Origin of the sequence: Actinocorallia libanotica (assembly GCF_039525175.1) — a bacterium.
GTDB classification, from domain to species: domain Bacteria; phylum Actinomycetota; class Actinomycetes; order Streptosporangiales; family Streptosporangiaceae; genus Actinocorallia; species Actinocorallia libanotica.
The window spans coordinates 1-84,461 of record NZ_BAAAHH010000021.1 but is presented as its reverse complement, the minus strand read 5'-3'; the positions used below and the strand labels follow the sequence as shown (position 1 = coordinate 84,461).

At 72.1% G+C, this 84,461-nt stretch carries 65 protein-coding genes and 2 tRNA genes; 35 read left to right on the top strand and 32 right to left on the bottom strand.

Annotated elements, in window-relative coordinates:
- Positions 1-115 precede the first annotated feature (115 nt).
- Together ABD140_RS23750 and ABD140_RS23745 are read right to left on the bottom strand one after the other, a co-directional pair.
- Positions 116-188, bottom strand: a tRNA-Glu gene (locus ABD140_RS23750).
- A 63-nt stretch (positions 189-251) separates the two neighbouring features.
- Positions 252-1,757: a metallophosphoesterase family protein gene (locus tag ABD140_RS23745; RefSeq protein WP_344243152.1), complete on the bottom strand. Its 1,506-nt coding sequence runs from the start codon at positions 1,755-1,757 to the stop codon at positions 252-254.
- On the opposite strand from ABD140_RS23745, the gene ABD140_RS23740 reads away from it, so the two are divergent.
- From ABD140_RS23740 to ABD140_RS23725, 4 genes are all read left to right on the top strand, one after another.
- The gene (locus ABD140_RS23740) at positions 1,756-2,097 is read left to right on the top strand and encodes a metallopeptidase family protein (RefSeq protein WP_344243151.1); all 342 of its coding nucleotides are present in this window, start codon (positions 1,756-1,758) and stop codon (positions 2,095-2,097) included. The genes ABD140_RS23745 and ABD140_RS23740 overlap by 2 nt on opposite strands.
- An 89-nt stretch (positions 2,098-2,186) precedes the next feature.
- Positions 2,187-3,461, top strand: a complete 1,275-nt coding sequence (locus ABD140_RS23735; RefSeq protein WP_344243150.1) for an MFS transporter — start codon at positions 2,187-2,189, stop codon at positions 3,459-3,461.
- Between the two features lie 87 nt (positions 3,462-3,548).
- Positions 3,549-5,051, top strand: coding sequence for an alkaline phosphatase D family protein (locus tag ABD140_RS23730; RefSeq protein WP_344243149.1), 1,503 nt, complete (start codon positions 3,549-3,551; stop codon positions 5,049-5,051).
- A 125-nt stretch (positions 5,052-5,176) separates the two neighbouring features.
- The gene (locus tag ABD140_RS23725; protein ID WP_344243148.1) at positions 5,177-6,676 is read left to right on the top strand and encodes an alkaline phosphatase D family protein; all 1,500 of its coding nucleotides are present in this window, start codon (positions 5,177-5,179) and stop codon (positions 6,674-6,676) included.
- A gap of 43 nt (positions 6,677-6,719) precedes the next feature.
- Here the strand turns inward: ABD140_RS23725 and ABD140_RS23720 are convergent, their stop codons facing one another.
- Positions 6,720-7,019: a PspC domain-containing protein gene (locus ABD140_RS23720; protein WP_344243147.1), complete on the bottom strand. Its 300-nt coding sequence runs from the start codon at positions 7,017-7,019 to the stop codon at positions 6,720-6,722.
- Between the two features lie 111 nt (positions 7,020-7,130).
- Here ABD140_RS23720 and ABD140_RS23715 point away from each other — a divergent pair, with 111 nt between their 5' ends.
- On the top strand, positions 7,131-8,285 hold the full coding sequence (locus tag ABD140_RS23715; protein ID WP_344243146.1) for an acyl-CoA dehydrogenase family protein: 1,155 nt from the start codon (positions 7,131-7,133) through the stop codon (positions 8,283-8,285).
- On the opposite strand, the gene ABD140_RS23710 is transcribed toward ABD140_RS23715, so the two are convergent.
- From ABD140_RS23710 to ABD140_RS23700, 3 genes are all read right to left on the bottom strand, one after another.
- Positions 8,273-9,742: a DUF4407 domain-containing protein gene (locus ABD140_RS23710; RefSeq protein ID WP_344243145.1), complete on the bottom strand. Its 1,470-nt coding sequence runs from the start codon at positions 9,740-9,742 to the stop codon at positions 8,273-8,275. The two genes, ABD140_RS23715 and ABD140_RS23710, sit on opposite strands and share 13 nt — an antisense overlap.
- Positions 9,743-9,943 (bottom strand): hypothetical protein, encoded by a 201-nt coding sequence (locus ABD140_RS23705; protein WP_344243144.1) that lies wholly within the window; start codon positions 9,941-9,943, stop codon positions 9,743-9,745.
- Positions 9,944-10,072: 129 nt separating this feature from the next.
- A complete protein-coding gene (locus ABD140_RS23700) occupies positions 10,073-10,738 on the bottom strand; it encodes a ComEA family DNA-binding protein (RefSeq protein WP_344243143.1) in 666 nt (221 codons plus the stop codon).
- A gap of 178 nt (positions 10,739-10,916) precedes the next feature.
- Here ABD140_RS23700 and ABD140_RS23695 point away from each other — a divergent pair, with 178 nt between their 5' ends.
- Together ABD140_RS23695 and dapD are read left to right on the top strand one after the other, a co-directional pair.
- A complete protein-coding gene (locus ABD140_RS23695; RefSeq protein ID WP_344243142.1) occupies positions 10,917-12,254 on the top strand; it encodes an alkaline phosphatase PhoX in 1,338 nt (445 codons plus the stop codon).
- A gap of 31 nt (positions 12,255-12,285) precedes the next feature.
- Positions 12,286-13,248, top strand: a complete 963-nt coding sequence (gene dapD / locus ABD140_RS23690; protein ID WP_344243141.1) for a 2,3,4,5-tetrahydropyridine-2,6-dicarboxylate N-succinyltransferase — start codon at positions 12,286-12,288, stop codon at positions 13,246-13,248.
- Between the two features lie 50 nt (positions 13,249-13,298).
- On the opposite strand, the gene ABD140_RS23685 is transcribed toward dapD, so the two are convergent.
- Positions 13,299-14,615, bottom strand: a complete 1,317-nt coding sequence (locus ABD140_RS23685; RefSeq protein WP_344243140.1) for a dipeptidase — start codon at positions 14,613-14,615, stop codon at positions 13,299-13,301.
- 306 nt (positions 14,616-14,921) lie between these two features.
- Here ABD140_RS23685 and ABD140_RS23680 point away from each other — a divergent pair.
- Together ABD140_RS23680 and ABD140_RS23675 are read left to right on the top strand one after the other, a co-directional pair.
- Positions 14,922-14,996: transfer RNA gene (locus ABD140_RS23680), tRNA-Lys, on the top strand.
- 112 nt (positions 14,997-15,108) lie between these two features.
- The gene (locus tag ABD140_RS23675) at positions 15,109-15,921 is read left to right on the top strand and encodes a GNAT family N-acetyltransferase (protein WP_344243139.1); all 813 of its coding nucleotides are present in this window, start codon (positions 15,109-15,111) and stop codon (positions 15,919-15,921) included.
- Between the two features lie 7 nt (positions 15,922-15,928).
- Here the strand turns inward: ABD140_RS23675 and ABD140_RS23670 are convergent, their stop codons facing one another.
- Positions 15,929-17,710, bottom strand: coding sequence for a hypothetical protein (locus ABD140_RS23670; protein WP_344243138.1), 1,782 nt, complete (start codon positions 17,708-17,710; stop codon positions 15,929-15,931).
- Positions 17,711-17,970: 260 nt separating this feature from the next.
- Here ABD140_RS23670 and ABD140_RS23665 point away from each other — a divergent pair, with 260 nt between their 5' ends.
- Genes ABD140_RS23665 through ABD140_RS23640 form a run of 6 tightly spaced genes read left to right on the top strand, consistent with a single transcriptional unit; the run spans position 17,971 to position 29,044 of the window.
- Positions 17,971-19,788, top strand: a complete 1,818-nt coding sequence (locus ABD140_RS23665; protein ID WP_344243137.1) for a sensor histidine kinase — start codon at positions 17,971-17,973, stop codon at positions 19,786-19,788.
- 9 nt (positions 19,789-19,797) lie between these two features.
- Positions 19,798-21,438: a ribosomal protection-like ABC-F family protein gene (abc-f, locus tag ABD140_RS23660; protein ID WP_344243136.1), complete on the top strand. Its 1,641-nt coding sequence runs from the start codon at positions 19,798-19,800 to the stop codon at positions 21,436-21,438.
- 38 nt (positions 21,439-21,476) lie between these two features.
- Positions 21,477-22,076, top strand: a complete 600-nt coding sequence (locus ABD140_RS23655) for a hypothetical protein (RefSeq protein WP_344243135.1) — start codon at positions 21,477-21,479, stop codon at positions 22,074-22,076.
- Position 22,077: 1 nt separating this feature from the next.
- Positions 22,078-23,982 (top strand): flotillin family protein, encoded by a 1,905-nt coding sequence (locus ABD140_RS23650; protein WP_344243134.1) that lies wholly within the window; start codon positions 22,078-22,080, stop codon positions 23,980-23,982.
- Complete coding sequence (locus tag ABD140_RS23645) at positions 23,979-28,739, top strand: DNA repair ATPase (protein ID WP_344243133.1); 4,761 nt, start codon at positions 23,979-23,981, stop codon at positions 28,737-28,739. Before ABD140_RS23650 ends, ABD140_RS23645 begins: the two co-directional genes overlap by 4 nt.
- Positions 28,740-28,786: 47 nt before the next feature.
- Positions 28,787-29,044 carry a hypothetical protein gene (locus tag ABD140_RS23640; RefSeq protein WP_344243132.1) on the top strand — a complete coding sequence of 86 codons (258 nt, stop codon included), beginning with the start codon at positions 28,787-28,789 and terminating at the stop codon, positions 29,042-29,044.
- A gap of 1 nt (position 29,045) precedes the next feature.
- Here the strand turns inward: ABD140_RS23640 and ABD140_RS23635 are convergent, their stop codons facing one another.
- Positions 29,046-29,960, bottom strand: coding sequence for a pentapeptide repeat-containing protein (locus ABD140_RS23635; RefSeq protein WP_344243131.1), 915 nt, complete (start codon positions 29,958-29,960; stop codon positions 29,046-29,048).
- A 133-nt stretch (positions 29,961-30,093) separates the two neighbouring features.
- Between ABD140_RS23635 and ABD140_RS23630 the strand changes: the two genes are divergently transcribed.
- The 4 genes from ABD140_RS23630 (at position 30,094) to ABD140_RS23615 (ending at position 34,093) form a co-directional block, all read left to right on the top strand.
- On the top strand, positions 30,094-31,389 hold the full coding sequence (locus ABD140_RS23630) for a glycoside hydrolase family 1 protein (protein WP_344243130.1): 1,296 nt from the start codon (positions 30,094-30,096) through the stop codon (positions 31,387-31,389).
- A gap of 118 nt (positions 31,390-31,507) precedes the next feature.
- Complete coding sequence (locus tag ABD140_RS23625; RefSeq protein ID WP_344243129.1) at positions 31,508-32,281, top strand: SDR family oxidoreductase; 774 nt, start codon at positions 31,508-31,510, stop codon at positions 32,279-32,281.
- Positions 32,282-32,287: 6 nt separating this feature from the next.
- The gene (locus ABD140_RS23620) at positions 32,288-33,052 is read left to right on the top strand and encodes a crotonase/enoyl-CoA hydratase family protein (RefSeq protein WP_344243128.1); all 765 of its coding nucleotides are present in this window, start codon (positions 32,288-32,290) and stop codon (positions 33,050-33,052) included.
- Positions 33,053-33,232: 180 nt separating this feature from the next.
- Positions 33,233-34,093 (top strand): S1C family serine protease, encoded by an 861-nt coding sequence (locus ABD140_RS23615; RefSeq protein WP_344243127.1) that lies wholly within the window; start codon positions 33,233-33,235, stop codon positions 34,091-34,093.
- Positions 34,094-34,159: 66 nt separating this feature from the next.
- Here ABD140_RS23615 and ABD140_RS23610 read toward each other — a convergent pair whose 3' ends face one another.
- Positions 34,160-34,990: an oxygenase MpaB family protein gene (locus tag ABD140_RS23610; protein WP_344243126.1), complete on the bottom strand. Its 831-nt coding sequence runs from the start codon at positions 34,988-34,990 to the stop codon at positions 34,160-34,162.
- A gap of 104 nt (positions 34,991-35,094) precedes the next feature.
- On the opposite strand from ABD140_RS23610, the gene arfB reads away from it, so the two are divergent.
- The 4 genes from arfB to ABD140_RS23590 all read left to right on the top strand — a co-directional run bounded on the left by arfB (position 35,095) and on the right by ABD140_RS23590 (position 37,955).
- Complete coding sequence (gene arfB, locus ABD140_RS23605) at positions 35,095-35,523, top strand: alternative ribosome rescue aminoacyl-tRNA hydrolase ArfB (protein ID WP_344243125.1); 429 nt, start codon at positions 35,095-35,097, stop codon at positions 35,521-35,523.
- A 138-nt stretch (positions 35,524-35,661) separates the two neighbouring features.
- Positions 35,662-36,087, top strand: a complete 426-nt coding sequence (locus ABD140_RS23600) for a hypothetical protein (RefSeq protein ID WP_344243124.1) — start codon at positions 35,662-35,664, stop codon at positions 36,085-36,087.
- A complete protein-coding gene (locus ABD140_RS23595; RefSeq protein WP_344243123.1) occupies positions 36,084-37,301 on the top strand; it encodes a sensor histidine kinase in 1,218 nt (405 codons plus the stop codon). Before ABD140_RS23600 ends, ABD140_RS23595 begins: the two co-directional genes overlap by 4 nt.
- 12 nt (positions 37,302-37,313) lie before the next feature.
- On the top strand, positions 37,314-37,955 hold the full coding sequence (locus tag ABD140_RS23590; protein WP_344243122.1) for a response regulator transcription factor: 642 nt from the start codon (positions 37,314-37,316) through the stop codon (positions 37,953-37,955).
- Positions 37,956-38,131: 176 nt separating this feature from the next.
- Here ABD140_RS23590 and ABD140_RS23585 read toward each other — a convergent pair whose 3' ends face one another.
- The 3 genes from ABD140_RS23585 to ABD140_RS23575 form a co-directional block, all read right to left on the bottom strand.
- A complete protein-coding gene (locus ABD140_RS23585; RefSeq protein ID WP_344243121.1) occupies positions 38,132-38,500 on the bottom strand; it encodes a VOC family protein in 369 nt (122 codons plus the stop codon).
- Positions 38,501-38,658: 158 nt separating this feature from the next.
- The gene (locus tag ABD140_RS23580) at positions 38,659-39,276 is read right to left on the bottom strand and encodes a hypothetical protein (RefSeq protein ID WP_344243120.1); all 618 of its coding nucleotides are present in this window, start codon (positions 39,274-39,276) and stop codon (positions 38,659-38,661) included.
- 294 nt (positions 39,277-39,570) lie between these two features.
- A complete protein-coding gene (locus ABD140_RS23575) occupies positions 39,571-40,707 on the bottom strand; it encodes an AMP-binding protein (protein WP_344243119.1) in 1,137 nt (378 codons plus the stop codon).
- Positions 40,708-40,765: 58 nt separating this feature from the next.
- Between ABD140_RS23575 and ABD140_RS23570 the strand changes: the two genes are divergently transcribed.
- The 5 genes from ABD140_RS23570 to ABD140_RS23550 all read left to right on the top strand — a co-directional run bounded on the left by ABD140_RS23570 (position 40,766) and on the right by ABD140_RS23550 (position 46,725).
- On the top strand, positions 40,766-41,665 hold the full coding sequence (locus ABD140_RS23570; RefSeq protein ID WP_344243118.1) for a 1,4-dihydroxy-2-naphthoyl-CoA synthase: 900 nt from the start codon (positions 40,766-40,768) through the stop codon (positions 41,663-41,665).
- Positions 41,665-42,582 (top strand): o-succinylbenzoate synthase, encoded by a 918-nt coding sequence (locus tag ABD140_RS23565; protein WP_344243117.1) that lies wholly within the window; start codon positions 41,665-41,667, stop codon positions 42,580-42,582. The genes ABD140_RS23570 and ABD140_RS23565 overlap by 1 nt, the downstream gene beginning before the upstream one ends.
- Positions 42,579-44,246: a 2-succinyl-5-enolpyruvyl-6-hydroxy-3-cyclohexene-1-carboxylic-acid synthase gene (gene menD / locus ABD140_RS23560; RefSeq protein WP_344243116.1), complete on the top strand. Its 1,668-nt coding sequence runs from the start codon at positions 42,579-42,581 to the stop codon at positions 44,244-44,246. Before ABD140_RS23565 ends, menD begins: the two co-directional genes overlap by 4 nt.
- A gap of 82 nt (positions 44,247-44,328) precedes the next feature.
- Entirely contained in the window at positions 44,329-45,360 is a 1,032-nt protein-coding gene (locus tag ABD140_RS23555; RefSeq protein WP_344243115.1) for a dipeptidase, read from the top strand.
- Positions 45,361-45,573: 213 nt separating this feature from the next.
- On the top strand, positions 45,574-46,725 hold the full coding sequence (locus ABD140_RS23550; RefSeq protein ID WP_344243114.1) for a nucleotidyl transferase AbiEii/AbiGii toxin family protein: 1,152 nt from the start codon (positions 45,574-45,576) through the stop codon (positions 46,723-46,725).
- A 9-nt stretch (positions 46,726-46,734) separates the two neighbouring features.
- Here ABD140_RS23550 and ABD140_RS23545 read toward each other — a convergent pair whose 3' ends face one another.
- The 10 genes from ABD140_RS23545 to ABD140_RS23500 all read right to left on the bottom strand — a co-directional run bounded on the left by ABD140_RS23545 (position 46,735) and on the right by ABD140_RS23500 (position 57,709).
- On the bottom strand, positions 46,735-47,367 hold the full coding sequence (locus tag ABD140_RS23545) for a 3-oxoacid CoA-transferase subunit B (protein WP_344243113.1): 633 nt from the start codon (positions 47,365-47,367) through the stop codon (positions 46,735-46,737).
- On the bottom strand, positions 47,367-48,062 hold the full coding sequence (locus ABD140_RS23540) for a 3-oxoacid CoA-transferase subunit A (protein WP_344243112.1): 696 nt from the start codon (positions 48,060-48,062) through the stop codon (positions 47,367-47,369). The genes ABD140_RS23545 and ABD140_RS23540 overlap by 1 nt, the downstream gene beginning before the upstream one ends.
- Entirely contained in the window at positions 48,059-49,246 is a 1,188-nt protein-coding gene (locus ABD140_RS23535) for a thiolase family protein (RefSeq protein ID WP_344243111.1), read from the bottom strand. Before ABD140_RS23535 ends, ABD140_RS23540 begins: the two co-directional genes overlap by 4 nt.
- 6 nt (positions 49,247-49,252) lie before the next feature.
- Positions 49,253-50,977, bottom strand: a complete 1,725-nt coding sequence (locus ABD140_RS23530; protein WP_344243110.1) for a CocE/NonD family hydrolase — start codon at positions 50,975-50,977, stop codon at positions 49,253-49,255.
- Positions 50,978-50,994: 17 nt separating this feature from the next.
- On the bottom strand, positions 50,995-51,933 hold the full coding sequence (locus ABD140_RS23525) for an MBL fold metallo-hydrolase (protein ID WP_344243109.1): 939 nt from the start codon (positions 51,931-51,933) through the stop codon (positions 50,995-50,997).
- Between the two features lie 7 nt (positions 51,934-51,940).
- On the bottom strand, positions 51,941-52,855 hold the full coding sequence (locus ABD140_RS23520) for an alpha/beta hydrolase (RefSeq protein ID WP_344243108.1): 915 nt from the start codon (positions 52,853-52,855) through the stop codon (positions 51,941-51,943).
- A 3-nt stretch (positions 52,856-52,858) separates the two neighbouring features.
- Positions 52,859-53,980, bottom strand: a complete 1,122-nt coding sequence (locus ABD140_RS23515) for an FAD-dependent oxidoreductase (RefSeq protein WP_344243107.1) — start codon at positions 53,978-53,980, stop codon at positions 52,859-52,861.
- A gap of 14 nt (positions 53,981-53,994) precedes the next feature.
- A complete protein-coding gene (locus tag ABD140_RS23510; protein WP_344243106.1) occupies positions 53,995-54,954 on the bottom strand; it encodes a phosphotriesterase family protein in 960 nt (319 codons plus the stop codon).
- 49 nt (positions 54,955-55,003) lie between these two features.
- A complete protein-coding gene (locus ABD140_RS23505) occupies positions 55,004-55,999 on the bottom strand; it encodes a phosphotriesterase family protein (protein WP_344243105.1) in 996 nt (331 codons plus the stop codon).
- 108 nt (positions 56,000-56,107) lie between these two features.
- Complete coding sequence (locus tag ABD140_RS23500) at positions 56,108-57,709, bottom strand: MFS transporter (protein ID WP_344243104.1); 1,602 nt, start codon at positions 57,707-57,709, stop codon at positions 56,108-56,110.
- 193 nt (positions 57,710-57,902) lie between these two features.
- Here ABD140_RS23500 and ABD140_RS23495 point away from each other — a divergent pair, with 193 nt between their 5' ends.
- Complete coding sequence (locus tag ABD140_RS23495) at positions 57,903-58,517, top strand: TetR/AcrR family transcriptional regulator (RefSeq protein ID WP_344243102.1); 615 nt, start codon at positions 57,903-57,905, stop codon at positions 58,515-58,517.
- Between the two features lie 24 nt (positions 58,518-58,541).
- Here ABD140_RS23495 and ABD140_RS23490 read toward each other — a convergent pair whose 3' ends face one another.
- The 4 genes from ABD140_RS23490 to ABD140_RS23475 are packed head-to-tail and all read right to left on the bottom strand — an operon-like array spanning position 58,542 to position 61,977.
- The gene (locus ABD140_RS23490) at positions 58,542-59,462 is read right to left on the bottom strand and encodes a LysR family transcriptional regulator (protein WP_344243101.1); all 921 of its coding nucleotides are present in this window, start codon (positions 59,460-59,462) and stop codon (positions 58,542-58,544) included.
- Between the two features lie 12 nt (positions 59,463-59,474).
- A complete protein-coding gene (locus tag ABD140_RS23485; RefSeq protein WP_344243100.1) occupies positions 59,475-60,614 on the bottom strand; it encodes an NAD(P)/FAD-dependent oxidoreductase in 1,140 nt (379 codons plus the stop codon).
- A complete protein-coding gene (locus tag ABD140_RS23480; RefSeq protein WP_344243099.1) occupies positions 60,611-60,799 on the bottom strand; it encodes a ferredoxin in 189 nt (62 codons plus the stop codon). Before ABD140_RS23480 ends, ABD140_RS23485 begins: the two co-directional genes overlap by 4 nt.
- Positions 60,796-61,977 (bottom strand): cytochrome P450, encoded by a 1,182-nt coding sequence (locus ABD140_RS23475; protein ID WP_344243098.1) that lies wholly within the window; start codon positions 61,975-61,977, stop codon positions 60,796-60,798. The genes ABD140_RS23480 and ABD140_RS23475 overlap by 4 nt, the downstream gene beginning before the upstream one ends.
- 307 nt (positions 61,978-62,284) lie before the next feature.
- On the opposite strand from ABD140_RS23475, the gene ABD140_RS23470 reads away from it, so the two are divergent.
- Positions 62,285-62,869: a TerD family protein gene (locus tag ABD140_RS23470; RefSeq protein ID WP_344243097.1), complete on the top strand. Its 585-nt coding sequence runs from the start codon at positions 62,285-62,287 to the stop codon at positions 62,867-62,869.
- A 19-nt stretch (positions 62,870-62,888) separates the two neighbouring features.
- Here the strand turns inward: ABD140_RS23470 and ABD140_RS23465 are convergent, their stop codons facing one another.
- Entirely contained in the window at positions 62,889-63,902 is a 1,014-nt protein-coding gene (locus ABD140_RS23465; RefSeq protein ID WP_344243096.1) for a nitronate monooxygenase, read from the bottom strand.
- Positions 63,903-64,011: 109 nt separating this feature from the next.
- Between ABD140_RS23465 and ABD140_RS23460 the strand changes: the two genes are divergently transcribed.
- The 4 genes from ABD140_RS23460 (at position 64,012) to ABD140_RS23445 (ending at position 68,154) form a co-directional block, all read left to right on the top strand.
- The gene (locus ABD140_RS23460; RefSeq protein ID WP_344243095.1) at positions 64,012-64,995 is read left to right on the top strand and encodes an NAD(+)/NADH kinase; all 984 of its coding nucleotides are present in this window, start codon (positions 64,012-64,014) and stop codon (positions 64,993-64,995) included.
- An 83-nt stretch (positions 64,996-65,078) separates the two neighbouring features.
- Positions 65,079-65,588 carry a hypothetical protein gene (locus tag ABD140_RS23455; RefSeq protein ID WP_344243094.1) on the top strand — a complete coding sequence of 170 codons (510 nt, stop codon included), beginning with the start codon at positions 65,079-65,081 and terminating at the stop codon, positions 65,586-65,588.
- A gap of 137 nt (positions 65,589-65,725) precedes the next feature.
- Positions 65,726-66,847 (top strand): PLP-dependent cysteine synthase family protein, encoded by a 1,122-nt coding sequence (locus ABD140_RS23450; protein ID WP_344243093.1) that lies wholly within the window; start codon positions 65,726-65,728, stop codon positions 66,845-66,847.
- A complete protein-coding gene (locus tag ABD140_RS23445; protein ID WP_344243092.1) occupies positions 66,844-68,154 on the top strand; it encodes an MFS transporter in 1,311 nt (436 codons plus the stop codon). The genes ABD140_RS23450 and ABD140_RS23445 overlap by 4 nt, the downstream gene beginning before the upstream one ends.
- On the opposite strand, the gene ABD140_RS23440 is transcribed toward ABD140_RS23445, so the two are convergent.
- A complete protein-coding gene (locus ABD140_RS23440; protein ID WP_344243091.1) occupies positions 68,133-69,077 on the bottom strand; it encodes a methionyl-tRNA formyltransferase in 945 nt (314 codons plus the stop codon). The genes ABD140_RS23445 and ABD140_RS23440 overlap by 22 nt on opposite strands.
- A gap of 109 nt (positions 69,078-69,186) precedes the next feature.
- On the opposite strand from ABD140_RS23440, the gene ABD140_RS23435 reads away from it, so the two are divergent.
- The gene (locus ABD140_RS23435; RefSeq protein WP_344243090.1) at positions 69,187-70,302 is read left to right on the top strand and encodes an alpha/beta hydrolase-fold protein; all 1,116 of its coding nucleotides are present in this window, start codon (positions 69,187-69,189) and stop codon (positions 70,300-70,302) included.
- On the opposite strand, the gene ABD140_RS23430 is transcribed toward ABD140_RS23435, so the two are convergent.
- The 3 genes from ABD140_RS23430 to ABD140_RS23420 all read right to left on the bottom strand — a co-directional run.
- Entirely contained in the window at positions 70,278-71,978 is a 1,701-nt protein-coding gene (locus ABD140_RS23430; protein ID WP_344243089.1) for an ABC transporter ATP-binding protein, read from the bottom strand. The genes ABD140_RS23435 and ABD140_RS23430 overlap by 25 nt on opposite strands.
- Positions 71,965-82,866, bottom strand: a complete 10,902-nt coding sequence (locus ABD140_RS23425; RefSeq protein ID WP_344243088.1) for a non-ribosomal peptide synthetase — start codon at positions 82,864-82,866, stop codon at positions 71,965-71,967. The genes ABD140_RS23430 and ABD140_RS23425 overlap by 14 nt, the downstream gene beginning before the upstream one ends.
- 58 nt (positions 82,867-82,924) lie before the next feature.
- The coding region (locus ABD140_RS23420; protein WP_344243087.1) for an ABC transporter ATP-binding protein at positions 82,925-84,461 on the bottom strand (1,537 nt) is incomplete at its 5' end.

Genomic DNA, 84,461 nt, shown 5'->3' with positions numbered 1-84,461 from the left:
GCGGGGGGCCCCCGGCCCCCCCCCCCCCCCCCCGGCGAGGGTCTGGGCGCTGGGTGGAGTGCCGGGAAACGAAAAGAGCCGGGGCCTTGGGCCTCGGCTCTTCGTGATCTTGCTGTACCCCCAACGGGATTCGAACCCGTGCTACCGCCTTGAAAGGGCGGCGTCCTAGGCCACTAGACGATGAGGGCGCATGAGTGTGCTCAAGACCAGCATAGGGGACAGGGCGCGGAGACGTGTAATCGGTTTGGGGTTCATGGGGCGACAGGGGTGCTTGTGGGAGGGGAGGCGGACGGGGTGGCGGTGGGGGAGGCCGGGGGGCTCGTGGGGGAGGCGGAGGTGGGCGGGGTGGGGCGGAGGTGGAGTTCGACCTGGACGGACTGCTCGCCGAGGCCGCCGAGGGTGAAGTCGTCCCAGGCCTGGAGGCCGCCGGTCTCGCGGTTGAAGTAGAGCAGGCTCAGTTCGACCTTGGTGGGGGTCTCGTGTTCGAGGGAGCGCAGTCCGGCGCCTCCGGTGCTGCCCTGGACGAAGAGCCGGGTGCCCTGGGGGAGGAGCTCGGTGGCCCGCCGGTGGGAGTGGCCGGCCAGGACGAGGGGGGTGGCGCCGTCGAAGGCCTTGGCCTGGTTGCCGTCGTGGATCACCGCGACGTGCGGGGGTTCGGGGGCGGCGCGCAGGGGGGTGGCGAGCTGGACGCCCGCGGCGTACAGGGCCTCGGGGGTGAGGGAGTCGTCCGAGGTGGTCTTGTCGGGGGTGAAGCGGGGGTCGCCGGCCCCGTAGATGCGCAGGCCCTCGACGGTCTTGGTCTCGTCGTCGAGGACGACGGCGTTCTTGTTCTTGGCGACGGCCTTCTGGGTGCCGGGAGAGTCGTGGTTGCCGCGGACGAAGACGTAAGGCACGTCCCCCAGGGTCTCGATGTTGTCGGCGAAGCGGTCCTCGGCGCGGGAGCCGTGGTCGGTGAGGTCGCCGCTGTCGATGATCACCTCGACCTTGAACTGGGTGGTGATGGAGCGGATCACGTCCCAGGCGATGGGGTTGAGGTGGATGTCGGAGACGTGGAGGACGCGCAGGGTGGACGGGTCGGGTTCGTAGATCGGCAGGGTCGAGGTGGTGGCGTACAGCTCGGAGACGTTGCCGACGAGTTTGGCGAGCATGCCGCGGTACTCGTCGAAGCGCTGGACGACGGTCTGGACGTCGCCGACGAGTTGGGGGGCGTTGGCGAGGAGGCCGGTGTAGCGGGGTTCGGCGACGGAGGCGGGGCGGAACGTCAGCCACGCGGCGGTGCCGAAGGCCGCCAGGGTGACGGCGGCGGCGGTGAGGGCGGCCAGGGCGGGGCGCCAGGCGCGGTAGACGAGCAGGGCGACGACGAAGGCCAGCGCGAAGGCGGTGAGGGCGCCGCGGACGGCCATCCAGACGAGGCCGTGCCGGATCTGGTCGGTGATCGTCTCGGCGAGGGCGTCGATCGCGGAGGGGTCGTTGATGAACTTCTCGGTGGCGGCGGGGCGGAGCTGGCTGATCTGCGCCTTGAGGGTGACGGGGCCGCTGTGGGAGTCCAGGCGCAGGGAGCCGAGCGGCGGGACGTCCACGACGGTGCCGCCGTCCTGGGACAGGGAGAAGGACAGGGAGGCGTCGGCGGGGCCGACGGGGGTCTGGATGCGGCCGCCGAGCAGCAGGCCGGCCAGGGCGCCGGCCACGCCGATGAGGACGAGGGAACTCCAGCGGGCGGTGCGGCGGTTGAAGAGGCGGTGGAGGAGGCGTTTCATGGTCGAGGTTTCCGCGGTGGAGTTCGAGGGGCTGGTGTCGGAGGCACTGGACACGATCCCTCCGGATCTGACGAGGTTGATGAAGAACGTCGTGGTCGTGGTGGTGGATCGGGCCCCCGAGGAGGGGTTGCTGGGCCTCTACACCGGTGTCCCCCTGACGGAGCGCGGCGACTGGTACGCAGGAGTCCTGCCCGACCGGATCGAGATCTACCGTGAGGAACATCTCGCTTTCTGTTCGGACAGGGACCATCTACGCGAAGAGATCGCCGTGACGGTGGTGCACGAGATCGCGCACCACTTCGGAATCGACGATAGGCGACTGCATGAACTGGGCTGGTGACTCGTAGTCCAGAGGAAAGTGCATTCGGTCACCGAAGGGCAACGCTACGTGATTTGATGAGGGGGTAGGGCGACCTAAGAGAGCGGGGTATGGGCAGGCACAGACGGCCGCCGGAAAGGCAGGCGACATACCGCGAGGTCTTCGCCGTCGTGGAGTTCCGCCGGTTGTGGTTCGCCCAGACGCTCAGCTCCGTGGGGGACCAGTTCGCCCAGGTGGCGCTGGCCGTCCTGGTCTACGACCGCACGCAGAGCCCGCTGCTGACGGGCCTGGCCTACGCGCTGACGTACCTGCCGCCGATCATGGGCGGCCCGGTGCTCAGCGGGCTGGCCGACCACTTCCCGCGCCGCCGCGTGATGATCGTCTGCGATGTGCTGCGCGCCGCCCTCATGGGCCTGATGGCGCTGGGCGACACGCACTTCGCGGGGCTGTGCGCCCTCATCTTCCTGACGGTCCTGCTGGGCTCGCCGTTCACCGCGGCCCGCGCCGCCCTGCTCCCCGACATCCTGCGGGGCGACCGCTACGTGCTGGGCGCCGCGGTCAACAACATCACCCACCAGGCGACGCAGATGCTCGGCTTCGTCGTGGGCGGCGCGCTGGTGGCGATCATGGGGACGCGCGAGGCGCTGGGGCTCAACGCGCTCACGTTCCTGCTGTCGGCGCTCGTCCTCACCGGCATCGCGCGAAGACCCGCGCCGGAGCGCCGCAACGGCAGGCTCCGGCTGTGGCGGACGACCCGGGAGGGCGCGGCGCTCGTCTTCGGCGACCCCGCGCTGCGGAGCCTGGTGGGCTTCGCCTGGCTGTGCTCCTTCTCGACGATCCCCGAGGGGCTGGCCGCGCCGTACGCGGCGACGTACGGGAAGGACGCGCTGTACGTCGGGGTGCTGATGGCCGCGATGCCGGCGGGGATGGTCGCGGGCAGCTTCGTCTTCTCCCGGTTCGTCCGGCCCACCAGCCGGGTCCGCTCGATGGGCTGGATGTCGCTGCTGTCGTGCGCGCCGCTGATCGGCTGCGCGCTGGAGCCGCCGTTCGCGGTGACGGTCCTGCTGTGGGCGCTGGCCGGCGGCGGCGCCGCCTACCAGCTGGCCGCCAACACCGCGTTCGTGGCGGCGGTGCCGCCCGACGGCCGGGGGCAGGCGTTCGGGCTGGTGCAGTCGGGCATCCTCGCCGGGCAGGGCCTGGGCATCCTGGTGGGCGGCGCGCTCGCCCAGGTGATCGGCCCGCAGAAGGTCGTGGCGCTGGCGGGCGCGGCGGGCCTGGCCGCGGCGACGGTGCTGACGATGGGCTGGACGCGCATCCGCGGCGACGTGCTGCGGATGATGTTCACTCCTCCCGCGCAGGGCGAGAGGGCCAAAGCCTCTCTGTGAGGTTCCACGCCGTTCGTGTGCTTTTCATGGCATGTCTCCCTCCGGTCGGCATGATCACGCCCGGAACTTCGAGCTCAGGAGCGTGCCATGACCCTCGACCGACGTGACCTCCTGCGGGCGGGCCTGCTGGCGGGCGGCGCCCTCGCGCTGCCCGCCGCTGCCGGGGCCCCCGCCTTCGCCCGTGCCCGGCCCGTGATCACCCACGGCGTGCAGACCGGCGAGGTCGCCGACGGCAGGGCGCTGGTGTGGACGCGCGCCGACCGCCCGTCACGGATGCTGGTGGACTACAGCACCCGCCCCGACTTCCGCGGCCACCGCACGGTCCGCGGCCCCTGGCTGACGCCCGGCACCGACCTCACCGGCAAGGTCGCCCTGCGCGGCCTGCCCGACGGCCGCCGCGTCCACTACCGGGTGCGGCTCGACGACGGCCGCGCGGTGTCCGCGCCCGAGACCGGCTCGTTCGGCACCGCCCCGCTGCGCGGCCAGGACGTGCGGTTCGTGTGGGGCGGCGACCTCGCCGGCCAGGGCTGGGGCATCAACGAGGCCTTCGGCGGCTACCGGATCTTCAACGCGATGGCCGACGTGCAGCCGGAATTCTTCCTGTGCAGCGGCGACTGGGTGTACTCCGACGGCCCCCTCGCCGAGACCGTCGCGCTCCCGGACGGCACCGTCTGGAAGAACGTCATGACCGAGGAGAAGGCGAAGGTCGCGGAGACGCTCGCGGAGTACCGCGGCCAGTTCCGCTACAACCTCATGGACGCCAACCTGCGCGCCTTCCACTCCCGCGTGCCGCTGATCTACCAGTGGGACGACCACGAGGTGACGAACAACTGGTACCCCGGGGAGGTCCTCGACGACGCCCGGTACGCCGAGAAGAACGTCGACGTCCTGGCGGCGCGCGCCCGCCGCGCCATCGACGAGTACCTTCCGGTCGACCTGGACCGCCCGCTCTACCGGAAGATCTCCTACGGGCCGCTGCTGGACGTCTTCGTCCTCGACATGCGCTCGTTCAAGAACAAGAACTCCCCGAACCTGGAGACGCAGGGCCGCGGCCTGCTCGGCGACGCGCAGAAGCGCTGGCTGACGCGCGAGCTGCGCCGCTCCAAGGCCACCTGGAAGGTCATCGCCAACGACCTTCCGATCGGGCTGATCGTCCCCGACGGCACCGCCCAGGAGGGCGTGGGCAACACCGACAGCGGTCGTCCGCTGGGCCGCGAACGGGAGATCGCCGAGGTTCTGCGCGACGCGCACCGCGACGACGTGACGGGAATCGTCTTCCTCACGGCGGACGTCCACTACACGGCCGCGCACTACTACGACCCCGCGAAGGCCTCCTTCAAGGACTTCACGCCGTTCTGGGAGTTCGTGGCGGGTCCGCTGAACGCCGGCACGTTCGGCCCCAACACACTGGACGGCACGTTCGGTCCCACACAGGAGTTCTTCAAGGCCGGTCCCCGCGCCAACGCCAGCCCCGCCGAAGGCGCGCAGTTCTTCGGAGAGGTGGAGATCGACAGCCGGTCGAAGGCGTTCACCGTGCGGCTGCGCGACCTCGACAACAAGGTGCTCTACACCAGGACGCTGACGCCCTGAGTTCCGCCGCCCGGCCTCTCGTGGTGGGGAGGCCGGGCAAAGCCTTCTCTTTCTCCCGCTTGTCGCGTTGAGTCCCGTCCTCCGGTCCGCGATCTTGGCCGTGTCCGCGAGCCTGGAGCGTGCCGATGACCCTCGACCGACGTGACCTCCTGCGAGCCGGCCTGCTGGCGGGCGGCTCGCTCGCCCTGCCCGCCGCACCCGCGCTCGCCCGAGCCCGGCCCATGATCACCCACGGTGTGCAGAGCGGCGAGGTCTACGACGGCCACGCCCTGGTGTGGGCGCGCGCCGACCGCCCGTCACGGATGCTGGTGGACTACAGCACCCGTCCCGACTTCAAGGAAGGGCGGACCGTCAAGGGACCCTGGCTGACCCCTGAGACGGATCTGACGGGCCGCGTACAGCTCACGAAGATGCCCGCGGGGAAGCGCGTGTACTACCGCGTCACACTGGACGACGGGCGCGTGCGGTCGGCTCCGGAGCCGGGTTCCTTCACGACGCCTCCCGGCGAGGGACGGAACGTTCGCTTCGTGTGGGGCGGCGACATGGCGGGCCAGGGCTGGGGCATTAACGAGGCCTTCGGCGGCTACCGGATCTTCAACGCGATGGCCGATGTGCAGCCGGACTTCTTCCTGTGCAGCGGCGACTGGGCGTACGCCGACAGCCCGCTGCGCGAAACCGTCACGCTGCCCGACGGAACCATCTGGCGGAACGTGATGACGCAGGAGAAGGCGAAGGTCGCGGAGACGCTGGAGGAGTACCGCGGGCAGTTCCGCTACAACCTCATGGACGCGAATCTGCGCGCGTTCAACGCCCGCGTACCGATGCTCTACGACTGGGACGACCACGAGGTACGCAACAACTGGTACCCCGAGATGATCGTCCACGACCGGCGCTACACCGAGAAGAACGTGCGCGTACTGGCGGAGCGCGCCCGCCGCGCCGTCCAGGAATACGTACCGATCACCAACCGCTCGACCATCTACCGCAAGGTCTCCTACGGGCCGCTGCTGGACGTCTTCGTCCTCGACATGCGCTCGCACCGCAACAGGAACACCCCGAACCTGGAGACGGACGGCCCTGGCATCCTCGGTGACGAGCAGACGCGCTGGCTCATCCACGGCCTACGGGAGTCCAAAGCCGTCTGGAAGGTCATCGCCAACAGCATCCCGCTCGGCCTGACAGGCGCCAAAGGCAAGGATCAGGACGGTGTGGGCAACAGAGACGAGGGTTTGCCGCTGGGTCGCGAGCGGGAGTTCGCCGCGATCCTGCGCGACGCCTGGCAGCACGAGGTGACGGGAATGGTCTTCCTCACCGCGGAGGTGCATTACGCGGCGGCCCTCTACTACGACCCCGCGCAGGCCGCCTTCAAGGACTTCGCGCCCTTCTGGGAGTTCATCGCGGGGCCTCTCAACGCGGGTACGTTCCGCCCTACGAGGTTCGACTCGACGTTCGGGCCGACCACGGTGTTCATCAAGGGCGCTCCCCGCCATGGCGCCGGCCCCGCTGACGGCGCCCAGTTCTTCGGCGAGGTGGAGATCGACTGCCACACGGAGGAGCTCACCGTGCGGCTGCGGGACCTGCAGGGCGCGGTGCTCCACACCCAGACGCTGACGGCCCGCCCCTAGCCGCGGCCTCCCGAACGGGGGGTTCGGGAGGCCGTCTCGCGGGTCACGGCTGCGTCTTCTTGGTGAAGGCGTCGGACGCCTTGTCGAGGGCGTCCTTGACCTCGGGCTTGCTGAACCAGCGCTGGGCGGGCGACTGGTCGGCGTCGTCGGCCGGGAGGAAGATCCAGGCGAGCAGGTACAGGACGGGGACGGCCAGGCCCAGGCCGACGATCCCGCCGAAGACGGAGACGCCGGCGACGGCCAGGCGGACGATGTTGAGGTCGGCGTTGGTCCGGTCGGCGATCGTGGTGCAGACCCCGCCGAGCATCTTGCCGTCCATCTTGCGCTTCAGTGTGTTCGTCATGTCTCAAGAGTGCCCCGCGCGCGCCCCTTTCCACATCGGGGGGCAGCCCTGATCCGACCCTGACTCCGACCCCTGAGTAAGTTAGCGGTGATAACCAGAGGGAGGCACGGGATGGACGTTCTGCGGCTCGACGATCAGCTCTCCGACGAGGAAAGGATGGTGCGCGACAGCGTTCGCGCCTTCCGCACCGGCTCGGTGGACCCCTACGTGGCCGACTGGTTCGAGAGCGGCACGCTGCCCGTCCGCGACCTCGCGCGGGAGCTGGGCAAATTGGGGCTCTTCGGGATGCACCTGGAGGGCTACGGGTGCGCGGGGCTGAACGCCGTCTCGTACGGGATCGCCTGCCGGGAGCTGGAGGCGGCGGACAGCGGGCTGCGCAGCTTCGTCTCAGTCCAGGGCTCCCTGGCGATGGCCGCGATCCACAAGTACGGCTCGGAGGAGCAGAAGCAGCGCTGGCTGCCGGGCATGGCGGCGGGCGAGCTGATCGGCTGCTTCGGCCTCACCGAGCCCGACCACGGCTCCGACCCGGGGTCGATGCGGACGTACGCGCGGCGTGACGGGCAGGACTGGGTGCTCAACGGCGCCAAGATGTGGATCACCAACGGGTCGGTGGCGGACGTCGCGGTCGTCTGGGCCCGCACCGAAGAGGGCATCAACGGCTTCCTCGTGCCCGCCGGAACGCGCGGGTTCAGCAGGACGGACATCCAGAAGAAGCTTTCGCTGCGCGCCTCTGTCACGTCAGAGCTGGCTTTCGACGACGTGAGGCTGCCGGCGGACGCGCTCCTCCCGGGCGCCAAGGGGCTCAAGGCGCCGCTCGGCTGCCTTTCGGAAGCGCGTTTCGGCATCGTCTTCGGCGCCATCGGCGCGGGCCGCACGTGTTACGAGACGGCCGTCGAGTACGCCAAGTCCCGGGAGCAGTTCGGGAAGCCGATCGCGGGCTTCCAGATCACCCAGGAGAAGCTCGCGCGCATGGAGCTGGCCCTCGGGCAGGCCGGGCTGACGGCACTGCACATCGGGCGGCTGAAGGACGCGGGGAAGGTGACGTCCCAGCAGATCTCCTTCGGCAAGCTCGCCAACGTCCGGGCCGCCCTGGACGTGGCCCGCTCGGCCCGTACGATCCTCGGCGCGAACGGCGTCACGCTGGAGTACCCGGTGATCCGCCACGCCAACAACCTGGAATCCGTCCTCACCTACGAGGGCACGGAGGAGATCCACACGCTCGTCCTCGGCGAGGCGATCACCGGGATCTCCGCCTACCGGGGCTGACGGCCTTCGAGGTCCGCGCGGCGTGCGTCCTCGTCGAAGGCGGGCGCGTAGTACGGCATGACGCCGGGCGCCCCCGGGCCGAAGAACGGCGGAGTCACGGCCGGCTCGGGGGCGGGTTCGGGAGAGCCCGGCTCGGGGATCGGGTCGTGCGTGGACGTCACGTACTCGTCGAGGTGCTTGGGGATGCGCGCTATCTCGCGTTCCTCCCACGCGGCGAGGATCGCGGCGGCCACCCGCAGTTCGGACTCCGCCGTCATCGCGCCGAGCTTCTGGGCGGCTTCCTGCCGTGCTTCCACGAGCGAGCGGGACTGGCTGAGCTGCGACGTCTGCTCCAGCTCCAGTGCCTGCTCGTGCGTCTCGGCACGGATCTTCCCGGTCGTGACGCTGCGTTTGGCGTGCTCTTCGGCGAGCTGCTCGTAGGTGTTCGGCGGCCCGTACAGCTGCAGCACCTTCACGAAAATCGGCAGGCATTCGATGACGGTGAAGAGCAGGAAGAGCAGGACGCGCCAGAGGCCGAGCGTGAAATCGCCTGCCGAAGCACGGTTGAGCGCGTCCAAGCGCACCAGAAGGCCGGTGTTGCCCTCGTTGGCCTGCTCGAAGGACTGCTGCTCGTCCGATTGGATCTGCCGCAGGTTCTCCAGCTGGGTCTGAACGCCCGGCAGCGACTCGTTGGCCTCGCGGAGGGTCTGTTCCCGGCTCGTCTTGGACGTCGCCGTGATGTCGTCCCGGCGGTCCTTGATCTGCCGGTCGATCTCGCGGATCTGCCGCTCCGCCTCGCGCTGCTTGGCCCGGAAGTTCTCGTACCGCGGTCCCGCACCGGACTTGCGGCTCCCGTCACGGCACTTGTCGCCCGTCAGCTCGCACGTCGCGGCGTCGGCGTTCTCGTCCCGCGTCTTCTCCAGCGGGCCGAGCCGCTCCCGCAGCGCGACGATCTGCGGGTCCTCCTCGGGGTTCACGACGGTGCCGCCGCCGGCGATCGTCTGGAGCAGCGCGGTCTCCTGCTTCTCCAGCGCGTCGATCTTCCGGCCCACCTCGCCGCCGCTGAGGTCGCCCTGGAACCGCTCGGTCTGCTCCTGCCGGATCTTGTTGATCTCGGTCTCGATCTCCGGCTGGAAGATCCGCAGCACCAGCGGCGTGGAGATGATGAACCCGAACAGCAGCGCCATCAGCAGCCGGGGCAGCGCCACCAGCCACGCCCGGTTCCCGCGCTGGATCGACACGACCAGCCAGCGGTCCAGGTTCAAGATGGCCAGGAACCACACCAGCGAGATCGGCAGCGCCGCGTACCAGGGGGCCCGCAGCGCCATCTGCAGCGCGAAGAACATCGAGACCCCGGCGAGCGTCGCCGTGGTCAGCACCGCGCCGCCGATGCCCTGGTACTTGGCCCGGTCCCCGGGCGTCTGCTCCAGGATCGCGGGCTGGGCGCCCGACAGCCAGATCAGGGGGTGTCGCTTCATCTAGTGTTCCTGTTTCCGTAGCGGGCGCGGAAGGGCGAACACGGCTCGGGGCAGGCGGGGAGAGGTCAGCCGGACGGCCAGGTCGCGCCACGGGCCGCGCGGCGCGGCCACCTCGACGGCGGCTCTGGGCACCGACGCGGCGGCCCTCGGCACGTGCAGTGTGCCGACCCGCGGCAGCGGATAGTCGTCAGGCAGGGGCATAAGGCCATCCAGCGGTCATTTGCCACAGCAACAAACTTCAGCACCATAACAGGGCGCGCCGCTGGCCGGGAGGTGAGAAAGAAGGGGCCCACCGCCCGTGAATTCAGACCGCTGCGGAAAAATCCCAGGTCAAGGGAGGAAAATGCCGTACTCCCGGATTTCCGGGGTGAGATGCGGCGGCAGGGAGGCGACCGCGGAGAGCTCCTCGGCGGAGCTGAAACCGACGACCTGCGCCCGCACCTTCACGATGTGCTCGGCCATCTCCGGCGTGACCCCCGTGATGGAGGCGATGACCTGCGCCGGGGCGTGGTTGACGTCGATGAGCCCGCCGTCGTCGTAGTGCCGCGGCAGGTCCGGCCGCCCGATGCGCAGGTCCCGCGCGAGCACCACGTCCCGCGCGTGCTCCCGTGCCTGCTGGCGCAGCTGGCGCCGCATGTTCGCCATCGCGATGGCCTGGGCGTTGCCGTTGAACCGGTTGACCGGCGGCGGCGCGAACCCCGCGTACGGCAGCCCGCCGCCCTGGAAGAGCCGTCCGTGCTGGTCCACCGACACCGCGGTGCGCTTCTCCTGCTCCACCACCGCCAGGACGATCCAGATGGGCAGCCACAGCCCGCACAGCAGGAACGTGATCAGCGCGTGCGCGACGTGGTTGGTCTGCCCGCCCCGCACGAAGACGACCTGGTTCCCCATCCGGGACTCCAGCCGCCAACCCATCGCGACGTGCTGGCTGATCACCGAATGGAGCACCGCCTCGATCCGGTCCTGGGGGAGGGGCGCGGGCTGGTAACCGGTCATGCCTGTTGAGACGCACGGAAAGGACCATTGGTTCCATACGGGCGACCGTCGTGGCAGAGGCACACGTCCGCCCCACCCGCCCCTGCCGGATTGGTCCTATTGAAAACTTTTGTGGGAGATAGGGCGTCCAACGAGCATGGAGAGACGTGCGTTCTTGGGGGCGCTCGGTCTTGCCGGAATGGTGACGCCCTTCGACGGGGTGGCCGCGTACGCGGCGGGCGAGACGAGCGGGTACGGGAAGCTGCGGGCGGTCAAGGACCTGCGTGACGGCAGGGCGCGGCTGCTGCTTCCGGCGGGGTTCAAGTACCGGTCGTTCAACGCGGCGGGGACCCGGCTCAGCGACGGGCATGTCACGCCCGGCAAGCACGACGGGATGGCGGCCTTCAAGACGGTCAAAGGGCAGGCCGTGCTGGTGCGCAACCATGAGGTGTTCGGGCCTGTGGGGGCGTTCGGGGACAGGAACAAGGCGTACGACCCGATGGCGGGGGGCGGTACGTGCACGTTGCGGGTCACCGACTACGGGAAGGTGCTCGCCGGGGCGGTCAGCCTGAACGGGACGATGGGGAACTGCTCCGGCGGGGCGATGCCCTGGGGGCGCTGGGTCAGCTGCGAGGAGACCGTCAACGGGCCGGACGTGGGGAACGACCACACCGGAGGCGACAACTCGCTGCTGAAGGAGAAGCACGGGTACGTCTTCGAGGTGGGGATCGGGGAGCCGATCCTCTCCGCGGGAAGGTTCGCGCATGAGGCGGCCGCCTGCGATCCGAAGACGGGGGCCGTCTACCTCACCGAGGACGACTTCAACTTCGCTTCGGGCTTCTACAGGTACCTGCCTCCGCGGAGCCCGCTGAGCGCGGGACGCATCCTGGACGGCGGCCGTCTGCAGATGCTCGCCGTCAAGAAGAAGCCGCGCGCGAAGCTGTACAAGCACCAGAAGGCGGGAGTCGCCTACGACGTCACCTGGGTGGACATCGACGACCCGGATCCGACGTTCTCCGGCAGGCCTTCCAATGACGAAGCCATCCAGTACGTGGCGAAGCAAGGGCACGCGAAGGGCGGAGCGCAGTTCGCACGGCTGGAAGGCGCCATCTTCCACAAGGGCGTCGTGTACTTCGTCTCGACTCAGGGCGGTGCGAAGGTCACCAAGAAGGCGCCGTCCGGATTCGGGGACGGCCGCGGCCAAGTGTGGGCGTACGACACGCGCAGCGAACGCCTCAAGCTGATCACCGAGTCCACCGCGCAGTCCCGTCTCGACCTCCCCGACAACATCACCCACAGCCCTCGGGGCACGCTGGTGCTGTGCGAGGACGGCGACGGGCGGAACTACATCCGCGGGCTCACCAAGAAGGGCAAGGTCTTCTCCTTCGCCCAGCTGAAGCCGATCAAGGGCGATCCGGGGGCGGAGTTCGCCGGAGCCACGTTCAGTCCGAGCGGGCACACGCTCTTCGTCAACCTCCAGGCCAGGACGGGGATGACGTTCGCGATCTGGGGGCCGTGGCAGCGGGGGCCGTTCTGAGGCGAGGGCGATCCTGACTAATCTGGGGCGTGTGAGCACTGAGACTGTTTCCGGCGCGGTAGCCGTCGGCCTTGCGACCCTTGCCGAAGACGGCACCGTGCTGGACACCTGGTTCCCCGCGCCCGCGCTGGCCGCGGAGCCCGGGCCGTCCGGGACGGTCGTCCTGGACGGCGACGCCGCCGGCGAGCTGGCGGGCGCCGTACGCCAGGACGCGCGGCGCGGCGTGAAGGTCGTCGCGGTCCGCACGACGATCGCGTCGCTGGACGAGAAGCCGGCCGACGCGCACGACGTGTACCTGCGGCTGCACCTGCTGAGCGCGCGGCTGGTCCAGCCGCACGGCCTGAACCTGGAGGGTGTCTTCGGGCTGCTGGCCAACGTGGCGTGGACGTCCATCGGGCCCGTCCCGGTCGGGAAGCTGGACGCCGCGCGGCTGGCGGTGCGGCTGGAGGGCGGCCAGCTCGCCGTCTACGGCATCGACAAGTTCCCCCGCATGACCGACTACGTCACCCCCGCCGGGGTGCGCATCGCCGCCGCCGACCGGGTGCGCCTCGGCGCGCACCTGGCGACCGGGACGACCGTCATGCACGAGGGCTTCGTCAACTTCAACGCCGGCACGCTCGGCTCGTCCATGGTCGAGGGCCGCATCAGCGCGGGCGTCCTCGTCGGCGACGGCAGCGACATCGGCGGCGGCGCGTCGATCATGGGCACGCTGTCCGGCGGCGGCAAGCAGATCATCTCGATCGGCGAGCGCTGCCTGCTGGGCGCCAACGCCGGCATCGGGATCTCCCTCGGCGACGACTGCATCGTCGAGGCCGGCCTGTACGTGACGGCCGGGACGCGGGTCACGCTGCCCGACAGCTCGATCGTCAAGGCGCTGGACCTGTCCGGGGCGAACAACCTGCTGTTCCGGCGCAACTCGCAGTCCGGCGCGGTCGAGGTCATCCCGCGTTCGGGCGGCTGGGGCGGGCTGAACGAGATGCTGCACGCCAACTGACCGGCTTCACCGGCGGGCGCGGACCTTCACGGTCCGCGCCCGTCTCGGCTTCACCGGTAGCGCTCCAGGAAGATCGCCTCGGCGAGGGCGAGGTGCTCGATCTCGGACGGCTCCACGCTCTCGTCGGCCGCGTGGATGAGCGCGCGGGGCTCCTCGACGCCCATCAGCATGATCTCCGCGTCGGGGAAGTGCCGCTGGAACGCCCCGCACAGCGGGATGGAGCCGCCTTGGCCCTGCGTGACGACCTTCCTGCCGTACGCCTCGGAGAGCGCCGCGGTCATCGCGGTGTAGGCGGGGCCGCCCGTACGGGCGAGGAAGGGCCGTCCCAGTGACTCCAGCTCGATCTCGACGCGGACGTGCCAGGGCGTGACGTCCGCCAGGTGGGCGGTGAGGGCGTCGTAGGCCTCCTCCGGGTCCATGCCGGGCGGGATCCGCAGGTTGAGCCGGGCCCGCGCGCCGGGCTGGACGGCGGCGACGGACCCGGCGGCGGGCGGGCAGTCGAGGCCCAAAACGGTCAGCGCGGGCCGCGCCCAGAGCATGTCGGCGATCGTCCCGGTACCCGTGACGTCGACGCCGTCGAGGATGCCCGCGTCCCGCCGGAACTGCTCGACCGGATACTGGGCGCCGTCCCAGCGCTGGTCGCACGGCAGCCCCCGGACGGTCGTGTTGCCCGAGGCGTCGCGGAGCGTCCCCAGCATGTGGATGAGCGCGGCGAGCGCGTCCGGCGCCGCCCCGCCGTACATGCCCGAATGCAGCGCCCCCGCCATCGTCGTCACCGTGACCAGCACGTTGACCTGACCGCGCAGGCACGTCGTGAACGTCGGCACGCCCACCGCGAGGTTCCCGGTGTCGCCGATGATGATCGCGTCGGCCTCGAAGACGTCGGGATGCCGCTCCAGGAACTGCTCCAGCCCGTCCGTCCCCTGCTCCTCGGACCCCTCGACGACCACCTTGACGCCCACGGCCGGCTCGGCCACCGCCCGCAACGCCGTCAGATGCATGACGATGTTGCCCTTGCAGTCCGCGGCCCCCCGCCCGAACCACCGCCCCTCCCGGTCGGCGAGCCTCCACGGCGACGAACTCCACCCCTCCCCGGGCGGCTGAACGTCATAGTGCGCATAGAGGAGGACGGTCGGCGCCCCCTCGGGCCCCGGCCGATGCCCCACCACGGCCTGGCTCCCGTCCGGCGTCTCGTACAGCTTGCACGGCACCCCCGCCTCGGTGAACGCGTCCGCCGTCCACTGCGCCGCCCGCAGGCACTCCTCCACCGGGAACCGCGCCGGATCCGCCACCGACCGCATGGCCACCAGCTCCCCCAGATCCCGCCGCGCCCGCCCCATCAACCCGGCAACCCGCCCACGATCCACGCCCGCACCCCCGAACCCCGACACCTTCCTCACCCCGCCCCTTCCCCCGCCCACCCACCCCGAAAATCCCCCACTCCCCGCGATCCCCCCAAACCCCTGACCCCATATCCCGCCCAACAGTCAGAATCCAGATCTATCCCCCCGACCTCCGCCCGCCGCGAAAACCCCCGCCCTCCGGCGTTCCGGCAAACTCACTGGACTCCCACCGGACCCAACAGGCAGAATCCTGAGCTGTCCGACCTGTACGGCGTTCCCCCGGCCGCCTGCGATTCGGACGACAGCCCGGCAGATGGCATGATGAAGGACGGGTCGCTAGCTCAATGGCAGAGCTCCGGACTTTTAATCCGTAGGTTGTGGGTTCGAGTCCCACGCGACCCACCAGCGTGATCAGGGCGGGAGCCGGTTCCGGGCTCCCGCCCTCGGCATTGCGGTCGCCGTGGAGTCCCCTGGCCTGTCGCGGATCGGGGGAGCGGACATGATGCGAGGGGCCGTTATGGAGAACAAGGAACATCCCGACGGCAGCGATCTTGATCTGCTGGTCGCGATGGAGCGCAATCTCGTCGAGCACGCCTGTCACCTGCACCGGAAGAGGGCGGGGGCCGTCGTCATGGAGACGGAAGACCTGCTGATCGCCGACAGCGGGCTGGACGACGACACCTTCAACATCGTCGCGGCGGCGCGTTTCGCCCCGGACGCGGCACCGGTGCGGGTGGCGGAGACCGTCCGGGTGCTGGCCGCGGCCCGGCGTCCTTTCTCGTGGTGGGTGGGGCCCGCGTCCGCGCCGGCGGATCTCGGGGTCCTCCTGGAGGACGCCGGGCTTCGGGCGTCCGAGACGGAGCGGGGCATGTCAGTGGACCTGCGGGAGGCTCCGGCGGCGGTGCGCCTTGAGGAGTTGGAGATCCGTCCGGTCGCGACGCCCGAACAGCTCGCCGACTACGCGACCGTCCTGGCCGCGAACTGGGACCCGCCGGCCGCCACCGTGCGCCGCTTCTTCGCGGACGCGGCCGTGTGGGCCCTGGATCCCGGCTGTCCTGCCCGTTACCTGGTCGGCTACGTCGACGGGCGGCCGGTCTGCTCCGCCGAGGTCTTCCTGCACGCGGGAGTCGGGGGGATCTACAACATCGCGACCCTGGCGGCCGACCGTCGGCGCGGATACGGCGGCGCCATCACCGTGGCGGCCATGCGCGCCGCCTACCGGGAGGGCCACCGCACCCTGGTGCTGCAGGCATCACCGGACGGCGAACCCGTCTACCGCAGGCTCGGGTTCCGAGCCTGCGGTGTTTTCACCGAGTACGCCCTGGGGTGATCTCCCGTCAGTTCGGGTGGGTGAAGGCGGCGGAGCCGTCGGCGGCGGTGACGGTGAAGCTGATCGTGTAGGCGGAGCGGTTTTCGTTGTAGCAGGTCGAGTTCATGGCGAAGCTGACGCTTCGGCCCCCCTCGGGGATGACGATGTCGGGGGACCCGTGCTGGACGATGAAGCAGGTGCCGGTGACCTTCACGGGGACGGGGCGGTGGGCGCGTTTGGTGAGGGTGACGGTCACGGTGGTGACGGAGGCGCCGCCCTGGCGGCCCAGCGGGGGGCTGAGGGTGATCGACTCCAGGTGGGGGACGAGGGTGTCGGGGTGGGGCTGGATGAGGACGGTGCGGTCGAAGGAGGCGCCGGGTCCGCTGGCGGAGATCCACACCCGGGTAGGGGTCTCGACGTCGGGGGCGGTCCAGGTGAAGGGGAAGACCGCCTCCTCCCGGCCGGCGGGGATGACGACCTGGATGGGGTCGATGGCGACGTTGCCGGCGAAGGTGATGAGGACGCGGGCGGAGGTCGTGTTGTCGCCCATCACCCAGAGTCTGCCCTGCTGGGTTTCGCGGCCGGTGACGGTGGCGGCGGGGATGTCCATGCTCATCAGCCGGAGGCGGCCCATCAGCGTGGCGCGGGCGCGGACCGTCGCGCCGCCGGCGGAGGCCTCGATGTCGGCCGATGACAGGGGAGGCCCGGAGGCCGCCAGCTTGTTGGTGACGGTGAAGTCGGCGGAGCTCCGGCCTGCCGGGACGGTGAGGGCGGCGGGGAAGTCGACCTGGCCCTCGGTGGAGTCGGGGGCGAGCACGAGCGTGACGGCGGTGCCGCCTTCGGGGGCGGGGCGGTCGAGGGTGAGGGTGCCGGTCGCGGTCCCCTCGAAGTGGAGGACGTCGGGGTCGATGAGGAGGCCGCTCACCCGGGCCCGCTCAGGGGGCTGAGGAGTGTTCGACGGCGGGGTGCTCGGGCCGGGCGTCGCGGTCTGGCTAGGCCGGGGAGGGGCCGGAGGGTGCGTGGCCGGAGGGTGCGTGGGCGAGGGATGCGGGGACGGGTGGTGCGGAGCCGGGGAGGGCTGCGGTTGTGCGCGGGGGCGTTCGATCCTCAGGGACGCCTTGCGGGTGACGGTCCCGCGCCGGGCGGACAGGGTGACGGTGCCGGGGGAGGCTCCGTTCGCGGCGGTGACCCGGAACGACGCGGAGCGTACGCCTTGGGGGATCCGGACCGTACGCGGGACGGTGACCTCGGCGCCGCCGCCGGACAGCGAGACGCGGCTGCCTCCCGGCTGGGCGGGGGCGGAGAGCCGGACGGTCCCGACCGCCGAGCCGCCGGGCGCGATCGAGGCGGTGGAGAGCGACAGCGACCGGAGCACGGGCAGGGGCAGCACGGCGAGCTTGCGGCTGATCCGCCTCTTGCCGTAGGAGACGCGGACGGTCCCGGTCCGCTTCTCGGCGACCTTCGAGGTCCCGAGCCAGAACGAGGCGGTGCGGGAGCCCTTCGCGATCCTCACCCGGGCGGGCGCCTTCAGGCCGGACGCGGTGACCCTGACGGTGAGCCGGACGGGCGCCTTCCTGCTGAACGTCACGGTCGCGCGGGCGCGGTGGCCGCCGTACACCCGTCCGGTGTCGAGGGTGAGCCCGCTGAGCTGCAGCGCCGACCGGGCGGCCACGGGCGTCGCGGCGAGCGCGGGGGCCGGCGCCGCCCGGGGGGACGGCTCGCCCGGCTCCACCGCGACGAGCACTCCGGCGGTGGCGAGAAGCACCGCGGCGCTTCCGAGGGCGGCTGCCCGGCGGCTTCGTCTGATCATCGACGTTTCCTCATCCGGTGAAGGGGACGGCGAAGATCGTCTAGCCCGCGTGGTCGATCCGTCAAGACGGAATCCCTACGGTTCGCGGGCCTTCGTTCGCGGAGCATGCGAGGGCGTTAATCGGTGTTGTGGAAAGCGATGGGCGGTTAGTCTCCGAGGGGGTGCGGAAAGAGGCGGCTCCGGACGGCCGGGTTCGAGGTGGACAAAAGGGACGTCATAAGATCGGCCTCCTGAGGGGGCGGGGCTAAGGGATGGGCAGGGTGCGGACGGCCGAACGGCTGGTGCTGCTCAACCTTGCCTTCCTGGCGGTGCTCGGCGGGCTGGGGAACCTCGTCTTCTCCGGGCCGGGGACCGGGTGGCCCTTCCTGGTGTGGGGAGCGGCGGTCTTCCTCTCGCCGGTGCTGCAGGTGTTCATCTCGCTGCCGCGGTTCGAGCGGTTGCGCCGGCGGCGCCGGTGGTGGCTGTACGGGCTCGACCTGCTGCTGTGCTTCGGGCCCGTCCTCACGCCGATGCACTTCCAGGCCAACACCGGCTATCCGATGGCGAGCACGCTGCTGCTGTTCCGGGGGCGCCTGCGCTGGGCCGTGGTCGTCGGGCTGTTCGCGGCGACGGTGTGCGTCGACTTCGTCTTCTGGCCGGAGAACGCGTTCGGGCGGGGGCGGGGCGAGCACGTCGCCTACTGGCTGCTCAACAACGTGGGCGTGGGCGTCCAGGTGTACGTGGTGTCGCGGCTGGCGCGGGTCATGCACCGGCTGCACGCCACCCGCCAGGAGGTCTCCGAGGCGATCGTGCAGGACGAGCGGGGGCGGGCGCGGCGGGACGTGCACGACCTGCTCGGATTCAGCCTGACGGTCATCATCATCCGGCTCGAAGTGGCGTTGCGGGCGCTGCGCAGGGGGAAGGCCGACGAGGAGCTCCAGACGGCGCACGAGCTCGTCGAGCAGGCGCTGGCCTCGGTGCGGACGGTCGCCGACGGCACACCGATCACCTCGCTGGCGGCCGAGGCGGCCTCCGCGAAGGAGGCTCTGGAGTGGGCCGGGGTGGAGGCCCGGGTCAACGTCATGGGAGTCCCGGACGGAAGAGCGGACGAGGCGCTCGCCTACGTGCTGCGCGAAGGCGTCACCAACGTGCTGCGGCACAGCAAGGCGAACGTCTGCCAGGTCGATGTGTCGGCGACGGGCGTGCGGATCGTCAACGACGGGGCGATGCCGTCGAAACGGCCGCCGGGGACGGGGCTGAAAGGGTTGCAGGCGCGGCTCGCGCCGCTCAAAGGAGGCGTCTCCGCCCATCTGAAGGACGGCGAGTTCACCCTCGACGCCACCCTGCCGTGTCAGAAGCGCCGCTGGAGAGAGGGCCTCTGGAGCCGGCTGGGCCCGCTGCTCACCATGAGCCTGTGCCTGAGCGGCCTCACCTATCTCTACCCGATGACGTGGAGGCAGCTCGATTCCGTGCCGCTGCTGGTCACCTTGGCGTTCGACGCGGCGGTCTACGCGCTGCTGCTGTGGCTGGGGACGACCCGCAGGCCGCCGGTGGCCGCGGGCCTGGCCGCGTTGACCGCCCTCGCGACGCTCCCGGCGCTGTTCGGCTGGTCGTTGTGGAGCCAGGCGTTCGTGGCGGGCGGCGCCATCCCGTTCTTCCTGCCGAACCTCACAGGCCTGGCGCTCGCCTCCCTGTGCGCGGTGGCGGGCGTCGCGGCGGGTTCGGCGCCCCTGGCGGTGGTCCCCCTGCTGGGCGCCCTCCTGGCCAACCTCTACGGCCAGATGCTGATCTTCGCGGCCCTCCTGCTGCCGCGCCTCGCCGAGCAGCTCCGCGAGGCCCGCACCGCCCTGACGGCGGTGAACGTCGCCAAGGAGCGCGCCCGCTTCGGCCTGCACCTGCGCGACCGCCTCGGCTCCAGCCTCTTCCAGGTGCTGCGCGCCCTGGAGCAGGCGCGCCAGGGCGAGAACGCCGAGGAGGAACTGGCCAAGGCGATCACCCACTCACGCAGCACGTCCCAGGAGATCAGGGCGATCGCCCGCCGCGAGGACGAGACGGAGAACGAGGGAGCCCTCGGCCGGTCCTCGCGGATCCGCGGGTAGCGTTGCCGCGTGAGCGCGACGATCGTGGTGAAGGGCCTGGCCGCGGGTTATGGCGAGCGGGCGTTGTTCGAGGGGCTCGACCTGGTGGTCGCTCCCGGCGACGTGATCGGGCTGGTCGGCCCGAACGGGGCGGGGAAGTCCACCTTCCTGAAGGTCCTGGCGGGGCTGCTGGAGCCGGAGGAGGGCGACGTCCGGGTCGATCCGGGCGGCGCGGTGGTGGGTTACCTGCCGCAGGAGCCGGAGCGGCGGCCCGGCGAGACCGTCCGGGAGTTCCTGGGGCGGCGGACGGGCGTCGCCGAGGCGCAGCGGGCGTTCGATCTGGCCGCCGAAAGGCTCGGGGAAGGGGCGCCCGGCGCGGACGAGGAGTACTCCGCGGCGCTGGAGCGCTGGCTGGCGCTGGGCGGGGCGGACCTCGACGAGCGCGCCGAGGAGGTCGCCGCCGACCTGGGGCTGCGGATCGGCCTCGACCAGGAGATGACCTCGCTGTCGGGCGGACAGGCGGCCCGCGCCGGGCTGGCGAGCCTGCTGCTCAGCCGCTACGACGTCTTCCTGCTGGACGAGCCCACCAACGACCTGGACCTGGACGGCCTGGAGCGGCTGGAGCGCTTCGTGACGGGCCTGCGCGCGGCGACCGTCCTGGTCAGCCACGACCGCGAGTTCCTCGCCCGCACCGTCAACCGGATCGTGGAGCTGGACCTGCCGCAGCGGCAGGTCAACGTCTACGGCGGCGGTTACGAGGCGTACCTGGCCGAGCGGGAGATCGCCCGGCAGCACGCCCGCGCGGAGTACGAGGAGTACGCCGGGAAGCTCGACTCGCTCAAGGAGCGGGGGCGCATGCAGCGGGCGTGGATGGACAAGGGCGTCCGGAACGCCCGCCGCAAGGCCTCCGACAACGACAAGCACGTCAAGAGCTTCCGCGGGGAGACGAGCGAGAAGCAGGCGGCCAAGGCCCGCCAGACCGAACGCGCGATCGAGCGGCTGGAGGAGGTGGCCGAGCCGCGCAAGGAGTGGGAGCTGCGCATGGAGATCGCCGCCGCCCCCCGTTCGGGCGCCGTCACCGCGTCGCTGCGCCAGGTCGTGGTGCGGCTCGGCGACTTCACGCTCGGCCCGGTGAATCTGGAGGTCGGCTGGGCGGAGAAGATCGCGATCACCGGTCCCAACGGCGCGGGCAAGTCGACGCTGCTCGCCGCGCTCCTGGGCCGGATCGAGCCGGACGAGGGCGCGGCGGCCCGCGGGCCCGGCGTGGTCGTGGGCGAGGTGGACCAGGCCAGGCGGCTCTTCGAGTCCGACGAGCCGCTGCTGGAGGCCTTCCGGCGCCATGTCCCCGACATGGCGCCCGCGGACGTCCGCACGCTGCTGGCCAAGTTCGGCCTCCGCGCCGCGCACGTGCCGCGCCCGGCCGCCACGCTGTCGCCGGGGGAGCGCACCCGGGCGGCCCTGGCCCTCCTCCAGGCGCGCGGGGTGAACCTGCTCGTCCTGGACGAGCCCACCAACCACCTGGATCTTCCCGCGATCGAGCAGCTGGAGTCGGCGCTGGCGGAGTATCCGGGGACGCTGCTGCTGGTCACCCACGACCGGCGCATGCTGGAGGCGGTGCACACCACCCGCAGGCTGCGCGTGGAACACGGTCGGGTCACGGAACTTGGATAGGAATGAACCGAATTAACTAGTTTCACGTCTGACGGGGCGTGAAGGAGTTCCTGGACATCGCGCTCGCGCCCCCGACCGTGGTCTTCACCGTGCTGCTGGTGCTGGTCGCGTTCTACTGGGTGCTGGCCATCCTGGGACTGGACCTGCTGGAGACCGACGTCGACCTGCTGGGCGCGGTCGGCCTGCGCGGCATCCCCTCGTCCATCGCCATTTCGCTGTTCACGGCGTTCACCTGGTTCCTCTGCCTGTCCGGCTACGCGTTCCTGGACGAACTGCCCTGGGACGGCGGGCCCCTGGGCCTGCTGGTGGTGCCCGGCGCGCTGGCCGGCGGCTGGCTGGCGACCCGCCTGATGCTCAACCCCCTGCGGTACGTGCTGCCGGAGCCGAAGGTGCCCTCGCGCCACGACTTCATCGGCCGCATGTGCGTGATCCGGACGGGCACCGTCACCGCCCACTTCGGCCAGGCCGAGGTGCACTCCGAGGACGGCTCCTCGGCGCTGCTCCAGGTGCGCAAGCCGGGCGACGAGGCGCTGGCCTCCGGAGACAGCGCGCTGATCTTCGACTACGACGCGGAGGGCGAGTTCTTCTGGGTGATGCCCTACGACGTCGCCCTCGACCCCCACAAGAAGGGCCTTTGAATTGGAAGCCGTGTCCACCGGCCTGCTGATCCTGGTAGGCGTCGTCCTGCTGATCCTCCTCGGCCTCGTCTTCATCCTCACCCGGCTCTTCCGCAAGGTCGAGCAGGGCAAGGCCTTGATCATCTCGAAGGTGAAGAAGGTCGACGTGACCTTCACGGGGGCCGTGGTGCTGCCGGTCCTCCACAAGGCCGAGTTCATGGACATCTCGGTGAAGACCATCGAGATCGCGCGGACCGGGCGTGAAGGGCTCATCTGCCGCGACAACATCCGCGCCGACATCCGCATCACGTTCTTCGTCCGGGTGAACAAGACGGCCGAGGACGTCGTGAAGGTCGCCCAGGCGATCGGCACCACGCGCGCCTCGTCCCAGGACACCCTGCAGGAGCTGTTCAACGCCAAGTTCTCCGAGGCGCTGAAGACCGTCGGCAAGCAGCTCGACTTCGTCGACCTCTACACCAAGCGCAACGAGTTCCGCGACCAGATCATCCAGGTGATCGGCACCGACCTCAACGGCTACAGCCTGGAGGACGCGGCCATCGACTACCTGGAGCAGACCCCGGTCGGCCAGCTCGACAGCCGCAACATCCTGGACGCCCAGGGCATCCGGAAGATCACCGAGCTCACCGCGATCGAGCACGTGCGCACCAACGAGTTCCAGCGCAGCGAGGAGAAGGAGATCACCCGGCAGAACGTCGACGCCCGGGAGGCCATCCTGGAGCTGGAGCGGCGCCAGACCGACGCGGAGATCCGCCAGAAGCGCGAGATCGAGACGGTCCGGGCCCGCGAGGAGGCCGAGACCGCGCGGGTCGTGGCCGAGGAGCGGCTGCGCGCGCAGGCCGCGGAGCTGCGCACCGAGGAACAGCTGGGCATCCAGGAGGAGAACAAGGCGCGGGAGATCGCCGTCGCCGAGCTCAACAAGCGCCGGGTGATGGCCATCGAGGCCGAGCGCATCGAGAAGGACCGCCAGCTCGAGGTGATCGCCCGCGACCGGGCGACCGAACTGTCCAAGATCGCCAAGGACAAGGAGGTCGAGGCCGAGAAGCGCGACATCGCCGAGGTCGTCCGCGAGCGCGTCGCGGTCGAGAAGACCGTGGTCGAGCAGGAGGAGAACATCAAGCGCCTCCAGGTCGTGGAGGAGGCCGAGCGCATGCGCCAGGCCACCATCATCGCCGCCGAGGCCGAGGCGCAGGAGAACCTCGTCAAGGACATCAAGGCGGCCGAGGCCGCTGAGCAGGCCGCGACGTTCCGCGCCCGCGAGGCGCTGATCCTCGCCGAGTCGCGCCAGCAGGCGGCCGACCTCGACGCCCGCGCGATGATCCGCATGGCCGAGGGCCAGCAGGCCGAGGCCGCGGCCAAGGGCCTGGCCGACGTCCAGGTCCGCGAGCGCGACGCCGAGGCGATCGAGAAGCAGGGCCGCGCCGAGGCGATCGTGCTGCGGGAGAAGTCCCTCGCCCAGGCCGAGGCCGCCGAGCAGATCGGCAAGGCCGAGGCGGTCGCCGAGCGCGAGAAGGCGCTGGCGGGCGCGGACGCGCTGCGCGAGAAGCTCAAGGGCGAGGCCGAGGGCCTCACCGAGAAGGCCGCCGCGATGGCCGCCCTCACCGAGGCGAGCCGCGGCCACGAGGAGTTCCGCCTCACCCTGGAGGCCGAGCGCGACCTGCGCATGGCCGGCCTGGAGATGCAGCGCGACATCGCGCAGGCGCAGGCGAGCGTCGTCTCCAAGGGCCTGGAGACCGCCGACATCAGCATCGTCGGCGGCGACAGCGTCTTCTTCGACAAGCTCGTCGGCTCGATCGCGCTCGGCAAGAGCGTGGACGCCGTCGTGGAGAACGCGCCGCTGACCGGCGAACTGGTCACCGGGCTGGTCGGTGACGTCCTCGAGCGGGTCAACGGGAAGGCCGCCAAGTGAGTGAGCTGGACGCCGGGACCTACGAGGTACTGAGGTCCCGGCTGACGGCGCAGGCCGCCGGGCTCAAGGAGCGCGCAGAGGCGCTGAACACCGCCCGCCTGGAGGTGTTCGGCGGCTCGGAGCTGCGGCTCGTGGGCACCGAGCGGGTCCGCACGGCCAACAACTGCGTGCCGCGCGACGCCGTCGCGTTCGGCGGGCTGATGCTGTTCGGCTACAACGTCTTCATCGGCATGAAGCCGGAGACGACCGTCGCGGACGTGTTCTCGACGCACCGGTTCGTGCACGACGGGGAGACGTTCTCCTTCACCGAGGAGAAGGCCGCCTTCCTGGAGGACCCGGGGTTCGTCAAGGACTTCGGCGACCTCTACCGGTACTACCGGGACACCCGCCTCATGCAGCTGCGGGTGGTCGACGGCAAGCTCCTCGCGGTCTTCCAGACCGGCGCCGACCAGCGCGTCCTGCGCTGGTCGGCCGACGGGAACTACCTGGACAACCGGGGGGAGCGCGACCACGTCTTCCCCCCGCCGTTCGACTTCACCTGGACCGAGACCACCCGCGCCGACCACGTGCTCGGCGAGCACCCGCACGTGTCGATCGGGGGAGAGGTGTTCGTCGAGACCGTCGGCGGCGACCTCACCATCAAGGTCGAGGACAACACGGAGACGGGCGAGGGCATCTACAGCGAGCCCGTCGACGAGCCGCTGCAGTCGCTGGCGGACGCCGACATCGCCTACGCCCGCGTCGGGGGGCTGATCCTGCTGCGGATCCGCCCCTACAACGAGACGGTCGTGCGGTACCTGGTCTTCAACACGCGCACCAGGGAAGTGCTGCGTCTGGACGGCATCGGGCAGGCGTGCCGGCGGCTCCCGGAGGACCACGGGATCATCTTCCCGGGCGGCTACTACCTGGAGACGGGGGCGGCCAAGACCTTCGACACCGTCACCGACGACCTGGAGTACGAGCGGGTCATCCGCTCGGGCAACGGCGAGGACGTGCTGTACGTCTTCCACGCCCGCACGGAGGGCCGCTGGCTGCTGCTGCCCTACAACGTGATCCGCAAGGAGGTCGCGACGCCGCTCGTCGGGCACGGCTACTCGCTGTTCGACGACGGCACGCTCATCATCTTCCGCGCGGACTCCGACGAGCCGACCCGCTCGCATCCGATGCAGGTGTGGCAGACGCCGTTCAAGTCCGACGAGAGCGCTCCGGCGGGCACCGGGCCGCTGGAGAAGATCGGCAACGCCGACCTGGTGCGCGGGATCTCCGACTGCCTCTCGGTGTCCCGCATGGTCGGCGAGATGGCGCCGTCCGTGCCGGTCTTCGAAGCGCTGATAGCGGCCTGCGGCAGGACCTTCGACCACTACCACTGGCTGGGCGAGCACGGTCTGGCCGACGCCCTGGCGGCCGTGCGGGACACCGCGGGGCAGATGCTGGAGGAGTTCGAGTCCGTCCAGGTCCTCACCGCGCAGGCGGCGGAGGCCGTGGAGAAGGCCGACACCGAGATCACCTCGCTGGTGCGCCGGGTCCGCGGTGAGATGCCCGCCTCGGCTGACGCGTGGGTGCGGCAGCTGGCCGCCCTCCGCGCGCAGCAGGGGCACCTGGTGACGCTGCGGGAGATGCGCTACGCCGATCTCGAACGGCTCGACGCGCTGGCCGAAGGGCTCACCGGGGACATCGAGGCGGCCGCGCAGCGGGCGGTGGCGTTCCTGGCGCGCCCGGACGCCTTCGACGGCTACCGCACGACGGTCGAGGGGCTGGTCGAGGAGGCCGCCGGCATCCGCAAGGTCGCCGAGGCCGAGCCGGTGAAGGACAAGCTCACCGAGCAGGCCGGAGCGCTGGAGACCGTCACCGAGATCGTCGGCTCGCTCGACATCGGCGATGCGACCGTCCGCACGGGCATCCTCGCCCGGATCGGCGAGGTGCTCGGCGGAGTCAACAGGGCACGCGCCACCCTGGACGGCCGCCGCCGCGAGCTGCTGTCGGCCGAGGGCAGGGCCGCGTTCGCCGCGGAGTTCGCGCTGCTGGGCCAGGCCATCACCGCCGCGCTGGCCGCGGCCGGCACGCCCGAGCAGTGCGACGAGCAGCTCGGCAAACTGCTGCTCCAGCTGGAGTCGCTGGAGTCGCGGTTCGCCGAGTTCGACGACTACCTGGCGGAGCTGGAGGCCAAGCGCGAGGACGTCTACGAGGCGTTCTCCTCGCGCAAGCAGGCGCTTCTGGACGAGCGGACGCGCCGAGCGGACCGGCTCGTGGCCTCCGCGGACCGGATCCTGGGCGGCGTGACGCGGCGGGTGAGCGGCCTGTCGTCGCTGGACGAGGTCAACACCTACTTCGCGACCGACCCGATGGTCGCGAAGCTGCGCGCCACCGCCGAGGAGCTGCGGGAGCTCGGCGACCAGGTCCGCGCCGAGGAGCTGGAAGGGCGGATCAAGACCGCCCGCCAGGAGGCCGGACGGGCGCTGCGCGACCGGCTGGACCTCTTCGACGGCGACACCATCAAGCTGGGGCGCCACAGGTTCGCCGTCAACACCCAGCCCGCCGAGCTGACCCTCGTCCCGTTCGAGGACCGGCTGGCGTTCACCGTCACGGGCACCGACTACCGCAGCCCCGTCGTGGACCCGGAATTCGAGTCCACGCGTCCGTACTGGTCGCAGTCGCTCGTCTCGGAGAGCCGGGAGGTGTACCGGGCGGAGTATCTGGCGGCCACCCTTCTGGACGAGGTGCGCACGACCGACGGCCTGCTGGAACTCGTCCAGAAGGCGGCGGCCGAGCGTTACGACGAGGGTTACGAGCGCGGGGTGCACGACCACGATGCCGCGGTGATCCTGGAAGTGCTCGTCCGGCTGCGGGAAGGCGCCGGACTGCTGCGGTACCCGTCCGCCGCGAGGGCCGCGGCGCAGATCTTCTGGACGCACGGCACGGACGACCAGAGCCGTGGCACCTGGCGTACGCGTGCGGCGTCACTGGCGCGTGCCCGGGAGCTCTTCGGCACCACTCCGGCTCTCGCCGCGCTCTCCTCCGAGCTCGCGGAGGCCGTCGCGGCCTTCGGGCACGGGGAGGACGCGGCGCTCGCGGGTGAGTACCTCGTCGCGGAGCTGGCTTCGCCGGGTTTCGTCGCGAGCAGGTCGGCTCGGGACCTGGTGGAGGGCTTCCACCGCGCGCTGGGCGCACGCCGCGGGGACTACGACCAGGATCTGCGCGGCCTGAGCGGTCTGCGGGAGCGGAGCCAGCTCGTTTCGGCGTGGCTGGCCGCCTACGCCGCGGCCCAAGGACTGCCGGACGACGACCTTCCCGAGGCCGTGGCGCTGGAACTGTGCCCGACCCTGGACCGCCAGGACTCCTCGGCGTCGATCAAGGGCGTCGCGGAAGGGCTCCTCGGCACCCACGCGCGCATCGCGGACCGGCGGATGGAAGTCCGGCTGGACGAGCTGCTGGCACGGGTCGGGAGGTTCCACGAGGAGCGGGTGCCGGGCTTCCGCGCCTACCAGAAGCGGCGCAACGAGCTCGTCGAGAAGGAGCGGGCGCGGCTGCGCCTCCACGAGTTCCAGCCCAAGGTGATGTCGGCGTTCGTCCGCAACAGGCTGCTGGACGAGGTCTACCTTCCGCTGATCGGGGACAACCTCGCCAAGCAGCTCGGCGCGGCCGGCGACGCCAAGCGCACCGACCAGATGGGCATGCTGCTGCTCATCTCGCCGCCCGGCTACGGCAAGACGACGCTCATGGAGTACGTCGCCTCCCGGCTCGGCCTGGTGTTCGTGAAGGTCAACGGGCCCTCGCTGGGCCACCACGTGACCTCGCTCGACCCGGCCGAGGCGCCCGACGCGACGTCGCGCCAGGAGGTCGAGAAGATCAACTTCGCGCTGGAGATGGGCGGCAACGTCCTGCTCTACCTGGACGACATCCAGCACACCTCACCGGAGCTGCTGCAGAAGTTCATCTCCCTGTGCGACGCGCAGCGCCGGATCGAGGGCGTCTGGAACGGGCGCACCAAGACCTACGACATGCGCGGCAAGCGCTTCGCGATCTGCATGGCGGGCAACCCGTACACCGAGTCCGGGCAGCGCTTCCGCATCCCGGACATGCTCGCCAACCGCGCGGACGTGTGGAACCTCGGCGACGTGCTGTCCGGCCGGGAGGAGCTGTTCTCGCTCAGCTACATCGAGAACTCCCTCACCTCCAACCCGGTCCTGGCGCCGCTGTCCACCCGGGACAGGAAGGACGTGGAGCTCCTCGTCCGCATGGCCTCCGGCGACCAGGACGTGCGGGCGGACCAGCTCTCGCACCCGTACGCGCGGGTGGAGCTGGACCAGATCGTGTCCGTCCTGCGCAAGCTGCTGCGCGTCCAGCAGGTCGTCCTTGCCAACAACCAGGCGTACATCGCCTCGGCCGCGCAGTCCGACGGGAGCCGCACCGAGCCGCCGTTCCTGCTCCAGGGCAGCTACCGCAACATGAACAAGCTGGCGGAGAAGGTCGTGCCGGTGATGAACGACGCCGAGCTGGAAGCGGTCATCGACGACCACTACCTGGGCGAGGCGCAGACGCTCACCAGTGGCGCGGAGGCCAACCTGCTGAAGCTCGCCGAGCTGCGCGGCACGCTCACCGACGAGAAGGAGGAGCGCTGGAACGACGTCAAGGCGGCCTACCTGCGCACGCTGGCCCTCGGCGGAGCGGAGGACGATCCGGTGACCCGCGCGGTGGGCGCGCTGGGCCTGCTGGCCGACCGGCTCGCCGAGATTCAGCGCACTCTGGGCTCCCGGTGAGACGCCTTGTCCAATAAGGTGATGCCCTGAGTCGAAAGGACAAGATCATGGCTGATCTGCGGAACGCCGGAATCGTGTTGGCCGTCACCGGGCTGGCGCACCTCGTGGCCCCCAAGCCGTTCGAGCTGATCACCCGGCCGCTCTTCCCCGAGGGCACCGGCGACTGGGTGCAGCGCAACGGCGTGACCGAACTGGCGCTCGGCACGGCCATCGCCGTTCCGCAGACCCGCAAGGTCGGCCTGGCGGGCCTGGCCGTCTACGCCTCCTGGCTGGCCAAGCGCGGCGTGGACGCCCTCCGGAAGTGACTCACGGGCGCAGGCGGGCCAGATGAAGGGGGGCGTGGCCGGTCTGCCGCAGTGACATGAGCGCCGCGAAGGCGATGACCAGCAGCGCCACCGCGCTCAAGGCGACCGCCAGCGGATGACGCGTCCGGTCCGGCTCCGCGATGACGGGGCCGCCCCGGACGGTCCGGGAACGAATCCGGGTCTCTTCGAAGGAGCAGAGGCCCGGATCGCAGCCGTCCAGGAGGAGCTCTCCCACCACGGCCTGCGACAGGTCGGCGGGCGTCCGGAGGTGGGCCCGCTCCAGCACGGCGTGCCGCGCCGTGACGGCCGGGGCTCGTACGGAGATCCTCAGCCGGCGCAAGGAGCGCACGGCGTCCAGTCCCACCCGGCCTCCCGCGGTGAGCGGGCCGATCCACGCGTCGCCGTGGAACGACGCGCGGCTGAACGTGAGGTTCCGCGAGACGTCGGCGTGCCGTAGGGAGACGGCCGAACGGAAATACGCCTCGTGGAAGGCCGCGTCACGCCGGAAGTCCGCGCGGTCGAAGTCGGCGGCGTTCTGGAAGAACGCCCCGCTGAAGTCCGCGTCACGGCGCCAGAGCGCGTGGCCGAACAGGGCGTCACCGCGGAAACGGGTGCGGGAGAAGTCGGCGTGCCCGTGGAAGGCCGCCTCGTGGAACGAGGCGTTGCCCGCGAAGACCGCCTCGCAGAAGGAGGCGTTGCCCGCGAAGACCGTCTGGTAAAAGGACACGCCCTTGCCGAACTCGGCGCGGCAGAAGGAGACGTCTCCTTCGAAGACGACGCCGTGGAAGGACACCTCTTCGATCCGGGCGTCTTCGAACCAGCAGCGTCCCAGCCGTACCGTGCCGTCCGGGCCGGTGGCGGCGGCGCGTACCGCCGCCCATTCCTCGGGGCCGACGACGCGGCCTCGCAGATCCACTTTGCCGCCTGGCATCAGGTCCACGGGAGTGGTCTACCCGCTCCCGGAGAACGCAAGAGGGCCGCAATAGGACGTAACAGTGGTACTGGAGGATAGATCGGCGTACCTTCCGGGCACCGGAAGGAGTGATCACGTGGTTCGGACCGCCGTTTCTCTCGTGGTGCTGTTCGTTTCTCTGCTCGTCGCGGTCCCCGCGAACGCCACCTCCACCCCTCCCGTACGGTTTCCACCGGGGTTCCTCTGGGGAGTCGCGACCTCGGGCTTCCAGTCCGAAGGGCATTTCCCCGACAGCAACTGGACGAGGTACGCCCGCAAGAAGGAGGCGTACGGCGACTCCATCGACTTCCGCCACCGGTATCCGCAGGACCTGAAACGGGCGGCGAATCTCGGCGTCGGCGTCTTCCGCACCTCCGTCGAGTGGGCGCGGATAGAACCGCGCAAGGGCCGGTACGACTGGCGCGAGATCCGCTACTACGACGACCTGTTCCGGCGCGTCCGCGCGAACGGGATGCGGCCGATGATCACGCTGAACCACTGGGTCCACCCCGGCTGGGTGCACGACAGGGGAGCCTGGCAGAACGAGAAGACCGTCCAGGACTGGCTGAGGTTCGTGCGCTTCGTGGTCAAGCGGTACGGCGGCGGCGACACCCTGTGGATCACCTTCAACGAGGCGAGCCAGTACATCTTCCACGAGGTCACGGACGGGAAGCTGCCCCTGTCGAAGGTGCCCGTGATGAGTCGCCACCTGATCCGCGCGCACCGCGCGGCCTATGACCTCATCCACCGTCTCCGGCCCGGCGCGATGGTCTCCACCAACGTCGCCTACGGCTCGCCCGTCAACGGCCTCTTCGACATGGCCGTCTTCAACGAGGTGACGGACAAACTCGACTTCATCGGTGTCGACTACTACTACGGGGCCAACGCCGAGAACCTCACGGCCGTCAACGCCGCCACGGGCGCGTTCTGGAACGTCGAAGCCCAGCCGGAAGGCCTCTACTACGTCCTGAAGAAGTACCAGCGGCGCCTGCCGAAGCTGCCCCTCTACATCGTGGAGGCGGGCATGGCCACCGACAACGGCAAGCCGAGGAAGGACGGCTACACCCGCTCCCAGCACCTCCGCGACCACCTGTACTGGGTGCAGCGGGCGCTGGCGGACGGAGTGAAGGTGATGGGCTTCAACTACTGGTCCCTCACCGACAACTACGAGTGGGGCTCCTACCGCGCCAGGTTCGGCCTCTACACGGTCGACGTGAAGAAGGACCGCGAGCTGCGCCGCGTGCCCACGGACGGCGTCGCGACCTACCGGTCCGTCATCGCGCGTAGGGGGGTCCCGGCGGGGTACGTCCCCGTCAAGCGTCCCGGGTGGTGCTCCGTGGAGGACCCCGCGGCCACGTGTTCGGGCCGGGTCCCCACGCCTCCGGCGCCCTGATCCACCGCTCGGGGAGGGTGGTTCCGGCCGGGGCGGGGGAGGGTGGTTATCCTTCGTCCTGACCGGTGGGTAACTACCGGCCGAACGTCATTCGGTCTCCTCTAGTAAGGTGCTGGTTATGGAACTGAACGGAGCATCCGCTGTCATCTCCGGTGGCGCGAGCGGCCTTGGTGAGGCCTGCGCCCGCGACCTCGCGGCCAAGGGCGTCAAGGTCGTCATCGCCGACCTGAACGAGGCCAAGGGCAAGGCGCTGGCCGACGAGATCGGTGGCGTTTTCGTCAAGACCGACGTCTCGAACGAGGCCGAGGTCCAGGCCGCGGTCCAGGCCGCCGTCGACACCGGCGCCCCGCTGCGCATCGTCATCAACAGCGCCGGCATCGGCTGGGCCACCCGGACCGTCGGCAAGGGCAACGTCCCGCACCCGCTGGACACCTTCGAGAAGGTCATCCAGATCAACCTGATCGGCACCTTCAACCTCATGCGCCTGGGCGCGGCCGCCATCGGCGCCACCGAGCCGGTGGACAAGGACGGCCTGCGCGGCGTGGTCATCAACACCGCGTCCGTCGCCGCCCTGGAGGGCCAGACCGGCCAGGTCGCCTACTCCGCCTCCAAGGGCGGCATCGTGGGCATGACCCTGCCGGCCGCGCGCGACCTGTCGGCGATCGGCGTCCGGGTCAACACCGTCTGCCCCGGCATCATCGACACCCCCATCTACGGTGAGGGCGAGGCCGCCGAGGCGTTCAAGGCCACCCTGGCCGCTCCCGTTCCGTTCCCCAAGCGCATGGGCACCGCGGCGGAGTTCGCCCACCTGGTCCGCGCGCTCATCGAGAACGACTACATGAACGGGGAGACCGTCCGTTTCGACGGTGGCATCCGTTTCCAGCCGAAGTAGGACAACATGAGCGACGCAGTTCTCACCGAGGAAGATGGCGGCGTTCTCGTCATCACGATCAACCGGCCCGAGGCCAAGAACGCGATCAACGCGGACGTGGCCAAGGGCGTCGCGGCGGCGCTGGACGTGCTCGACAGCCGCAAGGACCTGGCGGTCGGCATCATCACCGGCGCCGGCGGCACCTTCTGCTCCGGCATGGACCTCAAGGGCTTCCTCAAGGGCGAGATGCCCTTCGTGGAGGGCCGCGGCTTCGCCGGCATCGTCGAGCGCCCCCCGGCGACCCCGCTGATCGCGGCGATCGAGGGCTACGCCCTGGCCGGCGGCTGCGAGATCGCGCTGGCCGCGGACATGATCGTGGCGTCGTCCGAGGCCAAGTTCGGGCTCCCCGAGCCCAAGCGCGGCCTGGTGGCGGCGGCGGGCGGCCTCATGCGCCTGCCCAAGCGCATCCCGTTCCACATCGCCATGGAGATGTCCCTCACCGGTGACTTCTACGGCGCCGAGAAGCTGGCCTCCTACGGCCTGGTGAACCGGATCGCCGAGCCCGGCAAGGCCCTGGAGGCCGCCAAGGAGCTGGCCGCGAAGATCGCGGAGAACGCCCCGCTGGCGCTGGCCGCCACCAAGCAGATCATCGTGGAGTCCGCGAACTGGGCTCCCGAGGAGATGTGGGCCAAGCAGAACGAGATCTCCGGTCCGGTCTTCGTCTCCAAGGACGCGCAGGAGGGCCCCGCGGCCTTCGCGCAGAAGCGCAAGCCGAACTGGAGCGGAGAGTAGATCTTTTTTGCTCCGTCCGGAGGCCGCATCCCCTGTGGGATGCGGCCTTTGGCCGTTCTCGGGAGTTTTCCTTGGTGTCTGACCAGGCTTGCTTAAGGAATTCCTCACTTTTCACCAGCATTCTCTCTAGTGACGGTCACGCGTCGACCGGACGGTTGAGACAGGAATCTGGGGGGATTCATGGAAGCGCACCAGGGCGTTCCGCAGTGGTATCCGGAGAGGCAGGCTCCGTACCAGCTGCGTCCGGAGCGACCCAAGGGCCTTCCGACCGTCCGGCACAAGCTCGTGGCCCTCGCCGCCGCGGCCTCGCTGGCGTTCGCCGGCGGGGCCGCCGGCGCGGCGAGCGCGCTCTTCCTGACCCAGGACGGGCCGGCCTCCGCCGGGTCCGTCTCGGTGGAAGGGGTGGCCAGCGGCGGATCGATCGCCCGGATCGCCGCGGCGGTCCAGCCCTCGGTGGTCTCCCTCAGCGCCACCGCGCCCGGCGCCCAGGCCAGCGGCTCGGGAGTGCTGCTCTCGGCCGACGGCGTGATCGTCACCAACGCGCACGTGATCGACGGCGCGGAGCAGATCACCGTCAAGTTCAGCGACGGCGGCACCGCCGAGGCCGACGTGGTGGGCACCAGCACCGAGAACGACCTCGCGGTGATCAGGGCGCGCGGGGTGAGCGGGCGGACCGCGGTCACCCTGGGCGACAGCGACTCCCTGTCGGTCGGCGACACCGTGGTGGCGATGGGCAGCCCCCTGGGCCTGGACGGTTCGGTGACCACCGGCATCGTCAGCGCGCTGGGCCGCACCATCGCCGAGACCGGCGGCACCACCCTCCACGACGCGATACAGACCGACGCGGCGATCAACCCTGGCAACTCCGGTGGCGCGCTGGTCGACGGCGGGGGCAGGCTGATCGGCATCAACACCGCGATCGCCACCACCGGGATGGACACCGGGAGCATCGGCGTCGGCTTCGCCATCCCCGTCCGTACCGTCAAGGACGTGACGGACCGTATCCTGGACCGTTCCGAATACTCGCCGGTCAGATCCTGACCGGTGCCGGTCGCGCCGGGTTCCGGGTTCACTGGGGGGTGGAATCCCGGGACCCGGCGCACCTTCTCAGGCGCTGGAACGCACCGAGAGGCGGGAGGCGCGGCCTTTGGCCCGCTCCACCTTCTTGCGGATGTTGCGGCTGTAGAACTCGCGCGGCAGCGTCCGGACGGACAGAGGCAGCCGCGGGTAGACGATCCGCAGCGCGTTGACCAGCATGATGAAGCGCCGCTCCCGCGCCGCGTTCCATTCCCAGCCGTATTGCGTGCGCAGAGGCTCGGGCATCAGACCCGCGGTGAGCAGCCGGATCGCCCCCATTCCCGGCCGCATGTACAGCGGTAGACGATCGGCGTAGAGCAGCTGGTGGGCGACCTTCTTGGACGCCTCGGTGAGCTCGAAGGAGTCGAGCTGCTTGCGGTAGTAGACCTTGAACTCCGCGAAGTCCTGCGGCTGCGCCTCGGCCGGGGCGCCCATCAGCTGCGCGTAGACGCGCGTCTGCTGGTAGAACTCCTCGATCTCGTCGGGGCCGAGCCGGCCGAAGAGCGCCTGGTAGAAGCGCAGGGAGACGTCGAAGAGCGTCGCGCCCACCCACACCTGGGGCTCGGCGTCCTGGGCGTCGTAGTCCGGGCCGTTGACGGTGTCGTGCATCCTCCGGGCGAAGGAGCTGATGATCTCGGCTTCCTCCGTGCTGCCGAACTGCACCGCGTACAGCCACTCCATGGTGTTCTGGAGCCGGGCCAGCGGGTTCTTGAACGTGTAGCTGTGGTCGTAGACGCCCTGCCCGACGCCTGGGTGGGAGGTCTGAAGGACGGAGGCGGCGCCTCCGGAGGCGATGAGGATGCCCTCGCGCGTGATCCTCCGGATGACGTCGTCGTCCTGGAACAAGCCGGGTTCGGTCATGGGCACGAGTGTAAGTAAGTACTTCCGTACTGCGCGAGTGACTTGCCTCACCGGAGTCGGGAAAAGAAAACGACACGGCCCCCGTCTTTGTCGATAATGGGGACATGTCCGCGACCGGCCAGATCCCGATCAGCGGCTCGGTCGCCATCCCGGAGACCGAGCTCAGCTGGCGCTTCTCCCGCTCCTCCGGCCCCGGAGGCCAGCACGTCAACACCAGCGCCACCGCCGCCGAACTCTCCTTCGACGTGGCGAACTCCCCCTCGCTGCCCGACCCCCTGCGCGACCGCGCCCTCCAGCGCCTCGCCCACCGCCTGGCGAACGGCGTCCTCACCATCCGCGCCGAGGAGTACCGCTCCCAGCTGCGCAACCGCGACGCCGCCCGCGAACGCCTCGCCGCCCTCCTGCGCGACGCCATCGCCCCGCCCCCGCGCCGCCGCCGCCCCACCAAGCCCTCCAAGGGCATGATCGAACGCCGCCTCCAGAACAAGAAGCACCGCTCCGCCCTCAAGGAGGGCCGCCGCCGCGACTGGTGACCCGGGCGAGGGCCGCCGCTCCGTGTTCGAGGAGGGGCGCCGCTGTGCTCGGCGGCCCGGAGGGTGGGGTAAACCGAACCCCCGGGTTCCGTGGCCGCACGATCGATGCGTCGGCCGTCTTTCGGCAGCATCGACGGCATGAACGACAAACTCCCCTTCGGTCCGGCCCCCTGGCGGCGCAGCCTCTACATCCTGCTCTCCGCTCCGCTGGACGTGGTCTCCCTGCTGGACGGAGGACGCCTGCGGCAGCGGCTGGGCGGACGGCTGCTCGGCGGCGAGGTCCCGACCCGGCGGCTGCGCGGGCTGCTGGCGCTGCCGTTCGACCTCGCGGCGACGCTGGTGGTCCTCTACGGCTGGTCGATCGTCCCCATGAACCTGGCGTACCCGCTCCGTCCGCTGATCGGTTTCGATGGCTCGCTGGAGAACGCCTGGGGCGGCCCCACGCTGCTCGGCGCCTGGGCCGTCCACGCCCTGGGCGGACTGGTCTTCCTGTTCCTCATGCCCTGGGTCGTCGCCGGCTTCGTTTCCGTACAGCGCAGGATCCTGGGAGCATCTGCCGGATGAGAGGAGAACGGGCGGGAAAGGAACTTGCCTACATCCTGTTCGGAATGGTGTTCGGAGTGCTCGCTGCGGCTTTCACGGCGGGCGTCCTGCTGCTCGGCACGGTGCTGTCCGTCACCGCGATCGGAGTGCCCCTCCTGGCCGCGGGCCTTCTCGGCGCGAGGAGGCTCGGCGGAGCGCAGCGCCGGCTCGCCGCCGCGCTGCTGGGAGAGCGGATCGAGCAGCCCCCGCCCCGGCGGGAACTGCCGGGCTTCTACGGCAGGATGCAGTCCCGGCTCACGGATCCGTACGGGTGGCGTGCCGTCGCCTTCTTCCTGCTCCAGCCGCCCCAGGCACTGATCCAGGCCGCCACCGTCATCGTCACCTGGTGCTGGGGCGCGGTGGCCCTGACCTTTCCGATCCAGCAGGCGCTCGGCTGGAACCGGGTGGAGGGCGGCTGGACGCTCGCCGGATTCGCACTGGAGCCCTTCCCCCGGACGCTCCTCGTCTCGCTGGCGGGGCTGTGCCTGCTGTGGCTCGCGCCGAAGGCCGTCCACCTCGTCCTGCTGCCGCACCGGCTGCTGCTGCGCCTGCTGCTCGGCCCCCGGCGCCCCGCCGCGCGCATCAGGGACCTCGAGGAGAGCCGCGCCCTGGTCGTCGACGAGTCCGCGGCCGTGCTCCGGCGGATCGAACGCGACCTGCACGACGGCGCGCAGGTCCGGATGGTGTCCCTCATCATGCAGCTCACCCTGCTGCGGGAGAGCGTTCCCGAAGGCTCCGCCCGGGAGCTGGCGGGCAAGGCGCAGGAGACCGCGTCCCTGGCGGTACGGGAACTGCGCGAGCTGGTCCGAGGCATCCACCCGCCGGTACTGGACCAGGGGCTGGAGGCCGCGCTGACCGCGCTCGCCGACACGGTCCCCCTGCGCACCACGCTGGACGCGGCGGTCCCGAGGCTCAGGCCGGCGGTCGAGTCCATCGCCTACTTCTGCGTCGCGGAACTGCTCACCAACGCGGCCAAGCACGGCGGCGCGGACGAGGCGCGGGTCGACGCGTCCCTGGACGGCGACCTGCTGCGCGTCGAGGTGGCCGACGACGGCCGCGGCGGTGCGACGGTCCTTCCCGGCTCGGGGCTGGCCGGCCTGCGGGACAGGGTCGGGGCGGTGGACGGCCGGCTGCTCATCCACAGCCCCGCGGGCGGGCCCACGAGGATCACGGTTGAATTGCCCGCGGACAGATGAGGAGGGGAACCCATGCGGGTGGTGATCGCCGACGACGCCGTCATCCTCAGGGACGGCCTCGCCCAGCTGCTGGAGCTGCGCGGGCACACCGTCGTGGCCGCGGTCAGGGACGCCGAGGCGCTGGAACGGGCGGTGGCCGAACACGTTCCGGACATCGCCGTCATCGACATCCGGATGCCGCCGACCCACACGGACGAAGGCCTGCGCGCCGCTCTGCGGCTGAGACGCGACCATCCGGGCGTCGGGATCCTGCTGTTCTCGCAGTACGTCGAGACCCGGTACGTGAAGGACCTCGTCGCCGGGTCCGCGGCGGGCGTCGGATACCTGCTCAAGGAGCGGGTGGCCGACCTGGACGACTTCGTGGACGCCCTGCGGCGGGTGGCCGGGGGCGGAACCGCCCTCGACCCCGAGGTGCTGCCGCACCTGCTCGGCGCCCCCCGCGGCGCCCTGGACGCCCTGACCCCCCGGGAACGGGAGGTCCTGGCGCTGATGGCCGAAGGACGCACGAACGACGCCATCGCCCGCCGCCTCGTCGTCTCCGGCCGAGCCGTCGAGAAGCACATCGCCAACATCTTCACCAAGCTGGGGCTCCCGCCCTCCGGCGACGACCACCGCCGGGTACTCGCGGTCCTGCGCTACCTGGAAGGCACCTGACGACCCGACCACCGAAACCCCCACCGACCGCAGACCGCAGACCGCGGACCACCGGCCGTCGACTGCTGACTGCGGACCGCCGACCGTCGGTTGCTGGTCGCCGACCACCGACCGCCAGCCACCGACCGCGGACCGCTGGATGCGGACCGGCGGTCGTCGGGGAGCGTTGCGGGCTCTCAGCCGGTCTTCTCCCGGGGGGCGAAGTGCGGGTTCTCGATGATGCCGAGGACGGTGTGCTGGGGGGTGAGGACGGTGGCGACGCGGATGCCGCCGCCGACCTCGCGTACCGGGCCGTGCTCGGTGGCGCCGTGCTCCAGGAGGCGGGCCAGGGCGGCGCCGATGTCGGGGACGCCCCAGTAGGTGACGGGGGTGTCGCCGCCGAGCAGGTGGGGCGGCTGCAGGGCGAGCTCGTAGCCGCCGACGTCGAAACCGACGTAGTAGGGCTCCTCGAAGTAGGGGGCGAAGCCCAGGAGGCGGGTGTACCACTCCGTCGCCGCCGCGAGGTCGGGGGCGGGATAGACGATCGTGCGGAGGCCGAGGAGCATCGTGGTTTCCTTCGTCGTACGGATGGAGCGCTCCAGCCTCGCAGGTCGCGCGCCCGCGGTCTTGAACGAAAAGGACATGACGAAGGCGGCCTCCCTCGGGGAGGCCGCCTTCGCGGGAACGTGGGGGCGTCCGGCCGCCGTCCGGGCCGTCCGGGCCGTCAGAGGGTGGGGTCGGACGGGGGGACGGGGGAGGGGAGCTGGGCGGGGATGGGGTCGTCGTCCAGGGCGTAGGGGGACGAGGGGGCCGGGGTCAGGGGCTTCACGGGCTTGACGGGCTCGGGGGAGGAGCCGGCCGCGGCCAGGGAGGAGGACACCGGGGCCGCGGGGACCGGCGGGGCGGTGACGGCCGACGGGGCGGCCGAGAGCGCGGAGGAGGAGGCCGGGGAGGACGCCGGGGCGGGGGGGGGGGGGGGCGGGGGGGGGGGGGGGGGGGCCGCCGCGGCGCGCGTCCCGGCCCGCCGGGCGGGGGCGCTCGCGGTGGTGCTGGCCTTGCCGGCAGTCTTCTTCGCGGTGGTCGCGGTCGCCTTCTTGGCGGGGGACCGGCGCGTCCGGGGGGCGGCCTCGGCGCTGGAGACGGTGTCGGCCAGGCTGACGCCGTCCTCGGAGAGCTGCTTGAGCAGGGACCGTCCCTGGGCGGGGGTGATCCCGGCCTCCTCGAACGCCTGGCGGACCTCGGTGAGGGAGAGGCTGCCGCGGGAACGGCCCAGCGCCAGCAGGTCGTCGAGGTGTGTGCCGCCCTGCTCGATGGGCGAGTTCACTGCGGGCTTGCGGGGCATGGGAACCGGCCCTCCCTTCTCTGACGACTGGCAGGTGAGCCATGCTGAGCCATTTGGTGCGCACTATCCGAAACGGAAGAACATGTCCAGAATGTTCCCGAGCGGCAGAACTCCCGGCCACCGGTCCGCGGTGTGAGCTGGGGAGACGTGCCGCCCGCCCGTGCCGCGCGATCCGGCGGCGGCGCGGGGTTTCGGATGCGGTCGAGCCGTTCCTGACGGCTCCTGACACTCAAGAGACGTGCGGGGGGCGCGGGAGGTTCACCTCGCGCATGGCGTTCTAGCTCACAACTGGACTTACTTTGTAAAGGCGGCGGGTCTCTGCAGAGCCTTGCGATCGGGTTTGCCCGAAGGGAGCAGCGGCAGCGCGTCACGCAGCTCCAGCTCCCGCGGCGCGGCGGGGGCGGGCAGCTCGGCGCGCACCCACGCGCGCACCTCCTCCAGGCCCAGCGGCGCCTCCGCCACGACGACGGCCGTCACGCGCTGGCCCCACTCGGGGTCGTCGCGGCCCACGACCACCACGTCCCGGACGGCCGGGTGGCGCGAGATCACCGCGGCGACCTCCCCGGCGACGACCTTCTCGCCGCCGGTGTTGATGACGTCGTCGGCCCGGCCCCGCACGCGCAGCCGGCCGTCGGCGTCGACGGCGCCCAGGTCGTTGGTGGTGAACCACTCGCCGGAGCGGGCGGCCTCCCCGCGGTAGCCGGAGAAGAGCACGGGACCCGCCAGCCGGATCCTGCCGTCGCCGGCCAGGGAGACCCGCACGCCCTCCAGGGGCACGCCGTCGTAGACGCAGCCGCCGCTGGTCTCGCTCATCCCGTACGTGGTGAAGATCCGCGCCCCGGCGGCCCTGGCACGCTCCAGCAGCACGGCCGGGGCCGCCGCGCCGCCCAGCAGGATCGAGGCGTACCGCCCGAGCTCGGCCCGCGCGTCCAGCAGCCGCCCGAGCTGGGTGGGGACGAGGGAGACGTGCACCCGTCCGGCGCCGGCGACCGCGGCGAGGTCGAAGCCGGGGTGGACCACCGGTTCCGTTCCGGCCAGCAGCGCCCGCACCAGCACCTGGATCCCGGCGATGTGGCTGGTGGGCAGGCAGCACAGCCACGGGGCGTCGGCGCCGCCCACCCGCTCCAGGGTGGCGCGGGCCGAGGCCAGCAGCGCCTCGGCGGGCAGCTCCACGAGCTTGGGCAGGCCGGTGGACCCGGAGGTGGCGATCAGCACGGCGGCCGCGGTGGGCCTTCCTCCGGGCAGCGGGCGCGGGCCGTCGGCGTCCACGAGGGCGGCGGGCCGCGCGGCCTCCAGGAGCCGTTTGAGGGCGGCGGGCGGCAGTCCGGGGGAGAGGGGGAGGAGGGCGGGCCCGGAGCCGTCCAGGGCGGCCGCCAGGGCCTTCAGCAGGCGGGGTCCGGGCGGCAGGACGGCGGCGTGGAGGGGTCTCATGGCTTGATCAGGTTACCCGTGGCCGAAGAGGGGCCGGGGAAGCGATTGAATAGAGCGCATGGTCTCCCAGCTTTTCGACGCGAACAGGTGGAAAGAAGTCGAAGGTTTCGACTTCACCGACATCACCTACCACCGGGCAGTGGACCAGGGTACGGTCCGCATCGCCTTCAACCGCCCCGAGGTGCTCAACGCCTTCCGTCCGCACACGGTGGACGAGCTGTACCGCGCCCTCGACCACGCGCGCCTGACCGGCGACGTCGGCGTCATCCTGCTCACCGGCAACGGCCCCTCGGACAAGGACGGCAAGTGGTCGTTCTGCTCCGGAGGCGACCAGCGCATCCGCGGCAAGGACGGCTACAAGTACTCCGAGACCGAGACCGCCGAGGGCATCGACCCGGCGCGGGCGGGCCGGCTGCACATCCTGGAGGTGCAGCGGCTGATCCGGTTCATGGGCAAGATCGTCATCTGCGTGGTGCCGGGCTGGGCCGCGGGCGGCGGGCACAGCCTGCACGTGGTCTCGGACCTGACGATCGCCTCGCGCGAGCACGCCCGGTTCAAGCAGACCGACGCGGACGTCGCCAGCTTCGACGGCGGTTTCGGCTCGGCGTACCTGGCCCGCCAGGTCGGCCAGAAGTTCGCGCGGGAGATCTTCTTCCTGGGCGAGACGTACTCGGCCGAGGACGCCCACCGCATGGGCATGGTCAACGCGGTGGTGCCGCACGAGGAGCTGGAGAACACCGCCCTGGAGTGGGCGGCGAAGATCAACGGCAAGTCGCCGACGGCGCAGCGGATGCTGAAGTTCTCCTTCAACCTCATCGACGACGGCCTGGTGGGCCAGCAGGTGTTCGCGGGCGAGGCCACGCGGCTGGCCTACGGCACCGCCGAGGCGGCCGAGGGCCGTGACCAGTTCCTGGAGAAGCGCGACCCCGACTGGTCGCCCTACCCCTGGTACAGCTGATGCGTGCCTTCTCCATCCCGATGCGCACCCGGTTCCGGGGACTGACGCGCCGGGACGGCGCGCTCCTCCGCGGCCCGGCGGGGTGGGGAGAGTTCTCGCCGTTCGCCGAGTACGGCCCCGCCGAGGCGGCCCGCTGGCTGGCCGCGGCCCGCGAGGCGGCGTTCGAGGGCTGGCCCGCGCCCCTGCGCGAGCGGATCCCGGTGAACGTGACGGTCCCCGCGGTGGGGCCCGAGCAGGCGCACCGGATCGTGAAGGCGGGCGGCTGCCGGACGGCGAAGGTGAAGGTCGCCGAGCGCGGCCAGAGCGACGCCGACGACCTGGCGCGTGTCGAGGCCGTCCGCGACGCCATCGGACCGGACGGCCGGGTGCGCATCGACGTGAACGGCGGCTGGGACGTCGACCGTGCCGTGCGGATGGTGCGGCTGCTGGACCGCTTCGGCCTGGAGTACGTCGAGCAGCCGTGCGCGACGGTGGAGGAGCTGGCCGAGGTGCGCCGGCGGGTGGAGGTCCCGGTGGCGGCGGACGAGTCGATCCGCCGCGCCGAGGACCCGTACCGGGTCCGCGACGCCGAGGCCGCCGACGTGGCGGTGCTGAAGGTGCAGCCGCTGGGCGGGGTGCGTCCGGCGCTGCGGATCGCCGAGGAGATCGGGCTGCCGGTCGTGGTGTCCAGCGCGGTGGAGACCTCGGTGGGGCTGGCCGCGGGGCTGGCGCTGGCCGCCGCGCTGCCGGAGCTGCCGTACGCGTGCGGGCTGGCGACGCTGCAGCTGCTGGAAGGCGACGTGGCGGCCGACCCCCTGCGGGTGGAGGACGGGTGCATCGCGGTGCGCCGCCCCGAGGTGACGGAAGAGGAGCTGGCGCGTTTCGAGGTGGATCCCGGAGCGTGGCGTCGGCGAGCTGAAGAAGCGGGGAGCGCATGAATCCGGCGACCGCGCTGGCGACGGTGCTGGTGGACGAGCTGCTGTGTGCGGGGATGGCGGAGGCCGTGCTGGCGCCGGGATCGAGGTCGGCACCGCTGGCGCTGGCGCTGGAGGCCGCCGACCGGGCCGGGCGCGTCCGCCTGCACGTGCGCGTGGACGAACGGTCCGCGGCGTTCCTGGCGCTGGGCCTGGCCAAGCGTTCGGGCCGTCCGGTGGCGCTGGTGTGCACGTCGGGGACGGCGGCGGCGAACTTCCATCCGGCGGTGATCGAGGCGTCGGAGACGGGGACGCCGCTGGTGGTGCTGACCGCCGACCGGCCGCCGGAGCTGCGGGGGACGGGCGCCAACCAGACCATCGACCAGGTGAAGCTGTACGGCTCGGCGGTGCGCTGGACGTGCGAGGTGGGCGCGCCGGAGGAGCGGCCGGGGATGGTCGCCTACTGGCGGTCGATGGCCAGCCGCGCGTACGCGGCGGCGCTGGTGCCCGATCCGGGGCCGGTGCACCTGAACGTGGCGTTCCGCGAGCCGCTCATTCCGGGCGGGGACGAGCCGTGGTGCGAGCCGCTGGACTCCGGCGCGGAGGGCGGGCCGTGGACGAAGGTGCGCTCGGGGATGCCGGGGGCGGTGCTGCGGGTCCCGGCGACGCGCCGCGGCGTGCTGGTGGTGGGCGACGGGGCGGCGAACGTCAAGCGCTACGTGGCGGCGGCGTCGATGGCCGGCTGGCCGGTGTTGTCGGAGCCGAGCGGCAACGGCCGCTACGGCGACAACGCGGTGTCGTCGTACCACTTCCTGCTGGGGGTTCCGGAGTTCGTGGAGCGGTACCGCCCGGAGGTGGTGGTGACGCTCGGCAAGCCGGGGCTGTCCAAGCCGCTGCTGGCGCTGCTGCGGCACGCGCCGCAGCACATCGTGGTGAGCCCGTCGCTGGCGCGCTGGCCCGACCCGGTGCGTTCGGCCACGCAGGTCGCCCAGGAGGTGGAGATCCCGGTCGTGTCGGGCGACGACGGCTGGCTGAAGGGCTGGAAGGCCGCCGACCAGGCGGCGGCCGGCGCGGTGGACGGGGTGCTGGACGAGAGCGACGAGGTCACCGAGCCGCGGCTGGCCCGCGACCTGGCCGCGTCGATCCCGGGCGGTTCGCTGCTGTTCGCGTCGGCGTCGATGCCGGTGCGCGACCTGGACCAGACGATGCGGCCGCGCCGCGGCCTGCGGGTGGCGGCCAACCGCGGCGCGTCGGGCATCGACGGGCTGGTGTCGACGGCGATGGGCATGGCGCTGGCGCACAGCGGCCGCTCGTACGCGCTGCTGGGGGACCTGGCGTTCCTGCACGACCAGAACGGGCTGGTGCTGGGCCCGGCGGAGCCCGTCCCGGACCTGGCGCTGGTGGTGGTCAACAACGACGGCGGCGGGATCTTCTCGCTGCTGCCGCAGGCGTCGCTGCGCGGCTCGTTCGAGCGGGTCTTCGGCACCTCCCACCAGGTGGAGCTGGCGCACATCGCCGCCGCCCACGGCATCCCCTACAAGCGCCTGGAGAAGGCCTCGGGCCTGTCCCGCGCCGTGGCGGGCGAGGGCCTGCGCATCGTGGAAGCCGGCACCGACCGCGAACTGAACGCGGCCCTGCACGGCCGCATGCGTCAGGCAGCACACGAGGCGATCAAGTCCGTACTGTGAGACGACCTCCTTCACATGCGAGGATCTCGTCGACGACGCCGACCGAGACGTTTGTCCGGCCGCATCACCTACAGTGCCGATCATGCCTGCTGACTTGCATGAGAGCGCGGTGGTGGCCGATGCGCACAACGACCTGCTGATGGCGGTGGTGGCCCGCCCGCCCTCCCGGTGGGCGTCCTTCTTCAGGGAGCGGTGGCTGCCCCAGCTCCGCGCGGGCGGAGTCGACATCCAGGTGCTCCCGGTGTTCATCGACGATCGGTTCAGGCCCGAGGGGGCGCTGCGCGAAACGCTCCGGATGATCGAGTGCGCGCACGCGGTCGCCGAGGCCAACGCCGAGGACGTCCGGCTCTGCCTCGACGGGCCGCAGATCGACGCGGCACTGGCCGAAGGGAAGATCGCGCTGGTCCTGGCGCTGGAGAGCATGCCCGGCCTGGACGCGAACGTCGAGCTCCTCGCGACCATGCACCGGCTCGGCGTCCGCATCGCCTCACTGGCGCACTGGGGACGCACCCCGCTCGCCGACGGCAGCGGCGAGGACGCCACCGCGAGCCGCCTGACCGCCGCGGGCGTCCAAGCCGTGGCCGAGATGGAACGGCTCGGCATCCTGCTGGACATCTCCCATCTGAGCGCCAGCGGGGTCGAGCACGTCCTGGAGCTCGCGTCCCGGCCGCTGATCGCCACCCATTCCAGCGCCCGCGCCCTGCGCGACCACCACCGCAACCTGACCGACGACCAGATCCGGGGCGTCGCGGCATCCGGCGGCGTGGTCTGCGTGAACTTCCTGCCGGGTTTTCTGGCCGCTGATCCGTCCGGCTACACCGTCGCCCGGCTGGCCGACCACATCGAACACGTCGCTTCGGTGGCGGGTATCGACCACGTCGGCCTCGGCCCGGACTTCGTCCACGAGGTCTACACCGACCTCACCCCGCCCTGCTGCGAGGACCCCGCCGCGACCGTCGACTTCGACGTCATGGCCACCCTCCCCGGCCTGGCCGGACCCTCGGGCCTGCCCCTGCTCACCGGCGAACTCCTCGCCCGCGGCCGACCCGAGCCCGACATCCGCAAGATCCTCGGCGGTAACCTCCACCGGCTCCTCGCCACCCGCCTCACCTGACCCGTCGGCGCCGCGGCTGATCGGTGAAGCCGCTCTCGATGAGCTGCTCGGGAAAACCCGACGTCAGGAGATCTCCCTGCTCGCCAAGGTGCAGGGGTGGGAGGGCTTCGGGAGCGGAAAATCGTTTGACGCGATGGCGGGGTATCCGGTCGTCTCAGCGGATCGGGGGTGGGTTGTGCAAGAGGGCTACGAGGGGTGGAGCGGTTGCGGAGTATGCCTCGGACGTATGTGGGGGTGCCGGGTGCGGAGGTCACGCCGGTGTTCGATCCGGCGCTGAAGCACTACCAGGACGCCTTTCGGGCGGCTGATCCGCGGTTCTCCGACGAGGAGGCCGGTCGGCGTTGGCGGGAGGCGCGGGCGGCGGCGCTGGAGCAGGTGGTGCGGGCGGTGGCCAGGTCGCGGTGGGCGGGCGGGCTGGTGCTGCGCGGCAGCATGCTGCTGCGGGCCTGGTACGGCGAGGCGGCACGGGACCCGGGTGACCTGGACTTCGTCGTCGTTCCCGAGCATCGGGACATCGGCGACGCCGAGACGGGCCGCATGTTCGCCGGTATAGGGCGGGCGGCCGAGGAAGGCCCGATTCCCATCGACGCGTCGGGTGCACGCACCGACGACATCTGGACCTATGACCGGGTGCCCGGACGCCGTCTCGTCCTGCCCTGGGACGCCGGCGGAGGGATGTCGGGGGCGGTGCAGCTGGACTTCACGTTCGGCGAGCGGCTGCCGCTGCCGCCCGAGCCGACGCGCGTGGCGGGCGTGGAGATCCCGGCCGCCACTCCGGAACTGTCGCTGGCGTGGAAGCTGCAGTGGCTGCTCACCGACGCCTACCCGCAAGGCAAAGACCTCTACGACGCCGTCGTCCTGTCCGAGCGCACGACGGTCTCCCACCGCCTCCTCAAGGAGCTCGCGGTGTCCGTGCTCCCCGGTTACGCGAGCACCCCGCTGTCGTCGGCGGCCTTCGACCTGGCGAACGCCGACTGGGAGGATCCGGACCTTCCGCCGAGCCGGGACGCGCTGATCGCACGGCTGACGACCGCGATCGACGCCATCTGCGCCGAACCCCTCGACGAACCGGACGACGATGAGGGCCGCCGAGTCCTGTGGTTCGGGCCCCGCATCGACGCCTGCCGCACCGCGGCCCGGACGGGCGGTGCGAAAGCCGTCGGAGACCTCCTGGTGCGGGAGGACTCCATGGCCTTCGAGGACCAGGCGCTGATCGCGAGCGAGGCGCTCGGCGTCCCCCTGCGCGAGGCCGCGCGGGTCCTCCTGGCGGACTGGAAGCACCTGAACGGGTACTACGTCCGCCAGGAGGCCCACCTCATGTCCCGCCTCGACGTCCTCACCCGGCCCCCGGGCCGGACGTCGTGAAGGGGGCGTTCAGGCATCCAGGAGGGGGACTTCGAGGCGGTCCCGGAGCTCCTCGACGGAGGTGCCGAACGTCTCGAGGACGCGGGCGCCGTCGGGGGTGAGGTCGAAGACGGCGTGGTCGGTGTAGACGCGGCTGACGCAGCGCACGCCCGTCAACGGGTACGTGCAGGCGGGGACGAGTTTCGGGCTGCCGTTCTTGGCGAAGAGCGTCATCATCACGTACACCCGCTTGGCGCCGATCGCGAGGTCCATGGCGCCGCCGACGGCGGGGATCGAGCCGGGTTCTCCGGTGTCCCAATTGGCGAGGTCGCCGTTCGCCGAGACCTGGAAGGCACCCATGACGCACACGTCCAGGTGGCCGCCGCGCATCATGGCGAACGAGTCGGCGTGGTGGAAGTAGGCGGCGCCGGGGAGCTCGGTGACGGGGACCTTGCCGGCGTTGGTGAGGTCGGGGTCGATCACGTCGCAGGTGGCGGCGGGGCCCATGCCGAGCATGCCGTTCTCGGTGTGCAGGACGACGCCGAGCTCCGCCGGAAGGTGGTCGGCGACCTTCGTGGGCTGGCCGATGCCGAGGTTGACATAGCCGCCCGGTTCGATGTCCCGGGCGACGCGGGCGGCGAGCTGGTCGGGATCGAGAGGCATCAGCGGGCTCCCTGCACGGTGTAGTGGCGCGGCTCGACCTGGACGACGCGGTCGACGTAGATGCCCGGGGTGACGACGGCCTCCGGGTCGATGCCCCCCGCGTCCACGATCGACGCGACCTGGACGACGGTCGTCGTGGCGGCCGCGGCCATCACGGGCCCGAAGTTCCGGGCGGTCTTGCGGTAGACGAGGTTGCCCGCCGTGTCGGCGGCGTGCGCGGAGATCAGGGCGACGTCGCCCTTGATCGGGTATTCGAGCACGTAGTCGCGGCCGTCGATCGTGCGGGTCTCCTTGCCCTCGGCGAGCGGCGTGCCGACGCCCGTCGGGCAGTAGAACGCCCCGATGCCCGCCCCGGCCGCGCGCATCCGCTCGGCGAGGTTGCCCTGCGGGACGACCTCCAGCTCGATCTGTCCGCGGCGGTAGAGGTCGTCGAAGACGTAGGAGTCGACCTGCCGGGGGAAGGAGCACAGGATCCTGCGCACCCGGCCCGCCTTCAGCAGGGCGGCCAGGCCCACGTCGCCGTTGCCGGCGTTGTTGGACACGATGGTGAGGCCGCCCGCGCCGTGCCGGATCAGCGCGTCGATCAGGTCGAACGGCATCCCGGCGAGCCCGAAGCCGCCGACGAGGACGGTGTCGCCGTCCTTGACGACGCCGACCGCCTCGTCCGGCGATGCGAAGATCTGCGTCCTGCTCACGCTGCTCCTCCCGTGACGTTCTCCAGGACCACGGCGAGCGCCTGGCCCACGCCGATGCAGATCGCGGCGACGCCGTAGCGCTCGCGCCGCTCGACCAGGACCTTGGCGAGGGTGCCGAGGATCCGGGCACCCGAGGCGCCGAGCGGGTGGCCGATCGCGATCGCGCCGCCCCTGACGTTGACGATCTCCGGGTCGATCCTCCAGGCGTCCACGCAGGCGAGCGACTGGACGGCGAAGGCCTCGTTCAGCTCGACGGCGCCCACCTGGTCCCAGCCGATGCCCGCCCGCTCCAGCGCCCGCCCGGCGGCCGGGACGGGAGCGAACCCGAAGTCCTGCGGCTCCAGCGCCGACGCCCCGCGCCCCGCGATCCGGGCGATGGGATCGAGCCCGATCCGCGCGGCGGCGGCCTCCGAGCCGAGCAGCACCGCCGCCGACCCGTCGTTGAGCGGCGAGGCGTTCCCGGCGGTGATGGTGCCGTCGGTCCGGAAGCTCGGCTTGAGCCCGGCGAGCCTCTCCGGCGTGGAACCGGCGCGGATGCTCTCGTCGCGCGCCGGCCCGGCGCCGTCGACCGGGACCACGAGGTCGTCGTAGAAGCCCTCGTCCCAGGCCGCCGCCGCGAGCCGGTGCGACCGCGCGGCGAACTCGTCCTGCCGCTCCCGCGGGATCGAGAACCGCTCCTGAAGCCGTTCGTTCGCCTCGCCCAGGGACACCGTCCACTCCGCGGGCATCCGCGCGTTGACCAGGCGCCAGCCGAGCGTCGTCGAAACGGCGGTCGCATTGCCCGCCGGGAACGCCCGGTCCGGCTTCGGCAGCACCCACGGGGCCCGGGTCATCGACTCCACGCCGCCGACGAGCACCACGTCGGCGTCACCGGTGTCGACCGTGCGGGAGCCGATGATCGCGGCGTCCAGCGACGAGCCGCACAGCCGGTTGACCGTGGTCGCGGGCACCGACACCGGCAGCCCGGCGAGCAGCCCGGCCATCCGGCCGACGTTGCGGTTGTCCTCACCGGCCTGGTTCGCGCACCCCCACACGATCTCGCCGATCCCGGCCGGGTCCAGCTCCGGCGCCTTGGCGAGCAAGCCGCTGATCGCGGTCGCCGCGAGGTCGTCGGGGCGGACACCGGCGAGCGCTCCGTTGAAGCGGCCGAAGGGTGTACGGGCCGCCGCGTAGACGAATGCCATGCTCGACTACCTCCTCTCCACCGTGAACGGCAGCACGAGCCGTGACGGGTGGGCAGCGTCGCGGTAGATCTTGTGCGTGACGGGGCGGCCCACCGGCAGGTGGAACGCGTCCGGCGGCAGCAGGGCGTTGTGCTCGTCGGCCAGCGGCTCGGCGTTGGACAGCTCCACGACCAGCTTGTGGCCGGGCAGGAACGTCGCCGCGAACGGATAGACGCGCAGTACGTACTCCTCGATCGCGCCCGGCTCGACCGGCACCGCGCGGGTGTGCGGGTGGAACGGGTCGCCCTCGGTGGTGCGCTCGGCGTCCAGCTCGCGGTGCGACGCCTTGAGGTAGGCGGTCGTGATGAGCTGCCGCCTGCCGTTCGGCGCCTCGTCCCACATGCGCAGGATGAAGTTGGTGTCGGGCTGGTCGATCTCGGCGAAGAGGTGCGCGGCGCCCTGGCCGATCATCTCGGTCGCCTCGGTGAACGGAGCCGTGCTCCAGCTCAGGATCTCCACCTTGTCGGTCACCGTCAGCGGCGCCTGGTAGAAGCCGTCGGGCGCGGCGTACTCGGCGCCCATGGGCTCGGGCTCGAAGGAGAGCCTGCGGCGCGGGCGCAGGTAGAGCGGCCGGTGCTCGACGTCCTTCGGCGGCCACTGCGCGCCGGTGACGGTCTCCCGGGAGCCCTCGACGTGGACGGTGACGGCGGGCTCGTCCATGATCCCGTTGTCGACGCCCTTGATCCAGTACTCGTACCAGCGGAACATCTTGTCGTGCTCTTCGATGAAGGGCCGCGACTGCATCGGCGGGTACGGGCCGATGTCGAGCTTCTTCGGGCCCTTGAGCGCCTTGTACACCTCGATGGTGCCGTCCATCGTCCAGCCGCGGCCCTGGTCGATCTGCAGCCAGACCGGGATGTCGATGTTCGGCGCGAGCGTGATCGGGTTGCGCTCCTCGTACCACTCGCCGTCGACCTCGTTCATCACGATGTCGAACCAGGCCTCGTGGTTCTTGGGGTAGTGCAGCACGTGGACGAGGTTCGGCCAGGCCGCGACGTCCGGGTCCTTCAGCCGCTCGGCGACCTTCTCCTTGATCTCCGAGGGGGAGTACGCCTGGAGCATCCGGGACTTCACACCGTCGGTGAACGCCCAGCCGGAGTCGCCGCCGCGGCCCTCGCGGGCGGCGCGCGGCATGAACCACATGACGCCGCCGTGGTAGGTGGTCTCGTAGAAGTCGTAGTGGCCGCCGCTGACGAAGATCGCCTTGAGGCTCGGCGGGCGCTCGGCCGCGGCCAGCACCTGCATGGAGCCGAAGTAGGAGATGCCGATCATGCCGACGTTGCCGTCGCACCACGGCTGCGCCGCGACCCACTCGATGAAGTCGTAGGCGTCCTGGCCGAGGGAGACGCCGCCGGCGTTGTAGTTGCCGATGTGCTCGCCCTCGGAGGCGCCGGAGCCGCGCAGGTCGCCGATGACGTGCACGTACCCCTCTTCGACGACGCGCGCGATGTCGCCGGCCTCGATGCAGCCGTCCCACATGGGGGAGGGGCGCCGCTGCGGCGGTGTCGTGAGCGCGAGGGCCTGCAGTTCCTTGCCGTACGGGCTGAGCGCCACGAGCGCGGGACGCGGCTTGTCGCCGGTGCCCTGGTAGGCGTCGGCGGCGAGCGTGACGCCGTCGCGCATCGGCACGCGGAGGTCCTTGCGGACGGCGATCTCCTCCAGGCCCGCCTGGATGATCCGGAAGTCGGCCATGGGTGCGAACTCCTCTGTCATGAGTTCCGGTTGAAGTGCGTGCGGTAGCCGTGCATCGACGTGAAGAACGGCGACGGCTCGAGGGCGGGATCGGCGGTGTAGCCGACCTCCCGGGCCACGGGGGCGAAGGGGGAGTACGGCGAGTCCGTCTCCAGGAGCCCCGAGCACAGGCAGGCGTACGCCGCTCTATTGACCCGGCTTTCGACGTCCAGGCTCTCGCGCAGCGCCTCCTCGGCCTGCGCCGCGTCGAGCTCGACGCCGTACGGCGTGCCGTCGGTGCGGCGGTAGGGGTGGCCGAGGTAGAGGTGGCGCGGGCGTACCTCGTCGCGCAGGTACTCCAGGCTCGCGCGGTAGGCGGCCGGGTCCTCGAAGCCCGGGAAGCCGTTGGCGGCCCCGTGCACCTGGACGGCGTCGCCGACGAAGGCCGAGCGCTGCCCGTCGACGACATAGGCGACCGAGCCCGGCGTGTGGCCGGGGATCGCGTGGACGGAGACGGTGACGCCGCCGCCCAGGGAGAGGGTCTCGCCGCCCCGGACGAGCAGGGTCGGCTCCATCTCGCCGGAGATGATCGCCTCGGCCGAGGCCGTCGCCTTCGCCTCGCCCTCGGCGTCGTTCAGGTACCGCCCCCGCCCGGCGAGGTACTCCTCCACATGGGCGCGGCGCGAGCGCAGCAGCGGCGCGTCGGCCTCGTGGATCACGACCTGCGCGAGCCGGCCGGTGAGCTCCCACAGGGCGTGGGCGCCGCCGACGTGGTCGATGTGGCCGTGGGTCAGCAGGATCCAGCGCACGTCCTCGATCCGGCGGCCGACGGCCTCGAGCGCGGGGGCCATGCCCTCGGCGGGGGAGGTGGCGATGCCGGTGTCGACGATGGCCGGCTCCGGCGCGTCGATGAAGAAGCTGTAGAGACCGAACCGGCCCCACGGAGAGACGAGGGGATGGACTCGTACGGGGTGCATGGCTCTCCTAGCGCGCGAGGAAGTCGCGGGTCTCCTCGAAGGCCCGGTGGTACTCCGGGATCCACGAGAAGTGCTGCACGAATCCGTGCCCCGCGCCGTCGTACCGGCTGACGGTCGCGGCCACGCCGGCGTCCTTCAGCCTCTGGCCGTAGAGCTCGCCCTCGTCCCGCATCGGGTCGAGCTCGCCGGTGATGATCAGCGCGGGGGGCAGCCCGGCGAGGTCGGCCCGCTTGACGGGGGAGACGCGGGGGTCCGCCGGGTCGGCGCCGCTGTCGATGTAGAAGGCGTTGAACGGCTTCAGCCCCGCGGTCTCCAGCCCGTAGCCGACGGCGTTCTCCCGCAGCGAGGCGTAGCGGTCGACGTCGAAGTCCAGGTCGAGCGACGGGTAGTACAGCACCTGGTGGGTGATGCGGTCGAAGCCGTCGTCGTGCGCCATGCCGGCGACCGCGGCGGCGAACGTGCCGCCGGAGCTGTCACCGGCGACGGCCAGCGTCGTGCCGTCCCAGGCCAGGGCCTCGCCGTTCGCGGCGGCCCAGCGGACCGCGGCGTAGCAGTCCTCGAGACCGGCGGGGAAGGCGTGCTCGGGCGCCAGCCGGTAGCCGACGGAGACGACCTTGAGCCCGGTCTCCTTGGCGAGGGAGCGCGCGACGTGGTCGTGCGTCTCCAGGCTGCCGAGGAAGAACGCGCCGCCGTGGAAGTAGACCAGCAGGCCGTACGCGTCGGCTTCGACCGGCGTGTAGACCCGCAGCGGGACCTCGCCCGCGGCGGTCCGCGCCGTGAGGTCCTCGACGGAGTGGAGCGGCAGGCGGTCGGCGGGGACTCCGGCCTCCTCGCCGGCGCGCATCATCTCCGGGTTCAGCGGACCGGGCGGCGGCGCGGGCATGGCGGCGAGGGCCTGGGCGATCTGCGGGTGCAGCGGCATGGTTCAGGCTCCCTGCGGGTTCTGGGACGCGGGCTTCTGGCCCGGAAAGACGTCGTTGACCTCGTCCTCGGTCCAGCCCTGGCGCGAGATCCGCTGCAGCTCGTCGGTCACCGGCTTGCGGGTGGCCTGGTAGAGCGCCAGCGCCTCCTTGACCGAACCGGCCTCGGTGAGGGCGTCGGCGAGCGCGCCGGCGTCCAGGATCGCCGAGTTCGCGCCCTGGCCCTGGTGGTGCAGCATCGAGTGGGCGGCGTCGCCGACGAGGACGACGGAGTCGGAGTGCCAGGTGCCGACCGGGTCGATGTCGTAGACGGCGCGGCAGTTGACGGTGTCCATGTCGAGGTCGCGGGTCATGTTCACGATCCGCTCGTCGAAGCCCTCGACCGTCTTGAGCAGGTCGTTTTTGGTGACGCACGGCGCCCAGGTGCCGTCGGGGCACAGCGCGGTGATGTCGAAGGAGACCTGGCCGCGGTGGCGCAGCGGCAGGAGGTAGACCTTCGTGCCCCGGCCGATGTACATGCGCAGGTTGTCGTCGGTGACCATGCCGTAGGCGGCGTCGATGTCGATGACGGCGCGGTAGGCGTGCTCGCCGGAGAAGACCGGCTCCTGCTCGGAGAACAGGGCCTTGCGGACCACGGACTTGATGCCGTCGGCGCCCACGACCAGGTCGGCCTCGACGGTGGTGCCGTTGGCGAAGGTCAGGGCGGAGCCCGTGCCCCGGTCCTCGATCCGCTCGAGCTTGTGGCCGAGGTGGACCATGCCCTCGGGCAGCACCGAGAGCAGCGCCTCGATGAAGTCGCCGCGGTGGATCAGATGGGTGGTCTCGCCGAAGGCCTCGATCTCCGGCCACGCCTCCCGCATGATCGTCTCGCCCGTGGCGGTGAGGATCTCGAAGTAGTCGCTGGGCGAGCTCACCCCGGCGATCGCGTCGAAGACGCCCCACCGGCGGAACCGGTCCATGGTGGAGGGGCGCAGGCCGATGCCGGCGCCCACCTCGCGGATCCGGCCCGCCTGCTCGTAGACGTCGACGGAGGCGCCGAGGAGGCTGAGCGCCTTGGCCGCGGCGGCGCCGCCGTACCCCGCGCCGACGACGGCGATCTTCAGGTTCTTCAGGTCTGAGGGCTGCATGGTGGTGGTCCTTGTCAGTGCTGGATCGTCAGGAAGTCTGCGGGGTTGTCGACGAAGATCGTCTTGATGGCCGCCTCGCCCAGGCCGGCGGCGCGCAGGTCGGGGATGAGGTCCTCGAAGATGTAGTTGACGGTGTGGCCCTTCACGCCGGGCCAGCCCAGCGGGCTGCAGTTGGCGTCGGCGGAGGCGAGCACCTGCCTGATGCGGCCCTCGCCGCCGTCGATGAACCGCAGGAAGTGCTCCAGGCGCTCCCGGCGCGGGCGCGCCCAGAACGGCGGGTCCGGCAGCTCGGTCTCGTAGCCGAAGGTGTCGAAGCCGATCCGGCCGCCCTGCTCGGCGATCCAGGTGTCGCGGGTCTTGTCGGCGTTGACGCCGTCGTCGACGTGCCCGAAGAGCACGCGGTCGAGGGGGAGGCCCTCCTCGTTGAAGATCGCGATCGCGTTCTCGGCGTCGATGGCCAGGTGGGTCAGGACGCCGACGCCGGTGGCCCTGGCCGCGCGGGCCGCCGCGCGGTAGATGCGCTTGTCCAGGTCGGTCATCCGGCCGCCCCGGCTGACGCCGACCTTGATGATGCCGGCCTTGCCGCCGCTACCGCCGATGCCGACGGTGATCTCGTGGACGAAGTGCTCCGCGAGGTACTCCACGCTCGCCCGCTCGAAGAACGGCAGGGCGGTGTCTCCGCCGACGAAGCCGGTGGAGGCGATGATGTGCACACCGGTCTTCTCCGACAGCGACCGGTAGTAGTCGATGTCGCGGCCGTTGCAGATGCCGGTCGCGTCGACGAACGTGCCGCCGCCGTACTCGTGGAACCTCCGCAGCTTCGGAACGGTCTCGCCGTACCGCTCCTCCGGCGTCTTCCACCACCTGGTGTCCAGCTCGGAGCCCGGCATGCCGTACCCGATGTGCTCGTGGACGGCCACGAGACCCAGTTCTTCGGTCGGGATCGGCCCTAGGACGGTGTTCACTCTCGACACGGCACTCACCTTCGGGGAAGGAACTCGATGATCTTGGGCTGCCGCGCGCTCAGCGCACCGACAGCAGGTCGCGCGGGTTGCCCACGAGGATCCGGCGGACGTCCTCGTCGCCGAGGCCGCGGGCCTTGAGGAGGGGGGCGAACGCGGTGAGGACGTGGCCGTAGCCCACCTCATTGGCGGGGTGGCCCTTGGCGACGCCGGTCGCGCCGCTGGAGAGCAGGACGCGGGCGCCGTGGCCGGCCGCGACGAGCTCGGCGACCAGGGAGGCGCGCTCGGCGTCGGTGATGTGGCCGCCGTCCTCGGTGCCCACGCAGTCGAGGAGGACGAAGGCGCCGCGGGCCGCGATCTCCAGGGGCGCGCCGGAGGCGACGGCGTCCGCGCGGTCGAGCCCGCCGACGGCGACACGGCCGGCCGGCAGCCCCTCGTCCAGGACGACCTCGAGGTCGCGCACGGCGTCGTTCCCGTGGCGGAGGGACACCGGGACGCCGGTGGCCAGGGCGGCGCGGGCCGCGCCGCGGAACAGGCTCTCGTCGGTCGCGGTCATGCCCTCGCGGGTCGCGGCGGTGGCCACCAGGCCCGCGGCGCCCCGCCGCTCGACGCGGGGGACCACCATGCCCTCGGTGACCTCCTCGGCGAAGAGGTCGGCGAACTTCTCGGCGGGCCAGGGCGTCGGCGGGTCGGTCTGCGGCGTCAGGAAGTAGCCGCCGAGCAGCCCTTCGGGGCCCTGGCCCGTGGAGGCGACGATGTGCACACCGGTCGTGCGCGAGAGCGCCTCGTACAGCCGCAGGTCGCGGCCGTGGAACATGCCGGTGCCGTCGACGATCGTCCCGCCGCCGCGCTCGCGGAAGTCCCGCAGCTTCCCGGCGAGGATCTCGAAGACCTCGGCGCGGTCGATGGTGACGTCGAACGCGTACTCGGCCCCCGGGAGGACCGAGAGCAGGGCCTCGTGGACCGCGACGACCCCCAGGTCCCGTGCGGGGACGGGGCCGAGGACGGTGTTGACGGTGCCGCCGGTGGCGTTCGCGGCGGTCTGGGCACCTGGCACTGGCGTTCCTTTCGGTCGCGGCGGGGGTGACTGCTGTCACGCCCTCGGTGTGAATGGTGTCACCTGAATTTACATCATGTCAAGCAAGTTGCCTTCAGGTAAATTAAGCTATCTGACCGTATGGGCGGCTGAGGGCTCCTCGGCGCCGGCGCTCCGGGAGCCGAAGAGCCCGAACAGCGTCAGGGCCGCCGCGGCGGCGGCGCAGAGGCCCGCGACCAGGAACGCCAGGCCGTAGGCGCCGCCGAGCGACTCGAACGCGAGCACGCGGAGGCTCTCGGGCATCGGCACCGGCGGCATGCCCGGACCGGCGCCGGGCACGACCGGCATCGAGTTGACCGCCATGGCGCCGCCCTCGTGGGCGATGCCCCCGGCGACGTCGGTGTACGGCGCCTGGAGCCCGGACTCGCCGATCGCCCTGCCGGCGTCGGCGCTCAGGTCGCCGTTCGCCCGGCTGACGGCGAAGGCGGCGATGAGCACCGGGCCGAGCGCGAAGCCGAAGTCGCGCAGCAGGTTGGTGGTGGCGCTGGCCATGCCGGCGAGCCGCAGCGGAACGGTGTTGATCGCGACGGCGGTGATCGAGCCGACGGTGAGCGCGAAGCCGACGCCCAGGGCGAGCATCGGGGCGATGAACCGCGTCCAGTCCATGTCGTGCACGTCGAAGGTGGAGCACCAGACGCCGCTGGCGGCGATGAGGGCGAAGCCGGTGGTGAGTATCCAGCGGGGCGAGAAGTCGCGGATCAGGCGGGAGACGAGCGGCGCCAGCACGAAGGCCGGTCCCTGGATGAACAGGAACAGCACGCCGATCTTCAGGGCGCTCTGGTGCTGGATCGCGCCGAGCCAGATGCTCATCGAGAAGCAGATCGCCAGGAAGGCGAACATCCCGACCACCGTGGCGATCGCGACGACCGCGTAGGCGCGGTTGGCGAAGATGCCGAGCTCCAGCAGCGGGACGTCGGTCCGCAGCTCGATGGCGACGAAGGCGCCCAGGAGCACCAGGCCCGCGGCGAAGGCGCCGATGATCTCGGGCCGGGCGAAGCCGGCCTCGGAGCCCTGCGTGGCGGCGAAGAGGAGGGCGATGAGGCCGAGGGCCAGCGTGACCTGGCCGGGGATGTCCAGCTTGCGCCCCTCGGGCGCCGAGGAGTCGGCGGCGAACCGGGTGACGATGATCGAGACGGCGGCCGCGGCGATCACCACGAGGTAGGACGTGCGCCAGTCGCCCTCCGCGGCCAGCCAGCCGCCCATCAGCGGGGAGATCGCCGCGCCGATCGAGAGGAAGCCCGCCCACACGGCGATGGCCTTGGCGCGGGCCTCCGGCGACGGGCTGACCGCGGCCAGCATGGCGAGCGAGATCGGGTAGAGGATCGCGGCGCCCAGGCCCGCGACGACCTGCCCCGCCCACAGGACCTGGACGGTCCCGGCGAGGTGGCTGACGAGCGAGCCGGCGGCGGTCAGCAGGGCGCCCGCCTGCAGCAGCCGCTTGCGGCCGAACAGGTCGCCGATCACGCCGGTGGTCAGCTCGAAGACGACCATGGGGATGGCGAAGGCGGCGGTGATCCAGGCCAGCTGGGCGCCGGTGGTCTGGAACTCCTGCTGGAGGGTGCCATTGAGCGCGCCGGGCAGCGAGTAGGCCACCTGGGCGAGGAGGACGGCGAAGCAGCCGGCGACCACCGTGGCGGTGTAGCCCTGCCTGCGCGCAGCGGTCTGCGTCATTGCGGAGTTCTTTCTCGTGGAGGGGGCCGGATTCCTGCTCCCGGCCGCTCGGGCCGCCGCTCGCTGTGAGCGCGCTCACCCGTTGGCTGTGCAAGGTGTCATATTGCTTGACATCACGTCAAGAGTCTGAGCAGCGCGTATTCACTACGATCATGCAGAGCGGAACGCGGGCACCGTGCCCTATGCTGACGGCATGGCGACGCTTCGTGAGGCCCAGCGGGAGATGACGCGAAAGCTCCTGCTCGACGCGGGTATCGAGCTGTTCACGACCAAGGGCTACGCGCTGACGAAGGTCGACGACATCGCGTCCGCGGCGGGGACGACGCGGGTGACCTTCTACGCCTACTTCCCCTCCAAGGGCGACCTCATGAAGGCGCTCATCGCCGAGCGGCTCAACGCCGCGCTCGGCCGCGTGCCCTCCGCCGAGCACGGCTCGACCGAGCGCGAGCTGGTGGCCGTGGTCGAGGACGGCTCACGGGAGCGCATCCGCGCCTGGCTCGCCGCGACCTCCGAGCAGTGGGACGAGATCCGCCCCTACACCACGACCGCCTTCGAGGCCGCGGCCGTCGACCCCGAGATCCGCACGCTCTTCGACGAGTGGCTGAACGAGGCCGTCGGCGACATCAAGGACGGCCTCGACCGCGCCGACCGCTTCCCGGCCGGCACCCGCCACTTCCGCAGCGTCATCGCGATGACCGAGCTCGACCACGTCGCCCGCCACTGGACCCCGGGCACCTGGGGCGTCGAGCGCCGGGAGATGCTCGACGTCCTCACCGAGAGCTGGTTCGGCTCCATCGGCCGCCGCTGAGCGCCGCGTGCCGGCCTTCGCGCGTCAGGGCCCGGCCGCGTCGAACAGGAGCCGGCGCAGCCAGGAGATGAAGGAGTGGTCGCCCAGATGCGGGTTCCACACCATGTCGATGCCCAGCCTCCGGATCGGGAAGGGGAACTCCTCGATCCGCAGGTCGACGAACGTCCGCATCTCGGCGGCCACCCGGTAGCGGAGCAGACCGACCCCGCCGGCGCGTCCGACCAGGTAGGGGACGAGCAGGAAGTCGGAGATCAGCTGGCCGACGCGGTAGGGGACACCCCGCTCGTCGAGCACCGAGTACGGGAAGACCCGCTGCTCGGCGTCGACGACGATGTGCGGCTGCGTGGTCAGCAGGTCGAGCGCGCTCGCCTCCGGTGGGGCGTCCGCCGAGGCCACCACCACGATGCGGTCGTCGTACAGGCGCTCCCGCGGGTACGGTGACGCGGACGCCTCGGAGACCAGCACGACGTCGACACCGTGCTCGGTGAAGGTGCCGTCGGTCGGCACGGTGATGGTGCGCAGGCGCAGCGTCGCGTTCGGCGCCCGCTCGGCCACGAGCCGGCCCAGCCGGGCCCCGAGGACGAAGGCCGTGCTGGTGGTCATCGCGACGGTGATGACACGGCGGTCCGTCGCCGGATCGAAGCCGGGGAAGTCGACGATGTCCGCGGCCTGCTGAAGCGTCGCCCGCAGCGGACCGATCAGTTCGAGGGCGCGGGGGGTCAGCGTGGCGCCGCCTCCCTGCCGGACGAGGAGGTCGTCGTCGAAGAGGCGCCGCATGCGGCTCAGCGCGTGGCTCATCGCCGACTGCGTCAGGCCGACGCGCTCGGCCGCCTTCGTCACCGAACGCTCCTCCAGGAGCGCGAGGAGGGGCACGAGCAGGTTGAGGTTGACCGAGGCCAGCCGGTCCAGCCTGGAACCCGCGGCGCCCCCCGCTTCTTCGCTCATCGCGAGGAAACCCTACCCGGCTTCCCCGCTCGCCCGGCGCAGCCGCGGGATCGGGATCCGGTGGTTCAGGGCCGCGGCCGTTCCGGAGCCGTCGCCGTGCGACCAGCGCATCAGCGCCGGGCCGCCGGGCGCCCCCTCGAGGTACGCCGGCTCTCCGTCCACCGGAAGTCGGCCGACGGCCTTGAGGGTGAGCCCGAACTGCTCGGTCCAGAAGTAGGGCTGGAACCGGAGCGGGGGCGCGTCCTCTCCCCGGACGAGCGCGGCCGCGGCCGTCTTCGCCTGCTCGATCGCGCTGCTCCACAGCGGGATGCGGCGCGGACCGCCGGACGTCGGGAAAGCCGCCAGGTCGCCGACGGCCGCGATGCCGGGACGCGCCAGCCCCCGCGCGTCGACCCGGACGGCGCCGTCCCGGCCGGCCAGTCCCGTGCCCGCGAGCCACTCCGTGTTGGGGACGTCGCCGACGGCGGACACCACCAGCCCGGCCTCGACGACGGTGCCCTCGTCCAGAACGACGCGGGTCTCCCCGGCCCGGTCCTCGAGCCGCGCGGAGCCGGTCTCGACGATGGCGAGCCCGCGCTCCAGCGCCGCTTTGACGAAGACGCCGGCCAGGTGGGGTCCCAGCTGCCGGATCAGCGGCACGCCCTGGGAGACGAGGGTGACCCGGCACCCCGAGGCCAGGCAGCCCGACGCGATCTCCATGCCGAGCGGGCCCCCGCCGACCACGACGACCGAGGGCCGTCCGGCGAGGCGCTCGCGCAGGGCGAACGCGTCGTCGAGGCCGCGCAGGGTGAACTCCCCGGGCGCGTCGGACAGCCGGCGCGCCCGGGATCCGGTGGCGAGCACGACACGGTCGTAGGGGAGCTCGGTGCCGTCGTCGAGCCGGACGAGCCGCCGGTCGACGTCGAGGCCGGTCGCACGGACGCCCAGGAGCTCGGCGGCGCCGTGAGTGGGCGGCGCGAGCTCGTGGGACGACAGGTCGTCGCCGTCGAGCAGCAGCGCCTTCGACAGGGCGGGGCGGCTGTACGCCGCGTGCGCCTCGTCGCCGATGACGGTGAGTTCGCCGTCGAAACCGGCACCGCGGAGCGTGTCGGCCGCCGTGAGGCCGGCGATCCCGTTGCCGACGACGACGACCCGCCGGACCGGCGTGCTCATGAGAGCCGCAGGGCCGCGACGGGGCAGACCCGGACGGCGGCGCCGGCCTGCGCGGCGTCGGTGTCGCCGATCTCCTCGCGGTCGAGGACCAGCTCGCCGTCGTCGTCGAGGTGCATCAGTTCGGGCGCGGCCTCCTCGCACAGGCCGTGTCCCTCACAACGCGGACGATCCAGGACGATCTTCATGCCGATGCCACCTCCAGGACGGGCAGTTCTTCGATGCCGCGGGTGATGTTGCCGGGAACGCGGGTCTCCGGGCCGACGACCAGGCGGCCGACGCGGCGGGCCAGCGCGTCGATGACGGCGTGCGCCTCGAGGCGGGCCAGCCCCTGCCCGGCGCAGCCGTGCGGGCCGTACCCGAAGCCGAGGTGGTCGACCGGGTTGCGCTCGACCAGGAACGCGTCGGGGTCCTCGTAGTGGCGCGGGTCGCGGTTGCCCGCGCCGAGCAGGACCGCGACCCGGGAGCCCCGGGGGATCAGGACGCCGTCGACCACCGCGTCCCGTGTCGCGCGGCGTCCCCAGGCGTTGATCGGCGGCCAGTAGCGGAGCACCTCGTTGAACGCGGCCGGCACCAGCGACGGGTTCTCCCGGACCAGCGCGAGCTGGTCGGGATGCGCCGCGAACAGGGCGATGACGTTGCCGAGGGAGGCGATCGTGGTGTCGACGCCGGCGCCGAGGTACTGGTGGATGATGTGGCCCGCCGAGCCGGGCGGGATCTCGCCGCGCGCCTCGGCCTCGAAGACCCCCCGGCCGATGGATCCGGGCGCCAGGTCCTGGGCGGTGACGGCCGAGCACCAGGCGTACAGCTCTCCGGCGATCGGGAAGCTCTCCGCGGTGCGCTGGTTCACGGGGCCGAGGACCTGCATCGCGGCCCGGCCCCAGCGCAGCATGTCGGCGCGCACGTCGCCGGTGAACCCGATGAGGTCGGCGACGACCTCGAGCGGCAGCGCGCGGGCCAGCTCGTCGATGGCCTCGAACGAGCCCTGGGCGACCAGTTCCTCGACGAGGGCGTCGGCCTTGGCGGCGATGCCGTCCTTGAGGCCGCGCAGCGCCCGCGGCGACAGGTTCGCGGTCAGGGCCGCCCGCAGCCGCGTGTGCTCCGGCGGGTCCGAGGCCAGGGAGGTGCCGGCCAGCGCTTCGTTGGCCATCGGATTGAACCCGATGGCCCCCGCGGAGGAGAAGGTCTCCCAGTCGGCCAGGGCGCCGCGGATGAGCTCGTATCTCGTGAGCGCGTAGACGTCGTTCGCGGGAAGGCGCACGACGCCTCCGAGGTCGCGCAGCGCCGCGTACGAGGGATACGGGTCGATGAGGACCGCGTCGTCGAACAGGTCGAGATCGGAGACGGGAGGAGCTGAGCCGGTCATCTGTCACCTCGGGGTGGGGTCGTCAGGCGGGACCCATTGAAGTGACCGCATTCACATTAATCAAACACATAGTTTTCATGACCAAGCATGAATAGCGTGCATGTTCAGCTTGTGGGCGGGCGGTCATCGGCGGCGCCGCATCTCCTGAACGGACGCCGGTGCCGGTCGCCGCGCGGGCGCATCGCGGCGGGTGGGGTACCTTCAAGTTGCTACGACTCTTGTAGTAGTAATGATCGTACCCCCCGGACCAGCGGGCCCGGGGGTCCGGCCCGGGAAACGGCGGGCGACACCAACGAGCGGGGAGACCATGGCGATCACGCTGACCAAGGAAGACGGAGCGGCCGACCTCACCGGCATCACCCACATGTCCGTCGGCGTCGCATGGGACCCCTCGGCGGGCTCCAGCGGCGGGCTCCTGGGCCGGGTCCGGCAGAAGAAAGGCGTCGACCTGGATCTGATCGCGGTCCTCATGCAGGGGTCGGAGCCGGTGCGGTTCGCCGGCCTGGACTCCCTGGACCCGCTCGGCAACGGCTCGGTGAAGCACACCGGTGACGAGCAGACCGGCGCGGCCGAGGGCGACGACGAGACCGTCCACGTCACCTTCGCCGACGTCCCCGCCGGGATCACCTCCATCGTGTTCATCGCCGCCGCGTTCAAGCGGGGCAGCTCCTTCGACAAGGCCAACAACGTCTCGTTCAAGGTCTACGACGCCACGGGCGGTTCCAGCACGCAGGTGGCCGACATCTGGCCGTCCCTGCTCGGCGCCGACAACGCCAACGCCATCTGCCGCGCCTTCCGCAACGGCGACACCTGGCAGCTGGAGGTCCTCAACCGCACCGGCAAGATCAAGCAGGGCGACCGCCAGGGCCTGATCCGCTTCGCCGTGCAGTGAGAGCCGCGGGCCGGGCCCTTCAGCCCGCCGCCAGGTGCGCGACCACGTCCGAGGCCGGCATGGGTCTCGACCGGCTCCAGGAGGTTCCGGCCCACAGGTGCAGTACGTCGGCGTTCCCCTGTTCCGCGGCGGCCCGCCGCAGGGGAGACGTCAGGTGGTGGACCTGCGGGTAGGCGGCGGGTGCCCGGTCGGAGTACTCCCGTAGGAATCTGTTGACCAGGCCGCGTGCCGGGCGGCCCGTGAAGGCCCTGGTCATGGCGGTGCCGGTGAAGCGGGGGTCGGCCAGCGCCGCGCGGTGGACGGCGCCGGTACCGCTTTCGGGGCAGAGCAGGAAGGCGGTGCCCGCCATGGCCGCGACCGCTCCCGCCGACAGGACCCGGGAGGCGTCGGCGGCCGAGGCGATGCCACCGGCCGCGATGAGGGGGAGCCGCGACACCTCGCGCACCTGCGCCAGCAGGCCGTCCAGGGCGATTCCCGGACGGTCCGTGTTGGTGAACGAGCCTCGGTGGCCGCCCGCCTCGTCCCCCTGGACGCACAACGCGTCGGCCGCCTCGGCGTGCCGCGCCTCCTCCGCTGAGGTCACGGTGACCACCACGGCGGCACCCTTGCGGCGGAAGGCCTCGATGAGGCCGGTCTCCGGGCAGCCGAACGTGAACCCGACCACTGCCGGAGGATCCGCGAGGAGGTTTTCGACCTTGGCGGTGAAGTCGTCGTCACCTCCGCGCGGGGTGCCGACCGCGACGCCGAGCCGGCGCGCCTCGCCCCCGAGGGCTTCCGCGTAGGCGTCGAGCTCCGCCTGATCGGCCTCGTCGGCTGTGGGCATGAACACGTTCACCCCGAACGGCCGGGACGTGAGCTCACGCGTCCGCGCGATCTCGTCCCGCATCCGCGCGGCCGTCTTGTAGCCCGCCGCGAGGAACCCCAGCCCTCGGGCCTCCGACACGGCCGAGACCAGCTCGGGCGTGGCCGCTCCTCCCGCCATCGGAGCCTGCACCACCGGGAGTCCCGGCAGCCACGGCAACGGATCGCGCACCCGTCCTCCCTCCGACGCCTTCGTGATCAGCCTATGCCGGGGCTCGGGCCGAGGTGGATCCCAGGCCCTGGTCACGGGCGTCGGCGGCAGGCGGTCGTAAGGTCGGAGGATGGGGGGAGAACCGCGGGGGCCGGTGATCGGTCTGGTGCTGCATCCGACCAGGCCGGTGGGCGGGTCGGTCGCCACGGTCGTCGCGGCCGCGCGCGAGCGCTCCGCCCGGGTGCTGGCGCGCGAGGCCGACCGGGACCGGGTGCTGGCCGGCGTCGAGGTCGTGCCGGACGAGCGGTTCGCGGCCGAGGTGGACGGCCTCATCGCCCTGGGCGGGGACGGCACGATCCTGGGCGCGATGCGGCTGGTGGCCGACCGCGTCGTTCCCGTTCTCGGGGTCAACCACGGCAATCTGGGCTTCCTCGCCGAGGTGCATCCGGCCGAGCTGCCCTCGGCGCTGGCGCGGCTGGCCGCGGGCGACTTCACGATCGAGTGGCACGCGGCCCTGCAGGTGAGCGCGGACGGCGCGGCGCTGGGGATGCGGTCGGGGTTCAACGACGTGGTGCTGGGACGGGCGTCCCGCGGCGGCGCGGTCTCCCTCGACCTGACCATCAACGGCCTGCGCTACGGCTACTACCGGGCCGACGCCGTGGTCGTGGCGACGCCGACGGGCTCCACCGCCTACAACCACGCGGCCGGGGGGCCGGTCCTGTCGCCCTCCTCCTCCGCCCTGGTCATCACGCCGGTCGCGCCCATGTCCGGGATCGGCCGGTCGGTCGTGCTCGGCGCGGCGGACCGGGTCCGCCTGGACGTCGCGGCGGACAGCGCGCCCATCAACGTCGACGTCGACGGCACGCCGGCCGGTGAACTGGGCCGCGGCGACCGGCTGACCGCCACGATGCGCCCCGAGGCCGGGCAGGTCGTACGGCTCTCGGGCGGGGAGCACGCCAGCCGCAGCCGGGTCAAGCTCAGCCTGCTCGACCTCCCCCTGCGCCCGGACCAGCTGCTGGAGCTGGTCCCGCCCGAGCTCCGCCGCGACGCCGAGGCCGCGGCCGGCCACATCCAGGCCCTCGACCGTCCCGAAGGCCCGGCGTCCGGCCCCTGACCCCCCGCCCCGGACCGCGAAAGACGACCGCGGATCCACCGGGCCGGTGGAGGACCGTCGTCACGCTCTGTTAATCTCCGATCATGACACCCGGTAGTCGCGCGAACACTCGGAGGGATCTCCCCTTCGGGTGGTTCGGGCTGGCGGTGCTGACGATCCTCGTCGGCCTGCACATGGTGTCGTGCGTGCCGGGTCTCCACGAGTCCGCTCCGAGCGGCGGCGGGCACCATCTGTCGGTGCCCGCGCATCTGGACCTTCTCGGCGCGGTCGCGGACTGCGGGACGGACCGGACGGCCTTCGCCGGTTCGTCGGCCGTACGCGAGGCCGCCGGCCATGGCGGTGACGGGCATCGGCACGCGTCGTGCCCGGAGGACGGTGAGCTGGGGCTGCTCGACGGCGGCATCCGCTCGCCGAGCGGAGCGGCCCTGGCCGTGGTACCGGCCGTGGTGTCGCCGGACGCGGCCGAGGCGGGGCGCGAGACGGCGGGCGGCCGTGGTTCCCCACCGGCGGAGAAGCTGCCCGCGGGGCACTGGATCCGGCATCGCCTGCGGGGAGCGACGCTGCCCGCCGCGCTGGGCGTCTCCCGGACGTAGGCCGGCCCGACGAGGCGGGTGCGCCACCGGCGGAGCTCTCCGCGCGGTGCCGCTGACACCTGCCCGGAAGCCGACCTTTCGTTCCCGCTGATACGGCGCACCGGCAGGTGCCCGGTCAGCCGTGCCTGGAGAAACCCGTGACGAAGACGACGAAGGACTTCCCGAACCCGCCGGTCATGCCCTTGCCGGGGCGGGCGGGCAACACGATGCTGCCGGGACTGGTGGGCCGCACGCCGGTGCTGCCGGTTCCGGACCTGCTCGGCGGCGGCCGCCGGTTCTGGGCCAAGCTGGAGGGCTGCAATCCCGGCGGCATCAAGGACCGGCCCGCCCTGCACATGATCGACCGTGCGCGCCGGAACGGCGGGCTGGCGGAGGGCGCGCCGGTCGTCGAGTCGACCAGCGGCACGCTCGGCCTCGGGCTGGCGCTGGCCGGGCAGGTGTTCGGCCATCCGGTGGTGCTGGTGGCCGATCCGGGTCTGGAGCCGATGATGCGGCGGCTGCTGTGCGCCTACGGGGCGCGCCTGGAGCTGGTGGACGCGCCGCACCCGTCCGGCGGATGGCAGGAGGCCCGCCGTCAGCGGGTGGCCGAGCTCATGACCGGGCTGCCCGGCGCGTACTGCCCCGACCAGTACAACAATCCCGACAACGTCGCCGCCTACAGCGGCCTGGCGCGCGAGCTGCTGGAGCGGTTCCCGCGGATCGACGCGCTGGTGTGCGCGGTGGGCACCGGAGGCCACAGCGCGGGCGTCGGCCGCGTGCTGCGCGAGTACCTGCCGGGCCTGCGGGTCGTCGGGGTGGACTCGGTCGGCTCCACCATCTTCGGCCAGCCCGCCAGGCCCAGGCTGATGCGCGGGCTGGGCTCCAGCATCCATCCCCGCAACGTCGCCTACGACCTGTTCGACGAGGTGCACTGGGTCAACGCCGCCGAGGCGGTGTGGGCGTGCCGCCGCCTGGCCGCCGCGCAACTGGTCAGCGGCGGCTGGAGCGTCGGCGCGGTCGCGCTGGCGGCCTCCTGGACCGCGGCGCGCCTGCCCGCCGACGCCTGCGTGGTCGCGGTCTTCCCCGACGGGCCGTGGCGGTACTGGGACACCGTCTACGACGACGACTACTGCCTGAACAACGGCCTTCTGGGCGGACCCGCCCCGGGCGCCCCCGCGGAGATCGCCCATCCCGGCGAACGCGAGGTGGTCTCCTGGACCCGCTGCCGGACCGTCGCCGACCCGATCGCCCGCACGCACACCGGGGAGGGCGGACGATGAGGGGCTCCATCGGGTCCTTCGGCCGCCCGGCCCAGGTGCTGTTCGTCAACCAGGCCGGGATCAACCTCGGCTTCTACATGCTCATGCCCTACCTGGCCGACCACTTGGCCCACGGCGCAGGCCTGGCCCTGTGGCTGGTCGGCCTCGTCCTGGGCGTGCGCAACCTCAGCCAGCAGGGCATGTTCCTCATCGGCGGCACGCTGGCCGACCGCCTCGGCTACAAACCCATGATCATGCTCGGGTGCGGGCTGCGCGTCGTGGCCTTCGGCCTGTTCGCCTTCTCCACCGCGGTGCCCGCCCTGATCGCCGCCTCCGCGCTCACCGGTTTCGCCGGCGCCCTGTTCAACCCCGCGGCCCGCGCCTACCTCGCCCACGCCGAAGCCGACCGGCGGGTGGAGGCGTTCGCGGTGTTCAACGTCTTCTACCAGGCGGGCATCCTGCTCGGCCCGCTGCTCGGGCTGGTGTTGCTGCAGGCCGACTTCCGCGCGGTGTGCCTGGGCGCCGCGGCGGTGTTCGCGCTCCTGACAGTCCTACAGGCACGCCACCTTCCCGCGCGGGCCGGAGCGGAGAGCGGGACGGAGCGGCCCGTGCTGACCGACTGGCGCGAGGCCTTCACCAACCGGCCGTTCCTGGCGTTCTCCGCCGCGATGATCGCCTCCTACGGCCTGTCGTTCCAGATCTACCTGGGGCTGCCGCTGGAGGTCCGCCGCCTGACCGGCGACCAGACCTGGACCGTCGTCCTGTTCGCCGTCACCGCGCTGGCGGGCATCGCCGGGCAGACCCGCCTCACCGCCTGGTGCGGGGCCCGCCACACCCCGGGCCAGGCCATGGCGCGCGGCCTGGCCCTCATGGGCGGTGCCTTCGTCCCGCTGGTGTTCGCCGACCGCCTGCCGGGCCTCGCAGCGCCCCTGGCGGCACTGCTGGTGTGCGCGGTCCTGCTGACGGCGGGGACGATGATGGTCTTCCCCTTCGAGATGGCCACCATCGCGGCGCTCTCCGGAGGCCGCCTCATCGGCACCTACTACGGCGTCCACAACCTGCTGTCCGGGCTGGGCATCCTCACCGCCAACCTGCTCACCGGCGCGGCCTTGGACACCGCCCGAGACCTCCGGTTCCCCGGCCTTCCCTGGCTGCTCCTGACCGCCATCGGCCTGGCGTCGGCCGGGGCGCTCACCGCGCTGGACCGCCGGGGACGGCTCGCCGGCCCCGCGCCGCTCCGGGAGGAGGCGGACGCCGGGGCCGGCCGCGCCGAGGGGCGCCCCGCGGACGGGGCGGGGCGGGAGGTTCAGGGGCGGCGGGTGAGGTAGCCGCCCATGGTCTTGAAGAACTCGGTGGCCGGAAGGTCGGTGCCGTCCTCGGTGCGGATCCGTTCGATGACCAGGCCGCGGCTGCGGCCGCGGCGGGCTTCGGCGCCGGCGACGATGACGATGCCGTCGCCTTCGCGGATGAAGACGCGGCCGGGGGTGCCGCCGTAGACGCCCTGGGAGACGGAGGCCTTCAGGACGCGGACGCGTTCGCCCCTGTAGTGGGTGAAGGCGTTGGGGTAGGGGTCGGACTGGGCGCGCACGAGGCGTTCGATCTCCTCGGCGGTCCAGGTCCAGTCGATGTCGCCGTCCTCGACGGAGCGCTTGTGGAAGAAGCTGGCCCTGGTGCGGTCCTGGGGCGTCCAGTCGGTGCGGCCGGAGGCGATGAGGCCCAGGGCCTCGGTGACGATGGGGGCGATGAGGTCGACGGTGCGGTGGAAGAGGTCGGTGGCGGTGTCGTGCGGGCCGACGGGGATGGCGCGCTGCACCACGATGTCCCCGGCGTCGAGGTCGGCGTTCATCATGTGGGCGGTGACGCCGACCTCGTCCTCGCCGTTGATGAGCGCCCAGATGAGCGGGGAGAAGCCGGCGTAGGCCGGAAGCAGCGAGTCGTGCACGTTGAGGATGCCGTGCCGTGGAAGGGCGAGGATCTCCGGCGGGATCCAGGTGCGCCAGTTGTTGGCGACGATGAGGTCGGGTTCGGCCTCTTTGAGGGCGAGCAGGAGGTCGTCGTCGGGGCGGTTGCGCAGGAGGACCGGGACGCCGTGGTCCCGGGCCAGGTCGGCCACGGAGTCGTTCCAGATCTTCTCGTAGGCGTGGTCGCTCCGGGGGTGGGTGACGGCCAGGACCACCTCGTGTCCGGAGTCCAGGAGGGCCTGGAGGGTGCGGTGTCCCCAGGTCTGGTAGCCGAGCATCACGACGCGCATCAGCGCTCTCCTTGTGAGGGGGGAGGAGAAAGGGCTACGCTCATTCAATTAGGTGAGCCTAACCTAAGTTCTGCTTTGGCTCCAGTCCCGGATCGCGAGAGGACGACGCATGGAGAAGACTTCCGCAGAATTCGGGCCGGCCGGCGAGCCCGGCACCGACGGGTTCTGGGCGGCGGCGTCGGGACCCGTGTCGGTTCCTTCCGGAGACGGAGGCTGGAAGACCCTGTTCACATGGCGCGGGTCCCCGGCGAGCCTCGTCTTCGAGAGCCGCCCGGAGCCGCTGCCCCTGCGCCGGTGGGGCGACACGGACTGCTGGTACGCCGAGGTGGCCATGCCCGTGCGGATGCGGGCGACCTACTGGTTCCTCGCGGACGGCGCCGCGTACGCCGACCCGTTCAACCCGGTGGGCGCTGGCGGCGACCGGTCCGTCTTCGCGACGCCCGACCTCCCCGCCCAGCCGCACTGGCCCTCCGTCGGAGCCGACGACGTCCTGCCCCTCCCGCCCACCCGGATCCGCTGGGCCGGTGGACGGCTCGGCGGGCGGCGCACCGTGCGGGTCCACCCGGCGGGCGGCGGCGGGCCGGTGGTCCTGCTGCTCGACGGCGACGACTGGCTGTACCTGCACCCGGCGGCGGACGCGTTCGACTCGGCCGTCGCCCGGGGCGAGATGCCCCCCGCCACGCTCGTCTTCCTGCCCGCCAAGGACAGGGAGGCCGAGTTCGGGTGCGGGCGGGAGCTGTGGGAGGCGGTCCGGGACGAGCTGCTGCCGCTGCTGGCCGGAAGCGGCGTGCCCGCCGACCTGGGCCGGCTGGTGGTCGCCGGGCAGAGCCTCGGCGGACTGAGCGCGATGTACGCGGCGCTGGAGTTCCCCGGGCTGGTCCGCGGCATCGCCTGCCAGTCCGCCTCGTTCTGGTGGTCGCCCGGCGCCGCGGGCTCGGCGGACCCGCTGGGCGGCCCGCCCGGCGGCGTCATCGCCGAGCGCCTGCGCGAACGCCCCGACCTGTCCGGCCTGCGCGCCGCCTTCGACGTGGGGGAGCACGAGACGCGGATGCTGCCGCACTGCGAGCCGGTCGAGACCCTGGCCGCGCAGGCCGGGGCGGCCGTGCGGGTCTCCCGGTCGCCCTCGGGCCACGACCGGGCGGGCTGGCGGCACGCCCTGCTCGCGGACGTCGCCTGGGTGCTCGGCGGGGCGGTCCCCGATCACCGGGCCACGGCCAGGCAGTAGTCCTCGTCGGCGGTGAGGAGGCCGCGGTGGGTGCCCTCGGCGGCGACGACGCCGTCGTCCAGGACGAGGACGCGGTCGGCGGCGTCCAGGAGGGCCGGGCTGCCGGTGATGACCAGGGTGGTGCGGCCCCGGCGGAGCTCGGCCACGTTGCGCGCGATGAGCTGCTCGGTGACCGCGTCGACGGCCGTCGTCGGGTCGTGCAGGACCAGGATGTCGGTGTCGGCGGCGAGGGCGCGGGCCAGGGACAGCCGCTGGCGCTGTCCGCCGGAGAGGTTCGCGCCGCGGTCGCGGACGCCGTGGTCGAGTCCTTCGCGGTGGAGGGCGACGACATCGGTCAGCAGGGACGCCTCGACGGCCTCGGCGACCTTCCGGCCGGTCCCCGAAGGGTCGATGTTCGTGCGCAGCGTGCCCGCGAAGATCTCCCCGTCGTAGGGGTTGACCAGCATGTGCGCGCGCAGGTCGGTGACGGACAGCTCCGCCGCCTCCACCCCGCCGACCCGCACCACGCCCTCATACGCGCCGGGCGGCACGCGCATGGCGAGGACCGCCGCGAGGTCGGCGGCCGCACGCGGCTGATAGGCGGCGATCGCCACGAACTCGCCCGCGGACACGTGGAACTTCAGCCCGCGCAGCTCCCCGTACCGGACGCCGTCGACCTCGAGGCCGCCTCCCGCGGACGGCTGCTCCCGCCCCGGTTCCATCACCGGCGGCGCGGCCAGCACCAGAGCCATCCGTTCGGCCGACGCGCGCGCGATCATCACGTACTTCGGCATCTCGGAGAACAGCCGCAGCGGCTCCATGATGAACTGCGCCAGCCCCACGGCCATGACGAGCGCGCCGATGGTGATGCGGCCGTCGAACGCCAGCCAGCCCGCCGTCAGGGTCACGGCGGCGGCCAGCACCGCGTTGAGGGCCAGCGCGGCGCCCGCGTACGCGCCGCCCACCTTGGCGACGGTGAACGCCTGGCGTTTGGCCTCGGTGCTGACCCCCCGGTAGGACAGGAACGCCGCGTGGTTGCCGCCGAAGCCGTGCAGCGGCCGCAGGCCGCCGATCAGGTCGGCGACCTTCGCGCCCGCCCGCGCCACCCGCGCCTGCTGCTCCCGCGTGCTGGCGCCGATGCGCCTGGACAGCACGCTCAGGACCGACAGGATCGCCACGGTCCCCGCGATCACCAGCAGGCCGAGCCGGAGGTCGGCCATGCCCAGCGCGACCGCGGCGACCAGCACCGCGACCAGCGAGCTGACCAGCATCGGGATCACCTCGACGATGTCGGCGGTCTGGTCGGCGTCCTCGGTGGCGATGGTCAGGACCTCACCGGACTTCAGGCCGGTGTCCCGGTCCACCGGCTGCAGCCCGCAGGCCGCCACCCGCACCCGCCAGCGGTGCGCCTCGGTCGTGTTGGCCTTCTGCAGGATGCGCATCCCGAACCGCCACGAGAACGACACCGTCGTGATGATCACGGCCAGCGCGGCGATCGACAGGCCCAGCGCGCCGAGGCCGCGGTCCTGCATGGTGTGCTCGACGATCAGGCCGAGCGCGATGGGGAAGGCGGTCTCGCCCGCCTGGTACATGCCCATGAGGACGGTGCCCGCGGCCATGGCGCCCTTGTTGCGCCGTACCGCGGTCCACAGGATGCCGGACCCGGTGCGGGTCCTCAGCTCGTCAGGAGTGCTCATCGAGGTGGCGTGCAATCGCTTCCGGGGTGCGCAGGGCGAACAGGTCGCGGACGGTGACCACGGGTCCGTACGCGCGGCGGAGCAGCCCGACGAGCCGCACCGCCAGCATGGAATGGCCCCCCAGGGCCGTGAAGTCGCTCACCGCGCTCACTTCGTCATCCTCCAGGTCCAGTGCTTCGGCGAAGTATTCGCACACCGCGGTCTCGGTCTCGGTCGCCGGGCCGCGTTCGTCCGGTGTGGTCAGCGCGCCCAGCGGCCTGGCCTCGGGCAGCGCTGCGGTGTCGGCCTTCCCGTTCACCGTGAGCGGGATCGCGTCGACACGGGCGTAGTGCGCGGGGCGCAGATGCTCCGGCAGCCCGGCGCACACCTCGGCGGCGACCGCCGCGAGGTCGGCGCCGTCCAGCACGAGATGGGCGGCGAGCAGGTGCGCGCCGTCCATGCGCGGATCGGGCCGGGCGGCCACGGCGGCGAACCGCACCGCCGGATGCGCGGCGAACGCGGCCTCGACCTCGCCAGGCTCGACCCGGTGCCCCCGGATCTTGACCTGCCGGTCGGTGCGGCCCAGGTACACCAGGTTCCCGTCGGGTCGCCGGGTCACGAGGTCGCCGGTGCGGTACATGCGCTCGCCGGGCGCGCCGAACGGGCACGCGACGAACCGGTGCGCGGTCTGGGCGGGCTGCCCGAGGTAGCCGCGCGCGATGCCGACGCCCGCCACGTACAGCTCACCGGGCACCCCGTCCGGGACGGGCCGCAGCCACGGGTCCAGGACGTACACGTCGGTGTTGTCGATCGCCACGCCCACCACCGGGTCCTGGCATTCGAAGGTGCCGACGCCCAGGGTGTTGATGGTGTACTCGGTGGGCCCGTACAGGTTGTAGCCGACCGTCCCCTCGGTCTCGGCGAGCCGCCGCCACAGCGCAGGGGTGACCGCCTCGCCGCCCAGCAGCACCAGCGCGGGCCGCCGCGCCGGGTCGTCGAGCAGTCCTTCGGCCACCAGCTGCTGCGCGTAGGTGGGCGTCACGTTGATGACGTCGATCCCGTGCTCGCGGCAGTACTCGACCAGCCGGGGCGCGTCGCGGCGCAGCTCCTCGTCGCAGATGTGCACCTCGTGGCCGTCGGCGAGCCACAGCAGCTCCTCCCACGACATGTCGAACGCGAACGACACGGTGTGCGCGATCCGGAAGACCCGGTGGCCGTGCTCGGCCAGCACCGGCTCGAAGATCCGGCGCCGGTGGTTGACGAGCATGTTGGTGAGCCCGGCGTACTCGGTCACCACGCCCTTGGGCTTCCCGGTCGAACCGGAGGTGTAGATCGTGTACGCGGGGTGCCGCAGCCGGTCCGGGTCCTGTGGCGCGAACGTCGTGAACGGCTCGGCCTCGGGCAGCGGACGGTCGAGTTCGATCAGGTCGCCGCTCAGCCGGGGGGAGACGGCGCTCACGGTGAGGACGACGTCCGGGCGGGCGTCCGCGACGATCGCGGCGATCCGCTCGTCCGGATGGTCCAGCTCCAGCGGCACGTAGGCGGCGCCGGTGCGCAGCACGGCGAACAGCGCCACGATCGAGTCGAGGGAGCGGGGGATCGCCAGTCCCACGGTCTTCTCCGGGCCGATGCCGCGCCGGGCGAGCACACCCGCCACCGCGCGGCTGCGCTCCCGGAGCCCGGCGAACGTCAGGGTCCGGCCGTGGGCGACGAGCGCGATCCGCCGCGGGGTGCGCTCGGCCGCCCGGTCGAACCGGTCGACGACCGTGTCCGTGCCGATGTCCGTGCGCCCGGCGCCGCGGGGCTCGGGCCCGGGGCCCGGCAGCGCGCCCACCGGCCCGTCGGACCGGGCCAGGTCGTCGAGCACGCGCAGGTAGCCGTCCAGGAGGCGGCGGGCCCGCCCGGTGTCGCCGTCGCGGTACTCCAGCTTGACGGTGAGCCGGTCGCCGGGCGTCACGACCCAGGTGAACGGGTAGTGCGTGGAGTCGTCGGCCAGCACCGAGGTGATGCCGTGCCTGGCGTTCATCTCGGCGAACGCCTCCAGGTCCAGGAAGTTCTGGAGCACGAAGAGGTTGTCGAACAGGGTGTCGTGCCCGCCCGCCCGCTGGATCTCGCCGAGCCCCAGGTGTTCGTGCCCCATCGCTGCGACCCTGGCCTCCTGCACGGCTGACAGATACTCCCGTACCGTGCCATCCGGCCGCGGCCGTGTCCACACGGGCACGGTGTTGAGCAGCACGCCGACGATGCCGGCCAGGTCCTCGCCCTCGCGGCCGGAGACGGTCACGCCGAACACGGCGTCGCCGCGGCCGGTGTGCGCGCCCAGCAGCAGGCCGAACGCCCCGGTCAGCACCGCGTTCAGTGTGACGCCGTGCGTCCGGGCCGCCTCCCGCAGCAGTTCCGAGCGCTCGGCGGACAGCGTGCGCGTGAGCGTGAGCGGCAGGTCGTCCGAGAGCGTCGGCGCCGGTCCGGCGAGCAGCGTCGGACCCGGCAGTCCGGCCAGGTGCTCGGCCCAGAAGCGTTCCGACGCGGCGGAGTCCCTGGCGGCGAGCTCCCTGGCGTGGTCCTCGAAGCTCGGTGCGGCGGGGGCCGGGTCCAGTCTGCGGCCCGAGAGGAGGGCCTGGTAGGCGTCGAACAGGTCGCGCAGCACGATCTCGCGCGACCAGCCGTCCCACAGCAGGAGGTGGTAGCTCAGCAGCAGGCCGTCGCGGCCGCCGGGGCGGCGCACGATGGTCAGCCGGATCAGCGGCGGTTCCTCCGTGTCGAATCCCGTGTCCCGGTCGCGGACGCGCAGGGCTTCGACCTCCGCGTCCGTCGGCAGTTCGACCGTGCGGACGCCGACCCGCCGGCCCGCTCGCAGCACCTGGACCGGATCTCCGTCCGCGTCGGTGGTGAAACCGGCGCCCACGACCGGATGCCGCGCGATCACGTACGCCATCGCGGCGGCCAGGGCGTCGGCGTCCAGCCGCCGGTCGAAGTCGAAGTAGCTCTGGGCGACGTACTGCCCGGCCGTGCCCGCCAGCTGGGCCTGGAAGAACAGGCCGCGCTGGAGCGGGGTGACCGGCGCCGTCCGCTCGGCCGTCGCGGCGGCCTCCGCGATGTGCTCCAGCGCGCGCCGCCAGTGCTCGGTGAGCTCGTCGGGGACGTCCTCGGCGAGGGTGAAGGCCGCGCGCAGGCTTGCGGTGGCCGCGTCGATCCACGCGTTGACCTCGACGGCGTATGAGCCGTCCTGCTCGCCGCCGGTGATGTGCAGCGCCTGGGACTCGCTGCCCCGGCCGAGGTAGTTGAACAACACCTGCGGCCGTGCGGTCAGCAGCGGGGCCGTCTGCGGATTGAGGTAGCGGAGCTGTCCGTAGGCGACGTGTCCGCGTTCGTCCGGCTGGCGTTCGGCGAGCTCGCGTGCCGCCGCGACGGGGTCGGTGTGCGCGGTGAGCCGCACGGGTGCGATGGAGGTGAACCAGCCGACCGTGCGGGTGTAGTCGTGGTGTTCGAGCGCCGGGACCCGGCCGTGCCGCTCCAGCTCGATCGCCAGGTCGGTGGGTGAGGGTTGGATGTGCGTCAGCGCGCTGCGCAGCGCGCCGCACAGCAGTTCGGTGAGGCCGACGCCGAGAGCGGTGGGCGCGGTGCGCACCACGTGGTCGGTCGCATCGGGCGCGAGGTCCACGACGATCTCGCGCAGGTTCCCGATCGCGGGGACGAGGGCGGGCGCCTGGAGCGTGGTGATCCAGTGCCCGAGGCCGTCGATCGCGTGGACGGCTCCGGCGGTCAGCGCGTCGGCGTACTCGGCATAGGACGTGGTCGGCGGGGCCGGGGGATCCCCGCGCAGAGCGGCGGCCAGGTCGTCCAGCAGGATCAGCCAGGACACCGCGTCGACGGCGAGGTGGTGCACGGTGACCACCAGGGTCCGGCTCGCCGCCAGCCACGAGAACGCGATCACCTCCCCGGATTCGGGGTCGAGCCGCCCGGCCGCCTCGTTCGCCGCGGCCGTCGCGTCGTCCGCGTCCGCGGGGACGACGGTGACCTCGCGGACGGGCTCGGTGCGCAGGGTCCACACCCCGTGCTCGGCGCGCAGCCGCAGCCGGAGGGCCGGATGCGCGGCCACGACGGCGTTCGCGGCGCGCTCGATCTCGGCGAATCCGATGCCTTCGGCCACCGCGAGCGTCCGGGCCTGGGCGAACCGGGCGAGAGAGCCGCCCAGCTCCCGCCGGCGCAGGATGATCGGCGTCGGTGGCAGCGGACCGTCCTCACGGACGACGGGCGCCGCGATCCGCGGCGCGCTCGCTCCCAGGTGCCCGGCGAGCGCCTGCGGCGTCCGGAACAGGAACACGTCCCGGGGGGTGATCGTCAGGCCGCGTGCCCGAGCCCGGTTGATCAGGGAGATGGCGACGATGCTGTCGCCTCCGGCTCTGAAGAAGTCGGTGCCGCCGTCCACCGCGACGCCGGGCAACGTCTCGGCGAAGAGATCGACCAGCGCGGTGAGAGCGGAGCCGTCCGCGGCGACCGGAGCGGCGTCGTCCGGGGAAGCCTCGTCCAGGGAAGCGGCGCGCTCGGCCAGGGCCCTGCGGTCCAGCTTGCCGTTGACGGTCAGCGGCAGGGCTTCGACCGCGAGCACCCGGCCCGGCACCATGTGCGCGGGCAGCTTCGCCGCCAGGAGATCGGCGAGGCCGCCGGGTACGCGGCCCACGATGTGCGCGACCAGGTGGTCGCCGCCGTCGGCCACGGTGACGGCGGCGTCGACCACGCCGTCGAGCGACCTGATCGCCGACTCGACCTCGCCGAGCTCGACGCGGAAGCCCTTGAGCTGGATCTGGTCGTCGGCGCGGCCGACGAACTCCAGCTCGCCTTCCAGTGTGCGGCGGGCCAGGTCGCCCGTGTGGTACATGCGGGAGCCGTCGCCCGCGAACGGGTCCGCCACGAACCGGCCCGCGGTGAGCCCCGGCCTGTCCAGGTAGCCGAGCGACACCTGGTCGCCCGCGACGTAGATGGCTCCCACCCGGCCCGGCGGCACCGGACGGAGCCGGTCGTCGAGCAGGTAGGCGGTCAGGCCGGGGAGCGGACCGCCGATCGGGCTGGCGCCGTCGCCGAAGGCGAAGTCCGCGTCGGTCAGCACCCGGTGCGTGACGTGGACGGTGGTCTCGGTGATGCCGTACATGTTGACCAGCTCGGGCGTGGCGGTGCCGTGCCGCTCGACCCAGCCGCGCAGCCGCCCGAGGTCGAGCGCCTCGCCGCCGAAGACGATCCGGCGCAGCGCGGGGAGCGGCTCGCCGACGTGCCGGTCGGCCTCGATGAACCGGTAGAACGCCGACGGCGTCTGGTTGAGCACCGTCACTCCGCGTTCGCGGACCAGCCGGTGGAAGTCGAGCGGCGAGCGGGTCAGCCCGTACTCCGGCACCAGCAGCTCACCGCCGTGCGCCAGCGCGCCCCACAACTCCCACACGGCGAAGTCGAACGAGGCGGAGTGGAACTGCACCCACACGTCGTGCGGGCCGAAGTCCATGCCGTACCGGGTGTTGGCGAGCAGCGTCACCACGCTGGAGTGCGGGACGACGACGCCCTTGGGCCTGCCGGTCGAGCCGGACGTGTAGATCACGTACGCCGGGTCGTGCCAGCCGGCTTCGGCGGTCCCGCCCGGGGCCGCCTCCGGCGGCTCGTCCCCCTGCACGAGCACGCGGGCCGGCACGCCCGCCTCGGCCGCCAGCCGCGTGAAGCGTTCCCGCTGCTCCCGGTCCACGAGGACGACCTGCGGGGCGGCGTCGGCGAGGACGTATGCCAGCCGCTCGTCCGGATACGCCGGATCCAGCGGCACGTACGCGCCGCCCGCGGTGACGATGGCGACCAGGGCGACGACCTGCTCGAGGGATCGCGGCACGGTGACGGCGACCCGCCGGCCCGGCCCGACACCGGCGGCGCGCAGCGCCGAGGCCAGCTCGTTCTTGGCCTCGGCCAGCTCGCCGTAGGTCAGCGACCGGGCGCCGCCGTCGAGACCGCACTGGGTGACGGCGGTGGCGGCCGGGTCGCGTTCCGCGGCGGCGTCGAACAATCCGCTCAAGGTCGTCCGGGTGACGGGCGCGGGGCGACGGTGGCCGGATGCCAGTTCGGCGACCGGGTCGTCCGGCCGGGTGAGCAGGCCGGTCAGCGTCTGGAGGAAGGTGCGCAGGATCGCCCGCGCGCCCGCTTCCCGCAGGACCGCTTCGTCGTAGATCAGGTTGAAGCGCGGACGGCCGTCGGGCGTGCGCTCCGCCACCAGCGTCAGCGGATAGTGCGGGGCGCCTTCGTTCACGATGCCGGTGACCACGATCTCGTCGCCGGGCCTGCGCAGGCCTTCGACGTCGGTGGCGACGTCGAAGACCACCAGGGTGTCGAACAGGGTGCCGCCGCCGGCCTGGCGGCCGATCCGGGCCAGCGAGACGTGCTGGTGCGGCAGCACCTCGCTCTGGTGCCGGTGCACCGAGGCGAGCAGCTCGCGCGCCGTGGTGGCGCGGCCCCACCGGGCGCGCACGGGGATCGTGTTGATGAACAACCCCACCATGTCCTTGATGCCGGGCACGTCCGCGTCGCGTCCGGACACCGTGGAGCCGAACACCACGTCCTCGCCGTGCAGGACGCCGCCCAGCGTCACCGCCCACGCGCCGTGCACGGCGACGCTCAGCGGCACGCCCGCCGCCCGGACGGCGGCGTCGAGGTCGACGTCCGGCTCCGCGGCGGTGTCGGCGAACCGGTCGGACGGGAGGTGTCCCTCGGCGACCAGCGAGGGGCCGGGCAGCCCGGCGAGCCGTTCGCGCCACACCCGGTCGCTCTCGGCGTCGTCGCGCGCGGCGAGCCGGCGCGCGTGGTCGGCGAAGCCTCCGCGCGGGTACAGGCTTCCCGGCGCGTGGTACTCGGCCAGCAGCGCGCGCAGCATCGGCGGCACCGACCAGCCGTCGGCGATGATGTGGTGCACGGTCTGCACCAGCACGCTCCGGCCGGACCCGGCGCGGATGAGCGTGTACCGCATCAGGGGCCCGGCGGCCAGGTCGAAACCGGCGCGGCGGTCCCGTTCGGCGTACGCGCGGATCTCCTCGTCGGTGATTCCGGGCCGGTCCAGCGTGGTGAACGGAGCCGTCACCCCGCTCTCCAGCACCGAGACCACGCGGCCGTCGGCCAGGGCCGTGAACCGCGCGGCCAGGTTCGGGTACAGCGTGAGCAGCCGGGTGGCCGCCGCCGCCAGCCGGCCGGCGTCCACTTCGCCGTCCAGCGAGAGGAGCTGCTGCTCGACGTAGCCGCCCGCCGCCTCGCCGTCGAAGACCGAGTGGAAGTACAGGCCCTCCTGCAGCGGGGTCAGCGGCAGGATGTCCCGCAGTTCCGGGCCGTCCAAGGCGTCAACGTCGGACTGTGCGAGGACCAGGGGGCTGAAGTCGCCGGGGGAGTGGCCGCCTTCTTCGAGCGCGGCCAGTCCCGTCAGGGCCGTCTGGAGGTATCCCCCGAACGCCGCGATGTCCGCGTCGGTGAACATCCCGTCCGGCCACGAGAGGGTGGTGACCAGCTCGTACTCGCCGCTCGCGCCGGGTTCGGCGATGGCGTTGAGCTCCAGGGCGCGCGGCAGGCGCATCCTCGGGTCGCGCTTCTCGCCCAGCTGCCCCGTGGCGCCCGCGAGCCTCCAGTCCTCGGACGAGCCCGCCTCGTAGCGGCCCAGGTAGTTGAACAGCACCTGCGGGACCGGTGCGTCGAAGCGGGCACCGGCCAGGTGGCGCAGGACGCCGTAGGACAGGCCGTTGCTCGGCACCCGGGCGAGGTCCTCCTTGACCGCCTTGAGCGCGGCGGCCAGGTAGGCGGGATCGGTGAAGTCGGCGGTCGCGCCGGGGTTCACGACGACCGGGAACAGGGTGGTGAACCAGCCCACGGTCCGCGACAGCTCCGGTTCGAAACCCGCGGCGTCCGCCACCAACCGCCCTTCGCGGCCGTGTCCTTCGAGTTCGATGTGCGCGAACGTCTGGTCCTGGCCGAGGTCGCGGCGCCACCGGGCGAGGGCGACGGCGAGCGCGGTCAGCAGCACGTCGTTGACGCCCGCGTGGAACTTCGCGGGGATCTCGCCCAGCAGGGCCGCGGTGGCCTCGGGACCGACCGGGACGGTCCGGGTTCTCTCCCGCGCGACGGTGTCGGCCTCGGACAGCGGACGTCTGCCCACCGGCCCGTCGGCCCCCGGAAGCGGACGCCGGAAGTAGCCGAGGTCGGCGTCGAACGCCGCGCGTTCCAGCAGCTGCGTCCAGCGCCGGAACGACGTGCCCGCCGGGGGAAGCGCGATCGGCTCGCCCGAGGCGAGCCGCCGCCACGCCGCGGCCAGGTCCTCCATCAGGACCCGCCAGGAGACGCCGTCGATCACCACGTGGTGGACGGCCACGACCAGGTGCCGCGCCTCCCGCCGCCAGACGGCGCGCAGCATCACGCCGCCGTCCGGATCCAGCCCCTCGGCGGCGAGCGCCACGCACTCCTCGAGCGGCCGGTCGCTCTCCTGCCATCCCGCTACGGCCCCGTCCGCCTCGGGTACGTCGAAGCCCCAGCGTTCACCGCGCACCAGCCGGGCGCGCAGCATGTCGTGCCGCTCGACCAGGGCGGTGAGCAGCACGTCGAGGGCCTCGGCGGTCAGGTCCGCCGGGGTGTTCAGCACGACCGACTGCACGAAGCCGTCGATCGCGTCCGTGGTCTCGCCGAGCCACCGCACGATGGGCGAACCCGTGACGGGTCCGGTCGCCACGTCCTCGCGGTCCGCGGCCAGGGCGCCCTGGCGGCTCGCCACCGCCGCCAGGGCGCCCACGGTGTCGCTGGTGAAGATCTGCGTCGCCGTGACGTGCAGGCCCGCGTCGCGCAGCGCGCTCAGCAGCGAGATCGCCAGAATGCTGTCCCCGCCGAGCGTGAAGAAGTTCTGGTCGACGCCGACCTCGTCCAGCCGCAGCACGGCCGCGACCGCCTCGCACACCGCGCGTTCGTCCTCGGTGGCGGGCGGGACGGATCCGCCCGCCTCGACCACCGGCTCCGGCAGCGCGCGCCGGTCCAGCTTGCCGTTGGGGGTGAGCGGGAACTCCGCCATCACCACGATGTGCGCGGGCACCATGTACTCGACCATGTGCTCGGCGGCCCACGCCTTGACCTCGTCCGGCCGCAGGTCCGCGCTCCCGGCGACCGGGATCACGTACCCCACCAGGTAGGTGCCGCCCGCGGTGTTCTTCTTGGCGACGACGCAGGTGTGCCGCACCCGCGGATGCTCCGCGAGGCCGGCCTCCACGTCCTCGATCTCCAGCCGCATGCCGCGGATCTTGATCTGGTTGTCGGCGCGGCCGAGGAAGTCCAGGGTCCCGTCCGGGGCGTACCGGGCGAGGTCGCCGGTCCGGTAGAGCCGGGAGCCGTCCCCGGCGAAGGGGTTCGCCACGAAGCGGGACGCCGTCAGGCCGGGCGCGTTGACATAGCCGCGGCCCAGGAGGAACCCGCCCACGTACAGCTCGCCGCCGACGCCGACCGGAACCGGGCGCAGCTCCTCGTCCAGCACGTACAGCTGGGTGTTGGGGTTGGCGCGGCCGATCGACGTCGACAGGCGCTCGGCCGCGCCCCGGTAGATGACGTGCGAGACGCCGATCGTCGTCTCGGCCGGGCCGTACCCGTGGTACAGGGGGATGTCGAGCCGGGCGCGGAAGCGTTCGTAGAGTTCGGGGGTCAGCACCTCGCCGCCGCACCACACGTGCCGCAGGCTGTCCAGCCGCCCGGAGCCGCCCGCCATCTCCAGGAGCACGTCCAGCATGGACGACACCAGGTAGGCGAAGGTGACGCGCTGACCGGCGATCACGTCCAGCAGGTGGTGCGGGTCGCGTTCGCCGCCGGGCCGCAGGACCACCAGCCTGCCGCCGCACACCAGCGGCAGGAAGATCTCGTTGATGGAGATGTCGAACGACAGCGGCGCCTTGAACAGCGACGCGTCGTCGTGGCCGAAGCCCAGGATCTCCCGGACCTGCCACAGCAGGCGCTCGCTGATCGCCTCGTGCCGGATCATCGCGCCCTTGGGCCGCCCGGTCGAACCCGACGTGAAGATGACGTACGCCAGGGAGGCGCCGGGCAGGACGACGCCGGTCTCCTCGGCGGAGTACGCGCCGAACCGCCAGCCGTCGAGGTCGACGGCCACGGCCTCCGGTTCGCCGGCGTCGTGGTCTCCGGAGGCGTTGAGCTGCAGCACGACGCGGGCGTCGTCGATGACGACCGCGCGGCGCGCGGCGGGCCACTGCGGCTCGAGCGGCACGAACGCGCATCCCGCCTGGAGCACGCCGAGCAGGCCGATCACCATCTCGGCGGAGCGGCCCAGCGAGATGCCGACGACCTGCTCGGCGGTGAGCCCGCGTTCGATCAGGTGGCGGGCCAGCTGGTTGGAGAGTGCGGCGGCCTCGCGGTAGGTCAGCGACCGGCGTTCGTCGACGATGGCGACGGCGTCCGGCCGGGCCCGCGCCTGCTCGCGGAACAGCTCCACGATGCTCGGGCGGTCGCGTTCGACCGCGTTGTCGTTCCACGCGGCCAGGGCGGCGAGCCGCTCGGCCGTGCCGGCCGGGCCGATGGTGGCCACGGGCCGGTCCGGGAAGTCGGCGAGGTCGTCCAATGCGAGCTGTGCTTCGGCCCGCGCGACGCCCTCGGGGAGGGCGATGCTCCGGCCGTCCGCGCCGACCTCCCAGCCGCCGGGTCCGCCTCCGCCGTGGGCGGTCCAGGCGAGGACGTCGGTGAACAGGGTGTCGGGGGCGAGGCGGAGGCCGTCGGGGCCGCGGCCCGCCGCCCAGTACGCCAGCCCGATGGCGCAGGCTTCGGTGATGGTCCGGTCGGAGTGTGCGCCGCCGGTGCGCCGGCGGACGCCGGCCAGCCGTGCGGGGGAGAGGGATACGAGACGAACGTGTGATTCCGTCATCGAGGACTCAGCCGTCCCTTCAGGTGGCGAAGGTTAGCCTAACCTAAATTAGCCTCGCCTAACTACCCTCTCGCCAAGCGCGCCACAATTGCGCGTACCGGCCGCCCAGCGCCACCAGCTCCTCGTGCGTTCCCTCTTCCACGATCCGTCCCGCGTCCAGCACGGCGATGCGGTCCGCCGCCATCGCCTGGGTCAGCCGGTGCGCCACGAACAGCGTGGTGCGGCCCCGGCACGCAGCCAGCACCGCCCGTTCCAGTTCGGCGGCGCCCTGGCTGCCGGCCTCCGCGGTCGACTCGTCCAGCACCACCACCGGCGACCGGCGCAGCACCAGCCGGGCCAGGGCGACCTGTGCGGCCTTGGTGCCGTCCAGGCGCTCGCCGCCCTCGCCGACCGCGGTGTCCAGCCCGTCGGGCAGCGCCGCGACCCACAGGTCGGCGCCGACGGTGCGCAGCGCCTCCAGCAGCTCGGCGTCGCTCGCCTCCGGCGCGGCCAGCCGCAGGTCGTCGGCGAGCGAGCCGGAGAACACGTGCGTCTCCTGCGTCAGGATGCTCACCAGGGACCGCGTCCCGGCCTCGTCCAGGCCGGCGAGATCGGTCGACCCGATGCGCACCGTTCCGGCCTGCGGCCTGCCGATGCCCGCGATCAGCGCGGCCAGCGTCGTCTTGCCCGCGCCCGTCGCCCCCACCAGCGCGAGCGAACCGCCCGCCGGGATCGCCAGGTCGATGTCCCGCAGGACCGGCTCCTCGGAGCCGGGGTAGCCGAACGTCAGCCCCCGCACCGACACCGCGTACGGTCCGGCGTCCGCCGGCGCGCCGCCCACCAGCCGGTCCTCCGCGGCCTCGTCCAGCACGCCGACCAGCCGGGTCAGGCTCGCGCCCGACTTCTGCGCCTCGTCGAAGGTGAACATGATGGCGCCCAGCGGCGTGAACAGCCGGTGGAACAGCAGCGGGGCCGCCGCCACCTCGCCCAGGGTGGCGCCGCCGGTCTCCAGCAGGGCGTAACCCACCACGATGATGAGGACCAGCCCGATGAACTCGGCGCGGTTCTCCCTGCCGACGAACCGGCCGAAGAACCGGAAGACCTCGATGCCCAGATCGCGCACCCGCCACGACTCGGCGGTGACCTTCTCGCGGAAGGCGTCCTCCAGGCGGTAGGCGCGGACCGTGTCGATCCCGTTCAGGCCGCTGATCAGCGCCTGCGCGCGGTCGGCCTGCGCCTCCCGCTGCCTCCGGTAGAGCGGGGCGGACCGGGGGAGGTACCAGCGCAGGGCCAGGGCGTAGGCGGGCAGCGCGCCGGCGCCCGCCAGGCCGAGCCGCCAGTCCAGCCCGAACATGCCGGCCGTGGCGATGACGACCAGCACCCCCGCCGAGAAGACCGTGGGCACGGCGGTCCGGATGCCCTTGGAGATCACGGCCACGTCGTCGCCGACCCGGGAGAGCACGTCGCCCCGGCCGACCTGCTCGATCCGCGCGCTCGGCATGCCCAGCACCGCCCGGACCGCGCCCTCGCGCAGTTCGGCGAGCAGGTCCGCGCCGAGCCGCTCGATGAGGTACGTCGACGCCGCGACGGCCGCCGCGCCGAGCAGCGCGGCGGCC

What these genes read in the sequence shown, in the direction of transcription:
- ABD140_RS23740 (WP_344243151.1), top strand. Translation starts at nt 1,756, where the DNA reads ATGGTCGAGGTTTCCGCGGTGGAGTTCGAGGGGCTGGTGTCGGAGGCA.
- ABD140_RS23745 (WP_344243152.1), bottom strand. Translation starts at nt 1,757, where the DNA reads ATGAAACGCCTCCTCCACCGCCTCTTCAACCGCCGCACCGCCCGCTGG.
- ABD140_RS23735 (WP_344243150.1), top strand. Translation starts at nt 2,187, where the DNA reads ATGGGCAGGCACAGACGGCCGCCGGAAAGGCAGGCGACATACCGCGAG.
- ABD140_RS23730 (WP_344243149.1), top strand. Translation starts at nt 3,549, where the DNA reads ATGACCCTCGACCGACGTGACCTCCTGCGGGCGGGCCTGCTGGCGGGC.
- ABD140_RS23725 (WP_344243148.1), top strand. Translation starts at nt 5,177, where the DNA reads ATGACCCTCGACCGACGTGACCTCCTGCGAGCCGGCCTGCTGGCGGGC.
- ABD140_RS23720 (WP_344243147.1), bottom strand. Translation starts at nt 7,019, where the DNA reads ATGACGAACACACTGAAGCGCAAGATGGACGGCAAGATGCTCGGCGGG.
- ABD140_RS23715 (WP_344243146.1), top strand. Translation starts at nt 7,131, where the DNA reads ATGGACGTTCTGCGGCTCGACGATCAGCTCTCCGACGAGGAAAGGATG.
- ABD140_RS23710 (WP_344243145.1), bottom strand. Translation starts at nt 9,742, where the DNA reads ATGAAGCGACACCCCCTGATCTGGCTGTCGGGCGCCCAGCCCGCGATC.
- ABD140_RS23705 (WP_344243144.1), bottom strand. Translation starts at nt 9,943, where the DNA reads ATGCCCCTGCCTGACGACTATCCGCTGCCGCGGGTCGGCACACTGCAC.
- ABD140_RS23700 (WP_344243143.1), bottom strand. Translation starts at nt 10,738, where the DNA reads ATGACCGGTTACCAGCCCGCGCCCCTCCCCCAGGACCGGATCGAGGCG.
- ABD140_RS23695 (WP_344243142.1), top strand. Translation starts at nt 10,917, where the DNA reads ATGGTGACGCCCTTCGACGGGGTGGCCGCGTACGCGGCGGGCGAGACG.
- ABD140_RS23675 (WP_344243139.1), top strand. Translation starts at nt 15,109, where the DNA reads ATGGAGAACAAGGAACATCCCGACGGCAGCGATCTTGATCTGCTGGTC.
- ABD140_RS23670 (WP_344243138.1), bottom strand. Translation starts at nt 17,710, where the DNA reads ATGATCAGACGAAGCCGCCGGGCAGCCGCCCTCGGAAGCGCCGCGGTG.
- ABD140_RS23640 (WP_344243132.1), top strand. Translation starts at nt 28,787, where the DNA reads ATGGCTGATCTGCGGAACGCCGGAATCGTGTTGGCCGTCACCGGGCTG.
- ABD140_RS23625 (WP_344243129.1), top strand. Translation starts at nt 31,508, where the DNA reads ATGGAACTGAACGGAGCATCCGCTGTCATCTCCGGTGGCGCGAGCGGC.
- ABD140_RS23620 (WP_344243128.1), top strand. Translation starts at nt 32,288, where the DNA reads ATGAGCGACGCAGTTCTCACCGAGGAAGATGGCGGCGTTCTCGTCATC.
- ABD140_RS23615 (WP_344243127.1), top strand. Translation starts at nt 33,233, where the DNA reads ATGGAAGCGCACCAGGGCGTTCCGCAGTGGTATCCGGAGAGGCAGGCT.
- ABD140_RS23610 (WP_344243126.1), bottom strand. Translation starts at nt 34,990, where the DNA reads ATGACCGAACCCGGCTTGTTCCAGGACGACGACGTCATCCGGAGGATC.
- arfB (WP_344243125.1), top strand. Translation starts at nt 35,095, where the DNA reads ATGTCCGCGACCGGCCAGATCCCGATCAGCGGCTCGGTCGCCATCCCG.
- ABD140_RS23600 (WP_344243124.1), top strand. Translation starts at nt 35,662, where the DNA reads ATGAACGACAAACTCCCCTTCGGTCCGGCCCCCTGGCGGCGCAGCCTC.
- ABD140_RS23595 (WP_344243123.1), top strand. Translation starts at nt 36,084, where the DNA reads ATGAGAGGAGAACGGGCGGGAAAGGAACTTGCCTACATCCTGTTCGGA.
- ABD140_RS23590 (WP_344243122.1), top strand. Translation starts at nt 37,314, where the DNA reads ATGCGGGTGGTGATCGCCGACGACGCCGTCATCCTCAGGGACGGCCTC.
- ABD140_RS23585 (WP_344243121.1), bottom strand. Translation starts at nt 38,500, where the DNA reads ATGCTCCTCGGCCTCCGCACGATCGTCTATCCCGCCCCCGACCTCGCG.
- ABD140_RS23580 (WP_344243120.1), bottom strand. Translation starts at nt 39,276, where the DNA reads ATGCCCCGCAAGCCCGCAGTGAACTCGCCCATCGAGCAGGGCGGCACA.
- ABD140_RS23575 (WP_344243119.1), bottom strand. Translation starts at nt 40,707, where the DNA reads ATGAGACCCCTCCACGCCGCCGTCCTGCCGCCCGGACCCCGCCTGCTG.
- ABD140_RS23570 (WP_344243118.1), top strand. Translation starts at nt 40,766, where the DNA reads ATGGTCTCCCAGCTTTTCGACGCGAACAGGTGGAAAGAAGTCGAAGGT.
- ABD140_RS23565 (WP_344243117.1), top strand. Translation starts at nt 41,665, where the DNA reads ATGCGTGCCTTCTCCATCCCGATGCGCACCCGGTTCCGGGGACTGACG.
- menD (WP_344243116.1), top strand. Translation starts at nt 42,579, where the DNA reads ATGAATCCGGCGACCGCGCTGGCGACGGTGCTGGTGGACGAGCTGCTG.
- ABD140_RS23555 (WP_344243115.1), top strand. Translation starts at nt 44,329, where the DNA reads ATGCCTGCTGACTTGCATGAGAGCGCGGTGGTGGCCGATGCGCACAAC.
- ABD140_RS23550 (WP_344243114.1), top strand. Translation starts at nt 45,574, where the DNA reads ATGCCTCGGACGTATGTGGGGGTGCCGGGTGCGGAGGTCACGCCGGTG.
- ABD140_RS23545 (WP_344243113.1), bottom strand. Translation starts at nt 47,367, where the DNA reads ATGCCTCTCGATCCCGACCAGCTCGCCGCCCGCGTCGCCCGGGACATC.
- ABD140_RS23535 (WP_344243111.1), bottom strand. Translation starts at nt 49,246, where the DNA reads ATGGCATTCGTCTACGCGGCGGCCCGTACACCCTTCGGCCGCTTCAAC.
- ABD140_RS23530 (WP_344243110.1), bottom strand. Translation starts at nt 50,977, where the DNA reads ATGGCCGACTTCCGGATCATCCAGGCGGGCCTGGAGGAGATCGCCGTC.
- ABD140_RS23525 (WP_344243109.1), bottom strand. Translation starts at nt 51,933, where the DNA reads ATGCACCCCGTACGAGTCCATCCCCTCGTCTCTCCGTGGGGCCGGTTC.
- ABD140_RS23520 (WP_344243108.1), bottom strand. Translation starts at nt 52,855, where the DNA reads ATGCCGCTGCACCCGCAGATCGCCCAGGCCCTCGCCGCCATGCCCGCG.
- ABD140_RS23515 (WP_344243107.1), bottom strand. Translation starts at nt 53,980, where the DNA reads ATGCAGCCCTCAGACCTGAAGAACCTGAAGATCGCCGTCGTCGGCGCG.
- ABD140_RS23500 (WP_344243104.1), bottom strand. Translation starts at nt 57,709, where the DNA reads ATGACGCAGACCGCTGCGCGCAGGCAGGGCTACACCGCCACGGTGGTC.
- ABD140_RS23495 (WP_344243102.1), top strand. Translation starts at nt 57,903, where the DNA reads ATGGCGACGCTTCGTGAGGCCCAGCGGGAGATGACGCGAAAGCTCCTG.
- ABD140_RS23490 (WP_344243101.1), bottom strand. Translation starts at nt 59,462, where the DNA reads ATGAGCGAAGAAGCGGGGGGCGCCGCGGGTTCCAGGCTGGACCGGCTG.
- ABD140_RS23485 (WP_344243100.1), bottom strand. Translation starts at nt 60,614, where the DNA reads ATGAGCACGCCGGTCCGGCGGGTCGTCGTCGTCGGCAACGGGATCGCC.
- ABD140_RS23480 (WP_344243099.1), bottom strand. Translation starts at nt 60,799, where the DNA reads ATGAAGATCGTCCTGGATCGTCCGCGTTGTGAGGGACACGGCCTGTGC.
- ABD140_RS23475 (WP_344243098.1), bottom strand. Translation starts at nt 61,977, where the DNA reads ATGACCGGCTCAGCTCCTCCCGTCTCCGATCTCGACCTGTTCGACGAC.
- ABD140_RS23470 (WP_344243097.1), top strand. Translation starts at nt 62,285, where the DNA reads ATGGCGATCACGCTGACCAAGGAAGACGGAGCGGCCGACCTCACCGGC.
- ABD140_RS23460 (WP_344243095.1), top strand. Translation starts at nt 64,012, where the DNA reads ATGGGGGGAGAACCGCGGGGGCCGGTGATCGGTCTGGTGCTGCATCCG.
- ABD140_RS23455 (WP_344243094.1), top strand. Translation starts at nt 65,079, where the DNA reads ATGACACCCGGTAGTCGCGCGAACACTCGGAGGGATCTCCCCTTCGGG.
- ABD140_RS23445 (WP_344243092.1), top strand. Translation starts at nt 66,844, where the DNA reads ATGAGGGGCTCCATCGGGTCCTTCGGCCGCCCGGCCCAGGTGCTGTTC.
- ABD140_RS23440 (WP_344243091.1), bottom strand. Translation starts at nt 69,077, where the DNA reads ATGCGCGTCGTGATGCTCGGCTACCAGACCTGGGGACACCGCACCCTC.
- ABD140_RS23435 (WP_344243090.1), top strand. Translation starts at nt 69,187, where the DNA reads ATGGAGAAGACTTCCGCAGAATTCGGGCCGGCCGGCGAGCCCGGCACC.
- ABD140_RS23430 (WP_344243089.1), bottom strand. Translation starts at nt 71,978, where the DNA reads ATGAGCACTCCTGACGAGCTGAGGACCCGCACCGGGTCCGGCATCCTG.
- ABD140_RS23425 (WP_344243088.1), bottom strand. Translation starts at nt 82,866, where the DNA reads ATGACGGAATCACACGTTCGTCTCGTATCCCTCTCCCCCGCACGGCTG.